Source organism: Acinetobacter sp. Z1 (assembly GCF_024296945.1).
Lineage (GTDB): Bacteria > Pseudomonadota > Gammaproteobacteria > Pseudomonadales > Moraxellaceae > Acinetobacter > Acinetobacter beijerinckii.
The window spans coordinates 1,730,138-1,845,480 of record NZ_CP101115.1 but is presented as its reverse complement, the minus strand read 5'-3'; the positions used below and the strand labels follow the sequence as shown (position 1 = coordinate 1,845,480).

Sequence of the window (115,343 nt, the reverse complement as noted above, 5' to 3'; positions counted from 1 at the left end):
GACCTAAGCAATGGAAACTTTGTGAAGAGCCTATTTTTCTGGCGAATCAATTATTAAAACTAGATCAAGAACATCAAATCATTTTGGTTGATTGCCTTACCTTATGGTTGACCAATCTATTGTTAGCTGAAGATCAAGATTTGCAGCAACAACAGACAGACAAGTTATTAGAAATATTACCCAAACTTAAATCTGAGATTATTTTAGTCAGTAATGAAACAGGGCTAGGTGTTGTGCCGATGGGTGAAATTAGCCGTCGATTTGTGGATGAAGCTGGTCGATTGCACCAAGCATTAGGGCAGCTTGCTCATAAACTGATGTTTTGTGTTGCAGGCTTTCCAATGATTTTAAAAGATGAGAAATAACATGACTGAACAAAATGCTTGGTACGCTGAATCGGTACAACACATTGATTTGGAAGCAAAACATCTAGCCGAACAACGACAACAACAACTCACTAAACCAACAGGAGCTTTAGGAGAGTTAGAGCAGCTTGCGATTCAGCTAGCAAGTTTACAGGGTACAGTTCATCCCCAAATTCAAAAACCTTGGATCACGATTTTCGCAGGTGACCATGGTGTAGTTGACGAAAATATCTCAGCTTATCCTCAAGCCGTGACACGTCAAATGCTTCAAAATTTCGCGTCTGGCGGTGCGGCAATCAGTGTTATTGCAAAACATCATCAGGCCCAGTTACAAGTGATTGACTGTGGAACGGTAGGCGATTCCTATGATTATGTCGGTGTAGAGCGACATTGTATTCGTGCAGGAACAGCCAACTTTGCTCAACACGTTGCAATGACGGAACAAGAATGTTTTGCTGCATTGGCATTAGGTAAAGCCAGTGCGGATCTAGCGAAGTCAGAACAGGTTGATATTTTTATCGCTGGAGAAATGGGCATTGGCAATACTTGTTCCGCTTCAGCCATCGCATGTTTGTTGTTAAATGAAGATGCAGCACAACTGACAGGTGTTGGAACAGGAATTAATAATCAACAATTGCTACATAAAATTGCAGTTATCAATCAAGCAATTGAACTCCATCAACCCAATGTTGCGAATGATGCTTTGAAAATTCTAGCTGCCGTGGGTGGTTTAGAGATTGCTGCCATGACAGGAGCATATTTACGTTGCGCTCAAATTGGTTTGCCTATTGTGGTGGATGGTTTTATTAGTTCCGTTGCAGCTTTATGTGCTGTTCACATACAGCCAAGCTGCCGTGACTGGATGCTATTTGGACATCAATCAGCAGAATATGGTCATGTTCGTATTCTCAAAGAGTTAAAAGCGCAGCCAATTTTAAAAATGAATCTAAGATTGGGTGAAGGAAGTGGTGCAGGCGCAGCATTGTCAATGCTGCAATTGGCATGTGTTTTACATAATCAAATGGCAACTTTTGCCGAAGCTGCAGTGACTGGAGATAAAGTTGCGTCTTGATCTACTGCGACATGGTGAAACAACTTTAAGCCATACTTTACGTGGGCACATTGATGATGAACTGACAGAAAATGGTTGGTTGCAGATGCAATCGACCATACAGCAACATGTTACTGCTAACACTGATTGGGATGTCATTTTTAGTTCACCTTTGCAACGTTGTCATGCCTTCGCTATTAATTTGGCAGAGCAACTTGAACGACCTTTGCAATTAAATATGCATATTAAAGAAATGTATTTTGGTGATTGGGAAGGTATTTCGACTCAAAGCATTTATGAAAATGAACCCGAGTTATTGGCAAATTTTTGGCAATTTCCAACAAAATATCATGCACCAAATGGTGAACCTTTAGAGCAATTTTTACAGCGTGTTAAAGTTGGATTTGATGAAATCCACACTCAAATGCAAATACATCAATGGAATAGAGCATTAGTTATTACACATGGTGGAGTGATTAAATTGTTGACTTGTTTAGCACGACATAAACATCTCAATGATTTATTAAAAATGCCCGCAGAGTTAGGGGCGTTATATGCTTTAAACCTCACTCAAGTTGACAATCAAATACATTTTTCTGAAAAGACAGCAATTTAGTAGTTATAAAATCTTATTTTATTTCCAGTATTTGCTTAGGTCATGTAATCGAAATGTCATTGCCACTGCCTATGATACATCTCATTTCTTGACCTATAAGTAATTCCTTTATGAATATATTATTGAAAAGCAGTGTGTTATGCGTGAGCATTTTATTGGCGGCATGTAATAACGATGATCGCTCAGAAGCAAAAATAATCCCAGAAAATAACACGGTATCAAAATATTATCAGACTAAAACTCCATACCAACCACAACAAGATCTAAAAAAATATGAAGCAATTCCACAGGGTTTCAAACCTGTTTTTACAGAGTTAGTAGCACGTCATGGTTCTAGAGGATTATCGAGCATTAAATATGATTTGGCGCTTTATAATTTATGGAAACAAGCTAAGGCTGAGAATGCTTTAACACCTTTAGGTGAAAAATTAGGTGCTGATTTAGAAAATATGATGAAAGCCAATATTTTGCTTGGTTATGGTGTAGATGGGATTCGCCAGTATGGATATGGCAATGAAACGATGCTTGGTATTCAAGAACATAGAGGTATTGCAGACCGTCTTTTACAGCGTCTACCTGAACTATTTAAAACAGGAGCGACACAACCTCAATCTATCTTAGTCCAAAGCTCAGGTGTAGATCGTGCGGTTGATAGTGCCAAGTTTTTTACTGCTGAATTGATTCAACAACAACCACAATTGAAGAGTCAAATTACACCTACGTCATATACAAGTTTGGTCAGTACCAGTATTCCATCTAGTGAAGACGTTGGAGTAGATCGATTTAAGCTTTATTTTCATAGTTTAAATCAAACTCAAGATTTAACTCAGCCTATATCTGCACAACAACAAGTCATTTATGATGCAAGTCAAGCTTATCAACACTTTGAAGAAGATAATGCTGACTTAGCTAATAAACTAGATGAGTTAACTCAAAAATCGCGTGCTCAGCAGGTTGCTATGAGTGTATTAACGCCAATTTTTAAACCTGAATTTATTAAAAAAATAGGTACAAGCGGTTATACTTTCAGTAATACAGGCTCATATACTGTGACTACCCCAACAGGTGAAAATATTACTGAAAAAGGCAAAGGAAAGAATACAATTACTAGTGCTGTAGATGCTGCTGCTTATATTTATGAACTGTACTCTATTTCAGGAGGGATGCAGGTTGAACTTAACGACGTAAGTTTTGATAAATATATGCCAATCGATGCAGCTAAGTTTTATGCAGAATTCAATGATGCTAATGACTTTTATTCTAAAGGTCCAAGCTTTTCTGAATCCAATGCTGTCACCAGTAAGATGTCAAAGGGATTAAAGCAGGATTTATTTGACCAAGTTGATGCGATTATTGAAAGAAAACAATCCCACCGCGCTGTGTTACGTTTCGCACATGCTGAAATCATTATTCCACTGGCGACCAGTCTAGAGTTACATGACATGATGCAGCCTTTACCATTACGTCAAACCTATAACTACAGCAATAGCAAGTGGAGAGGTGAAGTGGTATCGCCAATGGCTGCGAATTTACAGTGGGATATTTATCAAAATGCACAAGGTATCACTTTGGTAAAAATGCTCTACAATGAAAAAGAGACCTTGTTTAAACCATCATGTAAATATGCACAATATAGTACCAACAGTTTCTATTATGATTATTTAAAGCTCAAACAATGTTATCAAGTTCAATAATCCAAGCATTAGTTTTTTCAAACTGGGAATAGCAAGGCTATTCCCAGTTTTATTTCCTCATAATTGCTAAATTATGAATCGAATATGATTGAGTTTACATGACGTCTTTTTGGATCGCTTTGCAATTCTTGACTGTTCTACCCATCGAACTAAAACAGATACCAACTGCAAAGCAAAATGGTCAATCTGTACTTTTTTATCCACTTGTAGGTTTGTTGATTGGATTAATTCTATTTGGACTTTCAATCCTTCTCGTAAAAGTACCGATTATTCTTGTTACAGCGATTATTTTAGTGATTTGGATTTGGCTTACAGGTGGGCTTCATTTAGATGGTCTAGCGGATACAGCAGATGCTTGGGTAGGCGGTTTTGGTGATCGGGAACGTACTCTTAAAATCATGAAAGACCCAAGTTGCGGTCCTATCGGTGTTCTAAGTTTAGTCATTGTTTGCTTACTTAAATTTTCCGCTTTATATGTCTTGCTTCAACAACAGCTCTCTGCTTTTTTAATTTTAATACCTATGCTGGGTCGCAGTGTTCCTTTATTTTTATTTCTCACAACACGATATGTTCGAGAAAATGGATTAGGGCATTCAATGACTGATTCTATTCCTAAAACTGTAGGATGGATGGTTTTTGTCATTACATTGGCATTGCTTTGTGCATTTAAATTAATTGGATTAGTTGCTTTAATCAGCTTTTTCTTAATATTGGTTTACTTAAGAATTTTGTTTATTAAGCGAATCGGTGGTATCACGGGCGATACTGTGGGTGCAGCAATTGAGTTAAGTGAGACGGGTTTAATATTAACTTTTGTGATTGCTTTCTTTTATAACTAAGTGAATTTTTATAGGATTGATCCTTCTCAGAAAAGAAGGATCAATTTTGTTTTAACGTTTTCGAATTGCCAATACACTTCCCAAGAAAACTAATACTGCAATCAATCCCGCAATTGTTGCCAACAGAATGTCTCTAAGCGTTTTATCTATTGGCAACCATGTCCACTTATGCAAATATGCAAAACTAAAGCCCTCTAAGGCATCTTGCTGATTTACTTGAGCCGCAATGACACCACTACTTGGTTCTATATAAAGTCTAAGCTGATCATTCAAATTGGTTTCAACCTTGATCACAGGTAAACGTTTGTTGATAAAACCATATTCACCACCAAACTGTGTAACCCATGAACTTTGAGTAAAATGCTCAAAAGGCAAGTTTAAATAAAAGGCTGCCAAATATTTGCTCTGCTCAAGAGGATTCAACTTTTTAGCATGTTGAGCATCAATTTACTCAATGGCTGGGGCAGCATCTTTTGCATGATGATGGTGATCATGTTCTTTCGCTGCGGTCATGCTCCCTTGTAATTGGGGTTTTCCAGTCAATTGAACCATCCAGCCTGCATGTGCTTGATTCTGATCAAAAGCGATCGGTACAAGGTTGAGTCGCTGAATTGGACGTTGAACTGCCAATTGCCATGCTTCAGGATTTAAATCTTGCGTATGGAAGATGGGCTGAACATTCACAAGTTCAGGTTTTTTATGCCAAACATGATAAAAACCACTAAACACCCATAACAAAATAAAAACACTTAAACTAATGCCCAGATAACGATGAAAAAAACGAATTGGCTTTTTAGCTAAACGATGATTTTTACGATTGTGAATTTTGAAAAACAATCCGATTCCCATCAAGGTCAAAGCAAGAATGCCAATTAAAGCAATTTGCATCAAGAGACTTTGTCCTGTCCAAGGCTGATCTCCCCAAGTCCATGTATGACCTAAGCGAAAGATCCGTGCCATCCACATTTTCTGATCATTAGAAATCGTTGCTAATCGAGATTGTGCTGGATCGACATAAGCCCTTAAACCAGTATCAAAATCTACACGCCAAACAGGTAATAAGCGATTGACGCTTGGATAATCATCACTAAATTGAGTGACCAGTTCAGCAGAAATAATCTGTTGTTGTTTTAAGCCGGTGTACCAAACTGCAAGACGTTTTGCATCTTGCAATTCAGCAGCTTTAATCAATTTCCCAGTATGACGATCAAAATATTCAGCAATATTTTGATTAGGTTTTAAAACTCGATAAGCGATAAGATCTTTATTAAGTTCAATTGCTTGTAATGCAGAAAACTCGGTAATTTTCTGCATTTCTAATACTTGAGAGACGGAAAATCCATCTCTCAAATCAAGCTGTTGGGGTGGAGGCATACGTTTTGCAGGTTGAGGTTGTGTTGCACTCATAATTGGATGCAACACACCAGTTAAAGACCACATCAAAACGAGAATGCCAAGTACCATTCCAAAGCTACGATGAAACTTCAATAGCTTTTTCAATTGGTTGGCATTCATGACTTATTTCCCAAAATGATAGCGTAAACCCAATAAATAAGTACGTGGTGCTGCAGGCGTATAACTGGCTTGGTTACTATTGAAAGAGGTGCTTTCTGCATAATGTACATCGGCAGCATTCAGGATTTGCCCATAGATTTCATAAGCATTTTTACGATAATTCGCACGTAAATTTAGACTAGTATGACCAGCATATTTTACTGTGTTGGCTTCATTAATCCAGTATGAACCCACATACACACCTTCAGCGGATAGCAATAGCCCAGGAAGAGGTTTGATCTGATACTCGATGGTGCCAAAGCTTTTTGGAGAACTAGGCATCGTATTTCCACTATAGTCGAGTGTTAAAGACGGTTGAAATTCTTTATATTCGTGCTTTGCAATACTTCCAGAAAGTTTTAATTGCTGATCATATAGCTCGCTGAGCTTCCATGTTCCACCAATTTCAATGCCTTGATGCAAGGTTTTACTTGCATTGCGTGGTTCACGTATTTCACGTGTTTTATCTATTTTTGTATAACTAATTATTTCATCTTTGCCTTCTAGGCGATACAAGGTGATTTCGCCATCCAAGCGATCATCTAACAACTTGAAACGTAATCCAAGATCAACGTTATTAAAGGTTGCTTCTTTCAAGTCAGGTGTGACTAAATTCGCTCCGTAAAGATTATTGACTTCAGGGGGAACAAAGCCTTGCGACCAATTGCTGTAAAGATCTAATTCAGGCGTAATATTCCATACAAAACCGAGTTGTGGGCTGGCTTTATGGAAATTACGCTTTTCATCTGGAGCACCTGTCACGTGTGAGGGAATAAGTTTATTGTCAAAGTCATAACTGATCCAGTCATAGCGAGCGCCACCGACTAAGTTTAAGTTTGGTAAAGCTTGCCAATTTGCTTGTGTGTAAATCGCTTGGTTATTGACATCGACATTAAAATCACGCAGTAATTGTCGTTGATTAAACCCTGTATATATTCGTGTTTTAGGATCACGAAACACCTCAATATCATTGGTTTTTGCTTGGTTGGGCGAATGTTCCGCCATAACACCTACAATTAATTTCACAGGGTTTAAGTTAATTGAATGTTGGAAATTTAAACCATAAGATTGAAAAGCATTATATGTAGTTTGTCCACTATACGTTCCTGTAGGCGTACCATTTTTGGAATCTGTACGAATATTATAACTTGGGTTCTGTTCAGTCGTGTTATCACGATAATACAGTGTAGCTTGGCTTTGGTTTTGATCATTCCAACTGTGGTTTAATTGAGATGAAAGTCTTGTTGCATCAACTTCACGATAGGTAAAGGTTTGATAACTGTAACCAGATCGTTTACTGAAATCCTCTGCATTTAAACTACCCGTCATATCTGCTTTGAGATGATTATAACTGACGATATTTTTAACTTGGGTGGCATCAGATATGCGCCAATCATGTCTCAAAGTGATACTTTGCTTATTACTTTCTGCGTGATCTTGCCAACTATCACCACGATCGCTGGCATAGCCTGAAACTCTAAAGCCATGCTCCCCAAATTCGGTATCAAAGGTATTCGATGCACCTAGGTCTAGACGGCGATAGCCTTCAGAGCTTGCTCTCAAGCCTAAATCAGCTGTGGGGGTTAAACTGGGTGCTTTGGTCAAGAAGTTGATCGTTCCACCAATCGCATTACTACCATATAAACTACTGGCTGGACCACGCAGAATTTCAATATTATCAATCCCAGCCAAATTTACTTCATACAATGCATTATGGTTAAAAACACCTACTGGACGTACAGATATACCATCTTCTAAATACTGATAAACAGCCGCAGTTGTTATTGGTTGGCGTATAGACATCATGTGCTGCTCATTACCCAAGTCATTCATCAAAACACCTGGTGTTTGATTCACTAACTGACCAATGAATGTTGCATGTTTATCTTCAATATCTTGGTTGCTGATTTTGCTAATCGCAGCAGGAGTATTGCTAATCGATTCTCCCTCACGGCTTGCAGTGACGACAATCGTCACTAAGGTTTTGGTTTCATCTTTTGATGAAGTTTCAGCTAAAGCAATTGAACTGTAAGTAACAGAAAGGCACGCAGCAGCTAATACTGACAAACGAAATTGAGTATTCATATCAAACTCTATAAAAAAAGCAATAAACAAGGCGGTACCGCAGTTCTCACTGGATACGATATTTACGGAATTGCGTTTTATAGAGCGAGTGGAGGTGCTTGTTTAATTGGAAAAATATAATAGATACGTGGTATATGCAGATTTTCTGTCCACGCATAGCATAGGCATCGTACACGAGTAAACCAAGCCAATAAAAATACAAAAATAATTGCAATAAAAGGAACGATTGCAGCGGCATCAACGCCATAAGTACATAATGGACAATGCTTCATGATCTTGCTTGCAAGCGCAAAAACCTCTTTAGCATGATCACTAAGTAGATTATGTTTTTGATGTTGAAGATGCTGTTCATGCTGCTTTTTATCGTGCATAGCATGATGGTGATGGCTAGAATGGGATTCTGAATCCATTAAGCTATTTTGAATATTTGTAACTTGGCAGTGACTCGGCATTGCATACAGTGCAGGTACAACGCCAATATGAACCATCGTGGGTAAGAAAATATGCCAGAGTAAACAAAGCAAAGTTATCGCACCGAGAGAGGCACGCCACTTTAGCAAATGTTGACGAAAACTGGACTTCATATCAGCGATACGACACAGTGGAAATGTGGCAGCAGTATAATTAAAAAAACATTACACTACAAAACATATCTAACACAAATGGTGAGTATTTTAAGTCAGTAATTTATTGGTTTTATTGATCTTTCACGTAAAAAAACAGACTCATATGAGCCTGTTTTTAATATCTATTATTTATAAATTAACGGTTTGGCAAAACATCTTTAAGCGCTTCGTGCATCTCTAATAGCGCTTTTTCTGTTGTTTCCCAATCAATACAACCGTCAGTCACTGATTGACCATAAACAAGATCACATAAGTTTTCAGGAATATCCTGACGACCACCTTTGAGATGACTTTCAACCATGATACCCACGATTGATTTATTGCCATCAAGAATTTGCTCTGTGATGTTTTTAAGAACCAAAGGTTGTAAGTACGGATCTTTGTTTGAGTTTGCATGACTAGTATCAATCATGATCTTATTGCTTACTTTTGCTTTCGCTAAGGCAGCTTCAGCTTCCGCAACAGAAGAAGCATCATAGTTAGGTTTACCATTACCACCACGTAAAACTACGTGAGCATAAGGGTTACCATTGGTATTAATAATCGCTACTTGACCATTTTCATTTAAGCCTAAGAAGCTATGACCATGTTTAACCGATTGCATGGCATTGGTTGCAACCGTTAAGCCGCCATCTGTACCATTTTTAAAACCAACAGGTGAAGATAAGCCTGATGACATTTCACGGTGAGTTTGACTTTCGGTAGTACGAGCACCAATCGCTGACCAAGAAATTAAATCTTGGTAGTACTGAGGTGAGTTAGGATCAAGTGCTTCAGTTGCACAAGGTAAGCCTTTTTCATTTAGCTCAAGCAAAAGACCGCGACCAATATGCAAGCCTTTTTCGATATTGAATGAGTCGTTCATATCAGGGTCATTAATTAAACCTTTCCAACCCACAGTGGTACGTGGTTTTTCAAAGTAAACACGCATGACTAAATAAAGTGTATCTTTTACTTTTTCGCTAAGTACACGTAAACGATCAGCATATTCATTCGCCGCTTTAGGATCATGAATTGAACAAGGACCAATGACGACAAATAAACGCTTGTCGTTGCCATCTAAAATATTACGTACAGTTGCACGTCCTTGTAATACAGTTTTTGATGCAGCCTCAGATAAAGGAAGATCAGCTTTCAGTTCCGCAGGGGTAATCAAGGTTTGAATGCTTTTAATATTAACGTCATTGATATCTGGTTGAGAAACTGGGTTTGGCTGTAGAGTATTCATCGCTGTCACAAATTCAATCTAAAGAAGAGGTTATTTTGTCTACGAATATAGCATGAAATGCTGATTGATTAACTAGCGAATCGCATAATTTGTTCTAAATCAACCAGCATATTTATGGGTTTAAACGGTTTTGGTTAAATGATTTGTCTGTTGAACAAAAACTGCTTGCTGAGTTTCAACTGGTTTTGGCTTGGCTTTAATTGGATTCACCATAAAGTTGATCCCTAGTGCAAATAATGTAATACCTAAGATTTTACGAATCAGTCGTTCAGGCATACGAGAGCTAATTAAAGTACCCACAATAATGGCAGGAATGGAACCAACCAATAACCACATTAATAAGGTAAAATCAACATTACCTGAAGACATATGGCTTAAACCTGCGACGGCTGTTAGTAAAACGGCATGTACAACATCTGATCCAATGATACGAATCATAGGCAAATTTGGAAACATAATCACTAGAGCCATGATACCAAAAGCACCAGCACCTACTGAGGATAATGTTACAAATACACCCAGTACAATCCCCATAATAACGATATAAAAACGTTTATGTTGCAGAGCATGTTGCTCGCTTTCCATATTGTCTTGTTCGCGATTTCTAAAGCGATCAAAGAACTTCTCAATTTGGGTACGGAACACAATTGATACACCGGTCAAAGTCAACATAAAACCAAGTACCATAGTCAGTACCGCTTTATAATGAGTTGATTGACTTAAATAGTGTTCTAAAACCCATGATGTCGCAAATGAAGCAGGAATACTTCCGATAGCTAACCAAATCACAATTGGCCATACAATGTTTAGTTTTTTGGCATGAACCACAGAACCACAGAACTTAGAAATTGATGCATAAAGTAGGTCAGTACCAATGGCAATATGAGGCTCGATTTTGAATAAACTAATCAAAATAGGGGTCATTAATGAACCACCGCCAACTCCTGTAATACCTACACAGAAGCCAACCAAAACCCCAGCCATAATGAATTCGATAGGACCAAACATCAACAATATGCCTAAATATGCTAAAACCTGCATATCTTATGCTTTTTTAAGATAACTCGTTGTGATGAAAAATGATTTACTTATTCAAAAAAAAGCTAAAGCGGCGATGTTAGATAAATTGATAAAGCATTATGGAAACAATTCAACTCAATTTTTATAAACTCAGCTATATCTTGAAATCTAACAAGTTATCTTTTGCTTGGTTTTAATTCATTGATCCATAGCACCAGAATAAAAGTAACGGGTGTCGCAAATATCCACCAACTCACAAATCCGATAGAACTTCCATATTCTAAACAAAGCAGGCTACCTGCGAGTAAAAAGCAGATATATGCAACAACTTTGAAGTGAGTTCTGTAATGAATAAAAATTTGCTGATTTTTCGATTGTAATTTGTTGATCTGTTTAGCACTGCATCTATAGAGATTAAACATCCCAATCAAGATCAGAAAAAGACTGAAAAAGATCATACTTTTACCTCTTTTTTCGCTAATTTAGCTTTGATTTTCTGAGTGGATTTTTCTTGAATAGGGTGAATATTTTTAAAAATGAATACGGCGAATATTGCGAAAACAATTAAGAAAAGATCAATACGTAAGAATAACCAGTAACTTTTAAAATCTGAGATCAATTGATGATTCAGTAAATAGACAAAGTTATATACTGGCAAAGCTAAAGCTAACAATCCCATAAATAAAACCTGAGATTTCCACAAGTATTGTTTTTTAGTGAATAATGCAAAGATAAAACTTAGTAACCAAATGATGAAAAAGGTATAGATTTCATAATTTGGTGTCGTTTCAGTCACATGTACAAATCGATTGGCAAATAAATAGCTCATCATTGCAATTGGCAGGCCAATGAATGCAGCAACATTCAAGCGATCTACTAAGTAATAGCCAAAATGAAATTGATTAGACTTATTTTGAATTTGACGTTTTAAGCTCCAAAGTAATAAGCCAGAAGCAATCATTAAACATCCGAGTATGCCAGAGCAAAAAAATGCAAATCTAAGTGCGGGTTGTGCAAAAGTAGCCATATGTAAACCGTATACACCCGCATTTAATGTGGCAACTGAACTTTCATTGCGAGTATTACCGAGCGTTTTTCCATTACTATCAAATGTAATTTGCGCTTGATTTAAGGTAATTGAACGATCTTCTAATTGTTTAAATGTAATAATTGCTTGATCAGTATTGGGATTTTTAACTTCTATAGATGCTAGAGCTTGATCTCCCCATTGTTGTCTGACTTTTTCTAATAAACTATCGATAGGCAATATTTCTGATTTAATGGGTGCTGGTCTTTGCCGAGTATCTTGATTAACCGTTCTGATCTCAGTGAAATACTGAAAAGGATTTTCAGGATAAAGTTTCTGCATTCCCCAAGGGAGATAGATATAAAAGAAAATTGCTAAACCAGTAAATGTAATCGTCAGAAAAAAGGGAAGTGCAAGTACTGAAGAAACATTATGGAAGTCTAACCAAGAACGTTGAGACTTAAAGGTTCTCAAGGTAAAAAAATCTGTAAAAATCTTTTTATGCGTAATAATGCCTGACACCAAAGCAATCAACATGATAAAAGCCGCTATACAGGCAATTAGTCGCCCAATCATTACAGGGAATCCATAAAGTTGGAAATGAAAATTATAGAAAAAATCTCCGCCCTGAGTCGCTGATAGTTTTAATTCTTGACCAGAATTTGCATCTAAACTTCGACTTTCATAACCTCCTGTTGCTTTTTCCCAATACATTCTATTCACAGGTTCTTCTTGGTTGGCAACCTTGAGATACCATGATTTTGCATCAGCCGCATGTTGATTTAAATATTCTGTTGCTGTTGTAATCGCTTTATCTTGGTTTACTTGAATTTGTGCGAGCTGCGGTTGCATCCATAAATTAATTTGATGACGATAATACGAGCTTGTCCCCATTAGGAAGATGGCAAATAAAAGCCAACCGAAAATTAAACCTGTCCAAGCATGTAACCATGCCATTGATTGGCGTACACCTTTATTCTGCATTTTAATTTAAACCTACTGATAAGCCATATAAAACACCTGCCAAAGCTAGGCTAATCAGTGTTAATTTCAGCAATGAATGCACACAAAAGCTCAAAATGATAAATACCACATAAAATAAAATGGCGATAAAAGCTGCAAGATATATCGCTTCGGCTTTGTTAAATACATTCTTGAATAAAGAAGTGAGACTAATGCTTAAATACATCGTACAGATGTAACCCAATACAAATGTCAGAACAAAGCGATAGAAAACACTGAATCTATAGACAAGTGTAGGAGAGGTAGATTTAGCCATAATGAATCTTGATTAGGGTGTGGTGAAATAGAAACAAATCACATTTGGAAATGATTATTATTTATAATAAAGTTTAGTCCAAGTTCAATCAAACAATATTTCATCGTAAATCTAGATAATTTTTTAGTATGAAATAGAAAAAATAGATTAAAAGTGTATTCACCAATTGTGAACAAATTGCTTTTTTTAATATGATTCGATGTAAAATCATTTTGTTAGAATCATTTTAATATTTCAGTGGGGCATTCGTCTTGTCTAAGCAAAAACTAAAAATAGGAATCGTAGTAGGGGAAGTTTCTGGAGATACTCTAGGAGTCAAGCTAATGCGTAGTTTTCGTGAACAAGGCATAGAAGTTGAGTTTGAAGGAATTGGCGGTCCGCAAATGATTGCGGAAGGTTTCCATAGTTATTATCCCATGGAAATTTTATCTGTTATGGGAATTGTAGAAGTTTTAAAAGATCTAAAAAAGCTCTTTGCTGTACGTGATGGCTTGGTCGAACGTTGGACAGAAAATCCAGTCGATATTTTCATTGGTATTGATGCACCTGATTTTAACTTACGATTATCTAAAACGATTAAAGAAAAGAATTTACCAATTAAAACAGTTCAATACGTCAGTCCATCGGTTTGGGCATGGCGTCAAGGACGTGTGCATGGAATTAAAAAAAGCATTGATTTAGTCTTGTGTTTATTTCCATTTGAAAAGACCTTTTATCAAAATTATGATGTACCTGCTGCCTTTGTTGGTCATCCATTAGCTAAGCAATTACCATTGAAAAATCCAGTCATGGATGCTAAACACCAATTGGGCTTACTTGCAAATAAAACCCATATCGCATTATTACCAGGAAGTCGTCGAGGGGAAATTGAACGATTATTACCTTTATTGACTGGTACAGCTGAAATTTTGCACAGAAAATTTCCTGAAGTTGAGTTTTTAATCCCTGCTATTAATGATGCTCGTAAGCATCAAATTGAAGAAGGCATTAAAAACCTAGACGTAGATTTGAAAGCCAAGATTCATGTATTAGAAAATATTGACGATGAATCTAAAATTGGTCGAATGGTGATGAATGCCAGTGATATTGTGGCGCTTGCTTCCGGTACAGCAACACTTGAAGCCATGTTGTTACATCGTCCAATGGTGACATTTTATAAGTTGAATTGGCTGACTTATATTATTGCGAAATTGTTAGTTAAAATTCCATATTACTCTTTACCTAACATCATTGCTGGGAAAAAGGTGATAGAAGAATTAATTCAGGCTGATGCAACGCCACAGCATTTAGCGACCGAAATAGAAAAACTAATGGATCATGAAACTGCGCACATCCAAATGTTGCAACATTTAAGTATGCATAAGCAGTTAATTTCAGGAAATACTGAAGATCCTGTACATGCAATTTTAAGTTGTTTGAAAACAGATGCGATATAAAAAAGGTGGCATAAATGCCACCTTTTTGTTTAAGTTCTCAATACCAATTCGTAACCTGTATATTTACGAATATTGATCACACCAATATCAAGTAATAGATACTGACCTTTGATACCGTGTAAAACCCCTCGAATCTTTGGTGTCTTATCTAAGTTTAGCGATTTAATCTTTTCAGGATATTGTTCAACTGGATATACAAATTCTTTTGGTAATTCATTTTCCAAGAATTCCAAATCCTCATTGAATTCCAGATTTTGATTAAACTCATCGCGTATGCTTTGAATCTTAGGTGCAAATTCTTCTAAAATTTGATCACGTTGTTCAATTAAATTAAGTGGTTCCGCTTCACCTTTAAGTAACTTACGCCAATCTGTTTTATCTGCAATCTGAGTACCAATTAATGTTTCCAAATGCCCAGATAAGCGACGTGAACCAACTTTTAAAATCGGTAATGCTTGTGTTGCACCTTGATCTAGCCAACGTGTCGGCATATTTACAATACGGGTGATACCAATTTTTAGCGCACTAGAATTTGCTAAATAAACAATGTGCGGTTGAAAGCAAACTTTATGAGCAAAATCATCTTCACGACATGTACCGAGATGATAATGACAAGTTTCCGGTTTCATAATACATAAATCACACTCAGCTTTGGTCTTGAAACATTTAAAACAATGACCTTGTGAATAAGACTTAGGTGTTTTTGCGCCGCAAGAGGTGCAGAAAATATTTCCTGTCCATTCAATCTCTAACTCTTGCCCTAAAACAAAAGGTAGATCAGTTTCTGAACGATCCAATATAAATTTATATTCAACATTTGCCTTGCTTGTTGATTGATCAGTTACACTATGCGTTTTGAGCGCTGCATGCATTTTATGACAAATGCCTTGTAGTTCCATGAATAAACTCTCATCTTTCTCAATCAAGGGTTGCAGTTATGGCTGAACAAAATGTCATCGCTTCTATGCTAGACGATTTATCTAAAGAACAGTCCATTCATACTGCACTTTGTATAGGTCAACACATTGACCAAAATGCTTCGATTCAATGGCATTATTTTAACGTAACTGACTTTTTAAATCTGCCATTTACACAACGTTATGATTTAGGTTTTGTATTATTTGATACAGATGAAATGCAAAGTATCAGTGAAGTACAAAAATCGCAGTTATTGGTGAAATTACGTGACTTAATGGCAAAGCGTATTGTAGTCGTTAGTAAGTTGAACGATGAAAAGCTATTACGTTCACTTGGCTTCACACAACTCATTGATAAAACAACGCATGATAGCGATTTTGCCTTGTGGCAATTCAATATTTTGACTTATAAGCATGTTCCAGACTGGTTTAATTCTAAGTTTTGGGCAAATCCAGAAAATTGGAATAAATTTCGTTGGTAAGCTCTCGATATTTTCTGCACGTATATTCGCCTCTTTGAATCGAAACGGTATAAAACTGATTGCATGTTCTTGCAAATTTTAACATTTTAACTTTGTTATCGATTGTGAAAGCAGCGTATGCTTTTTGAATAAATAATTCCAAAAGGAACGTGTAGCTCATGACGGATTTAACAAAGATTGTTGAAATTTTAGCGAAACAAGCTTTAGGCGGTCAGCAGCAATCAGGACAAAATAGTGGTTTAGGTGGAATCTTAGGTTCTGTATTAGGTCAACTTGGCGGCGGACAACAACAAAATAGTCCAAATCAACAACAAGGTGGGTTAGGTGGAATCCTTGGGTCTGTTTTAGATCAATTTGGTGCTGAAAATAATAATTCAACCCAAACCCAAAGTAATACAAGCGGTGCAGGTACTGCACAAACCTTATTGATTGCTGTATTGCCTATTATTCTTGCGTGGATTCAAAAACAAGGCGGTTTGCAAAGTGCATTAGATAAACTGAAAAATGCGGGTTTGGCAAATCAAGTACAAAGTTGGGTCGATCCACAACAACCAAATGCTCAAGATGTTCCTACCCAAAATATTCAAAACTTATTTGACGACCAAGATGTAGAACAAGTTGCACAGCAAACGCAAGCACCAAAATCAGCAATTTACGGTGCTATTGCATCGGTCTTACCTCAAGTGATTGATTCGCTCACACCACAAGGGAGCAGTACAAATCCGCAAGAAGCGAATCAAGATATTCAGCAAGTCTTAAATTTAGTCAGTGGTTTCTTAAAAAAATAAATTAAGTAAAAAATAAAAGGGCATATAGCCCTTTTATTTTTAGTATTAGTTTTTACTTCAGATTAGAAGTTGTATTCCATACCTAAACCGATAGTTGTTTTCTTATCATCTTTTACTAACCAATCACGTTTTTGTTGACCAACTACGCCATAAAAACGTGCTTGTTTATTGATTTGATAGTCTGCACCAAGACCATATAAATCTTGTTTACGATCATCACGACCATTCACTTCAGTTGTTGAAGAGATGTATTCTGCTTTTAACTTAATTGGTGTAGAAGGGATCGTATAAGCAGCTGTTACGCCATATGCATCTTCTTGTAAGCCTTTATAAGAAGTTACAACAGCAGGGGAACCACTCGTTACAGTAACAGTATCATCTGTTGGTTGTGCAGTTTGCCATAACGCACCGAAAACTAAACCATCAGCACCAATTTTAGTTAAGTCTAAAGAACCTGTAACACGGATTGCATCTGTATAAACAGTATTATCGCCACTCAAGTCGCTATATGCGTTGTATTTTGAAGCAACACCAAAGTTACCAGCAACTGCTGCTGCTAAGCCCCAGTCTTTATTTTCATAAGTAAGCGAGGTAGAAACACCATCACCGAAGCTGTCACGACTACCTGTTTGACCTTTTGCATTATTTTTTACAGCAGAAGATTCTTCACCTTGTTGGAACATGATGTTGAAAGCTAAACCACCTAATAGTTTTTTATCGGTTTCAAAGCCGATTACGTTTTTCAAACGATCTTCACCCACTAAAACTTTAGTCATATCTAGTTCATTGTGGTCGTTGAATATATCTTGGTTATTACCAGCTGCATTTTTAAAGTAAGAGTCAAATTGACCTACTTTTAAAGTCGCAATACCATCAGATTTAATACCGACAAAGCGATTGCGGTTAGAAAACGATTCTTTCTGATCGCCATCGGCATCAATTTGCCATTCGATTAAATAAACTGCTGATAATTTATCAGTTAATTTTTCTTCGCCTTTTACCCCAATACGAGAAGCATTTGAGTTTACTTTTGTCACGCTTTCGTCTTTAAAGCCATTCTTATCGATTTGATCTAGAGTTACGTTGAGCTTACCATACAATGTTGGTGCTGCTTGCGCTGCATTCATGGCTAAAGTTGCTACAGTAGCAGCAAGAAGCAATTTTTTCATTGAGATTTCTCCAAAACACTTTTTGTAAATGGCTGATGCCTTAGTTACTGTTATAAGATTGCTTATGTACAAAAAGTTACATAGCTCACTAACTTGTATGCAGTATCGGCAAACTTTGTGACAAAGAAGTGAAAGAAAAATGACAGTTTAATGACGATTCATATTTAGCAACATTTATGCTTATTATTGATTTTTATAAATTTATGATAATAAAAAACGGAGCATAGCTCCGTTTAATCAAAAATATATTAATAAGATCACAGTACAGCTTTAATTTTCTCAGCGAGCGATTTAATTTTTTCCTGATCACCCATTTGAGCAGCGTGCCGTCCTAATTCATGAATAGAACTTGGGATCAAATGGAAATGCACGTGAGGAACGGTTTGTCCTGCTGCAGCACCAGAAAGTTGCATCAATACGATACCTTTGGCGTCTAACGCTGTCTCAATCGCTTTTGCAATCTTTTGGACGATTTGAATCGTGTATGCGGCTGCTTCAGGTGGTAAATCAAGCAAGCTCACTGCTGGAACTTTAGGAATAACCAAAGCGTGACCATCGGCTTGAGGCATAATATCCATGAACGCGAGTACATGATCATCTTCATATATTTTGATTGCTGGTAATTCACCACGAAGAATTCGAGCAAAAATATTCTGGTCATCGTATGCCATGAATAGTCCTTTATTTAAAAAACTTTTAAGAAGCTAAATGAAAATACGGAACTCAACTTGTTCCGTATGCTTCATATATTATTTGCAATTCAACTCTTTTTGACGAGTTTTAATTTCATCAAGACGTTGTTGCTCTTTATCAGAGAACTTTGGCTTAGTTGTATGGCAGTTTTCATTACCATATTTAGCTTTTGCATCCGCATCTTTGAAACAGAAACCTTTAGAAGCATAGATAAGATTGTAATCATCTTGCAGTTTTTTGCATTCTTGTTCTGGCGTTGCAGCTTGAACATTTACACCTACAAGGGTTATTAATCCAGCAAAAACCGCAGCCGTTAACTTATTCATGAGGTATTCCTCTAATCAAAAGAGTATAAACCAAAGTTGTTTGTAAAAGAATTTTACATGTCACATTTGGTTACTACGTAATAAACAATATACGGCTTATTGGTGAAATTTCAATGAAACAGTATTATACGAGTGTAATTTTACTCCATAATTTATTCATTAAATAAATTTTAACGATAATTATCAGTGCTTTAATTTGTTACATGAGATGAAGAATAAATTCACTCTATTTACAAATTATTGTTTATTCTTTAATCAAAAAACTGTATTGCACGAGCTATTCAAGATCATTGAATTAAGAATGAACCAGTCTAATTTTTAGACATAAGGGAAAGTCATTTTATTAGGGCATTGATGAAGTGAATATAATTATGCGTTTTAAAGTCGTTTAGGTGAATAATTTTTCTAATCATTATTAATGACTATATTTTACTATTTGATAAACTATATGCTCTAAAAGAAGAGTCAATTTAATGAAACATATAATATTTGGAATAATTTCAGTTTTAATATCAATAAATACTTCTGCCAGAGAAACCAACTCTATACGTTCATCATATGAACTCGTAGGTATTGGGGATAGTGAAAGTGATTTGCTTAGGAAAATTGGAAAACCATATCCGAGGTATTTTATTTACAAAGAGGGACGACACACCTGCGCCGCAACGGAATATATCTATGATATTGATATGCAAATTTACACTGTTTGGGTCTGTAATGGGAAAGTCTTCAAGATTGATGTAGCCAATAAATAATAAATGATCCAATTGAAGCTCTTTAGAGAAGAGCTTCAATATCTAATTCTCTAAAAAATTCTTGAACTCGCTATATATTCTTTTGAGATCGAATTAAGGCTATCTAATATCTTTGCTGAATCACGAGTTAATATAGCTGTATTAAGATCACTCATGTAGTGAACCAATTGATCTTTAACTTTTTCAGCAAATTCCGAAGTTACAGCTTGATCTTCATAAAGAAGTACATAGTTTTTGGCAAAACCATAAATGAGAAGTAATGAGCTATATTCGAGTTGCTGATCAGAGTTTTTAAGAGATTGTTCACATTGAACTTTTAATTGTTTATAAGCATCAGTTCCATTAGCAGAACTTTTAAAATTTTCAAAAATAGTTTGGAATTTCATTTTGATAACTCACTTAAAAAGAAATCCTACAGGTCTATTGAGTCAAAATCAAGCCTCAATTGTTTTAAAAAATTACGTGATAAATTTACTATTTTTGAAGCAGAAGATATTGTTTAAAAATTTACTAGAACTGCTCAAAATGAACAGTTCTAGTCTTTTGATCATATTGTTTTGAAATGACCTAAATAAAAGATAAATATTGCTTTTATAGAAGAATCGTTTAATCCAATGTAATTTTACTCCAAGATTCATACAACTTAACAGCAGAAGAAAAATCACTATTAGGCTCAGCCATTAAGTTTGCAGCTTGAATCAGACTTTGGGTTAAAGACAAAATTGGAGCGGGGAGTTTAGCTTCATGTACTAAATCCAAAGCGATTCCAGTATCTTTTGCGAGTAAAGGCAAAGCAAAAGTTACAGGAAATTCACGACTGAGTACACGCTGAGGGAAAATGGTTTCTGTCACTAGGCTTTTACCACTGGAAGCATTGATACAATTCAAAGCAGCATCTAAATTCACCCCATGCGCTTTAAGCGTCGTAAAACCTTCAGCAACAGACCATAAATTTACAGCAAGTAGCATGTTATTAATCGCTTTTACCGCGAAGCCTGCACCAGAATCACCGACATGTTGAATGAGCTTGCCCAATGCAGCCATTGCAGAATAAGCGCGTTCAAAAGCTTCAGTGTTACCACCAACCATAAAGGTTAATGTTGCATTCTCAGCACCAATTGTTTGTCCACTCACTGGCGCATCAAGAAAATCGATATTTTTAAGCTTTAATGATTCAGCTAAACGACGACCTGCATCTGGAACACCACTGGTGCAATCAATCCAAATGGCGCCTGATTTAATTTCAACGCTTTCAATCAGTGTTTCAACATCCTGACTAGTAGGTAAGCAAGAAAAAATAATATCGGCTTGGACGGCTTTTGAGAGTGATACGGCTGTTGTTCCATATTCTGTTGCATGTTGCTCAGCTTTACTGAAATTTCGATTCCAAACTAAAACCTGATCGAAATGTTTTGGTAAATGTGCTGCCATGCGATATCCCATAGCACCTAAACCGATAAATGCAACAGATTGAATCATTGTCTACCTTCTTCTTGGTGTTGATCGTTCTGCTAACCAGTTTGTAAGTGTCGGCCAGAACTCAATTGAACTATTTTGACTAGACATTAAACCTAAATGCCCACCTGGTATCAAAGTAAACGTGACATCACGACTACTTGTCAACTGAGTCAGTGGAAAGGCTGCATCGGATGTAACCAGTTGGTCGCCTTTACCAGCGCCTACTAAAAGTGAGCAATTAATATTTTTCAATTCAATTGTTTTATTCTTTAATGTGATTGCGCCATTCTTTAAAGGATTCTGCATCCAGACATTAAACAGCATGTCTTGGTTAATACCGCCCGGATAATCAATCATGTTGTTTAAGAAATGGCTCAGTGTGGCATCTTCTTGCACAAGTTTAAGGTTATCCAAGTTTTTTAATAATTGGATATTTCCATCAATCCAACCTTTTGGATCAAGCAATTTAAAGCCTAGTGAATTTAAAAAACCTGGGGAATGAATCATTAATTTGGGTAAGCGATTATAGATATAGTCTTTGACTTTCTCATTACGCGTAGTGACATAAGCGAGAGTTTTGTACAGTTTGCCAATATAGCCTGAAGCATAACTATCAATTGGACTACCGAGAACCACAAGATTCTTAACAGCATTTGGTTGATGGCGTGCGGTATAAAGCGTGACAAAGATACCCGCCATACTCCAACCATGCAGTGAAATTTCTTCAGATTTAGAATGCTTTTGAATAGCTTCGATACAACGTGGAATAAATTTATCAATAAAGGATAAAAAGTTAATTTGATAATTTTTATAAGTTAATTTGCCCCAATCAATCAAATATACATCGAAACCAGCTTCTTGAAAGTGTTTAACCAATGAACGATATGGATAGAGATCATAAATATCCATATTGATCGCCAAAGGTGCTACAAATACCAGTGGTTCTTTATAACGTTTATTTTCTGAGGCGTAAAAACGAACACAAGTTTGCTTAAATTGAGCAATGACTTGATAGGGTGTTGACTGGGACAGCACAAGTTTGTCAGATTCAAATACGCGCATAGCGAGATGTTTAAAATTTATTTTTTGCTGTTCCACAAGCGATTTCATCTATGAAAGTCTCATCATGAGTCAAGATTGCACGAAGTCTAAGCGATAATTTCATCTTATGCCTTGACCTTAAATACATTAGGCGATCAAAATATTGGCATATTTATACAGTATTTAATAAGCCTTTATAAAAGTTATTACTTTAAAGTAAAGGATTATTACAACCATTGATCATAAGGCATACAAAATCATGAATCCCAACGATGATTTAGAATATCAAATTGAAACACTCGCTATTCGTACAGGTCATGACCGTACGGCTGAAGGTGAACATAGTGAGCCAATTTTTTTAACCTCATCGTTTGTTTGCGAAAGCGCCGCTGATGCTGCTGCAAAATTTTCTGGGCAAATTGAAGGGAATACTTATTCACGTTATACCAACCCAACTGTACAAGCATTTGAAAAGCGTTTAGCTGTGTTAGATGGCGCAGAGCGTGCAGTTGCGACCAGTTCTGGTATGGCAGCAGTGCATGCAATTTGTATGGCTTATTTAAAAGCTGGTGATCATGTAATTTGTTCTCGTGCTGTATTTGGTTCAATCATTGCTTTATTTGAAAAATACGTTGTTAAATTTGCTGTTGAAGTAACCTTTGTTGATTTAGGTGATCTTGAAGGCTGGAAACAAGCAATACGTCCAAATACACGTCTGTTATTTATTGAATCACCTTCAAATCCTTTGGCACAAGTGGGTGATATTCAAGCCATTGCAGATATTGCTCATGCTCATGGTGCTTTGTTTGCAGTAGATAATTGTTTCTGTACGCCAGTGTTACAGCAACCTATTAAGTTTGGTGCAGATCTAGTTCTATATTCAGCAACCAAATACATTGATGGTCAAGGTCGCGCTTTAGGTGGTGCTGTTGTTGGCAAGAATGATCTGATTGAAGAAATTAATGGGGTTGTCCGCACGCTTGGTAATTCAATGAGCCCATTTAATGCTTGGATTTTCTTAAAAGGTTTAGAAACTTTAAGTATCAGAATGAAAGCCCATTGTGAAAATGCTCAAAAACTTGCTGAATGGCTACATCAACACGACAAAGTTGAAAAAGTTTATTATGCAGGTTTGCCTGATCATCCAGGGCATGAGCTTGCTAATAAACAGCAAAAAGGTTTTGGTGGCGTTGTATCTTTTGTCGTAAGAGGCGAGCGTCAAGGGGCTTGGACAGTTATTGATAATACGAAGTTTTTATCTATAACTAGTAATTTAGGTGATGTTAAGTCAACAATCACACATCCAGCAACCACCTCACATGGTAGAATGTCTGCTGAAGCCAAACAAGCCGCAGGAATTGAAGAAGGGTTAATTCGAGTTTCTGTCGGTTTAGAAGATATTGATGATATTATTCGCGATATATCACGTGGTTTAGATTTAATTTAATGAGAGAGACTTATGAACATTAATATGCTCATGCAGCAAGCTCAACGCATGCAAAAAGACATGGAAGTAAATGTTAAAAAAGCCAAAGAAGAGCTTGCTCAGACTGAAGTTCATGCTGAAGCAGGTGGTGGCTTAGTAAAAGTAACCATGACTTGCCGTAACGTAGTGAAACGTATTGAGATTAGCCCTGAGCTATTACAAGACGAAGCGGATATTATTGAAGACTTAATTGCTGCTGCAATGAATGATGCAGCACGTCAAGTAGAAATTATCTCTGAAGAAAAGCTTAAAGGGGCAAACTCTGGTATGGGCTTACCACCGGGCTTATCAGGTTTATTCTAATTTAATGCTCCCGAAAGTTGATATGAACTTAGGGAGCATTTTCACAAGCGTTGTCGAGTTTATTTGTGTTTAGTGAAAGATTTGAACAGTTAGTTCATGCATTACGTATTTTACCCAGTGTTGGTCCAAAATCAGCACAGCGTATGGCATTACATTTATTAATGAAAAACCGTGAAGGTGCTTTCGCATTATCATATGCTTTGCATGAAGCATCGAGCCATATCCACGAATGCCGTATTTGCCACTCTTTAACAGAGCATGAGATCTGCGATATTTGCGCATCTGTTGAACGAGATGATCAGTTGTTATGTGTGGTTGAATCACCTGCTGATGTTATGGCGATTGAACAGAGTGGCAGTTTCCGTGGTAAATATCATGTATTAGGAGGACATTTATCTCCATTAGATGGTATTGGGCCAGAAGAAATTGGTATTCCTTACTTGATACAACGTTTAAGTGAAGGAAAAATTGAAGAAGTCATTTTAGCAACGAATGCAACGGTTGAAGGGCAAGCGACTGCTCATTATCTTGTTGAAGCAACGAAACATTTGCCTATACATATGACTCGAATTGCACAAGGTGTACCACAAGGTGGTGAGTTAGAATATGTCGATAGCCACACTTTAAGCCAAGCTGTACATAATCGTATGCGTATGAAATAAAGAGATAATTAAGTATTTCTTTATATCCATTTTAAATTCATGCTGTTAATTTAAACAAATAATTAAATTTTACATTTTGTCTTACATTTAGATAGATATATTTTGTGCATTTTATGGCACTATTGGCGAGCGAAAAGGATTTTCGTTTTTTGATGAATATAAAGGGAGTTAACCTCATGTTTTGTGTATGGAATACTGATTAATTTTATTTTTTGCATTTGAGGTAGTTCAAGCAATATCTAATTGAAGATTAATTGCTGACTGTTCTTGTTATTTTTTTATTTGAGCAAATATGTTTCAGTTTATCCAACAGCAAAATGAACTCGCTGTTCTCCTTACCCAAATGGAACACTGTTCCACTTATGCACTCGATACAGAGTTTATTAAGGTTGATACCTTATATCCCAAATTAGGTGTGTGTCAGATTAATTGTAATGGTCAAATTGCTTTATTAGATGGTACATCGCTTAATTTAGAGCATTTTTGGCACAAGTTGTTTACAGCACAACAGAATATTTTTCACGCCTGTGGTGAAGATATTGATCTGATTTATCATTATGCAGAACAAAAACCCCTAAAGAATGTATTTGATACCCAAGTTGCAATGTCTTTTCTGGGACACGGCTTACAGGTCAGTTATCAAAACGCATTGAAATCTTGTTTAAATATCGATATTGAAAAAGATCAAACGCGCTCAAATTGGCTGGCAAGACCATTAAGCCAAGATCAATTAAGTTATGCAGCTAATGATGTGCTTTATTTAGTGAAGCTAGCAGATACTTTAAAAACTGATCTTAAAGCTAAAGGGCTTTATCAATATGTTTTGGAAGATTGTCAAAACCTAACTAAAGAAATTGCAATGGAAACGCCACTTGCAGAACTTTATGCAGACATTGGTAATTATCGTCATAATCGCCGTGAATTAATGCAATTACAGCAATTAAGTATTTGGCGTGAGCAAATCACCAAAGCGTTAAATCAACCTCGTAGTTTTATTCTTAAAAATGCAACCATGATTGATTTGGTTGAGAAGAATCCACGTAATAATTTCCAACTCGCTCAAATAAAGGACATGCGTCCGAATGTAGTTCGTGAGCATGGTAAAACCATATTAGATTTATTAAAGTTTTTACCTCCTGAAGATGAGTGGCCATTGAGAATGGCACGACCTGTGAAAAGTAATTCGAAAGAAGTAGCACCAAAAGTGGATGCTTTAATCGAAAACATCGTTATTCAGACAGGTATCCCAAAAGAAGTGCTGTTACGTAAGAAATGGTTACATGCCATTTATGAGTATGTTGTATTTCATTTTGATGAGCAGGATTTACCAAACTATTTACTTGGTTGGCGTTATGAGATTTTAACGAAGCCACTCATTGAACTTTTACGACAAGATATTGAATATTTAGCTACACAGATGAAAATTTCTAATTAAAAGCCTGAGTATGAAACACGACTGCTGCGTTAACATTCGTTAATGTACCTAAGTTTTTTTTCATGTATGCTGTTTGTGGTTTGTTGCGTTTAAAGACTGTCAACAGCCCCTAAAGATTGACAAGAGTTGTGAGTAGACATGCACTGCGATATTTATAGATCAAGCAAAAAAGACGAAATGTATATGTATATTGCTCGTCCAGACTATTCTGCTGATAAAGAACTAGACAATCCCTTTGAATCTGTTCCAGAAAATGTTTTACAAGCTTTCGGCAAAGCTACTTTTGTTATGCATTTAGAACTTCACCATGAGCGTAAACTTGCTCGTGTGAATGTTTTACATGTTTTAGACTCATTACAAACCAAAGGTTTTTTCATCCAAATGCCGCCAGAAGGACTCATTAATCCGAATGCGGTAGAACCTGAGGGCTTACGTGGTGCTTGAAACTTTAACAGCAATTTGGTCTCGCATTCTTTCAGTTCTGGATCAATTTCCTGAAGAGAATGTTGCGATTATTGTTTATGTTACAGGGACAATTATTGCATTGTGGTGCTGGTATCGCTTGATGTCTCGATTACCCAATCCAATCGGTGGGATTCTCTGGATTATTGTCTTTGCTATTTTGGTAACGCCAACGATTTCAGAAGGTCCCAACTCGGCATTAGCACCCGCGATTTTTGGTTTGATTTTTGGCGTATTGACTAAGGAATATGTTTTAGTCTGGTCTAATTTATCCTTGATCCTATTTGTTACTGGCATTGGCTTGTCTATAGGTTTTTGCTGGTCAAAATACACTGCAAATAAAATTGCGCACTCGGTTTAGATATTCACATAAAGTTAAAGATAGAAAAATAAGGTTCTAAAATGTCTGCTGATACACAACACTTTACTGGTACTGATCAATATATTGCAACTGACAGCCTAAAACTGGCAGTAAAAGCCGCACGTGCCTTACAAAAGCCATTATTGGTGAAAGGTGAGCCAGGTACGGGTAAAACTTTACTTGCCGAGCAAGTTGCAGAAAGTTTGGGACTAAAACTGATTACTTGGCATATCAAATCAACAACTAAAGCGCAGCAAGGTTTGTATGAATATGATGCAGTTTCACGCTTACGTGATAGCCAGCTAGGTGATGATCGTGTCTATGACATTAAAAACTATATTAAACCGGGTAAATTGTGGGAAGCATTTACCAGTGAAGAACGTTGTGTATTGTTGATTGATGAAATCGACAAAGCAGATATTGAGTTTCCAAATGACTTATTACATGAACTAGATAAAATGTCGTTCTATGTTTATGAGACAGGTGAGACCATTACAGCGACACAACGACCTATTGTGATCATCACTTCAAATAATGAGAAAGAACTACCAGATGCATTCTTGCGTCGTTGTTTTTTCCATTATATTGAATTCCCAGATGAAGTAACCATGCGTGAAATCATTGCTGTTCATTTCCCTAATATTTCAAATACATTGGTCAGTGAAGCATTACAAGTGTTTTTTAAGTTACGTGAAGTGACTAATTTAAAGAAACCACCATCAACGTCAGAGTTAATTGACTGGTTAAGCTTACTCATGGCAGATGATATGCCTGAAGATGTATTACGCAATCACGATAAATCTAAAGCAATCCCACCTTTGTATGGCGCGCTGATTAAAAATGAACAAGATGTACAATTACTTGAACGTTTAGCATTTATGTCACGCCGTTAAGAGTGTAAAACCATGTTTGTGCGATTGTTTTACACTTTACGTAAATATGGTGTACCTGTTACGACACGTGAATTGATTGATCTCAATCAAGCAGTTGCGTCAGGTCTCGTATTTGCAGATCAGGAAGAATTCTATCAGTTGGCTAAAACCGTTTTAGTCAAAGATGAACGTTTCTTTGATAAGTTCGATCGTGCTATGAAAGATTACTTTGATGGCATAGAAACTTTTGATTTAGATGAATTACTTAAACAAGTTCATAAGTTACCTAAAGAATGGTTTGACCTTGAACTGTTAGAAAAACATCTGACGCCAGAGCAACGCGCTGAGCTACAAAAAGCTGGTTCTTTGGAAGAACTGATGAAAATGTTGGAAGAACGGTTACGTGAACAACATAAAAAACATCAGGGTGGTAACCGAATGGTTGGTACTGGCGGAACTTCACCTTTTGGTGCTTTTGGTGATCATCCTGAAGGTGTTCGTATAGGTGGTCCGGGACGCAAACGTTCAGCTGTAAAAGTGTGGGAACAACGCAAATATCAAAATCTTGATGATGATCAAGTTTTGGGAACGCGTCAGATGCAAATCGCATTACGCCGTTTACGTAAGTTTGCGCGTCAAGGCGCGGCTGAAGAGCTTGATGTTGACGGTACTATTCGAGAAACAGCAAAACAGGGTATTTTGGACGTGCAACTTGTACCTGAGCGCCGTAACCGTATCAAAGTGTTAATGCTGTTTGATGTTGGTGGCTCCATGGATGCTTATATTGCTGAATGTGAGAAACTGTTTAGTGCTGCCAAGTCAGAATTTAAGACATTAGAGTACTTCTATTTCCATAACTGTCTGTATGACTATGTGTGGAAAGATAACCACCGTCGTAGTTCGACACGTATGAATACATGGGATTTATTGCATACCTATGGTCGTGACTATCGTGTCATCATTGTTGGTGATGCCAGTATGGCACCCTACGAACTCAAGTCAGCGGGCGGTTCGGTAGAATACATGAATGATGAAGCTGGAGAAGTGTGGTTAAGACGAATCCGTCAACATTTCGATAAAACGGCTTGGCTAAATCCTGAAACCGAAGGCTACTGGCATTACACACAGACAATTAACTGGATTAAAGATATTTTTGAAAATCATATGTATCCAATGACTTTAAAAGGTATTGAGGACATGACTCGCTATTTATCACGCTAACACTTAACTTAAAAGTGAATAAGAATAGGAATAATAATGGAACATCAAATCAATGGGATTGCTTTACCGAATGAAGCTGGTTTCTTTGGCGATTTTGGCGGGCAATTTATTCCCCCACATTTAAAAGAAGCAATGGATGAAATTAATCAAGCTTACGAAGAAATTCGTCATACACTTGAATTTCAAAATGAACTCAATGATCTGTTTAAGCATTATGTAGGGCGTCCAAGCCCTTTATTTCATGCGAGACGTCTATCTGATCAGTTAGGTGGTGCGCAGATTTATTTGAAACGTGAAGATTTAAATCACACAGGCGCACATAAAATCAATCACTGTTTGGGTGAGGCTTTGCTGGCTAAGTATATGGGCAAAAGCAAAGTGATTGCAGAAACAGGAGCAGGGCAACATGGCGTTGCTTTAGCAACTGCATGCGCATTGGTGGGTATCCCTTGTGAAATTCACATGGGACAAGTAGATATTGAAAAAGAACATCCAAATGTGGTCAAGATGAAAATTTTGGGTGCGAAATTGGTTTCTGTTACTCAAGGGACAGCAACTTTAAAAGATGCGGTTGATAGCGCTTTTGAAGAATATTTAAAAGATCCTAAAAACTATATTTATGCGATTGGTTCTGTGGTTGGGCCTCATCCATTTCCTAAAATGGTACGTGACTTCCAGTCTATTATTGGTAATGAAATTAAAGTTCAAACCAATGAACGATTCGGAAAAAATCCTGACTATGTTGTGGCTTGTGTTGGTGGTGGATCAAATGCAATTGGTGCTTTTACAGCATTTTTAAATATGCCAGAAGTTAAATTGGTTGGGGTTGAACCTGCAGGGCATGGTTTAGATACAGATAAACATTCAGCAACATTAACTTTAGGCAAACCCGGTCAAATTCATGGGATGGCGTGTTATGTACTTGAGGATGAAAATGGTGAGCCACTTCCTGTACATTCGATTGCTTCTGGGTTGGATTATCCTGGTGTAGGACCTCAACATAGTTATCTGAAAGAACTTGGTCGTGTTCAGTATGAAACTGCTACTGACCAAGAATGTCTAGATGCATTTATGACACTTTCACGTGTAGAGGGAATTGTACCTGCTTTAGAAAGTTCGCATGCAGTTGCTTGGGCATTACGCGAAGCGCCTAAAATGGATAAAAATATTAAGATCGTCGTAAATTTATCTGGTCGTGGTGATAAAGATGCTGATTATGTGGCTGATAAATTAGGACTCTGACTCGTAGATATTGAAATATCAAAATAATGACCGCTTCTGTATAGAGGCGGTTTTTTTTCTGTTAAATAGACGCTAATCCCGTTAGAATAAAGCGTTTTGCAATTAGCACTTTTGGAGACGCCTAAGTGGAGCGACCTACAATCAGCCCTGAACATTTACAAGAAGCGGCTGAAAATTTAGTAACCATTCGAGATTTTATTCGTTTTGGTGTAACCGCACTTCGTCAATATGACGCACACTTAGGTCAAGGTACTGAAGATTATTTCGCTGAAAGCTCAGCACTGGTTTTGCAAACACTTTCTTTAGAATGGAAAGCTGATGCAGAAATCTTAGATGCGAAATTATTGCCAACTGAAAAAGCAGAATTTTTAAGTTTATTAGAACGTCGCATTAACGATCGTATTCCAACCTCATATTTATTGAATTTGGCTTATTTCTGTAATAAACCTTACTATGTAGATGAGCGCGTACTTATTCCGCGTTCACCGATCGCTGAATTGATTGAACAACGATTTGCACCATATTGCTTAAATGAAAATGGTCAAATGTTAGAAGCATTTAATAACTTACCTGAAAACACTAATCCTAAAACGCCACAGCGTATTTTAGATATGTGCACTGGTTCTGGATGTATTGCAATCGCTTTAGCATATGCATTCCCAGATTCTGAAGTGGATGCAACGGATATTTCAAAGGAAGCTTTGGAAGTTGCGTCAATTAATGCCGAACATCACGATAAGCAATATCAAGTTGCATTGCTTGAATCTGATTTGTTTGCAAAAATTCCTGCTGAAAATCAGTATGACTTGATCGTGAGTAATCCTCCATATGTAGACGCTGAGGATATGGCTGATTTACCAGAAGAATTCTTACACGAGCCTGAACTTGCACTTGCTGCGGGTCAAGATGGTTTGGATTTGGTTCGTAAAATGTTAGCGCAAGCTGCTGATTACCTAGCAGAAGATGGTTTAATCGTCATCGAAGTCGGTAATTCAGAATGGGCAATGCGCCAAAACTTCAATACCGTTGATTTTCATTGGCTCACTTTCCAAAAAGGCGGTTCTGGTATTTTTGCTTTAACTGCTGAACAATGCCGCCGCTATAAAGACGTCTTTCAGCAGTCTATCGCATAGAGCTAAAGAGATATGCCATGTCGATTGCAGAAATTCTATTCGCGGATAACCCTGATTTAGATCAAACTAAAATTCAGCAGTTTAAAGATGGTTTCATTCAGTTAAAAAACAAATGGAATCAGAGTGGAATTGATGCAATTAATTCGGAAGTTTTTAAGCAGGAAATTTCTCAGCAATTTGATCAACTCCTTGTATATCTTGGATATGGAGAGTTTGATCCTGATGCCGCGGAGTCATTGATTCATAGTCTTTATATATTCTCCGATCATAAAAATCTGATTGAATATATTGTCCTGAGTTATCGTCAGCAATGTAATGATGATGTTTTAGGGAATGTCTATGAATTAATGCTTGAAGAGATGCACCACAGTTTCGATGAATAAAAGATAGGATAGAAAATGGCAGGAAATAGTATTGGTCAGTTATTTCGTGTGACGACATGTGGTGAATCACATGGTGCTGGCTTGATGGCAATTGTTGATGGAGTGCCACCTGGACTTGAACTTTGCGAAGCAGATTTGCAAAAAGATTTGGATCGCCGTAAGCCCGGAACCTCTAAGTTTGCAACGCAACGTAAAGAGCCTGATCAAGTTGAAATTATTTCTGGGGTTTTTGAAGGCAAAACTACTGGCACATCGATTGGTTTATTGATTCGTAATACAGATCAAAAATCTAAGGATTACGGTAATATTGCTCAAACATTCCGTCCTGGTCATGCTGATTATACTTATACTCAAAAATATGGTTTCCGCGATTATCGGGGCGGTGGTCGTTCAAGCGCACGTGAAACAGCAATGCGTGTCGCGGCAGGTGCAATTGCTAAAAAGTATCTTGCTGAAAAATTTGGTATTGATATTCGCGGGCATGTCACACAAATTGGTAATGAAGTTGCAGAAAAATTAGATTGGGCAGAAGTACCCAATAATCCTTTTTTCTGTGGTGATGTAGATGCAGTTCCTCGTTTTGAACAATTGGTCACAGCGTTACGTGAGCAAGGAACAAGTTGCGGTGCAAAACTTGAAATCGTTGCTGAAAAAGTACCAGTAGGTTGGGGTGAACCTGTATTTGATCGATTAGATGCAGATATTGCTCATGCCATGATGAGTATTAATGCAGTTAAAGGTGTTGAGATCGGAGATGGTTTTGCTGTAGCTGGGCAGTTTGGGCATGAAACTCGTGATGAACTTACGACAGATGGTTTCCTTGCTAATCACGCTGGTGGCATACTTGGTGGTATTTCAAGTGGTCAAACCATTCGTGTAGCTATTGCGTTAAAACCAACAGCTAGTATTACCACACCAGGTAAAACCATCACAATTGATCGTGAAAATACAGATGTATTAACCAAAGGTCGTCATGATCCTTGTGTTGGTGTACGTGCTACACCGATTGCTGAAGCAATGTTAGCTATTGTTTTAATGGATCACTTTTTAAGAAATCGTGCACAGAATGCAGATGTAATTTCTCCGTTCCTACCGATTGAATAATTCTAATCTAAACTATTAGCCACATTTATAACGTTTGATAAATGTGGCTAAATTATTTTTTACTTTAAATTAAACTATATTTTAATTTTAGTTAAATAATAATATAAAATCTAAAGTGCTTCAGAAATAATATTATTTGTTGATGCTAAGTGATATTGATTCCTACCATTACTTTTCGCTACATATAGTGCATGATCAGCTTGAGAAATAAACTCAGAAAGACTGCCATTTAAATGAGGTACAGTAGTAGCAACACCAACGCTAATAGTAACGTGCTTTGAAACATTACTTTTAGGATGAATTATTCCTATATTTCTCACTAGCTCCATTAGGCGTTGCACTTGAATAAGCGCTTGATCTTTATCAGTCATCGAAAATAATAGTAAAAACTCTTCACCACCATAACGCGCTGCTAAATCACCACTACGAGATGAAATAGAACCCAAAAGAATCGCAATTCTCCTTAAACACTGGTCACCTTGTATATGTCCTAAAGTATCGTTATAGGATTTAAAGAAATCAATATCAATCATCATAATCGTAATAGGTACTTCATGGCGAATTGCTCTTTTCCATTCATTTTCAAGAACTTCATCAAGATATCTTCGATTAGCTAAACCAGTCAAAGCATCTTGTTGAGAAAGAATAGAAAGTTGCTGTGCCTGACGCATCAGCTCTAATCGATTAAGCTCAATCATACAGTTTTGTAAGTAGTTTTCACGATGTTGACGATCCGTAGCGTAGGCTAGTGCCATCCCTAAAAAACTACTAAATGTGTATGTTCTATTTAAAAAAGTCCAGTCAATAGAACCATTTAACCATGTGCTCGCAGCAACACCAATCACGCCACCACACCATCCTGCAAGAATTGCAGTATAAAACCTCATACCGACAAATCCATAGATAATAATGACCGCATACATCATTGCTGCATGAAATAGCACATTACTTTGACCTTGTTCTAAGACGTTAATCAAGGTAAAAGTGAGTGCTACAGCTCCCGTTGATCCGAAACAAACATAATGATCAAACCATTTATTCATAAATGGTACGAATGCTAGCAACCAAGCAAAAACAATAATAATTCCAACCCAACCATAATACGTAATCCATTCAAGGCGCATTTCTGTTGGCAAAGCCTGATATGTACCAAAACTTAAGTATAAATATAATGCTAAAATGATAGGGGCACGATAACGAAACTCATATGCAGCTTCATTTCTGTATTGATCTCGATAAATCGCTTCTAATTCTTTAGGAAACCAAACTAAATTTAGTCCGCGAGAAATTAGCAAGTCGATTTGTTCTTGTCCCAAAATATTGGAAGCTTTCAACTTCATCTTATCTCTCACCACTCCCAATGTTTTTATAAATGTAAAAAAGGGATTATTTTTTAACTACGTTACACTGATTTAAATAAAATGTGTATTGGATAATAAAAAATTATTAATTTTTTTATCTTAGTCACTATGTGTTATTAATAATCTATCATATTCTTAGGTCCTTAAAGAAGCAGTTTATTAAATAAATTATTGATTAATCATACTAAAATCACGCCAATACAAAAACTGTTACAATTTAAACAACAACGATTGTATATCTGCTATATTAAGATACAATTAATAAAAAAGCAGCAATCACGGATTGTGATTGGACTAAGTCATACGAAATAGGAAGCATCGCAATGACTGCTATGAATCAATATGGAACAAAACTAGAAATTACACATCATTCAGAATGGTCACAAAGGTTCTGGGATGAACTGTTACCAGCAAAAGAACGTGTGAGTCAACATCCCTTATTTGTAGATATGGCGAATGGAAGTTTAAGCCTTGAATGTTTTCGATCAGCACTCTTAAACTTCTATCCTTTAGTTGCTCATTTTCCGTCATATATGGCTGGAGCTTTAGCAAAGGCAACCAATTTTTCGCTTGATGGGGTAACAGAGACGAGAGATTGGTTAATTCAAAATATTAAAGTTGAGGAAAGACATTTAAATTGGTATCAGGATTGGGCAGGAGGGTTTGGTTTAACAATTGAGATGTTAAATAATGTACGCCCACCAGCAGCCATGAATGCGGTTAATCATTTTTTATGGGACGTTAATTTTAGAGGTGGGCTGGCTGAAAGTATCGCAGCTACCAATCTAGCTATAGAATGGGCAACAGGTGATTGGACAATACAAGTTTACAAAGGTATTCAAACTTATACTCAACACCCAGATGTAAATATCAATAAAAGATCTCTCGCATGGTTAAGAGCACACGCACATTACGATGATTTACATCCATATGAGGCGATGGAATTAATCAAAAGATTATGCGATAAAGATCCAATTTTACAAAGAAAAGCTTTCTTGGCTGCGCAAGATGGTTTAGCTTATTATGAACTTGCACTTGATGAGTGTTATAGATTGCAACATAAAAATTAAAAAGCATCAGATAAAACTGCTATTTAGTGTGGGGTACTAAGTAGCAGTTTTTTAATTCAGTTCAATGGATTCATTTTGTCATCAAAGTTTTCTAACTTTGGAAACTCTAAGGGTTTAAGATTTTCTAAGTTTTCCAAATATGACTCAAAATTTGTGAGAATTTTTTGTCTATCTTCATGAGAAATATAAGGTACATGATAAGCAATAAATGGTGGTAGAACATCAAAGCCTGTATAGGCCAATGATCCGCGTTGAATAGAAGAAATATATTGTTCAATTGATCCATGTACAGATTGATCGCCAAACATATGTTCGCGACCACCCAAAGTAAAACATAGCATGGCTTTTTTTCCAGTCATGCCACCATGGTTATAAAAGCGTTTTCCACCATAAAAAATTCCAGATACAAATACTCGGTCAATCCATCCTTTTAAAATTGCTGGGACTGAGGTCCAGTACAAAGGAAATGTAAAAATTATTAAATCTGCTCGTTGCACCTTATCAATTTCAATCTTGATGTCTGGAGATAGACTATCTTTTTTTACTGCATTTCGTTGTTCTAATGCATAATTAAAATATTCAGGATTTTCCACAATTTGAAAATCCTGCTTAGATGCTACAGGATTGAAATTCATTTCATAAAGGTCTGAAATTTCAACTGAATATCCTTTTTTATTTAAAACCTCATCAGCAAGATTTTTTAGAGATGTGGTAAAAGACTGATTTTCAGGGTGCGCATGTACAATGAGTATATTCATCATTCAATAACCTTAATCTAAATATTTTTTCATCAAAATACTATGCCTTAAATCAGAAACATGACATAGTCCATGAACCGCCAGTCTTTACCATTTCACGCCATTCTTGCTATTTAAAGGTATAAAATGAATCCTGAATTGCCTGGAAGTTATGTAAACTTATTAGTAGAAGTCCTAAAACAAAAGAACTTTAAAACTGATGATTTGCTGAACGAATTCAATATATCTTTAAAGAATTTAGAAGCACCATTTTGGTATATAGATTTTAATACTTTCAATAACTTACTTAATAAAGCTATTGTAATGACTCAAGAACCAGCTCTTAGTATCCATATGGCGAAACTAATGAAAGTGACTTGTTACGGCCATATTGGGATAGCTGCTTCAGCTTCTGAAAATTTAGGTTCAGCAATCAATGTGTTGGAAGAGTTTATAAAATTAAATTGTTCCACATTCCAACCCGAATTAAAAGTAGAAGGTGATTTTGCATACCTTTACTTTAATCAGCCATTAGAAAATTTTAATCTTAATATTTATGGTATTACATTTTTAGTTATTGGTTTTGCTCAAATTCTTGAAAGTTTAGCTGAACAAAAATTAGATATTTGTTTTGAATTTCAGCAAGATAAATCATTATTCTTCATAGAAAATAATCCATTGCCCGAAATGAAAGTAGAATTTAATGCTGATTTTAACCGTTTAGTCTTTAGGAAAGAGTATTTATCTTTACCTTTAAAAACTGCTGATGCTTTGGTATCACGATTAGCTAAACGGCAATGTGAAAAATATAGTCAGAAATATGTTCCAAAAAAAAGGCAATTAGACAGAAACTTAAAGACTTTGGTTAAAGGCTTGTTGGTAAATGATGATCAGAAACTTTCAACTTTAAATCAAATAGCTGATCAACTGAAAATTTCTGAGAGAACATTACAACGTCATTTAGCAATTGAAGGTACAACATTCCAGATAATATTAAGCGAAACTCGTAAAGATAAAGCCGAGAAGTTATTGAAGCAAAATATATTATCTATCCAAGAAATATCAAACCTTTTAGGTTATGCAGATGTATCACATTTCTCAAGAGCATTTAAAAAGTGGACTAGCTACACGCCGAAAGCGTATAGAAACACTCAGAGATGTTATAAGTAAAAGCATTTACTATCAATGTCTTACAAAGACATTATTTCGTATAATGTATATTATGTTAAATGAAGTATTCCAAATGAACAGCTCGCTATTCACTACTGAGTGTGCGAGCTGCATTTGATTAAATCTAATTACTTGAATCAATTAATTAAATTTAATCAAATGTACTTCATGTAACATAACAAATATTATGCAAAATCAGGACACCTTCATAACTGATACACTGTCTAGAAAGCCTTGTTACTCTCCTACCTTTAACCGCATATTATAAATGGGGGTTACTCGATCTGATTTTTTTGAGCTTCCTGTTGTGTTTTCTTTGTTTTTGGCTAATTTTTGATCAGGTTTTAAAGTGTAGTGTTTGTATGCTGTCTCAACACGATCTAAATAACTTTGACGAACCTCTTGGGTAATTAAATCTAATTCGAAATAAGACTTAACAAAGCGATTCATGCGATTGTAATCATCAACTAAAAGTGACTGGGAAACTGGAGACTTGTTTTCAAATTTAGAAACACGTTGTTCTAATGAATCTATTAGTTTGTTGATATGTTCTTGATTCATTAGCACTCACCCTCTAAATATTCTGATATTTCTGCATTCCATTTTTTATAAGTATCTAAATAAGCATCGATCTTTGTGTAGTCATACGACCAGTCAGAAGCAACAACAGCTAATTGCTCTAAACAACGTTCTGTAGGGATTGCAGGAACACATGCTTCGACACAGGCATTTCCATGCTCTGAAACGATTCTTGCCACCTCTTCAAAAGCAGCCTGTATGAATTCTTGTCGGTCTTTATAATTAATCATGGTGCATTGACACAGAGACACAATATATGCACAAAGTTACCATGACACAGCGTGTCATTGCAACAGTTAGTATAATAGAAAATCAGTGACACGATGGTGAAAAACAATGGCTTCAGTGCAAATTCGTATTCAAGACAAACTTGCAGATGAGATTGAAACTGCAAAATGGGAAATCAAATATAAGCTTAGGCTTGAGATTCAAAATGTAGATATTTTGAACGCACTGATATACCACCATCTAAAAGATTTAACAGAGGATGAAGTGCTTGAATATCGAAAAAAATTCTTAGGAAAGGATGAATAATGAAAGGATTTATTATGGGTGTATTGTTAGCAATAACATGCACCTATGCCCTTGCTGAACAAGAGAAATATATAAAATTTGAAATTATATTAACAAAGGACTACGAGCGAGTTTTAGCAAATATATCTAAAGAATTCAAAAACATAAAGCAAGAAGAAAAAGAGAAAGCATTAAACCAGTGTTATGAATACATGATGAGCGAAGACGGAAGACAGTTCTTTAAAAAAGAATCAGGAAGCAAGAAAAGAAAAATACTATACATATGCAATGTAAAGCTGTAAGTCACTGAAATCGCATAATATCCTATTATGTTAAATGAAGTATTCCAAATGAACAGCTCGCTATTCACTACTGAGTGTGCGAGCTGCATTTGATTAAATCTAATTACTTGAATCAATTAATTAAATTTAATCAAATGTACTTCATGTAACATAACAAATATTATGCAAAATCAGGACACCTTCATAACTGATACACTGTCTAGAAAGCCTTGTTACTCTCCTACCTTTAACCGCATATTATCATTGTAATTCTGTATGTCAGTTCGCTTTCGGAATACTCCAAAAGCTCTGTTTAGACCGTACAAGATCAAATATTCTTTTTTGTTTGTAATCAGAAAACGAGATGGTTAAATTTCATTTGTGACGCTGGCTAGACAGCCAGCTTTAGCCGCACAGACGTGCGGTTTTTTCTATGGTTTTGGATAGTGATTCTGTTTAGATCGATATATGCGCTTTGTGAGCGCATATATGACACAGCATAGCTGTGTTGGAACTTAGCGCCTGAATAAATTTTTAAAGTAGTGCTTGATATGGGTAAATAGAGAATGCTTCTCAAAGTAAATTATTGCTAGTTTTCTTGTTATGAGTGCACGAGCTTTGCGTTTATCTGATTCATGGTAGAAATATTGATTTAGTGAATCGTTAAAAGCAGACATAAAAATTTGATGGTGTTTTTTTAATTGTCTCAGGTCTTGCATATCCTGTTGAGTTAATAGAATGTCACAAGTACGCCTATACATACAGACAAGATATTCAGCTTTTTTTTCGAGCCAATAATAATCGCTTGGGTGTGTCATATTATGCCAATCCTATTTTTTATAACAAAAATGCATGTTGTTGAATTATATAAATTAATTAAAACCAGGGAAAAGCCAGAGAAGATCTGCAGCAAGACAATCGATTGTAATAAAATGCCAATCATTCAAAATCATCATGGTGATGATTTTCAGACCTTCCAAATAGTTAACAACAGATCAAAGAATGCTAAAGAACAATATATAAAACTAGGACTCAAAAGACCAACAAAGCACCCAGTATAAAAAGAAAAACTATCAAACTTGTCATTTAAAAATTGCATATTTAACCCCTTAATGTTTGACAAAAAAGGTAAAAAATATAGATAAAAGAACAATGAATAGAAAACTAAGTATGCCAGAAGCTATAGCAATAGACGCTTCAACGTTCTTAAAGTACAAATCTATATATTGAACGTAAAGATTAAAGAGATAAACAACACAATCCAAAAGCAGACCCAATATTTTAAATATTGCTGGCGAAGCCAATAGAATGAATAGAAATGTAGCTGTAATCTTAAATACGGATTTTTGAATCTCAGTCATAGGGTGACCCTCAAATTAAACCTTGTTTTTTCGCTTCATGCATCTTGGCAAAATATTCAGCATCAAATTGATTTACTGATTGCTGATTTTGAACCTGTGATTGCGTAGGAGCCTGTTGTGGCTGTCTTTGTTCTTGTTGCTGGGTGAAGTAATCAAATGGCTTATCACCGCTCATATAACGCTTACAATCAGTTTGAGTCATATCTATTTTAGTTGCCTGTTGTGTGTAGCAAGAACAAGTGTTTTTAAAAATCATGCAACCTGCTAGACGTGGCTTTTCTACAACTTGGTAAGAAACTGCATAATTGGTTTCATAGGGCTTACGAACGTCATATTCAAATATTTGTTGTTGTTCATTTTGATAGGCATTTTGACCAAGTGAATTAGAAGATTGCCCATAAATGTTTGCTTGTTGATTCTTTGTTGCTTTTAATTCAGAAGCACGTTGCATATCAGCCTGAGTTCGATAAATAGCAGCACCGGATGGAGTGTATTTAACATCGATGCCAAATTCATCTTTTTGCCATACTGGTTGTGGTTGCTGTGTACTTGATTGATTTGATGCTTCTGTAGAAGATTTTTCTTTATTACCAAATTTTCCGTTTTGCCATTTTGTATAGGCGGTATATGCGACACCAGCAAGCAATAAGAGCATAAAAACAAGCATCCAAGGGATTGTTTTAGGGACGTTATGTTCTTCACTTGAAATATAGTATTTATAGAGATTTTTCTTGTAAAACCATAGTTTTATTGAAATTGCATTTTTTCGAGTTGAACCAGCAAAATACTTTTGTACTTCATAATATTCATAGATGAACATCATGTCCCAGCCAAATAAGCGTCTTAGGACATAGTGACGACCAGTAGCAGCAAGAGTGGTTGCATTTACTCGTGTAACGTCTTGTGTGATCAAGTAAATATCAAAGCCAAAGTGAGCGTGTAGCGTCAAAGAACGAGCAATATCATAAATACCCTCTTTTTTCTTAACCAAAGCCATTTTGCGCTCTTTATTGACTGAATCTATTAAGTTTTTCTTTTCTAGGGAATTAATGTCAGTACGCGCATTGATTTTTGTTATGCGTTCATCATATGGCTTTTCGTCAATCCATAAATCTTTAAGTAAATCTTCACTGGAGAACGCTGGATGCTCGTGACATTCGTCATAGATGAATATTGTGCCGTTCGGCCAATCACGCCAGTCAGCAGGTTTATTGATTGTGGATGTCATCGAGATCACACCAGGATAGTTCATCCCGATGATATTTGTCACAATCAATCGATCAGGTTGTTGCTTTGATAGCTTATCAATGAGATTGACTAGATAAAGCGATTTACCCGTTCTTGGAGGAGCAGATACTAGATACTGCATAATTCATTACCCTCACAAGCTAGCGCTAGCGTACATGTCGTTGTCGTCATCAATCCTCCGCCTCCATTTAACGCAAGCGCTACTTTGTTTTGATAAATGTTTTCATTGCCTTTGAAGTTGCGGCAATGGTGAAAGCTGAAAACAGCGCACTACAGTAAAAATCAAATTTGAGAATGCCGATTAGCCCCAAATATTCGGACGGGATTGAGTTCAGATTGGTTGATAATTGGGTTTGTAATTGACCTATGACAGTAGAAAGCCCGACATATGTAGCGAGTGTTAAACCAGCACCAGTGAGCATTCGTCCAATGGCTGAGCCTAAAAGCGTTGTTAATAAATTTGCTAAAACACCCCACATTAAGAATCCCTCACTAATATTTGACCAGCGTGTAAAAGACCAACAAGACCAATCAAATAGCCCATATATTGAAGAATGTCGCATAGCTGGCTGTATTCGATGCCGAATGATTTTGATGTGTGTGAAAGCGTGACGAGCAGATTCGGTGAAACTGGGCATTGAGCGTTTACTTTAAAAATGTTGTAGTCGATTTGACCTACAGATATTCCCTCTGTAGTCAAAGCGACACTTGAAATTGCAGCCCCACTTTCATCTGTTAGATAGTCTTTAATGTCGCCAAGCGATTCGCTTGCAGCAGCCGTACCATCTTCGATTTTTTTTAGATGTTCATTTGATTTTGTTGATTGTTCTTTGATGTTTTTTAGATGTTCATTTGTTGTTTTTTGACCATCAGTTAAGGCTGTTAACTTTCTTGATAGAGAGTCGATTGCTCCGAGCAATGAATCACGCAATGCTTTTATCGAATCTATAATCCCTTTTGCGTCAGGATCACCAGTGCCAACAGGTTCTGAGGATGGCGGAACATTGTTGTTTGGATCATTCGGGTTTGGCTGGTTTGGATTCGGATTATTTCTAATACAGATCGCTTCACCATTATGGGTACTTGGGTAATAACCAGTAGGACAATCCTTGTCAGCGTCAGGCTTTGGGCAATTGGCTGCACTACATGCGTTTGGTTGTTGCGGTTGCTCTGGCTCTTCTGGGGGATTGTTATTTGGATCGTTAGGGTTTGGCGTGTTAGGCGAGCTTTTATAACAAATCTGCTTATTGTTAAAAGAACCAGTCAAATAGCCGGGAGGACAACCAGTAGGCGGTTTTTCACAGAATCTTCCACAAGTTGGATCGTCTGGCATTTCAGGTGGTAAGGGAGCCGTAGGCGGTGTATCCGTATTGGGACAAGATGAATCTTTTTCAAATGGACCATAACCCAGTGTAATCATGTCATTGCCATCATTTCCATTAATCTGCGGATGCTGACCAGTAGAGCGACAACCCTTGTAACAGACTTTAGGTTGCTTATTTAAATAATCATCTTGAACCTCTAGAGACCAATTTCGCCAACCAGGAGCATTGAATTCAGGTGTATTGACGTATGTTGGACAAGAAGCGAGCTGACAAGAAGCAAGAGTTGTTTGTCTATACCACTGACCAGATTTATTTTTAAAATGACAAACGTTGTTAGAAGCTGTTACTGAATGCTCAGAAGGGTCTTTCGAATTATCTAATATGTAATTACATGCTTTTTGTGCAGTATCAAAACATGTATCGTTACCAGCGCTGAAACCAGCATATGCACTTGTAATATTAAATAAAAATATTAAAACTAAATATTTAAAAAATCTCATATTCAAATCCTTTAAATATTTAATCAACAAGAATTTTATAAAGAGTGAGAGCGGTTATAAAAAAGATAAACCAGTTAATTAGTGAATCATCCATATAACAGCCCTCTTTGAATTAGCCTTTACGAACAACGCGAATAATAAATCCAACAATCATTGCAGCAATAGCTAGACCGATGATAATAAGACCAGCAGAATCGCCAGTTTCTTCAGCACCTGAATCAGCATATTTAGCTTCAAGCTGTGCAGGAGTAATTGCAGCGTGAGTTGATGAAGCACCTAATGCAGTAGTGATAACACCAGCACCAAGCATGAGATTTCGGCGGTTGATTAAGTCAAGTTCGACTTGTTTTTCATTTTTCATAACTATTCTCCTTTTGTCATTAAGCGTGTGATAAACCTAACGATCATGATTAACATAAAAGATGAGATACAGATTAAAAGAAGCGTATCTCGTGCTTCATCCGTAAGATACGGAATAAGTGAAAATGGCACCCAATGCATGCATTGATTGGTTGTTTCATCGATCAATTGACAGACGTATAAACCTTCCATTTTTAATCCTTTTGATTAAAGTAAATAGGTCGATACACAAGCGTAATAATCCATAAAAGAATAAAAACCATACAGCGAGTGTCATTTTAAAATCCTGTTAATTCGGTTTTGGTTTTGGCTTTCCAAATAATTGTGGGTGCGAAATATTACTTGCACCATCTTCATCTAAAACATCGATGTTCATTTTGTATGACCCAAATAAGTTGTTTTATGTCGTTTATCTTGTCGTGTTGATCAGTATTTAAAGTCTGCAAATGCTGCATATATTCCTCTAAATACTGATTTAAACTTTCAAGCCTGTTTTTATTTAATGCCCCAACACTTCTGTTATATGTCAGCGTTTGATAGCCATATGCTGACCTACGCCATGTCATTTAGCTGGTTGTGGAACTGGTTTAAGTTCTTTCAAAATGGTTACTGTGGTCTTGCCGTTTGACACTTGCTCAAGTGTGCAATCAGCCATGAAAGGGAACTTTTGATTTTTGATCTTTTCAAAATTGTCAGAAGTGCCCCACTTGTATTCGGAACCTACTTGCCCAGCGAAGTTTTCACCCTCTTGTAACTGAGCTTGGTAAAAAACAGTGGTTGAGTTGAAAGGACGACCGTTATATTCACCCTTACTTGATTTAGCACCAAGGACAACGAGTTGAGTATTAAATTGCATGGATAAACTCCTGATATGTTGTGTAATTAAGCAAAGGAACACCCACGAGTAATGGCAATTCCTCAGATTGTGTTTGAATCGGTTTGTTTAAATGAATTGACTGAAGTACAGCTACTGAAGAAAATTTGAGACGTTTTGGAACTTCATCTTTGTCAGATGATAAAACCTTAATTAATTCAACAGGATCATAGAACTTTGCGAATTGACGTATGTATTTACCAAATTGAACTTTGGTAATTTCTAAAGCTTTGTTCCAACTAATTTCTGATTGTTTTTTAATAACTTCGGTTTTTTCAGGAGTAATAAAATCATTGCCTAGCTGGACATAAAGCCACTCAAAGCAAGGGTAAGCACCAAGAAAATAACGGGAAGGACGAAGTAAAACGTCAAACGGGATATAGCGGTCATTAGATTTAAATTCGACTTCAGCTCTAGTCCAGAGCGAGAGAGGATTGCCCTCTTTTTTTCCTTTTTCATAGATACGACAATATTTCCCACTGGTACGGTTGCCGATAGAAAGCGTTCTACCCTTTCCGTTTATTCTTTTCCATGAGCCAAAATGCTGAACTTCGGGATCACGACCGCCACACCAAAAGCCATATATATTGTCCCATTGGTTTGCAACATCAACATTCAGGAATTGACCATCAAAGTCATCATGGGCAAGGTCAACACGGGTGATCTTAGGACGACGAGCGGTATAATTTAAGAACTCATGTAGGCGTTTTTCCCAACCTTTTCGAGCATTTGCACAGCCAGTGCCATTAATTTGTATTGTAATTCTCTTTGACATGGTGCCATAAAGGACAAGACCGAAATCATTTTGAAGTACATAACCATATTTATGGCGGTGCATGCCCTTATCACGTTTAAGACCTAAACCAAAGCCAAAGATTTCATATAAATGTTGGTCTAAAAAAGTCTCAATTGCATATGTAAGAATGCTTTCAGCTTCATCAGGATCAACAGAATAATATTCATCTCCAAGCGTTTCTTGACCGATACCAATAGAGACCCAGTCTATAGAAGCAAAGCCTTCACGATCACAAGGAACAGAATGGATAATTGGAACTGAACCACGTTCAGTGACGATAATTTGAGAATTGTCTAATTTACGAGGAAATGTAAATTGATCGGTTTGAAGGCGAATATCGGCAAGTGTGCTTGTGTCTGTGGTCTCATCCACTACCGTTACCCCCATATTATAAATGGGGGTTACTCGATCTGATTTTTTTGAGCTTCCTGTTGTGTTTTCTTTGTTTTTGGCTAATTTTTGATCAGGTTTTAAAGTGTAGTGTTTGTATGCTGTCTCAACACGATCTAAATAACTTTGACGAACCTCTTGGGTAATTAAATCTAATTCGAAATAAGACTTAACAAAGCGATTCATGCGATTGTAATCATCAACTAAAAGTGACTGGGAAACTGGAGACTTGTTTTCAAATTTAGAAACACGTTGTTCTAATGAATCTATTAGTTTGTTGATATGTTCTTGATTCATTAGCACTCACCCTCTAAATATTCTGATATTTCTGCATTCCATTTTTTATAAGTATCTAAATAAGCATCGATCTTTGTGTAGTCATACGACCAGTCAGAAGCAACAACAGCTAATTGCTCTAAACAACGTTCTGTAGGGATTGCAGGAACACATGCTTCGACACAGGCATTTCCATGCTCTGAAACGATTCTTGCCACCTCTTCAAAAGCAGCCTGTATGAATTCTTGTCGGTCTTTATAATTAATCATGGTGCATTGACACAGAGACACAATATATGCACAAAGTTACCATGACACAGCGTGTCATTGCAACAGTTAGTATAATAGAAAATCAGTGACACGATGGTGAAAAACAATGGCTTCAGTGCAAATTCGTATTCAAGACAAACTTGCAGATGAGATTGAAACTGCAAAATGGGAAATCAAATATAAGCTTAGGCTTGAGATTCAAAATGTAGATATTTTGAACGCACTGATATACCACCATCTAAAAGATTTAACAGAGGATGAAGTGCTTGAATATCGAAAAAAATTCTTAGGAAAGGATGAATAATGAAAGGATTTATTATGGGTGTATTGTTAGCAATAACATGCACCTATGCCCTTGCTGAACAAGAGAAATATATAAAATTTGAAATTATATTAACAAAGGACTACGAGCGAGTTTTAGCAAATATATCTAAAGAATTCAAAAACATAAAGCAAGAAGAAAAAGAGAAAGCATTAAACCAGTGTTATGAATACATGATGAGCGAAGACGGAAGACAGTTCTTTAAAAAAGAATCAGGAAGCAAGAAAAGAAAAATACTATACATATGCAATGTAAAGCTGTAAGTCACTGAAATCGCATAATATCCTATTATGTTAAATAAAATATCCAAGACTGTGGCCTACACAATACCGTTTGTTGCCACAGCTCAGCAACGTGAATTATGATCGTAGAGATTCACGTTGCTGAGTATTTCCAAGTAACATAATATAAGTTATGCAGAAATCAGATCGCTACTCGATAGGCTTATGCAATCATGGCTTTGATGCATAAGCCTTGTGGTGCTGACCTATTTCAACTAGCTCAGGTTATAATAATGGCCTCCAAGAATATGGTTGATCTATTATGAACACTTCCCATGACCCTTTACACGGTAAAAAACTTGCTGACATTTTGGATGAGTTATTGGATTACTACGGTGGGTTTGAAGGCTTAAGTCGTAAAATTGAAATTAGATGTTTTTGCATAGATCCAAGTGTTAAATCATCATTGCGATTCCTACGTACCACACCATGGGCACGTGAAAAAATAGAAAGCCTATATTTGTATGTCTTACGCCAAAAAGCCAAACAAAAATCGTAGCTATTTTCCCATTTTCTGATCTGTATTCAATCTTTAATAATTTTTCTCACTATATGCTCATGTGTCGGTACAAGACCTGCTTTCAATCCTAGTGGTTTAAATACCTTATCTAAGACAGATTGAGTGAGTTTGCCTTTGTCTTGCTCAATATCAGTTAATGTCCGCCGACTAACGCCGACCAAGTTTGCATATTGTTCCTGAGACAGACCAAGTATGTTTTTCCGTAAATATGCCAATAATTGCCCCAAGGTAATTTCATTGAATAGGTATTGCATATAGAGATCAATAAGAACTTGTTGACGATCTTGAGTCGGATTGTTCATATTCATAATAATTCCCATCTTTCTAATTTAGCTTCAACATAGTTGAATGAAAGTGCTGGCATCTCAATAATCTGTTTTGGCACACCTTTATCAATTAACCTTTGTTTTAGTCCAACAAGGTTACTTGCCAAAGATTTCAATGTAGTTAGAGATAAATTGGGATCGCATAAATGTGCAAGTTTTTGGGTAATTTTAACCCAACGATATTCTCCGCCTTCCTCATAAGGACTTCCCCACGTCGTTGATCTTGTTACGACCTCTGGATCTGCTTTCATTGGCGCAAAATCATAAATTGGTGCAAGCGAAATTTTCCCAGATTTTTTTAGAAATGAGGTATTTCGTCCGTGATTATCAGAATTACCAAAAATAATATTCAATAAGTCTCTTTGTAACCATTCACAAATGAATTGTGCTGAATCAAACTCTGAATCAATAAGTGTTAGTAAATCACAAAGATTTTTAATCACTTCAAAGTGGTTAAGATAACTACCTGAAGCTTTATTTAATACAGAATAAACAGATTCAAGCCCGTGCCGATGCCATTGTTGATTGTGCCATTCAACATCAAATCTTGGCAGCCATAATGATGGATATTTTTCACCTTCTATCAGCTTCATTTCTGTTGTTTCAATTGTATTGAAACCTAATTCATTTAACTCCTGATAAAAATAATATTCTGCCCTGAGAATATTACAGTCGATTTCAGCACGATTATTTCTAGGGAATTTAACTAAATAATGTTGATCAGGTTGATCAAAATTTTGTTGATAAGTATCAATCCAAATATTTTGATCTTTTGTCGAACGAATCAGTAACTTTGGAGCTTCACCGCCTGCCCCTGTAGCACCACCACTAATGGCGCCCATTTGCTGCGCATATTCAAGGAAATCAACATTTCGATCAGCAACATCTGCTTGGCTGAAATAGCGTAAATGCAAAGTAGATTCAGGATTTATAGGCGGAAGTGCTTCTTTAACTCGCAAGTTTCCTACGGGTGCAATTCCACCTTTTTCTAATAAAATACTATCCTGTTCGGCATGGTTTAATCGTTGTAAGCCTAAAAAATTGACCCAATAACGGCGTGCTGCGCCTGAAGGAACAATATCATCTAAAAAACCAAACCATGAACTTGCTTCATGCTTTATAAGTATTTGTACTGGTAGTGATAAACTACACGCATTCTCATCTCTTTTATCCAAATTGTGAATTGCGTATTCTAATTCGTACGCCAATTCACTAATGCTCGCTGAGCCTAGTTTAGGTTCTAATAATGTAAGTTCAGCTATATCTAACCAATTTTGATCAAGTAAAGCCTGTATCGTTAGTTTTTTCATTAGCAAAATTGAGCAATTATTTTCTCAAAAATACTATAAAACTTAATATTTGTGAATATATTTGCTCAATATAATTTTATACATGAGTTTTTGCGCATATTTTTGCTCAATAACGGTTTTAATTAGTATGATTTTTAATAGTTTAAGAATTACTGTATTTGATGTCATTAATGAGCGTTAAACTGATTTAAGAAGAGTGTATGATTAGGCATATTTTTATCTAGCTATGAATTTACATTTTATATGAAAAATAGTTTTTCTGAAAACAAACAAATTATCGTAGTTTCAACTTTTTTTGAGCTTATCACTTCTAATTTTCAGGGTGATGCGAATTCAATTTGTTGGTATAGAAATTTGCTAGGCGATTTCAAAGAAATTGTGAATAAACTTCAGTTAAAAGAAAATATCACTGAGGTTTCAGTTGATGATCTATTGGCTTTACAACTTTCAGAAAAAGGAAATCTAGCAAGGGAAATCATTATCGCTGATATCCAACAATTAACAGAACTCGGCGCATCACCTACGCTTAACTTGATTCAAAATTACGAACGTGATGATGAGTTAGATTTTATTTCAACCGATGTGTATTCGTTTCATGTTGATCGCTCCCCCATTCCAACTGATACTTTTTTATGTACTTATCATGGTGCAGCTAGTGAGATCTTACCTAATCATCAAGTAGAGCAAAAAATTTTGATTCCAGAAATTAGGGAAAAACTTAAAGAGTTATATGAAGGCGTTGATACTGATACTGACTTTGAAACGTTTCTAGAAGAATATTTTTTTGATTTACATTATCAAGCGAAACCTGATAGTACGCCTATTAATTTAGGTCTAGGTCATTTATGGCGCTTGGCAGTTGACCATCCAACACAACAGGTTTTACCGTCCGTACACAGAGCGCCTATTGAGCAAGCTGGTGAATATAGACTCTTATTGATTTGTTAAACTTCTTAGCTTTACGAGCTATTTTTTTGTAATTGAATTCCAAGTGGTTACAGTAAAAAACCGATTTATATATTTATTAAAGCCAACTATTAAAGCCAACTATTAAAGCTAATCGTAAATAAATAACAAAACCCTTTTTCAATTATGAAATATGATGTATTTTAAATTGACAATTAAGCATGTCAAATTAAAAGAAAGGAATTACTATGCTAAAAATGCAACAAGTTAAGATCACTCAAGAGTTCAATGCCCCTGTCGCGAAGGTTTTTGCGATCCTAAGTGAGCATGAAAATTTGAATAAACTCTTTGCTCCAGCGAAAGTGACTCGTTTGAGCGATGGTCAAGATGCACGTAATGGGGTTGGTTCTGCGCGTAAGTTATCTATTCCACTCACGCCTTCATTTGTTGAAACAAACTTAGTGTATAGAGAAAATGAACTGATTGAATATGCGATTACCAGTGGTATTGCGCCAATTAAAGCGCATCGCGGGGTGATGAAGTTTACTGATCTTGGGAATAACAGAACACGTTTAGACTATACAATTAGCTTTAAAGGTCGTGTGCCATTTATTGGTCCGATCGTTAAATTGGCATTACAAAATGGTGTAAGCCGCGGACTTAAAAAACTCAAAGTATAATTTAGATAAAACAAAATCTTCTCTAATCTTTGAATTAAACTCCCCCTATTTTCTAATTGTGGGAGTTTTTATTTGCTGTATAGATCAACTTTTCTTTGAAAAATAATTTCTAAAATAACATTCAGTTCATTTTTACGATAAATTAGATGTATTCAATAATTTACTTAGGAAAAGCGATGACTCTTAAGCAGCTAAAGGCATTTTTAGCACTTGCGCGTACTTTAAATTATGCCAATGCTTCGCTGGAACTGCACTTAAGTCAGTCTGCTTTAAGTCTAAGTATAAAAAGTTTAGAAGATGAACTTGGCGGTAAGTTGTTTAATCGAAATACACGTCGTGTTGAACTGACTCAAGAAGGCAAATCTCTCATTCCCTACGCAAAAAAACTATTGGCAAATTGGGATGAAATGGAAAATGACGTTAAACAACGCTTTAAATTAAATCGCGGCACACTTAGTATCGCCTCGATGCCCTTTTTTACCCATGCGATCTTGCCTGATGTGATTCATTCTTTTTTATCTAAGCATCCAAACCTTAATTTTTCGATCCATGATATTCCAAATGAAACCATTATTGAAAAAGTTCAAGATGGTATCTTTGAGTTAGGCATTTGTTTTGAACCAGAACTGACCGAAGGCTTAGAGTTTGTGCCTTTGTTTGATGAAGACTTTCTTGCCTTACTTCCTAAAAATCATCCCTTAGCAGATAAAGCACGTATTTCGTGGCAACAACTGTTTGCTAATCCTTTTATTACCCTACAAAAGCCATCGATTGTTCGTCACTTGGTTGAGCAAAACTGTTTGCGCAACAATATGACTTTGGACTTAAAAATCGAATGCCATCAGATTTCTTCATTATCTAGTTTTGTTGCACATGGTATTGGGGTAAGCGCGATTCCTCGTCATTTTGCCAAGCATATTGATTTAACAGAGAATGTATTACTCGAACTGGAAGATGGAAGCATCCACAAAACGGTTGGTATCGTCTATAAAAAGAATTTTGAAATATCACATATTTCGGCACAATTTATTGAGTCGTTGATAAGGTATAAATTTTAAATAACTCATTATTGCAATTGGTTTTATATTTTTCACGTGTAAATAAATATATTTATTATTAACAATTTCAATAATTTATTAATTATAATCTATTGTTTTTTAAGATTAAAATTCATCCAAATAAATCAATTTATTAATTAAACTCATTAATCCTTGAGAAAAATCAACTTCTATCTACCTAGTCCTAATGCTAAAACTAAATCACTAAGGGATGACAGGACAATAATAGAATGAATAAGGTATATGCCAGCGCTGAGGCTGCGATCAAAGATGCGGTTGCTGATCACCAAACCCTTGCCGTGGGCGGTTTTGGGTTATGTGGAATTCCTGAACAGCTCATTGTGGCGGTTAAAGAAAGTGGTGTAACAGGTCTGACGTGTATTTCGAACAATGCAGGTGTGGATGATTTTGGTCTAGGTATTTTATTGCATACCAAACAGATCAAAAAAATGATCTCATCTTATGTGGGTGAAAATAAAGAATTTGAACGTCAATATCTTAATGGCGAGCTTGAAGTCGAATTAACTCCACAAGGAACATTGGCGGAAAAATTACGCGCTGGTGGTGCTGGTATTCCAGCTTTTTATACGAAAACTGGTGTGGGGACTTTGATTGCTGAAGGTAAAGAAGAACGCAGTTTTCATGGTAAAAAATACATTTTAGAAGAATCGCTTACTGCTGATGTTTCTCTTATTAAAGCTTACAAGGCAGATAAAGCAGGAAATTTAATATTCCGTAAGACGGCTCAGAATTTTAATCCTGAATGTGCAATGGCTGGGAAAATCACCATTGCTGAAGTGGAACAAATCGTTGAGATTGGTGAATTAGATCCAGATGAAATTCATTTACCAGGGATTTATGTGAATCGCATTATTTTAAATGCTTCACCTGAAAAACGTATCGAACAAAAAACTTTAAGCATGGAGGCAGTTTAAAATGGCTTGGTCACGTAATGAAATGGCACAGCGTGCTGCACAAGAACTCGAAGATGGCTTCTATGTGAACTTAGGTATTGGTTTACCTACCCTTGTTGCTAACTACATTCCAAAAAACATGAATGTATGGTTGCAGTCTGAAAATGGATTGCTTGGTATCGGCGCATTTCCTACTGAAGAAACCTTAGATGCGGATTTAATTAATGCTGGAAAGCAAACGATTACTGCACGTGCGGGTGCGGCATTTTTCTCAAGTTCAGAATCTTTCGCCATGATCCGTGGCGGTCATGTCAATATTGCGATTTTAGGCGCTATGGAAGTTTCTGAACAAGGTGACTTAGCCAATTGGATGATTCCAGGTAAGAAAGTCAAAGGTATGGGCGGTGCAATGGACTTGGTTGCAGGTGTTCAAAAAGTTGTGGTTCTTATGGAACACTGCGCGAAAGATGGTACGCCTAAGATCGTTAAAAAATGCAGCTTACCCCTTACAGGTCAAGCCGTTGTTCATCGCGTGATTACGGATTTAGGTGTCATGGATATTACATCTGAAGGTGTTGAGCTGATTGAACTCGCAAAAGATGTCACGCTCGAACAAATTCGAGCAGTAACAGGTGTGCCATTAATTTTTGATAAATCTTTAGTGGCACAAATGAAATTAGCTTTTCTGCTCTAGTCTGTTGAACTGGAGCAGTTTTATAACAACATACATTTAAAGAGATATAAGAATGAGTTCTATTGTTATTGTGTCAGGTAGTCGTACCGCTATGGGCGGTTTTCAAGGTAGCCTTGCTAGTTTAACTGCTCCAGAATTAGGTGCTGCTGTAATCCGTGAGTCTATCCAGCGTGCGGGTATTGCAACAGAGCAAGTTAATGAAGTGATTTTTGGTTGTGTATTGAGTGCAGGTATTGGTCAAGGTCCTGCGCGTCAAGCAATGCGTAAAGCGGGTGTTCCAGATCATGTTGGCGCAGTGACCATCAATAAACTATGTGGTTCTGCGATGAAAGCAGTATTGATGGCATCAGATGCTTTGAAAGCTGGTAGTGCAAATATTGTGGTTGCGGGCGGTATGGAATCAATGACCAATGCACCATATATCTTACCTAAAGCACGTGGTGGCTATCGTATGGGACATGGTGAAATCAAAGATCATATGTTCTTGGATGGTTTAGAAGATGCTGAAACGGGTCGTTTAATGGGTTCATTTGCTCAGGATATGGCAAATATCAAAGGCTTCACCCGTGAGCAAATGGATAACTTTGCGATTTCTTCACTCCAAAAAGCTCAAACAGCAATTACAGAAGGATATTTCAAAGATGAAATCGTCGCTGTAGAAGTTAAAACACGTAAAGGTGTTGAGGTGATTGACCAAGATGAGCAACCTCTGAAAGCAAATCTTGATAAAATTCCGACACTACGCCCTGCTTTTAGCAAAGACGGTACGATTACGGCAGCCAATTCGAGTTCGATTTCGGATGGTGCTGCGGCTTTGGTACTTTCTACAGAAGATTATGCACAAGCAAATGATTTAAATGTCTTGGCTAAGATTGTAGCTACTTCGAGTCATTCGCAACATCCAAGTGAGTTTACGATTGCTCCAATTAGTGCGATTCAAAAAGTACTTGATCGTGCTGGCTGGTCAGTTGCTGATGTCGATGCTTGGGAAATTAATGAAGCATTTGCGATGGTGGCTATGGCACCAATCCATGAATTAGGTATTGATGAAGCTAAAGTCAATGTTCACGGTGGTGCATGTGCTTTAGGTCACCCGATTGGTGCAACAGGTTCACGTATTATTCTTTCATTGATCTATGCATTAAAACGTTTAGGTAAAAAGAAAGGTATTGCAGCATTGTGTATCGGTGGTGGTGAAGCAACGGCTGTAGCAATTGAAATCTAAATTATCAAATATCAATAAAGCATCTCAATCGAGATGCTTTTTTTTGCATAAAAATGATGTGTGGAAAAGGTTTGATCTGATTTAGATTCATTTTTCTTTCTCGATTGAATGAAAAAATAGATACCAGTCTCATGTAAATCCAAGTGTTTTAAAGAATTAAGGGCAGTCAGGAATTGAGTAAACTCACTTCTATTCTTACCTTTTTGATTTTAGGTTTTGTCTGAAATAAAAAAGCACATCAGCCTATCTGATGTGCTTTTCGTATTTTAAAGAAGGATCAAGTCATATTAAGTTAAGCATTACTTGATTCGGTCAAGCTAGTTTTTACTTCTTCTACCTCTTGCTCATCATCAAATTTATGACGTTTCAAACTCAATATCGCGCAAATTGCTAACATTGCAGGGACAGAAATCATCACAAAATTCATGGTATGTGGTAAGTTCAAGGTTAGTAACAAGCCTGTCAAAATCGGACCGACAATCGCACCAATTCGACCTACACCAGAAGCACAACCAATTCCAGTAGAGCGAACACTTAATGGATAGTATTGAGCAACATAGCTATAAAGAAGGATTGAAGTACCAATCGTCGCTGCGCCAGCCACAGTCACCAAACCATATAAAACATAAGCTGGAGAGTTAAACCCTAAGCCGATCAGTGCCACGACACCTGCCATCAGCATTCCCATAATTACAGGTTTCAAATGGAATTTGTCTGAGAGAATGCCACCACCAATCGAACCAATCATTGCACCGACATTCAAAGCAAATAAGAATAAGATACTCTTGCCGAGTGAATAACCTGCTGCAAGCATAAGTTTAGGTAACCAACTGCTTAGTGCGTAAACCATTAATAAGCACATAAAGAACAATACCCAAAACATAAGCGTATTGAATGCACGTCCTTGTTGAAATAACCCTTTTACAGAACTACCTGTTGGAACGTTATCTTCATTCAACACTAAACGCGTATTAATACCGATGCTTTGTTCAGGTGAAATTTTTTGAATGATGCTATGTGCTTGATCAGTTTTGCCAGTTTTAACCAAAAAGGTTAAAGATTCAGGTAGGAATTTCCAAATAACAGGTAATAAAATCAAAGGAATACCAGCAATCAAGAACATGATTTGCCAACCTTGACTCTCAACTAAAGAACTGCCGATAAGCGCTGATAAAATTCCACCGATCGCATAACCACTAAACATTGTGCCAACTAAGGTACTGCGAATGCGTTTAGGTGCGTACTCTGATGTGAGTGCGACGAGATTTGGCATAACCCCACCTATCCCTAAACCTGCTAAAAACCGTAAAATACCAAATTCAAAAGGATTAGATGCAAATGCGCCTAAAAAAGTAAAACCACTAAAAAAAGTAACACAAATTAAAATTACATTTTTGCGTCCGATTTTATCTGCCAGAGCACCAAACAACATTGCTCCAAACATCATCCCGCATAAAGCAGTACTGGCGAGCATGCCCGCTTGCACAGAAGTGAGAGACCACTCCTGCATCAGTAAAGGTAAAACAACGCCATAAATGACGAGATCGTAACCATCAAAAATAATAATCAATAAGCACCAAAGTAAAATACTCCAGTGAAAAGGTGTAAATTTTGCTTGATCAATTACTGCATTTACATTAACCGTAGATGTTGTCATTCTGCATCTCCTCAATGAGATAAATTCCTAATCATTATTTAAAACGACATAATGCACCTTAAAGAAAAAACATATAATTCAAGGTTTTATTTATATTAAAAATCATAACTCGCCGTCATGTTGATGCGGTTATCCGTCCCTGTGCGACCATCAAAGGTTTCACGTTCACCGTAGACATATTCCATCCCTAAGGTAATTGGCTTGTAAGGGTTGTACATGCCATTGATCCAGCCTTGCCATAGTTCTTTATTTTGAGCTGTGTTGTCTTTATTGATTCGTGCAAATGCATTGTTGTCTTTGGCTTTCATATAGCCATAACCCAATGTTGAACGAAATTGAGTGTTAAATTGATGGGTAATCCCTGTTGAAATTGAATCAAACTCATTGCTTTGAATATGTTTTTGATCATCAATTGCATAACTGCTATTGGTCCACATCAGGAAGCGTCCGTCGCCTTTGATATGGTTATAGTCCGCTTTGAGAAAGGTTTTTGGTGTTAACTGATATTTTCCACCGATGCCGACACCCCAAGCCCATTCGTCATCTTGACTGGTTTTCTTTTCAGCGACAAAACTACGTCCAGAAAGCATAGAGCCATTGGCAAACTTATGATTTACACGTCCAACAAAGGCAGGTAAACGCATTTCATTATCAGGGTCAGAACTTGCTGTATATTTAGGATCTTCTACAGCTAAAGCAAAACTGGTATTTGCCGTAATATTGTCACTATAACGAACCAATGGTGAGCGTTGTAATGCTCCGCCTACATAGGTCGCAGCATCAATCGTTTCTGGATAATATTCAGGTGCGATAAATGTGGACCATGTCTGACCTAATAACCATTTATCAAAGGTTAAATAGGCATGACGGATACGGAATTGATCACGTGATGCGCTACCAAAGAAGTCCATTTCTAATTTTCCACCGACATCGCCCATAGCAGTAGGTGTTTTAAAATTTAGACCTATCCGAGAAACACTTGCAGTGCTATGCAAACGATCTTTTTGTTGAGCTTCTTCAGCTGTCCCTTCTAATGGTACGCCGCTAATATTGTTGTACATCGTTGATGCGCCTTTCGCTTGATAAGATGCATCCGCACGCAAATAACCATATAAATTAACCTCTGCACCAGATTTGGTGAGTGATAATTTCGGCGATGTTGTTTGAACGGGTTCGGCTCTAGGTGCAACCATGACCTGAGTAGTGGGCTGAGCAGGCGGAGTTTGCTGGACATAATTCTGCAGCATTGCACGCAACTCTTTTACTTCTTGACGAAGTTGTTCTATTTCTGCATTTTCTGAGCCTGCATAACTTCCAGACATGGCAGTCAGTACAGATAGTGCTAAAACACTTTGTTGAACCGTTAAGATGAATCTTTTCATTAAAATCAATTTCCTTGTTTCATGAACTTTACTTTTCAAGTTCATTTTTTGTTTGCGTTATATCCTTTGCAGTACTTGATGACTGCATCGCATTTCTTGTTTTAAAACCTAATGATCTGATTTTATTTGGTTTTGCCTCCTCTCATTGTTTTGTGTAACGCTTTATTTAGACAAAAAGAACCTCACAATAACTATAAAAGTCACTGTTAATTGAACATTTGGTAAAAATAAAAGCTAAATTATTCTTCTCATCATTTATTCCATTATGAATGAATCCCTTGGGTTATGAGGCTTGAGCAAACTCGGCAATTTCTGCCTTTTTCGCAATCAAACCCTGATACATTAAGATTTGACTATATGAGTGTACGTCTTCAAAACCAATGTCTTGAAGTCGTTGCTGATATTCACTGAATGAAATAGTGAAAAAGTCATTTTCCATGCGATCTAACATTTTCTGGCATTGCAATCCAGTTAAACCTTGAGTCATACATAGATAACGTAAAGCTTGTAGATGCTGAGGATTACTGCAAGGCATCAAATCATAGGTCAATAACAGTCCACTATTTTTCAAACAACGATGAATACTGCTGTAGAAGTCAGTTTTTTGTTCATTTGCAATAAAGTGCGCGACTAAAATAGAAAGTGCAGCATCAAAACCAGCACTTTCAGTTAAAGCAAAGTGATCACCATGTACAAATTGTACCTGTGCTGACTTCCCCATTTGTTTGACACGTGTTCCTGCTTTTTCAAGCATAGCTAAGGAAGGATCAAGCGCAGTAAATTTCCAATCAGGATGTCTATTTAGCAGATATTCCAACTCATAACCTGTTCCACATCCAACAATAAGTATGTGTGCAGTTGGTTCAAGTACAGACTGTAAAATGGCATCCACTTGTTGATGAATGATTTCATATCCAGGAATTAACTTACGGATATGTTGATCATATTCTTCAACGATCTTTGGACTATTAAAATCTTTTGCCATTCACTGTGATCCTTTGCGTTATGACTTTAAAATGCTGTTTTTTCTATGCGATGTAAAACATCATTTAGTCGAATACGTTTCCAGTTAAATTCAGTTCAGCACGCATGATTTCCTGTAACTTAAACTTCTGCGCTTTGCCTGATGCGGTCATAGGAAATTCATTAAAGAATTTTACGTAACGTGGCACTTTATTATGTGAAATGTGTTCCTTACAGAAACTACGAATGTTGTCTTCATCGGTCTGATGATGTTCATGCAAAATAATACAAGCACATAGTTCTTCACCATAACGCGTATCAGGTAGACCGATCACTTGCACGTCACAGATCGCTGGATGGGTATATAAGAAGTCTTCGATTTCTTTAGGAAAGAGATTTTCTCCACCACGAATGACGACATCTTTGATGCGACCTTTAATTTTGACAAATCCTTCAGCATCCATTTCCGCAATGTCACCTGTATGCATCCAACCTGCGGCATCAATTACTTCACGAGTTTTTTCTTCTTCGCCCCAATAGCCAGCCATTACCGAGTAACCTCTGACGCATAGCTCGCCTAAGGTTCCTTGTGGTACGAGTTGCCCTTCAGGATCGACGATTTTGATTTCGACATGTGGATGAACATGTCCAACCGTACTGACGCGTTTATCAATGGTGTCACTCACGGAGCTTTGTACGCTGACTGGTGAAGTCTCAGTCATGCCATAACAAATCGTGATTTCTGACATATGCATACGATCAATCACACGCTGCATAATTTCACGTGGGCATGGGCTTCCCGCCATGATCCCTGTACGTAAACTAGATAGGTCAAATTCATTAAATTGTTCATGCTCTAAAGTGGCGATGAACATGGTTGGTACGCCGTATGCTGCCGTACAACGTTCGTTGTGAATTGTCTTTAGTGTTTCTAATGGATTAAAAACAGCTGATGGATACACCATAGTAGAACCGTGTGTGATACAGGCTAGATTTCCCATGACCATACCGAAACAGTGGAATAAAGGCACTGAGATGCACACTTTATCTTGTGGCGTTAAACGAATACCCTCTCCTACAAAATAACCATTATTCAGAATGTTATGATGGGTGAGCATTGTGCCTTTCGGATTACCAGTTGTACCTGATGTAAATTGAATATTAATGGTTTCATCAAATTGCAATTGCTGCGTAGCCAATTGTAATTGATTGAGTTGTTCTTGAGTTGGAGGAACGACTAGATCACTGAAACGATGAATACCTGTATGCTGTTTTTCATCAATTTTGATCACAAACTTCAAGAAAGGCAGACGTTCTGAATGAATAATTTTGTCTGTACAGAAAACAATTTCTGGTGCAATTCGCGTCAAAAGCTCTTGATAATCAGTCGTTTTGAATTGTGAGGCGATGATCAATCCTTTGCAGGAAACTTTATTCAATACATACTCTAACTCATGGCTCTTGTAGGAAGGATTTAAGTTCACTAGGATAATCCCTGCTTTAAAAGCAGCAAATTGAGTGATCGTCCATTCCACGCAGTTTGGTGACCAGATGCCTAGTCGATCGCCTTTCTTTAAACCGAGTTTGAGCAAACTACAGGCAAAAGCATTCACTTCATCTTGTAGTTGTTTATAGGTCAACCGTCTGTTCTGATGTGAACTTACAATCGCTTCTTGATCAGCATATTGCTGACAAGCTTGATCAAATTTTTCTCCAATCGTCATCCCCAATAAGGGTTGTGCACTTGGTCCAGAGGCATAGCTTAACCGTTGTTGTTGCATTGAATCATTCTCCTTGATTCTTTCTAATTTTGTTCTGATTTCATCTCATTGTTATTACTGCAACTATTCTTCAAACTGCCTTGTTTTTTGATTTTTATTGATGTTATGCCCTATTTTTTCCTTACGGCATCCACACAAAAATCTGCAATCTGCTTTGAAAAATAGTCTTTATGTTGCTGATCAAATTTTACATTTTGAGCTGGATCTAAAGGCTCTACCACTACATAGGTCATCGCACCAACCATACATAATGCTGTGGTATTTAGATCTTCTAAAATAAACTCACCGTTTGCATTTCCATCAGCGAGTATCTTAATCACACTCTGTTTGATCAACTGCTTCACACGAAAACGTTCATGCTCCACTATTGAATCCACAGGTTCAAACATAAGTGAATATGCAAGCTGTGGACTGTTTAATGCCCTTTTTACAAAGGTTGTTACTGCTTTATGCAATTTCTGTTCAGCTGTTAGATTACTTTCTGTAATCGCATCAATCACCAATAGTTCGGTATTGATCGCTTCTGACAGAACTTCGATAAGCACCTGACTTTTATTGTCAAAGTAGCGATAAACCAACCCACTCGAAACACCTGCTTGTTCTGCAATAGTTTGTATCTGTGCGTCTTTAAAACCTCCTTCTGAGATTAATTTTCTGGCTGAACTCAAAATCGACTTACGATTTTGTTCCATCCGTTCTTGCATTAAAGATGATCGTTTATAACTCATGAAATTTATTCTCTAACAAATAAAGTGAATTGTAAATCATTTTATGAATCTCTATTCACTTTTTTAAAAATTCATTGTATGGTACTTCCTAAGCACAAACAAGAATGCTTATGGAACAACAAATATAACCAATAGGATGAACACAATGAACCTACGTAGCTTGAATTTTGGTATGGATGAAACACTCATTGCCCTGCAAGATTCAGTTGCCGCATTTTGTGCAAAAGAAATTGCACCAATTGCTCAGCAAGTAGATCAAGACAATAAATTTCCGAGCCATCTATGGAAAAAGTTCGGTGATATGGGCTTATTAGGCTTAACGGTTTCTGAAGAATACGGTGGCACAAACCTAGGTTATCTTGCTCATATTATTGTTATGCAAGAAATTTCTCGCGCTTCAGCAGCAATTGCTCTTTCCTATGGAGCACACTCAAACCTATGTATTAACCAAATTAATCGCAACGGTAATGAGCAACAAAAGCAGAAATATCTACCTAAATTAGTTTCGGGTGACTATGTTGGTGCCCTTGCGATGTCTGAACCAAATGCGGGTTCAGATGTGGTCAGTATGAAATTACGTGCTGAGCAGAAAGGCGATCATTTTGTTTTAAATGGTTCAAAAATGTGGATTACCAATGGCGGTGATGCTGATGTCCTAGTGGTATACGCAAAAACTGATCCACATGCAGGCGCAAAAGGCATGACCGCTTTTTTAATTGAAAAAGACATGAAAGGTTTTAGTCATGGTCATCACCTAGACAAACTTGGTATGCGCGGCTCAAATACCTATCCATTGTTTTTTGACAATGTAGAAGTACCTGTTGAAAACGTGTTGGGGGGTGTCGGTAACGGCGCTAAAGTCCTGATGAGTGGCTTGGACTATGAGCGTGCAGTTTTAAGCGCAGGTCCACTTGGCATTATGGATGCCTGCATGGATGTCGTGATTCCGTATTTACATCAACGTGAACAATTTGGACAAGCTTTAGGTGAGTTCCAATTAATGCAAGGCAAACTTGCTGATATGTATTCAACGTGGCTGGCTTGTAAAGCGCTTGTATATGCGGTTGGTACAGCGTGTGATAAAGCAGATCATGACCGTAGCTTACGTAAAGATGCAGCCAGTGCCATTTTATATGCAGCAGAAAAAGCGACATGGATGGCAGGAGAAGCGATTCAAACTTTAGGTGGCAATGGCTATATCAATGAATTCCCTACGGGGCGTTTATGGCGTGATGCAAAACTTTATGAAATTGGTGCAGGCACATCTGAAATTCGTCGTATGTTGATCGGACGTGAATTGTTTAATGAAACCAAATAATAACGATAAATCAGGATGCATCATATGAATCAATTACAAAGCAAAATTAATGTGCGAAGTGAAGACTTCAAAACAAACCAACAAGCTATGCAGACGTTGGTCAATGATTTAACACAAGTCGCCCAAAATATTGCATTAGGTGGCGGAGAAAACGCACGTCAAAAGCATTTAGCACGTGGAAAATTGCTTCCACGTGAACGTATAGATCAATTGATTGACGTTGGAACAGCTTTTTTAGAAATCGGACAACTTGCTGCGTATAAAGTTTATGAAGATGATATTCCTGCTGCGGGTGTGATTGCAGGTATTGGACAGGTTAATGGTGTGACATGCATGATCGTTGCCAATGATGCAACGGTTAAAGGTGGCACTTATTACCCACTTACGGTTAAAAAGCATTTACGTGCTCAAGAAATTGCTGAACAAAATCACTTACCTTGTATTTATCTTGTAGATTCAGGTGGTGCGTATTTACCTATGCAGGATCAGGTATTCCCTGATCGTGATCACTTCGGGCGCATCTTCTACAATCAAGCACGTATGTCGAGCCAAGGTATTGCCCAAATTGCGGTCGTCATGGGTAGCTGTACCGCTGGTGGTGCTTATGTTCCTGCGATGTCAGATGAAACCATCATCGTGCGTAATCAAGGCACGATTTTCTTGGGTGGTCCTCCTCTGGTTAAAGCTGCTACTGGTGAAGTCGTAAGTAGCGAAGATTTGGGTGGTGGTGATGTACATACGCGTCTTTCAGGTGTTGCTGATCACCTCGCTGAAAATGATGAACATGCGATTGCGATTACACGTAATATCGTTGCCAATTTGAATAAAAAACCAAACGAACTCAACAAACAGATTGATGAACCATTGTTTGATGCGAAAGAGTTGTATGGTGTAGTCCCTACCGATGCACGTAAGCCATTTGATGTAAGAGAAGTGATTGCACGTATTGTCGATGGTTCTCGTTTTGATGAGTTTAAAGCTCGTTTTGGTTCAACCTTGATCACAGGGTTTGCATCTCTTTATGGGATGCCTGTCGGAATTATTGCCAATAATGGCATTCTATTTTCTGAGTCAGCTCAAAAAGGCGCACACTTTATTGAGCTATGTACCCAACGCAATATTCCGTTGTTATTTATTCAAAATATCACAGGCTTTATGGTGGGTCGCCAATACGAAAATGAAGGTATTGCCAAGCACGGTGCCAAACTGGTGATGGCGGTGGCAACAGCTAATGTACCAAAACTTACACTCATCATTGGCGGTTCTTTTGGTGCAGGTAACTACGGTATGTGTGGACGTGCTTATTCTCCACGTTTCTTATGGACATGGCCAAACTCACGTATTTCAGTCATGGGCGGTGAGCAAGCAGCCAGCGTACTTTCAACTTTGAAGCGTGATCAGATCGAGCAAAAAGGCGCAGCATGGTCAGCACAAGAAGAAGATGAATTTAAGCAACCAATTCGTGATCAGTACGAACTTCAAGGTCATCCTTACTATGCTTCTGCTCGTTTGTGGGATGACGGTGTGATTGACCCAGCGCAAACGCGTCAAGTACTAGGATTAAGTCTTGCTGCTGCTTTAAATGCACCGATTCAACCAACTAAATTTGGCGTGTTCCGCATGTAAGAGGTGTTTTATGAGCTATCAATTTTTACAACTGGAACAGCATGATCAGGTGGCATATGTGTGGCTGAATCGCCCTGAGCTACACAATGCTTTTAATACAACAGTGATTGAAGAATTACATACTTGTTTTAAGCAACTTGCTACCCGTGACGATATTCGAGTTGTAGTTTTAGCAGGTCGTGGTAAAAGCTTTTCAGCAGGTGCAGATCTGAATTGGATGAAACAAGCGGGTCAAGCTTCTACAAAAGAAAATGAAGCCGATGCTTTAAAACTTGCACAGATGCTTGAAGCACTTGCAACCCTAAAACAGCCAACGATTGCTCGGGTTCATGGCATCGCTTTTGGTGGTGGTATGGGTTTGGCATCTGCATGTGATATTTGCATTGCCAGTACCGATGCAAAGTTTGCAACCTCTGAAGTTCGACTAGGTCTTGCTCCTTCTACGATTAGCCCATATGTGATTCGTGCGATTGGCGCTAGACAAGCTTCACGCTATTTTTTAACTGCTGAACGTATCTCAGCGCACGAAGCAAAGCAAATCGGCTTGGCACATGAAATAGCGGATGCAGAAGATTTAGATAAAAAAGTTCAAGAGATTATTGATGCTTTACTGCTGGGTGGACCACATGCCCAAGCAGCATCTAAGCAACTGATTCAAATGGTCAGCAATCAAAGTATGAATAATGAATTACTTCGACAAACTGCTCAACACATTGCACAAGTCCGTCAAGGCAGTGAGGCAAAAGAAGGCTTAACCGCTTTCTTAAATAAGCAAGCCCCTGCGTGGACTTTAAATTCTAATAACAACAATTAAGGATGATCAACATGTTTGAAAAGATTTTAATTGCGAACCGTGGTGAGATTGCTTGCCGTGTGATTCGTACCGCCAAAAAATTAGGTATTGCGACGGTTGCGGTTTACTCAGATGCAGATGCAGATGCACAACACGTTAAACTTGCTGATGAAGCGATTTATATTGGTCAATCTCCTGCAACACAAAGTTATTTACAAGTTGATCGTATTATTCAAGCGGCGATTGATACAGGAAGCCAAGCGATTCATCCTGGTTATGGTTTTCTTTCGGAAAACGATCAATTTGCTTTAGCTTGCCAGCAGCATAATATTTGCTTCATTGGTCCTCCAGTCGATGCCATTTTAGCGATGGGCTTGAAAGCAACTTCTAAAGCATTGATGGAAAAAGCAGGTGTACCTTTAACGCCGGGTTATCACGGAACCAACCAAGATGCTGAATTCTTAAAACAGCAAGCAGATGAAATTGGCTATCCTGTTTTGATCAAAGCCAGTGCTGGTGGTGGTGGTAAAGGCATGAGTCTAGTGGAACGTAGCGAAGATTTCCTACATTCTCTTGCGTCGTGTAAACGTGAAGCCAAATCGAGTTTTGGTAATGATGACGTACTGATTGAACGTTATGTGATTCAACCACGTCATATCGAAGTACAAGTATTTGGCGACACACATGGCAACTATGTACATTTATTTGAACGGGATTGTTCTGTTCAACGTCGTCATCAAAAAGTACTAGAGGAAGCCCCTGCTCCGCAAATGCCAAGCGAAAAGCTCGATGCAATGCGTCAAGCTGCAATTGATGCTGCTCGAGTTGTGGATTATGTTGGTGCGGGTACGGTTGAATTTATTGTTGAACAAGACGGTACGGCGTATTTCATGGAAATGAACACACGCTTACAAGTCGAACACCCTGTGACTGAAATGATTACAGGAGAGGACTTAGTAGAATGGCAATTACGAGTTGCCTACGGTGAGCCATTACCAAAACTCCAACATGAATTACAAATTCATGGGCATGCGCTCGAAGCACGTATTTATGCAGAAGAACCAGAAAAAGGCTTTTTACCTGCAATCGGTAAAATTGATTATCTACGCTACCCAGCGCAAAACCAATATGTTCGTGTAGATAGTGGCATCGTTGAAGGTGATGAAATTACCACTTTCTATGACCCAATGATTGCCAAATTGATCGTATGGGGTAAAAACCGTGAAGCTGCTTTGATTCAAATGCAACACGCGCTGAGTCAATTCCATGTCGATGGTTTAGGCAATAACATTGCTTTTTTGGAAAAGATTGTACGTTGTGATTCATTCAAACAAGCAAAGTTGGATACGAATCTAATCCAACGTGAAGAGCAGTTCTTGTTTAGCCCAGTGAACATAAAACCTGAGTTTGTTGTTGCGACTGCATTTATTGAATTTCTAAGCCAAATGCAAAGCAATCAATCAACTCAAAAACAACTGTGGCTAGCACAACCCTTATGGCGTAGTAATGTGTCTTATCAACACAGCATTAAATTGAACTATTTAAATCAAAATATTCAAATTAAGTTTTCTGCTGCTGAACAAGGGTTTAACGCAGAATTTAATGGTCAGCAGTATCACATCACAGGTCAATTGACTGATCAGCACAGTGCAAATATTCAAATTGGTGGAATTCAGCAAAAACTCGCCTTTAACCGAGGTGTACAAGGCATTACCCTGTTCAACGCTGGACAAAGTTATAAGTTTAGCTACTTACGTCAGGATTATAATCAAACTGATGGTCAATCTGAGCAAGGACATCTCAAAGCACCGATGCCAGGCGTGGTGACACAATTACTTGTAGGCGCAAATCACACCGTGAAGAAAGATGATGTGCTTTTGACGCTTGAAGCGATGAAAATGGAATATACCATTCGTGCTCCAAAAGATGGTGTGATTTTAGATGCCTATTTCCAAGTGGGAGATCAAGTCAAAGCTGGTGATGAGCTTGTGGACTTCCAAGCTGCTGAGGAGGAAGTTGCATGAGTGACTATGTAAAGATTGTAGAAGTTGGGCCTCGTGATGGTTTGCAAAACGAGAAACAAGCTTTAAGCATTGAGCAGCGATTGAGTTTTATCAATGATTTAATTGATGCAGGTTTAAAGTCAATTGAAGTGGGTTCATGTGTATCAGCCAAATGGGTACCACAAATGGCACAGAGCGATGAGTTATTTAAATTGTTGCCACAATGTGATGATTTAAATTTGAGCTTGCTCACGCCAAATCTTAAAGGCTTTGAAGCTGCCTTAGCAGTTGGATGTAAAGAGGTTGCGGTCTTTACCGCAGCTTCTGAGAGTTTTACCCGAAAGAATATCAACTGCTCGATCGGTGAAAGCTTAGAACGATTCTCTGAAATTTTCCAAGCCGCGCAAGCAAATAATGTTCGCGTACGTGGTTATGTCTCTTGTATGGTGGACTGTCCTTACGAGGGTGCAATTGATCCCAAACAAGTCGTGAATGTCGTCAAACGGCTGCATGACATGGGATGTTATGAAATTTCATTGGGTGAAACCATTGGGACAGCGACACCAGATCGAGTGCAAAAAGTTTGGCAAGCATGCTTAGCAGAATTGGATAGCAAGATTTTGGCTGGACATTTTCATAATACCTATGGCATGGCAATCGCCAATATCTATCAATCTTTACAGCAAGGTATTCGAGTCTTTGATTCTTCACTTGCTGGACTGGGTGGTTGTCCTTATGCCAAAGGTTCATCAGGGAATGTTGCAACTGAGGATTTGTATTATTTACTGTCACACATTGGATATGAAACTGGCATTAATCTAGAAAAACTGATGTTGGCTAGTCAAAATATCAACCAAACATTAAACCGAAAAAACTTATCAAATTATGCAAATACTTATCTTCAGCAGTCATGTGCATAAATAAATCTCAGAGATAATTGATAAATGCTCCACTAAAAATAAATTTGAAGGAGCATTCATATTTTTTATTTTAATCACTTATTTTTGACTTAAATTTTGATCATTCAGTATGTGTTAATTGATAAAAATAAGAAGTATCTGATTTAATTTTTGGTGAAATATATTGTTCTACCCAATCCAACCAAGCACGAGTTTTTGCATCAATATAATCTCTGGACGGTAATAAGGTATAAACACCAATATCAGGTGAACGCCAATCGGGCAACACATGACACAATCGACCTGCACGAACAGCTTCAATCACCGAAAACATCGGTAATAATGCGATTCCCATATCTTGTTGTACGACCTCTAATAACAACTCAGGAGTATCAGCCACAATTTGACCGCTCGTACTGATCTCATGAAAACCACCCTTTTGATTAATTAAATGCCATTCGGGTGTAATTGATGGATTGACCAAACGTAGACATGCATGATTGTACAAATCTTCAGGTAAGTTTGGTATGCCATGCTTTTCTAAATATGCAGGAGATGCGCACAACACTGAAAATATGGTGCCAATACGGCGTGATACGAATCTTGAATCCGTTAGTGATTCAGTTAAATATAAACTGACATCAATTCCCTTACCTAAAATGTCTGGTGTGTTCTGCGAAGTTCGATATTCAATAGTCAAATCTGGGTAGCTTTGGCAAAATTTAGCCATCACAGGCGATATATAATAATGCCCGAAGCTTGCCATACTCAAAATCCGCAACCGTCCTTTTGGTTTTGTTGCCGTTCCTGTCGCTTCTGACTCTGCTTCATCTATGATTGAAAGTACTTGTCGACAACGCTCAGCATAAAGCGCACCAATATCTGTCAATGCATGCTGCCTTGTAGAGCGTTGCATCAGTTTCACACCAAGCCGTGACTCTAACTCGCTGATCAGACGTGATACCTGTGCTGTGGTCAAATCCATCTGTTCAGCTGCTGCTGTAAAACTTCCACTGTCAATCACTTTCAGGAAAGCATGCATTGCATGCAACAGTCCACCATCGAGATTTTTGCGCATAACGTAAATATCTTTTCCTAAATTACGCATTGTTGCACCAGTTTAGATCAACCACAATGGTAAATGTGTACATACATTCATGCATATTTTTTAACGGTTCTGCGCATGATTTGATCGCCGTATGTCTATAACTCCAAAAGTCAACTCGGATGTTGAGAAAAGAAAGTAGCTCGAACTACATAATACAAAGGAGACATAAATGAATATCGCTACGACATTTACACCTAAAAAGATACCGACGAAAGATGTATCCCTTGATGATAAATACATAAGCGATAACGGCACGGCATATATGAGTGGTATTCAAGCTTTAGTGCGGTTACCTCTCGTTCAAACCCGCCGTGATAGTAAAAATGGTTACCATACTGCTGGATTTATTTCAGGTTATCGCGGATCACCTGTTGGTAACTATGATAATTTTCTTTGGCAAATTGAAGGAATTCTGAAAGATCATGATGTGGTGTTCCAACCTGGTGTTAATGAAGATTTAGCTGCTACCGCAATTTGGGGTAGCCAACAAGCCAATTTAGCAGGTCAAGGTAAATTTGATGGTGTTACTTCTTGGTGGTATGGCAAAGGTCCAGGTGTAGACCGCTCAGGTGATGTGCTTCGTCATGCTAACCTCGCAGGTACAGCCGAACACGGTGGTGTTGTTGCCCTATTTGGTGATGATCATTCTTGTAAGTCTTCTACTGTTCCGCACCAGTCTGAACATGTGATGATGGGTTGCGGCATTCCTATTTTTTATCCAACCTCAGTACAACACATTCTTGATCTTGGTATCCATGCGGTCGCTATGTCACGATTTGCGGGTGTATGGACTTCCATGAAACTCGTGAGTGAAATCGTAGAGACATCAGCATCTGTGCATGTTGATGAGGATCGTGTCATTCCAGTCCTGCCTAAAGATGTTAAATTTCCTGATGATGGCGTTAATATTCGCTGGCCAGATCATGGTATCCAACAAGAAGAACGACTTTACAAATACCGCTTACCTGCTGTTTTAGCATATGCACGTGCTAACCAACTCAATAAAGTCACTTGGTCATGTGAAAATGCCCGTATCGGTATCGTTGCGAGTGGCAAAGGTTATCTCGATACGATTGAAGCTTTGCGTATATTAGGGATTGATAACGATATTGCTGAACAAATTGGCTTAAAAGTTTATCAAGTCGGTCTTATTTGGCCTTTGGAACCACAAGGATTACATGAGTTTGCAGAAGGTTTAAAAGAGCTGATCGTTGTTGAAGAAAAACGCCCGATTCTTGAATCTCAAATTAAAGATGAGTTGTATTCACTACCTGATCATCAACGCCCTCATATTATTGGTAAAGCTTGTGATGGTAAGGGCGAATGGAGTACATCTACTGAGGAAGCTCCCTTAATTGGATATTACGAGTTTCAGCCTGAACCAATTGCAAAAATGTTGGCAGCACGTTTTCTCGCCTTGGATATTCCAGTTCATATAAAAGAACAAATTCAAAACCGAGTTGGTTTATTAAAAACAGCTGAACAAGAATCTCAACGTATTTTAGATATTGCTGATCGCAAACCATTTTTCTGTAGCGGATGTCCTCACAATACTTCAACTAAATTACCCGAAGGTAGTCGTGCATTAGGTGGCATTGGATGTCATTACATTGCAGTTTCACTTGATCGTGGTACAGAAACCTATTCACAAATGGGTGGTGAAGGTGTGAGTTGGGCTGGTGCATCGCATTTTACTAATGAAAAACACATTTTCGCTAATCTAGGTGATGGAACTTATTTCCATTCGGGTTATCTTGCTATTCGCCAAGCCATCGCTGTAAAAATTAATATTACTTACAAAATCCTCTACAACGATGCTGTTGCAATGACGGGCGGACAACATGTGGATGGACATTTGAGTGTTGCTCAACTAACGCGTCAGTTAGCCGCTGAAGGGATAAAAAAACAGGTTATCGTGACTGATGAACCTGAGTTGATACATGCCGAAGAAGGTATAGCACCTGATGTAGAAATTCATCACCGTAATGAATTAGATGCAATCCAACGTCAATTACGTGATATTTCGGGAGTAACAGCCCTAATCTATGTTCAAACTTGTGCAAGTGAAAAACGTCGTCGTCGTAAACGTAATGCCTACCCTGACCCTGCTGAACGTTTATTTATTAATACTGATATTTGTGAAGGCTGTGGTGACTGTTCAAAACAATCGAACTGTTTATCTGTCGAACCTGTAGAAACAGAATTAGGTACTAAGCGACAAATTAACCAGAGTACCTGTAATAAAGACTTTACATGCGTCGAAGGTTTTTGCCCTAGTTTTGTCACTGTACACACACGTGATATGAAACGCCCTGAAAAATTTGAAGGATTTCCTGCTGGCTGGCCAGAAAAACCAATCATTCCTAGCTTGGAAAATACACCGAGCCGAATCATGGTGGGTGGTGTCGGTGGTACAGGTGTGGTTACTTTAGGCGCATTGTTAGGAATGGCTGCGCATCTTGAAGGTAAAGCGACACGTGTTATGGATATGGCAGGATTAGCACAGAAAGGTGGAACAGTATATTCCTATGTACAACTTGCTTCAGATGACGAGCAAATTTCTGCAACAAAAATTCCTGCTGGTCAATGTGATATTTTAATCGGCGCCGATGCAATCGTAGCAGGTAGCAAAGCTGCGTTATCACGCCTAAGAGATGAAGCAGTGGTGATCGTGAATGAAGATGCTTCTCCAACGTTAGGTTTTATTGAATCTCGGGACTGGTATGCTCCGATTACAGACTTAATTACTCGTTTGAAAGGACGTGTACATCACGGAAAACTAGTTACATTACCAGCAGCTCGGATTGCCACTCAAGTACTCGGAGATTCGATCTATACCAACCAGATTCTTTTAGGTATGGCTTGGCAATCAGGAAAAATACCCTTACTAAGAGAAAGTATAGAGAAAGCAATTCAATTAAATGGTACTGCGGTCGATAAGAATATCGAGGCTTTCCGTATCGGTTGTCATCTGAGCAGCGATCCTCATTTAATTCCGCGTTTAGTCGCAGCGATGCCAAAACTTAATAAACCTCAGACCATGTCTGAATTAATTGAAGACCGTACTACTCGTCTGCGTGAATATTGGAATGAAGCATACGCCTTGAAGTATAAAAACTTAGTAGAGAGCGCTGCGGAAAAATTACCTGAATCATTAGCTGGAACGATTGCAACACAACTTTATCGAGTGATGGCTTATAAAGATGAGTATGAAGTTGCACGTTTACTTACAGCTAAAAAATTCAAACAGTCTATAGCGTCGCAGTTTGGAGAAGGCTTACGTCTAACCTATCATCTAGCTCCACCTGTACTGGGCGCACATCAAAATATCCGTAAACGTGCTTTCGGATATTGGATCCGCTTCCCTATGATGCTATTGGCACGTTTACAATGGCTACGTGAAACTTTCCTAGACCCATTTTCTCGTCAAGCAGAACGGCAGCAAGAACAAGCATGGCGCGACCGTTATATAAGTTTCGTCGAGACCTTAGCTGAATCACCTGAGAAATATAATATGGTGATTGCTGAGGAAATTGCCAAACTTCCTGCTGATGTGCGAGGTTTTGGACATGTGAAAGCCCAATCAATGAACAGTGCAATACAGCGTTGGGATGAGTTTGATTTAGAGCTGAAAATAAATAAATCATCTTAGTCATTTGGCTAGTCTTAACCTTTTATATTTTAATAGGTTAAGACTAGCCTAGATTAAATAATAGAAAGGATTTATTTCTTTAGTCAGTTTTATCTAAAAATGTATTAAACCAAAATGTGATTTTAATTCTGCTGCGTCAGAATGTTGAACCCCATTCGTGGACCAAATGCAATCAAGGTTTTAATTAATCCTTTAATGGCTTTGGGTTGCTGACCATTGCTAATACGGCGAAATTGAGCCGCATGCCAAGCGAGTTGGAGATAGGCATCCACAGGATTATAGCCAAGATGAGGAATTGTTGCTGGTTCTTTTACAGACTTTCCTGCCAGCAGTTGTTTGGCTAAATCGGGTTGCAACGCAAATGGTCGCGCCAAACCAATCAAATCCACCGTCCCTTCTGCCACAATACGATTCATCAATTCAGCATCACGTAAGCCGCCCGTGAGCATCAAAGGTAGTTGACTGTTTTTACGCAATGCAGTTGCATAATCAAGAAAGTAAGCATCTCTCTGCACTTGACGTTCGGGTGCATAACCAAGCTGCGCAGGCGATTCATAGTTACCACCTGAAATTTCGAGTAAATCAATTGCTTCTGCCTCTAATGCTAAGGCGATTTGTAACGATTCCTCTTGGGTCAAACCACCCTTTTGAAAATCAGCCGAGTTTAGTTTGACACTTAAGATTTTATTTTTACCAATGGCAGCTCGCACAGCGCGAACAGTTTCAATTAAGATTCGTCGTCTGTTTTCAGAGTTTCCACCCCATTGATCAGTACGAACGTTGGATAAAGGTGATAAAAATTGTGATAACAAATAGCCATGTGCGGCATGGATTTGCACGCCATCAAAACCTGCTTTTATTGCTAATGCAGCGGTATTGGCAAAGCGTTGAATCTGCTCCAAAATTTCTGTTTCACTCATTGCACGCGGCATACGAAGCAGACTCATCATGGGTAAATCCAAGCCTACTGCGGAAGGTGCAATCGGTTTTTTTAGCAAGGATAAAACGGCAACTCGACCAGGATGATTAATTTGCATAATGATCTTGCTGCCATTCGCCTGTGCAGCATGCGCCCATAATGTGTTTGCCTGTAAGAATCTTTCATCTTCTAGAACCACATTTCTAGGCTCAACAAAAGCACGATGATCGATCATGACATTGCCTGTGATTAGCAGCCCTGTACCACCTCTCGCCCATGCAACATAAAGTTGTTGCAGGTCAATGGTTGGCAAACCATGTCGATCAGCCAACTGTTCACTCATCGCTGATTTTGCAATTCGGTTCGGGATACTGATTCCGCAAGCCAATTTAAGTGGTTGTTGCAAAGGGCTAAGTTTTTGCGTTTGTGATTTTTTCATCGAATAGACCTATTTATTATAAAATGATGGCTAAGCTTAAATAATTTGATATTTGCGTTTTAACTGTTCCGCCATCACTCGGTTATCGTGTTGCCATGGATGGAAGTCGAGTGAAAAAAAATCGAAATAATCTTGGCTGATTTGACGTACAAGTCCGTTTCGCCCAAATAAAAAACGTAAACCTACATTCCAATTTTTCAAATTTGTGCGTTGTCCAGAATGCTTCAATAACTCTAGCGTGCCCCTACTAGTAATGAACATAAAGAAAAATGTAGTTTCCAGCATGACCAATCTTAAAAAATAAGGACGATTGACCAAGGATTGATAAACATCAAAAGCCACTGCTTTGTGCTCAGTTTCCTCAATGGCATGCCATGCCCAAATTTTGCGTAAACCCATATCAAATTTATCTAAATCTTGAGTATTTTTACTGATGAAGTAATCCGCCATTATTGCAGTGAGATGTTCCATACATACGGTTGAAGCCAATTGATGTGCAGGACTAAAAGTCTGTTGCATCATCTTATTCATCTTTTTAAAACGCTTATAAATTCGATCAATCGGATAACCACGTTTTCGCATTAAATCATTTAACTGATCATGCTCTTTGCCGTGATGTGCTTCCTGACCAATAAATGCCCTGACCTGTTTTGATAAAATTGGATCTTCAATCTGCGATTGATAATTACGTACACTATGAATGAATTGCCGCTCTCCATCTGGAAAAGCACTGGACAAAGCCGCTAAAAAGCAGGTCAAAAAAGCATTGTTTGCAAACCAGTATTCTGGAATTTCATCTGAGAAAGTTAAATCTAAACGTCTAACTGGAAAGTCGATACTTGCCGAAATCTGCTGAGGCGTTGGTTTTAAGTCTCTAGGCTTGATCGTATTTGTAAACATCGCTGATCCTCTCTCTATAAAACACGTGGATTAAACTGACGCATCAGAAAAAGTGGTGTTCTAAAACGTGGAATTTGAATTGGTGGAATTAAACCACCAGATAAATCGCAACGGTGAATACGTGCTTCAACGACCTCACCCAAGCCCATTTCATGCAACGGATCGTGCTTTGTTCCTGTAAAGCGTAACTTCATTTCGACTTGGCGTACCTCAATCGGATGTTCTCTAGGTGTGAATCGAACTTCTCTGGGTAATGCCAAACCCAAACCGCCCGTGATATTACGATGTGGTAAACCTAAAATTGGTGGTGCATGAGCAATAACATCTCCAAGCTTTGCATTCATTTCAATGAGTGTCGTACCACGACGAGAGGCTTTTGCGAGAATACGAGTGCCATCATTTTCCAAAGCAATTTCGCCTATTTTTTTGGGATAACCCAATAGCTCACGCCCGATAATCATGGCGCGGTCATCATTCAAAATCATCCACGGGCAAAAAATGCCTATTTTATTACCCACCTGAATATGTACGAATAAACCTGCTTCATGGTAAGCCCCTGTATATACATTTTCTGGAAAGTTAGCACAGAACAAATCTGCTCTGGCAGGTTGTGCCAATTTCATACCTGATGGTAGCCAGCGTGCCATTTTCTTTTCATCAACTTCCACGACAGCCGTCAGGTATTGGGCATTGTGATAGAGTTTTTTGCCGAGATTTGCCAAACCAATCGGTATACTCAAATCATGGATCAGTTGTCTCATGCTTTTAACCTCGAAAATACTTGTTTTAATATCGGTAATAAAATGATGCGTGGTGTATATCTGCCTCCCAAAGTTTGTGCTTGAGCAATCAATCCCGGAATCACAATTCGTCGATTAGATGCCATCCCTTGAATCGCTTCTTTGGCAACACGTTCTGCTGTTACCCATACTAGACTTCCGCCTATACCATCAATGTTTGAGATACCTGCAACTTCATTAAATCCTGTGATCGTGGGACCCGGAGCTAACAATGTACAAGTCACACCTGTTCCGTTTAACTCGCTATGTAAAGATTCAGCAAATGAATTTGCAAAGGCTTTTGTCGCTGCATACGTTGCATTTGCAGGCGTTGGTTGATGACCTGAGGTAGAACCAACCATCAGAATCGCCCCACTTCGGCGTTGAATCATGTGAGGAAGTACAGCCAATGTTAAATCCTGTACGGCAACGACATTCACCTCGGTTTCCTCTCGTTCACGATCAGCATCCAATTCATGCAATCGACCAAAAGTGGCAAACCCTGCGTTATTACATAGAATGGAAATATCCATTTTTTCTAGTTCTTTTCGAAAGATAGTTCTTTGTTCTCGATCAGCAAGATCACATGGGTGTAAGTTGACTTCTACTTGATATTTTTCGCGCAAAGCCGTAGCAAGTAGCTCTAATTTATCCACTCGTCTTGCAACCAAAATTAATGAATAGCCACGTGCTGCGAATTGCTTGGCAAGTTCTTCACCGATTCCAGATGAAGCACCCGTTATCACTACAGGAGAATCTTTTAATGGACGAGGTAAACTCATTAGCAATACTCAAATCAATACAATGATCTGAGTATCCAAGAGATAAAACTTGAGCGTGAGATGGGGTTCAGACATACTACCAATCATTTTCGGCCAACGAATAAATAGAAATGAAAGATCCATATGGACTGTCAAAAGCCAGTATCCCTATTTCTTATGCCCATTTATTACTCGAAATCATGGTCGAAAAAGGGTTTTCTGCATCCGAGATTTTACATCTCAGTAAAATACCTGTAACGCTACTCAAGCAATTAGATGCTCGCATCACACCTATGCAATGGTCAAAGCTAGCTTGGGTGAGTCTGACACTAGCGAAAGATCTGGGTTTAGGATACGAATATGGATTAAAACTTAGACTGACTGCACATGGACCAATGGGATATGCATTGATGAGTAGTGCGTCATTGCGCAATGCCATAGAACTTGCAACCCAGTTTTTTAATATGCGATTAAAAGACTATAAAATTGACTTTTATGAAAAAAATCAAAAATCAATTATTGAAATACAACAAACCCACCCTGTTGTCAGCCAACATCCTGAACAAGCTGAAATACTAAGACGCTTTTTCTATGAATGTTTGATGATTGGTGTCGTTCAAACTGCTCTGGTCTTAGCCAAACATGATTTATCTAATGTGGAGCTTCGGGTTGACTGGTCTGAACCTATTTATCATCAAGATTTCTTATCACAATTACCCAAAGTACGTTTCAATCAAGAAAAAAACCAAATTTGTTATTCTTCTGAGACCATAGATTTGCCTACAAAAATGGCGGATCAAAGCGCATTTCTATCGGCATTAGCCCAGTGCGAAGCTGAACAAATCCGCTTTTCAGCACAAATCCAAGATATAGCTTTACGCGTCAGGGCAGAATTAGTATTGACACCTCATAAAGGCTACCCTTCTTTAGATTTGGTTGCACAACGTTTGCATATGTCTAATCGGACATTAAGAAGACATCTCAACGAGATTGGCGCTTCTTATCTCAGTTTGTTAGATGAAGTAAAATATAACGAAGCGACAAGGCTTTTACTGAGCAGTGATATGGAAATACAAGAAATTGCACTGTATTTAGGATATATCCAACCTGCTAATTTTGCCCGTGCCTTTAAAAAATGGAGTGGCATGACACCGAATGATTTCCGAAAAGCGAATACTACGAAATAAAATGGTTAAATAATTCAATCTCAAAGCGTATTGATTAATTGATTTGATTTATGCGTTCACGTTTAATAGTTATGTTTGTTAATTAAAATAATAGAAGAAAAAACGATCTTATTTTTAAACAAGATCGTTTTTATGTATTTGAACTATATTTAAAAATTCACAGACCAAGAGAATTGTGCTGTACGAGGAGCACCTAGGAACAAGTAATCATCCCCGAAGAAACTGCCCGCGTCTCTCCAATACTTTTTATTAAATAGATTATCAACATTAAATCTCAATTGATTCTCATATCCATAAGCATGGAATTTATAAGCTGCACCAGTATCAAATACAGTATAACTAGGTACTTTCACTGAACCAGTTTTATTCGCATATTTACTGCTGCTGTAACGAACACCAGCTAATAAGCGCAAGCCCTCGATTTGTGGCATTGCATATGAGAGATTACTAGCAAAACGTAGTTTTGGCACATTTTGAGTTTGATGATGCTGATATTCATCTACCTGAATATCTTTTAAACGTGAGCGTGTAAGCGCTAGTGTTGAATTTAAATCAAGATTTTGTCCTAAGTGACCTTGTAACCCAAATTCCAAACCTAAATTGTGCTGTTTTCCATCTTTTAAAAAGTAGTTATCCGCATTGGTGTATTGATTATCTTGCTCTAAATTAAATAGTGCTGCGGTAAACAACATATTTTGAAACTGTTGTTTTAATCCAAGCTCATATTGTGTGGATTTAATCGGTTCTAGTGTTTGAAAAGCATTACCTTCAATTCCTTTTTCTTCATTACCAAATGCATACCATGGTGCTTGACCACCATCACTTAAACCTTTACTAAATGATGTATAAACGTGAGTATTTTCCCAAGGTTGATACATCACAGCAAATTGGGGTAAGAATCGATTTAAGTTTGTATCACGAATCTTATTGGCACTGGCATCATAGGCTTTTTCATCTAATGAAAGGATTTTTCCGCCCATGAGAACAGACCATGAATTATTGAAACGGATTTGATCTTGAAGATTTAATGCTGTTTGCTGACTATCAAGCGATTTATAATGATTGCCTAAAACTTTATCTGTCGGATTGTAGCTCACTGTATTTTTATAGATATTACCTGTGCCAATAGGTTGGTTGATAGCATCATATTGTGCACGTCGTTTATAAGTATGAGACAACTCGACATTTAAACTATGTTGCCATGTTCCTGTGTCGAATATCCCATTTAGTCCAGTTTTAAACTGATTGGTTAGGTAACTATCATCTGGGCTACGGAAATCATAAATATCGTAGTTACCATTTTTATCAAAAGTATTACCTAGACCAGTGTACTCACAAATATCACTGTAACATCCCCATGGAAAAGCTGAATAGTCATCAATCACAACACGGCTTTGTGAAGCAGAAAGATTTGCTGTCCAATCCTTATTGATATGATGGGTATATTTTAAACTTGTATTTAGACTTTCATTTGTGATGGGGTTACTCCAGCTTTGATAACCAAGTAGACGATCCCAATCCACATTTTGGGGTACAGTTTTTCCATCTAATAATTGATAGCCTGGTACAGAGCGCTGACGTTGACGTTGTGATTCAATATCAAATTCGAGTTTTGAATGATCAGAAATATTCCAATCTAGAGCGACTGAACCAAATAAACGTTTCCCGTTACTATGTTCTACATAAGGATGAATCTCTTCGTGAGCGAGATTGATTCGATAACCAAATTGTTGATTTTCGCCCAATATGTCGCCTATATCAGTTGCGATACGATTACCACCATGACTATCTGTTTCCAAGGTAACAGAACGAATGTCTTTTGGACGTTTAGTCACATAGTTAACGACTCCACCTGGCGTAGACATTCCACTTTGAATTGCACTAATACCCTTTAAAATTTCTACTTGCTCTTTATTTTCAAGCGCTACATTTTGTTCGCCTCGAAGCAAGTTACCATTGAGAAGATAACTTGATCCTAGATTAAGCGCAAAACCACGCATAATAAAATTAGCATAATAGCCAATCGGTGCATATCCATCACCAGCAGCAGCTTCATTTTTAACAATATCAGTTAATGTTTTTGCGTGTTGATCCGCAATTCGCTCTGCGGTCACAATACCAATTGAAGCTGGAATTTCATCAATATTTTTCTGTGAAAAGCCCGTCAAATTCAATTTTTTCTGATATAGCATGGTTTGTTCAGATTGAGCAGCAACCGTAATTGTGGGTAATTTTGATACTGCAGTTTCATCTTCTGCATTTGCTAAGACCGAAGTTAGTCCACCACATGAAAATGAACCAGCAACCAGTAAAGCTTGATGTAAACGAGAAAATGAATGTGTTTTCACTGTAGTAGCCTAACCCCAAAAAGTTAAAGATAAGTCTGAAATTTCGGGCAAGAGTATTCACAATTTTCTTGGATTGAACAAGCATGTTCTGCTACATATTTAATCTTTTTTAAATTTTGATAATTGGCTTACGCACAAAAAGCTAAGTAAAGTTAATTTATAAATATCTGAAAGCCCTATAACCATTCTTTTGTTTCATCTGCAACTCTATTTCCATGAAGAATATGCATAATCATCGCATAAGCAATACTTCCTTTAAATGGAAGTTCAGGTAATGCATCAAATTTAAAAAACTGTGCGTCGCTGATTTCTTTTTCTTCAAGTTTTATTTCGCCTGAATGATATTCGGCTCTGAATGCAATCATCAAATTACTTGGAAATGGCCAAGGTTGACTGGCTAAATATTGTATATTTTTAATCTCAATATTTACTTCTTCTTTGGTTTCTCTACGGACTGCTTCCTCTAAAGTTTCACCAACCTCTACAAAGCCAGCAATTAAACTATACATTGTTTTATTGCGTGTATTCTTCGCGAGCAGAATCTCATCATCACCACGCGTAATAATTGTAATTACACACGGATTCACTCTTGGATATTGACTATACCCACAACTCGGACATTTCATTGAAAACTGATCAAGAATCTGCTCTGTTTTTTCGCCACATCGCCCACAAAATTGGTGATTACGTCGCCATTCTAAAAGTTGTACAGCTCGACTTGCTTGCTCAAATTGTTGTTTATTCCAAACTTGCAATAGTTGGCGAATCGGTACTAATTGATAACCAGATGGAATGCTTTCACTCTGCTTTAAGTCCCTTGCAATGACCTCAAAATCTGAGGATAAAATAAGATCATCCTTTAATTTCTCGACTTGTGGTAACTGAAAATCATGATCTACTAAAAGTTGCTGATTTTGAAAAATATAAGCAATTGATAATTTAGACATTAAATGACCTTTAAGAAATCTATTCAGCAATAATTAAGTTAAGATCACAATAAACATGAAAATTAATGACGTTTATATTGGCGTGAACAATAAGCACGAGAGACATCAGCGGAACGCAACTTTAAATGTTTTGTTTTACGTCCAACCATACGTTTACGCCATAGTTTGAAGCTACTTGGCTGTAAGTTAGTTCGCATCAATTTGATGACTGAGGATTCATTGAGACCATACTCTCTTTCAAGCGCTTCAAACGGCGTTCTATCTTCCCAAGCCATTTCAATAATTCTTGATAGATCGCCCAAATCATAATTCTCAACACTAAGCATAAAATATGACCTTTTATAATCAAAAAAATCGCTATAAATCTTTAATATGACGATTGCTAAAATTTCTAATCAGAGCATATGAAAAGCTAGATGAATAAATTGTGATTTTTAGATGATTAATTAATCGGTTCTAAACATATGAACAAGTAAACAAAAGTTTTATCGAGTAAATTATTACTCGATAAAACTTAAACATTATTAACCACCTAATGCAGCCATCAATTGTGCTGAATTTTTCAAATACATTTGCTGCAACTCCAATAAACGTTCTTCTGCACTCAACCGTAGATTCTGTGCTGTCGCAACTTCCAGATAACTGACCAAACCAGCTTGATAACGCTGCGTAGCAACCCGTTCATTTTCAGTCGAAAGCTTAAGTAGCTGTTGTTGCGCCACGATCTGTTGTTGGAAATGATCTGCTTGCAGTAAACCATCTTCCACCTCTTTCCAGCCTGTTAAAACTGAATGCTTATAAGCAGCAAGCTTTTCATCGTAATTGGCTTGCGCTTGTTGAATATCAGCCTGTCGTTTACCCCCATCAAACAATGTACCCAAAGCTTTTGCACCAATCGACCATGCGGTATTAGGTGACTGCAATAAACTATGGAAGACCTGACTATTGGCACTACTATCCAAGCTGATGGTCAAATCAGGTAACCATGCGGTTTGTGCTAAGCCTAATTGCACATGTGTCATTGCCAATTCGCGTTCGCTACGAATCACATCGGGACGTTGTGCCAACAGCCGACTTGGAATTTGAGTCGGGATTTGAGGAGTACTAAATTGGTAGCGATTTTTATTTAAATTAAAGTCAGCCACATTGCGTCCAACTAAAACTGCCAACACATTTTCTTGCAAATCACGACTACGTTGTAGCTCTAACAATTGCAGCCCGACTTGTTTAAGTTGGGTCTCAGCCTGAATCACATCAGCCCGTGCAATCATGCCTGCTTGGTATTGCTGCTGTAAAATACGCACAGATCGTTCATCACTTTGCTGGGTCTGATTTAACACATCTAGTTTGGCGTCGAACAAACGAATACTCCAATAGGTCTCGGCTGCCAATACCTGTTGACTCAGTTGAATGGCAGCCAAATCTGCAGCAGATGCTTGTAGGTTGGCCTGTTGACCTTCCACTGCTTTTGCAACTCTCCCCCAAAGATCAGGAATCCAACTCACTGCGACATTGGCACCGAATTGCCGACTCTTGCCAGCGTTTTTGGTTTCAGTCTGATTGGCATTGCCACCCATGCTGATGCTAGGAAGCGCATTAGCACGTTGCCCATCCAACAGTGCCATAACATGGCGATACTTGGCTTGGGCCTGTTGGATGCTCAAGTTGTCCTGATCCAATTGCTGTATCAGCTTGGATAAGATCGGATCTTGATACATCTCCCACCATTGCTGTGGTGTCGCTGCTATCTTAGAAGCTTCAATCCACTGCAAATCTGCATATTTATATTGTGCAGCACTCTGAATCACGGGCTGCTGATAGGCTGCGGGCTTAAAGGTACTAGACGACTGACATGCTGTGAGCATCATCACTGTGATACTGATAGAAAGTGTAAAAACTGTTTTTTTCATAGCGACTTCCTATTTATTCCAACGCAAGATATTCAATCGCAGTTTGAAGCGATTCAGGAATTGAGCGAATTTTTCAAATATGAGATACATCACAGGAGTGGTATATAAGGTTAATAATTGCCCCAGGGCCAATCCGCCAACAATGGCAATCCCAAGTGGTTGCCGCATTTCAGAGCCTTCGCCCCAACCGAGTGCCAAAGGAATCGCACCCAATAAAGCTGCGGTATTGGTCATTAAAATCGGTCTGAAACGCAATGTTGCCGCAGCGATAATGCTGTCTAAATCGGTGTGACCTTGACGCCGTTGCTGCAAAGTAAAATCAATCAGCAAGATCGCATTTTTCACCACAATCCCAATCAGCAAAAAGATGCCTAACAAGGCTATCAGGCTAAACGGAATCTGAAACAACCATAAGCTGAGTAAAGCGCCCAGAGCTGCTGTCGGAATGGTGGATAAAATGGTAAAAGGATGCACAATACTTTCATAAGTAATCCCTAAGACAATAAAAATCAGCACGATCACAGCCGCAATCAAAGCAGGCGTACTTAAACCAGCTTGAAGGCTTTCAGTTTCGACATCGCGATCTGTCATCACAAAGATTTCTTTTGGCAGCATGATCTTTGGCAAGACCTGACGAATCGCAGCATCGGCCTGTTCATAGCTATAGCCTTTCTTCACCACATAGCCAACCCCCATAGCGGCAAATTGATTACGGCGATAAACCCGATCATTGCTAATGCCATAACTCCACGTAGCAAAATTGCTTAAGGGCACATAGATGCCTTGTTGATTTGGCACTTTGATATCCGCCAAGGCTTCAGGATGTTCGGTAAAACGTTGGTCAACTTCCATCACCACATAGAACTGATCATTACGATCATAAATTATGGAAATCTGCCGTTGTGAAAAGGAGTTATTGAGAACACTGGAAATACTTTCAATATCAATACCCAATCGTTTCGCCGCTTCACGGTCGATGTCTAACGTGACATGTTGCGCCCCTTCATCACCCTGTGTTTCCACCTCTTCAAATTCAGGCAGTTTACGCATGGCCTCGGCAACTTTGGGTGCCCATTCACGCAGTAAGCTCACATTGTCAGATTGCAATAACAATAAATATTCTTGGGCATTGCCACTGGAAAAAGGATCATCCAATTCCAAATCTTGTTCGACATCCGCAGAGAACACTGCCCCTGCTTGCCAAGGTGCATTTTTCTTTAAACGCTCGACTACTTGTTTGGAGGTTAATCCGTCGCGTTCAGCTTTTGGCTTCAGACTGACCATCAAAAATGAGTTGGTCATACCACCACCGCCACCGGAAGTACCGACTACATCTTGTACTGCAGGATCTTTGAGTAAGGCTTGGTTAAATGCAGCAATCTTTGGTTGCATGATTTGAAAAGAAAAACCATCATCGCCACGAATAAAAGCGCCGACTCGCCCCGTGTCTTGTTCAGGTAATACCCGTTTTGGTAATAAATTATAGAGATAAACTGACGCCATGATTGCGGCCAGCCACAACACCACAATCAGATAAGCATGTTTCAGCACCCAATGCAGAGAGCGAATATAAGATTGGGTCAATCCCTGAATCAAATCATGGCTATAACGATACAGTCGTGGAGGGTGATTAAGAGATAGAGGTTTTAAACAGCGTGCTGATAAGCTGGGGGTTAAAATCAAGGAAACAAAGACCGATAGCAGCACCACAAAAACCAGCGTGAGCGAAAACTCTCTGAATAAGCGTTCTATCACACCGCCCATAAACAAGACCGAGAGGAAAATCACCATCAATGCCAGATTCATGGCAATCAAGGTAAAGCCAACTTCTTGAATGCCTTTTACCGCCGCTTGTGCAGGAGAATCACCTTGCTCAATATAGCGTTCAATATTTTCGAGTACCACAATGGCATCATCCACCACCAAACCAATCGCCACGATGATCGCCATAATCGACAGATTATTCAGCGAAAAACCAGCCAAATAAATCAGACTACAAACCCCAATTAAAGTGACCAGTAATGCCATTGTGGGAATCACTGCACTCTGCAATCGCCCTAGCATCAGTACAACAACGATCACGACCAACAGCATGGATAGAAACAAAGTATCTCTTGCTTCTTCAAGACTATTACGGACGATATTTGAACCATCCATTACCACCGTTAACTGCGCATCGCGTGGCATCAATTCACGTAAAGCAGGCAATTTGGCTTTGATCAGGTCAATGGTCGCCACGGTATTGGCATTGGGCTGTCGGCTAATTTTTAATATCACCGCAGGCTGTCCATTGTGAAAACCACTGACATAGCGGTTTTCAACCGAATCACGCACTTCGGCAATATCTTTTAAGCGAATCACCCCTTGATCGGTGTGTCGGATGATCAGGTCGGCAAAATCTTGGGCGGTCTTTAATTCTGTAGAAAGCGCCACTTGCCAACGCAATTGCTGTTGCTCCACCACGCCCAATGCCTGCACCACATTACTTTTCGCGACCACCTGCCGAACTTGCTCTAGTGACATCCCCGTTGAAACCAAAGCACTTGGATTGATGGTGATACGTACAGCTGGCATAGAAGCACCATCAATCGACACTTCACCGACCCCGCTGATCTGGGCCAAATTGGGTTGTAATTGATTGGATGCAATTTCATATAGCTTGGCCGCTGAAAGCTGTTTGGAGCTCAGTGCCAAATAGAAAATCGGGCTTTGACTCGGGTTAATTTTGAAATATTCAGGCGGACTCGGCATCCCTGCGGGTAACTGCGACATCGCCGCATTGATGGCAGCCTGAACCTCACGTGCCGCTTCATTGATATCGGTATTCAAATCAAAGTGCAAAACCACCTGTGTCGAACTTTGATTACTGGATGAGTTAATCGCTTTAACCCCAGAAACCCCCATCATGGCGCGTTCTAAAGGTGTTGCCACCGTTGCAGACATACTTTCTGGACTGGCACCGGGTAGATTGGCACGCACCACAATGGTCGGAATATCCGCTTGTGGTAATGCCGCAACATGCAAACGTAAATAAGCCAATATACCGAGTAGAACAATCGCAAGCCCCAATAGCACACTGGCAACAGGTCGTTGCACAAACACCGACAGCAGCGTCATTGAGAGGCTCCTGTCTGCTCTGAAAACTGACTTGCATCAGTTCGGGTTGCTTGCAGGCGATCAAAAAACAGATACACCACGGGTGTGGTAAACAAGGTCAGCACCTGACTCACCAACAATCCACCCACCATCACCAAACCTAAAGGCTGTCGCAATTCAGCCCCTGAACCAGAGGCCAGCATCAGCGGAATTGCACCGACGACCGCGGCCAGCGTGGTCATCAGAATTGGACGGAAGCGTAATAAAGCAGCTTGATAAATGGCCTGCTCAGCCGACAAGCCCTGATGACGTTGTGCTGCAAGTGCAAAATCGACCATCATGATGCCGTTTTTCTTGACCAAACCGATCAATAAAATAATCCCGATCAGCGCAATCATGTCTAATGGCCTCCCCACCATAAACAAGGCCAATAAAGCCCCAATCGCGGCAGACGGTAAGGTTGAAAGAATAGTGACTGGATGAATAAAGCTCTCATACAGCATGCCGAGCACAATATACATGGTCACAATTGCCGCAATCACCAACCAAAAGGTATGTTGCTGTGAATTTTCAAAAGCGGCGGCTGCGCCTTGCAGTTGTACCTGTAGCTCTGCCGGTAAATCGAGGCGCTGCTTAACCTGCTCAATTGCAGCAATGGCTTCGCCTAAAGACACATCCTTGGCTAAATTAAAGGAAATCCCAACCGCAGGAAATTGCGACTGTTGCTGTAAAAGAATCGGTGCATGTTTTTCGACAATCGTGGCGACAGAGCTTAATAAAATCGGCTGTCCCTGATTATTATGAATATAGGTTTGCTTTAAAGCCTCAATGCCTTGGGTGAGTTTTGGGTCTAATTCTAAAAGAATGCGGTATTGATTGGATTGCGTGTATAAAGTTGCGATTTGGCGTTGAGCAAATAGATTTTGCAAAGCCAAACTAATGTCTTCAACACTCAAACCTAAACGTGCAGCCGCATCACGATTGACCTCGATATAGGCTTGTAAACCCCGCCCTGCATCTTCACTGGTTACTGCCGCAAATGCAGGCTGCTGACGCAATGCCTGAACCAGTTGAGGTGTCCACTGCTCTACCAATTGATTTTTCGGTGCAGTCACACTCAGTTGGTATTGAGTCCGGCTAATTTTGTCCTCAATACTTAACTCTTGTACAGGTTGCATCCAGCCTTTAATCCCATGTACCTGTGCAAAATTTTCATTTAGTCGCGCCATCACATCCGTTGCGGGTTCACGTTCAGCATGGGGTTTTAAATTGACCAGAATACGCCCATTGCTTAACTTGGGATTATTGGCATCCACACCAATAAAAGAAGATAAGCTGGCAACAGCTGGATCTTTTGCAATCACTGCTACCAAAGCTTGTTGACGTTCGCTCATGGCCTGAAATGAAATTTGGTCAGGGGCTTCAGTGACCACCTGAATGACACCATTGTCCTGTACTGGGAAAAAGCCTTTCGGAATCGACCAATACAACAGTCCCGCCAGTACCACTGTTGCCAACATCACCATCAAGGTCAGTACTTGGTGTCGAAGTACCCATTGCAACAACTTCGCATAATGCTGAATGACTCGATCCAGACTCCATCGACTCGGTTGATCTGCATGCTTCGGTGCATCTTTTAGTAGATAGGCACACATCATCGGGGTCAAGGTCAAAGACACCACCAAAGACAGTGCAATGGCTGCTGCCAATGTCACGGCAAACTCATGGAACAGCCGCCCAACGACATCGCCCATGAACAGCAAAGGAATCAAAACTGCAATCAGGGAAATCGTCAAAGAAATGAGGGTAAAGCCAATTTCTTTTGATCCTTTCAGGGCTGCTTGCAACATGCTTTCACCTGACTCACGGTGTCGTGCAATATTTTCAAGCATCACGATGGCATCATCTACGACGAAGCCTATGGCAATGGTTAATGCCATTAAAGTCAGGTTATTGACCGAGAAACCAAGGAAATACATCAGTACAAAAGTGCCGATAATCGACAGCGGTACGGCAATACTTGGAATCAGGGTCGCAGCAAAATTACGTAGAAACAGGAAGGTGACCAACACCACCAGACACACGGCGAAGACCAATTCTTTTTGAACATCTTTAATCGAGCTACGAATATTCTCCGTTCGATCAGTTAATACGCGAATGTGAACATTTTCAGGCAGGTTTTGTTGTAACTCAGGTAGGATTTTTTTGATTTGATCCGCCACCTCAATCACATTGGCATTGGGTTGTCGCTGAATATTCACCAAAATAGCAGATTGGCTATCCGCCCACGCTGCCATATAACGATCTTCACTGCCCTCAAGCACTTGTGCGACATCTTTTAGACGAATCGGTGCGCCATTGTTCCAACGTAAAATCAGGTTTTCATAATCAGAAATCGAACGCATCTGATCGTTGGCATCCAACATGGTCGATCGAAAAGGCCCATCAAAACTCCCTTTTGGTTGATTGGCATTGGCAGCAGCAATCGCCGCGCGCACATCTTCAGCACTGAGCTTAATCGCTGCCAAGGCAGCTGGGTTCATCTGCACACGGATGGCAGGACGTTGTCCGCCTGCCAGACTCACCATTCCAACACCAGAAAGCTGCGAAAGTTTTTGTGCCACACGCGTATCGACCATGTCATAGACCGTGGTCAGTGGCAAACTGTCAGAGCTAATTGCAAGGGTAATCACGGGCACATCGGCAGGATTCACTTTGCGATAGATGGGTGGCGTGGGTAAATCATTCGGCAATTTACTGCTGGCAGTACTCAAGGCCGATTGTACTTCTTGCTCCACAATGCCCAGTTCGGCAGATAACTCAAATTGCAGGGTGATCACCGAAGCACCGACCGAGCTATTTGAAGACATTTGCTTCAAGCCTGCAATCTTACCCATCTCCCGTTCCAAAGGTGAACTGATGGTTCGCTGCACCGTATCTGGATTTGCACCCGGCTGAAAGGTGTAAATCTGAATAATCGGATAATCAACCTGCGGTAATGCCGATACAGGTAATAAACGCCACACCAACAGGCCACTAAAAAATAGCGCCAACATAAACAAAGTAGTGGCGACGGGTCGTACGATAAAGAATCTAGAAATATTCATACGCTTACCCAGCTACAGTTTTTGCGGGTATTGGCTTAGAAACATCATCCTGAATGACTTGTACTTCTTGCCCTTCTGAAAGTCGATCAATCCCCTCTAAAACAACACGTTCATTGCCCTGAAGACCTTCAACAATTTCGGTCTGTCCTTGTGAAACCACACCCAGTTTTAACAGACGCACTTCGGCTTTATGTTCTTTATTGACAATATAAACATAAGTTCCTTTTGCGCCATGTTGGATGGCGTCACTCGGTAGATGCACTGCATTTTGCAAGGTCTTGGCATTTACACGAACATTGACAAATTGATTCGGAAATAAAGCATCATCCAGATTGGTAAAAACAGCTTTAACTTTAAGTGTGCCTGTATTCAGATCAATCTGGTTATCCAGTGCTTGAACTGAGCCTGTTGCCAATTGTTTTTGTTCTGCACGATCCCATGCACTGACTTGAATACTTTGTTTATTTTTAGTGGCTTGACGTACGATGTCTAAATAGTTTTCCGCAACGGCAAACTGGATATACACTGGATGGATTTGAGTAATACTCAATAGGCCCGTTGCTTCATTGGCCTGAATTAAATTGCCTGCATCTTTGAGGCGAAAACCAACACGGCCATCAATCGGTGCATATATTTTGGTATAAGACAGTTGTAACTTTGCCGCATCAACCTGTGCTTGATTGGCTTGCATCTGTCCTTTGAGTTGATTGACTAAGGCTTGCTGTTGATCGACCTGTTGCTTGGCAATCGAGTCTTGCTTATACAGCAACTGATAACGATTCAATTCCGTTTGTGCATTTTGCAACTGCGCTAAATTTTGTTGCTGTGTCCCTTGTGCCTGTGCCAATGCGACTTGAAATGGTGTCGGGTCAATTTGTGCTAACAATTGCCCTTTCTTGATGTATTGCCCTTCTTGGAAATACAGCTTTTGCAGCACACCAGATACCTGACTTTGAACATTCACAGTATTGGCAGGTACGACCGTACCAATCGCCTTAATTTGTAATTGCAAATCGCCACGTTGTACCCCGACCACGCGAACAGGCACAGGTTTACTCCATTGGCTAAATGACTCTTGTTGATCGGCTTGGGATTTTTTCCAATAATTCCAACCCCATACCATAAGCAATAAAAGCACCGTCAAGGCAATCAACCATTTGATTTTATTTGATCGAGAATGCTGTTGTGGTTTTAAATCAATTTGTTGTTCACTCATGACATACTCTACTTATTCAAATAAAATTCATTAAAAATATGGGAGACGAAGAAAACAAAAATGTTCCCTTGCATTGGTTTAGTCGAATGAAATTCAAAATCAGCTCAATTTTTTCTGTAAAAGTATGTATACAATTTTATTGATATTAATAACAATTATCATTACTATTTGAAAATATTTTTTCCCCTCGACTTTAACTGTGCATCTCCCTGCTCATTTGTGGACTCTTTGCTATGAACCTGAACGTAGAAAAACAGTTATGGTTTAGCCACGTTTATAAATCACAACAAAGCTCGTTGTTGTCATGGTTTAAGCACAAGCTACAGCACCACCATCAATCTGAAGATTTGAGTCAGGAAGTGTTCTACCGTGCTTTGAAAAGTGACTATTGCTTTGAAAATATTAAAGAACCTCAGGCATGGTTGATGGGCATCGCCAAGCATGTGATTATTGATTATTGGCGACATCAGCATGTTGAACACTTATATTTAGATGCACTTGCACAGCTACCAGAAGAATACTATCCCTCTGCTGAATACGAAGTCTGTATTCGTGAAACGCTTTATCAAGTGCATTTGATGCTGGAAAAGCTACCTCAACGCACCGCACAGGTGTTTTTATTATCGCAATTGGATGGACTGACCTATCGTGCGATTAGTGAAAAACTGGATATTTCAGAAGCAACGGTCAAAAGAGATATGAAACAGGCTTTCTTGGCCTGCATAAGTCTTTATAATCAGACTGATTAATTGCTAAATTTGCTTTGCTGCTATGTCTCAAGCCCCTAAAATCCCTGATCATGTATTGGACCAAGCCGCAGATTGGCTGGTGCTATTACATTCAGGTGAAATGACCGAGCTGCAACAGCAGCAATTTGAACGTTGGCAGGCAGAAAAAAAAGAACATGTCTTAGCTATTCAACACATCAATAGATTTACACACGGCTTAACAGGATTATCCAACCACTTTCCCTCAGACTCTTTAGTCCAGTCCAATCAAAAATTTAAACTGACCGCGAAACGAAATATGCTGTTTAGCCTTTCAGGATTGTTAGTTATCGGCTGCGGAATGTATTTGTTGCCTTGGGCAAAATTGCAATCTGATAATCATACTGAGGTCGGTGAAATTAAAACTATTGCACTGCAAGATGGTTCAACTTTGATCTTGGCCAGTGATAGTTATATCAACGTGAATTTCTCCGAACAGACTCGACAAATTCAACTGATCGAAGGTGAAATTTATATCCAGACCGCCAAAGATCCGCAACACCGTCCATTTATGGTGAAGACCAAAGATGGTGCAATTGAGGCCTTAGGTACTCAGTTTACGGTACGACAAGAACATCATGATCAGACTCGGGTTAAAGTCTATCAACATGCAGTCGCGCTACAGCCTCAGGATTCTGGTCAGCGTCAGATTTTAAAACAAGGCCAACGTGCATATTTCGATACTCAACAGATCTCTAAACCACTCCCACTTAATAATGATCGCCCCTATTGGACACAACAATTGCTGGTGGTAGAACAATGGCCTTTAGAGAAAGTACTAGATGAATTGTATCGTTATAAAAAAGGGACCTATCATATCGATACTGAACTGAAAAACATCCCGATTTCTGGGGTATTGTCATTACAAAATCCTCAACAGAGTCTCGATACACTGGCATATACCCATCAACTTGAGCTCAGCTATTACAGTCCGTACTTATTAAAAATAAAAAAAAGATAAAAATTTGATCCTTTTTTTGATCTGATCCGACTTATAGAGAAATACACTCCCACTCGAGAAGACCACATGAAGGATTATCAGGCGAAAAGTACCTTGGCGTTGGCTGTACGCGCAATCTTATGGGGCATGCCACTCAGCGTTGTCAGCATCGCAACAACGTCTGTCTATGCTGCAAATGTTTATCAGATTTCGATTAGCTCAACCACACTCGATCAAGCACTTAAACAGCTAGCGATTCAAACAGGCACCACCATCAGCTATGATTCGAGCACACTCTCTAAAATAAAAAGCGCTTCACTCAAAGGAAATTATTCAGTAGAAACTGCTTTAGACGTTTTGCTCAAACCACATGCATTTGAAGCAGTTAAAGTTGCCAATGCGGGATATAGCATTCAAGCCAAAGCAACTGTAGCAGCGATTGAACCTAAAGTCGTTAAGTTAGAAGCGATTCATACCAAAGCAAATGCAACGGCTGGAGCAAATCAAAGTAGCGAAACTGGCGTAGCACAATTAGCGACGATTCATCTGAGTGCAGATAAAGGCAAAAACCTCACTACAGAAGGTTCTGGGTCATATACTGCCAAGGCAACAACAGCATCGACAGGGCTGGCTCTTTCACTCAAAGAAACACCACAATTGGTTAGCGTGATTACCAATCAGCAAATGAAAGACCAAAACCTAACGCAACTGACTGATGTCATTTCACAAGCCGCAGGTTTAACCATTAACCAAACGGGCAACATCGGCAGTGATAACTCCCCTGTTTATGCCCGCGGCCAAACAGTTGATAACTATTTGCTCGATGGCGTAAAGCTGATGAGTTCATATACTGCTATTTTTCAAAGTCAGGATACTGCTTTATTTGACCGAGTTGAAGTTGTACGCGGTGCCAATGGCTTAATGACAGGTGCCGGTTCTGCCAGTGCCAGTATCAATATGGTCCGTAAGAAACCGTTGCAGGATTTTAAAGCCTCTGTGAGCGCAAGTGCAGGTTCATGGGATACTTATCGTACTGATATTGATGTTTCCAGCCCATTAAATGCCTCAGGTAGTGTTCGTGGTCGTACCGTTTTAGCCTATCAAACAGGCGACTCCTATATCGATCGTTATAGTGAAGAGCGGAAAATTGCCTATGGTGTTGTTGAGGCAGACCTCACAGAAAAAACCAAAGCGAGTTTGGGCCTTAGCTATCAAAAAATGGATATTTCAGGTATTGCCCGTGGTGGTTTACCTTCATTTTACACAGATGGCAGTCTAATCAATTGGTCGCGTTCTGACTCAAATGCTGCTGACTGGACCTATTCAGATCGTACCACGACCGCATATTTTGCAGATGTAGAGCACCAATTTAACGACCGCTGGAAACTCAAAGGTACTGCCTCAAGAACAATTACAGCATCGGACGAAGTCGTCGGTTATATCTACTCGAATGGGATTGATAAACAAACTGGGGCAGGCGCTATGATCTATGCCACCCGCTGGGATTACAAACCAACCCAAGATCTATTTAACTTAACCTTGAATGGTTCTTTTGACCTATTAAGCCAAACACATGAAGTCGTTTTAGGTACAACCTACGCTAAAAGTAAAAATAAACGTCCAACCTATTCAAGTTGGAATAATAACTATACTTGGGATGGGGAGCTAGATAACATCTTTGCATGGGATGGGCATAATCCGACTCGTCCACCAACCATGATTGATGGCACTTATAGTGGTGATGATCAGAGCCAATCTGTATTTGGTGCAGTACGTCTAAAACTTACTGATCCACTGGCTGTGATTTTGGGTACTCGCGTCGAGAACTGGGAACGCGTTACGCGCAACTTTAATACCTCAGATGAAGTCACATCATATAAAAAACAACAAGAAAATGGCGAAGTTATTCCATACTTCGGTATTACTTACGACATAACAGATCAATGGACAGGCTATGCTAGCTATACCACCATTTTCTCTCCACAAGATAAACTAGATATTCATGCAAATTATTTAGAGCCTTTAATCGGGAATAGTACAGAACTTGGAATTAAAGGCGCTTTCTTTGACAATCAGTTAAATATTGGTGCTGCGATTTATCAAACCCAAGAAGACAATAAAGCAGTAGAAGTCATTGATGCAAACAGTAATAAAGTAAAAATTATTGGTCCAAGTGGCAGTGAAGTTCAAGCTTACCGTACCGAATCTGGAACAAAAAGTCGTGGTTTTGAAATCGAAAGTACAGGAAAACTGACAGATCTATGGCAAGTTTCTGCAAGCTTTTCACGTAATCTCTCTCAAGACAACAAGGGCAAAAGCTTAAATACCAGCATCCCGAATAATACAGCCAAACTATTTACCACTTATACCCTACCATATCTCGATGAAGCACTAACAATTGGCGGTGGCCTTCGTTGGCAAAGTGAAATTTATCAAGATGGTGGACCAAATGGCGCTCGCTTCACACAAGACAGCTATGCTTTAGTCGACTTAATGGCACGTTATAAAATCAATGAAAACCTGTTAGTGAATTTCAATTTAAATAATCTATTTAATGAAAAATACCACTTGGCGACCACCAATAGCTATTATGGTGCGCCAACCAATTTCCGCGTGGGTTTGAAATATGACTGGTAAAACCAACTAGTCTTATCTTCCATTAAAAAGAGGAAACTTTGGTTTCCTCTTTTTATTTAACCATGATGCGGCCAAGTCTTAAATCAAACTCACGATCAACAACAGTCCGAATAAAACAGTCACAATCACATTGGCCTGTAATAGTTTTTTTGGCTGATAAGTTAATAATAACCCGACTGCCAAAGCGGCAAAGGTGATACAACCCAACCACTCAGATAAACCGACCGAAGCCCCTTTAATATAAATCATGACCAGCGCAGAGAGAAGTAACATTGCCCAACCTGCAATTTCAAACCATCGACTATTTTGCGCTGAAATCTGAGCACTAAAAATATCGCGCTGATGCTTACTCATCCCACAGGCAAGTGCTGATAACGCCACCACAGCAACACACCACAACATCAATGCTGCCATTATGCTTGCTCCTGTCCAGCTTGAACTTTAGGCTGTTTTTTCTGCTTCATCGCTAAGCCTTGGTAACGCTTTAACTTGTAATAAGAATAGATAAAAATCAGACCCAAAATAATGCACACCAGATCAAAACTGGCGATCATCCATTGTCCATGATAGATACTCATCCACAACGCCTGCCCACCTGTTAAGAAGTTTAGAATTGGCATAAACAGAAACAGTACAGCGGCTAAAGCCAGTTGCTCCAACCATGCGGGACGATGCGCCCGAATAGCCGCATGAATTAAACACACAAGCCATGCGATAAAGAACACATTAATCTCTAACGGAGAACGCTCGGCCAATTGAGCGGGGATAAAACGATTGGCAATAAAATAAGCTGCGCAGGCAATCGGTAGACCTGTGATTGCGGTAATATTCAGAACTTCAACCAGACGATGACCAAAAGGCTTATAACCCAATTTCTGTACATCTGGAATCCGTTTGACCACCCACAAGATCAGACCAGAAGCCACCATCATGGTGCCTAATATGCCCGATAAAAATAGCAACCAACGTAGGACTGAATCTACACCATGTGCCATATGTAACCATGTCACTAGGGTATAAATGGCTTTTGATGCCGAGTTAACAGGTTTGGCTTCATCGATCAGTTGTCCTGTCACCGCATTAAACTTCATTGAAGGAATGCTCTCACGATCAAGTAATGTCGTCGTGCGTGTTGCATTGAATTGAACATCAGCTTCAACGGTATTCGGTTTATTCACTCGAATAGAGGAAATTGGATTATCGCCCCAGCCTTGTTGAACGTAATGACTCAATGCGACTAAATTCACCATCGGTGCTGCTGCAAGTACAGGTGCTGCTTGTTCGGTCTCACCACGACGGCCGCCCCCTCGATTGCCACGCCCTTCCTCTGCTGCTTGTTTTTGTTTTTGCTCTGCCAATAACCGTGCTTGCTCAGGTGTTTTAGCAACAGGTTCATTCAGCATTTGGTAGAAATTCTGACCGTTTCCATAATGGCTGTTCATCGCCCAAGGCATAAACATAAACATTAACAAAAGCAAACCACTAAAGGTGATCATGATATGAAAAGGTAAGGCAAACACGGCTGTTGCATTATGAGCATCGAGCCAAGAACGCTGACCTTTGGCTGGACGGAAGGTAAAGAAATCCTTGAAAATCTTTTTATGGGTGATAATACCGCTGATAATCGCGACAAACATGAATAAGGTTGCGATACCAACAATCCAACGCCCCCAAATACGTGGCATACCATAGAGTTCAAAATGAAAGCGATATAAGAAACCGCCACCCCGAGTTTCTCGCGCTTTAATCTCTTGTCCCGTTTGTGCATCTAAATAGATTTCACCACCCCGACGGCGGCCTTCACCCGGCTTACGGATATTCAGCATAATGGCAGGTTGGCGTTCATTGGCAAAACGGATATTCCAACTTTCGGCAGGCTGCCCGTTTTGCTGCAAATACTGTAGTGCATAACCCAATTGTTGCTGCTGTGAAGTATTATTCACAGACTGATGCAATTCAGGTTTCATCCACACCGTAATTTCATTTTGGAAAAAACTGAGCGTGCCCGTCAGAAAAACGGCGTATAGCAGCCATCCCAAGAGCAGGCTTGTCCATGTATGTAACCATGACATGGATTGGCGAGGGCCTTCATTTTTACCATCAACACGCATGACTTTACCCTTTTAAAAACCAATAGATCAACGTCATCAAAGCACTGGGAACAATAACGCCTAACCAGACTTTCAAGGTCGAGTTGACCAAAAACACCCAAATGAACACGGCACAATGGATCACAAAAGCCAACATGGTTGCTCCAAATACGGCATTGGCTTTGGAAGGTTCAGCTGAAAACAGGAAACCCATCAACATTGCAGCAATCGCAGCAAAGTAATAACCACCAAAAATGGCCAAAACAAAACGTGAAAAAATCATCAATCGATATTGAATCAATGATGATTGTTCCACCTTCTTTTTTGTGATCCTCTTGGCGGAGGCCAAGGGCACAGGCGCTTCAATATTCATAAAAGATACCTAGTCTGGTGACGATGATGCAAAATAATCGCCACCAGCATTTCAGGAAGATTAGAAAGAAAACTTAAGGTTTAGATAATATTGGCGACCACGGACATCACTGTATTTACTGAGGTAAGACTGCGTTCCAGACATGTCGACCGTGTAATCGTTAAATAGATTTTGAACCCCGAAACTCAATTCGCTAGCGCTGTGCTTTAGCAACTTACTGCTCGGCAATTTCACTTTGGCAAAAATGTCATGGTAGATTTGATCTTCGATTTTCAATTTTTGATCGGCACGACCCGTTTGATTCAAAATCGCAGTCGCATTAACCATGTCATAAGAACCATAATATTGGCTTGCCCAACCAAAGCCCCAATTGTCATTGGCTTGTAGATAAATAGAGGCATTGGCGCGATGTTTTAGCGGTGCATCGGATACCGCACCACCCACCACACTGACAAAATTTTTCTCTGGGTCAATCAAATTATGTTGTTGGCGATATTCATTAACATGGGTATAGCCCAAATTAAAGGTGGTTTCTCCAATCACACTATCAAAACGATAATTTAAATTGGTATCGATCCCACTGGTTTTAAGGTTTAAAGCGTTGAATGGCGTGATATCAATTGAAACCACATCGCCAGCTTGATTACGTTGAATGCGGCTACCATATTTACTTTGATTGTCTAAAATATATTGCGCACTGATCGAACTGATATTATTGGTTTTTTTGATGTTGTAATAATCAATCGATAAGCGTAAATCTGGAATCGCCTCTGGGGTTAACACAATCCCAGCATTAATACTTTTTGAGCTTTCTGGGGTTAAATCAGGATTACCACCAGAAATGCTTTCATACGTACTAATGATTTTTCCTGTTGTAGGATCGGTTAATGTCGCGCCCGTCACTTGAGTCGAAGTCGCTTGAGAAATCTGAGAGACTGATGGTGTAACAAAGCCTTCACTATAGGACGCGCGGAACATCAATTGGTCATTCGGTGCGAAGCGGAAACCTACTGTTGGCGTGATCGCATCAAATTTTGATTTACCAGAGTCACTATAATTTAAGAACTTGGAACGATAGCCCGTAGCAGGATCAATTTTACTGTCATATTGCGGTATCTTGGCTTGCACATTGAAATCCTCATAACGTGCAGCCAGTTGCACATCCAGTAATTTAGCGAAAGGCAAATTCAGCTCAGGGGAAATCAGGGGAATATTAAATTCCGTGTAAACACTAGATGCATTGCTCTTACGTTCGGCAGGTTTTACCCAAGGATTGTCAACATGTTGATGATCCGCAAAGCCTTCACTTTCATAACGGCGATGCTCAATCCCCGTTGCCAATCGAATATCACCTGCATACCATTTTGCAATCGGACCTGTGGCACGAATCGAGAAATCATTTAAAGTCTGCTGTGTATTATTTTTTGGATAGTTCCAGTATTTTGAAATTAGATCCGTTGGTGTAGTGGTGAAATCTTGCAGAAAATCAATTGCATTATTGGCGGTATCTTTGTTCCATGCACTAGCTTTTGGATTATTGCTGCCTTTACGCGTATAACGTTGACGAATATCTGATTTACTCCACGCATAATCTGCTGAGAGTATCCATTCTGGTGTAAGGTCAAAGGTAAAGCCTGTTGCTACTTTCTTTTGTGTGGTTTCAAATGTGTCTTTGGCATAGGCTCCTAGGCTATTCAAGCTCAAAGGATAGTTGACTAAAATATCCTTGCCAAATGGATTATACGGACTATCTTTGCTAACCGTCACCACCCCATAGCCATGTGGAGAAGTATTGAATGACCAACCCTCTTCTTTTTCATAACCTGCCTCAAGAAAAACATTCAGACGATCACTGAAATCACGATTTAAAGACAGACCAAGTGCTTCCGTCTTGGTATCGTAAAGCAAACCCTCTTTACCAGACCAACCACTAACCCCATCCGACAAACCTAAAGCATAGCCTTGACCTAGTTTGCTCAGATCACCATTCCAACCTTTTGGAAGATGCGCCATAGATGATCCCCATCCAGGTAATAATTCAGAACCATCTTTACTGCGAATATTCGTTAAATTACCAGCGGGTGGATTGACCTTGTCTCCAATAAGACTATTCGGATTATTTTTTAAAATATTTTGGCGAGATTTATTTTTCCAGTCACGCTCACTGGCCAACAAGCTATCTTGATCTTTTTTGGAAGCCGTCAGCATCACATGGGTACGGTCCTCTTCCAAAGAAAACCCTGAAACTAAATTAAAAGATTTGGCGGGTTGTTGATTATCCACAGTATCGCTATGGCGCAGATTCACTTCGGTGCCAACATAGTCTTTACGCAAAATCACATTGATCACACCACCAATCGCCCCACTGCCATAAATCGCAGCGGCGGATGTCGGTAATACTTCAATGCGTTCAATTGCAGCCAATGGAATATTATTTAAATTGGGCTGATCAGTAGATTCAGAAGTACCACGACTGCCTGTTCCCGCACTACGGCGGCCATTAATCAATACCAAAGTTTGACTGGCACCAAGTCCACGTAAATTAATTTGACTCGACGTCCCAGAGAAATAGCTGGAATTATTGGTTGAGGTCGCCATTGGCAATACTTTAGACAATAATTCGGTGACTGTGGTGGTGCCTGAACGTTCAATCTCTTCCCGCTCGATCATGGTATAGGCTTGGACATCGTCTTCGCTACGAGGGATATCCATATTGCCCGATTTATAGGCAACATCTACCTTGCTTGCTGTAACTGCAATGGTCGGCAGTGTCGAAACTTTATCTGTACTGTCCTGCGCAAATACATGTGGAGATGACAACACCAATAAAACAGAAGTGCAGAGTGTTGTTCTAATAAATTGAGATGATTTGAGAGAGATATTTTGTTCTAACACGTAAGAACCTTAATTCATTATTAAAAATTTCGTGAATAATACACAAAAACAATACAAATGACAATAATAATGATAACTATTATCATTTATTAACTCTATCTAAGCTATTGTTTCTTCAAAGTTCGCCGCTTTTTAAATTAAATATCTTATATGGCTACTCTTGCCTAACAGCATAATCATTCTTATTTTTCGCATGATTAAGTAGGGAAATGAGAAAAATCCCACCTATAGATAATTATTAATTAATCTACTTAACTAAGCTTAGATGTCCAGATGACTTGAAACTGTGCTTAAAAATATACTTATTTTTATAAAGTAATAATTTTAATAGTTTTTACATGTACTTAACATTTCAAATATTTAATTAAGCAAAATATATCATTCAAACTTAAATCTATTCTTTTCAGATTAAAATTCTAGACAAGGAACGAAGAACGTTCCTTATTTTATAATTTCTTTTCGAGTTGACGATCCATCAGACGAAACAATGGTCGTGTCAGATTCATGAATGCGCTCGGTGCTGTATTTAATAAAGCATTTGCAATCGCACCACTTGAACTTGTAACGCGATAAGGTTTTTTCTGAACAGCTTTCACCAACCAACCCGCTGCTTTCTCAGTATTCAACATTCGCATGTGTTTATAGATTGCAGTTTTTGATGACATCGGTGTTCTAACCATCGGGAAATAAACCACAGTCACATCTATACCTTGATCTCCCAATTCCATTTTTAATGAGCGAGAAAAGGATTCAAGTGCAGATTTACTGGCTAAGTAGGCTGAAAATAGTGGAATTGGAACTTGAGTTGACATGGTTGAGACATTAACGATATGCCCTGCTTGATTGGCAAGAAAGTGTGGCATCAATGCCAACGTCAAACGAACAGCAGCAAAATAATTAATTTGCATCGTGCGTTCATAATCATGCAAGCGATCAAGTGACTGAGTGATTGGGCGACGAATCGAGCGTGCCCCATTGTTAATCAAAACATCAATTTTTTGATGTTCGGTTAAGATCGTTTCAATACAACCCCTTGCATCTTCATCAACTGTGATGTCGACTGGATAAATCCAAGCCTGACTGCCACTCTGTTCAATTGTGTTTTTGACCCGTTCCAATTCTTCTTTGCGTCGTGCAATTAAACAGACTTTAGCACCTAGATCTGCAAGCTGAATCGCAGCTTGTTCGCCTATGCCACTAGAAGCACCTGTGATGATGATCGTTTTGTTATTCACATTCATGTCATTATCCTAAAGTTATTTTCGACGATCTATGTACTCAATATAACCACGACCTTCAATCAAAGTATTTTGATATTCACCTTTATATTGATAAGCACCGACATAACCACTACCCAGACCATAAATCATAGGGGTATCTACCTGACCATTGATAATCGCTAGGATTTTGTTTTGATCTTTAATGACCCATCTAAAGGTTGCAGGTAGATTCATCTCTACGCCATCAGGAGAAATTGCAGATTTGTTCTGGTAACTTAATACTTCAAATTCTGCTTCAAAACTTTGGTTATATTGATCTAAACCACGTATAAATGCTTTGCTGACAATTTTCACATCTTTTAGACGAGTGTCATTCAGTAAAAGCTGAGTGTTATCATCTAAGTTGATAATTTGATAAGTAAAAAAATCTAATGGAATTTTAAAAGCAGAAGGAATGGCTTTATCTCTAATCATATAAGGGCTGATACAGGCCGCATACTCAAAAGTGCAAAGCCCATTGATTTTTTGGGTATCTCCGCGATAGCTCACGACACCTTCATACTGTGAAAGCAAACTGAAATGATCGTAAATTGGACTTTTAATAAACCATGTCACTTTATCTGTATTGGTAATTTTAATATTGAGTTCGAAATCAATTGTACGTGCAATCACATGGTAGTGCGGATAGTATCCTTTAATGGTAATGTTTTGACCAAATTGGATATGCGATCCATCTTCATATAGCTGACATTCTTTAGGAATTGAATAGCCGTTGAATTGATCTGGATAAGTAGCGGCTGTAGCCATAACCGCAGTTGCATTATTTCGAGGCGAATCTTTGAATACATGATCGGTATCAAATGCCAATGCACCTGGTGTGCCGATAACAGACATAATTGAAAAGAATTGATGAGGTGCTGGTAGTTCAGGAATCATCACTCCATAATGAGTCCAACCGATATGCTTAGCCTGATGATAAGGTTTTAATGCATAGCCTTTAGGAAATGCTTTGCCATCTTGCGTTGCAGAACTGTCAATTAGTGGAAATATTGAATGAATCAACGATTTGATTGCAGGTTTTGTTACTAATGTTTCAGTATTTTTAATCAAAGATAAGTTCAAAGTAAGACCCACTTTTATATTTAGCGTTACTATGAATATAATGCAGAATACCTTGTTAAATTTGACTCTAAATTACCAAAAAATATGTCAATTCGATCAAATTGATTTTTTAAAAACGAATCTATTTTTGATTATAAAACTGCAATTCAAAGTTTTGGATTCAAGCACGAAAAAAGGTGCATGATAGACATACACCTTTCTTAGATCAAAAAGTTTATAGAATTAACTTACAGCTTTAGCGCGAGCTTTGTGCAATTTTTTATAACTATCGATCAGACGTAAATGACGATCAAGCCCTTCTAGTTTCATACTCGTTGGTGTTAAACCGTAAAAACGAACAGTTCCTTCAACAGACCCGATGACAGCATCCATACGCTCATCACCAAACATGCGACGGAAGTTCTTTTCGTAATCTTCCAACTCCATCTCGTCATCAAGAATAACTTCTAGCACGACATTCATGCACTGATAGAACAGACCACGTTCAACGGTATTGGTGTTGTATTGTAAGAACGTTTCAACTAATTCTTTCGATTCTTCAAACTGTTCTAACGCAATATAGATCAACAGCTTAAGCTCCAGAATGGTCAACTGTCCCCACACAGTATTGTCATCAAACTCAATACCAATCAAGGTTGCGATTTCAGTGTAGTCATCTAGCTCACACTCTTCTAAACGCTCGGCTAAAGCTTCAAGTTGAGTTTGATCTAAGCGATGCAGATTTAAAATATCTTCACGGAATGCCAATGCTTTATTGGTATTATCCCAAATTAAATCCTCGACCAGATAAATTTCTGAATAATCAGGAACTAAGATACGGCATGCAGTTGCACCTAAATGCTCATAAACAGCCATATATACTTCTTTGCCCATTTCTTGCAAAATGTCAAACAACTCAGCAGCTTCTTCCTCATTTGAATTTTCACCATTGTTGGTGAAATCCCACTCGACAAAGTCATAGTCTGATTTAGCGCTAAAGAAACGCCATGAAACTAAGCCGCTCGAGTCAATAAAGTGTTCAACAAAATTGTTTGGTTCAGTCACCGCTTCACTTTGGAAGGTTGGTTGTGGTAAGTCATTGAGACCTTCAAAACTACGACCTTGTAACAGTTCAGTCAGACTACGTTCTAAAGCAACTTCAAAACTTGGATGCGCACCGAATGAGGCAAATACACCGCCTGTACGTGGGTTCATCAGTGTCACGCACATGACAGGAAAGTCCCCACCCAAAGAAGCATCTTTCACTAAAACAGGGAAACCTTGTTCTTCTAAGCCTTGGATACCTGCCACAATACTTGGGTATTTTGCTAATACTTCTTGTGGTACATCTGGTAAAGCGATTTCCCCTTCTAAAATTTCACGTTTTACAGCACGCTCAAAAATCTCAGATAAACATTGAACTTGGGCTTCAGCCAAAGTATTACCTGCACTCATTCCATTACTGAGGTATAAGTTCTCAATCAAATTCGATGGGAAATATACAATTTCATCGTCAGATTGGCGTACAAATGGCAATGAACAAATACCGCGTTCAGTATTACCTGAATTGGTATCATACAAATGCGTACCCAATAATTCATCATCTGGGTTATAAATTTCGAGGCAGTAATCATCCAAAATTTCTTTTGGCAATTCACCATTATGACCCGGTTTGAACCACTTTTCATCTGGGTAATGTACAAACTCTGCATTGGCAATTTCTTCACCCCAGAACTGGTCATTATAGAAAAAGTTACAGTTTAATCGTTCAATGAACTCACCTAGAGCTGATGCCAAAGCACTTTCTTTGGTTGAACCTTTACCATTGGTGAAGCACATTGGTGACTGTGCATCACGAATATGTAAAGACCAAACATTCGGCACAATATTGCGCCATGAGGCAATTTCAATCTTCATACCTAGATTTGCCAAAATACCAGACATATTGGCAATGGTTTCTTCTAACGGTAGATCTTTACCTGCAATGTAAGTACTGCTCTCTGAAGCCAAACTTGGCATCAACAGTGCTTGAGCATCTGCATCAATACTTTCGACTTCTTCAATGATAAATTCAGGACCCGTTTGAATCACTTTCTTCACGGTACAACGATCGATTGAACGTAAAATGCCTTGACGATCTTTTTCAGAAATATCTGCTGGTAACTCAACCTGAATTTTAAAAATCTGTTTATAGCGGTTTTCAGGGTCAACGATATTATTTTGTGATAAACGAATATTATCTGTAGGTATATCTCGAGCCGCACAATACACTTTGACAAAATAAGCCGCACAAAGTGCTGATGAAGCAAGAAAGTAATCAAAAGGGCCTGGCGCAGAACCGTCGCCTTTATATCGAATTGGCTGATCAGCGATTACTGTAAAGTCATCAAATTTGGCTTCTTGTCGAAGGTTGTCGAGATAATTAACCTTGATTTCCATGCTGGTACCTAATTTTCTTACATGTCAGGATAAACATATAAAATTCAAAATATTGATATATAAGCCGAATCACGGATAAGAAATTGACTTAAAAAAGTAGCTAGAGTTAATTCGTCAAAATAACTTGAACCAACTCTAGTAATGATGGGCGCTATTATAGAAGTATTTTATGCAATTGATAACTTTTGTGTGTTTTTCTAGCCTTTTAATAAGCAATTGAAAGCTTAAAAGTGCTTAGCAATAAAAATAAACATATTTAAATTGCATCAAATTAACGCTTTTTTGAACTTTTCTTAGTTAAAAACTGAAGTGCATTAGAATAATGTGTCGGCGTAATTCTTTGTATCATATCTAAAATTTTTGCATCGTTACCGATTAGAATACGCGCTTTATTTTTCCTCACTGCATCAAGAATAATCTTTGCAGCCACTTCTGGTGGGGTTTTTAACACCTTATTAAAAGCTCGGCTGGCTTTGGCTGGATTCATACCCAAAGAACGGATGCTATCATTCATACGTGCACTATTCGCAATATTGGTACGAATTCCCCCTGGATGAACACAGGTCACACTAACACCATTATTTTGAATATTTAACTCTTGTCGCAGTGATTCTGTAAAACCTCGAACTGCAAATTTTGTTGCATTATAAGCACTTTGGCTTGGCTGAGCCGTTAAACCAAAAAGACTTGAAATATTAATAATATGCCCTTCACCACTTTGCTTTAAATAAGGTAAGAACTCCTTGGTTCCATACACCACACCCCAAAAGTTAATATCAAAAATCCATTCCATTTCGTCATAACTCATACCTTCAACAGTACTCGCTAATGCCACACCTGCGTTATTAAAAATTAAATTGATTTTGCCATGTGCTTCAAAACTATTTGCAGCCCATTCTTTTATCGCTTTTTGATCTGATACATCTAATTGAGTGGTTGTAACATTCACGGGGTATTGTTTTATTAAAGATACTGTTTCAGCTAAGCCTTGCTCATTGACATCACTTAAAGCCAAATGAGCACCTTGCTGTGCCAATAAGATCGCAAGTTGTTGACCGATTCCTGAACCTGCACCAGTGATTGCGGCGACTTTATGACTAAAATTTTTCATTTCATGACTCTATATTTAATTTATAAAAATTCGCTGCATTTTGTCTAAATATTGAATACAGCGCGTGATCACCGTAAGGATTAATTATTTTAATATATGCACTAATTAAATCCGATAAAGACACATTGGGTTTATCCATTGGAAAGTTAGAGGCGTAAATAATTCGGTCAGTACCAAATACATTTATCGCATGTTGAATCATCGGTGTTAATAAATGGATTATTTCTGCAATGCTTGCCGTGCGCTGCTGCTGATAAAAAGTATGTCCGAGCACAGGCATCATCAAGCCAGAAATCTTTACATGAACATTTTTTAGTTGAGCTAAGACCTCTAAATCATTTTTCCATTTTTCAAAAATATCAGCTCGCTGTGTAGACGTTCGTCCCGTTCTCTTACCCACAGGACCAAACAAACCTACTGGCGTCGCTAAATGATCAACGATAATCGGTGTTTGTGGGAAGTTTTTTGCTAAAACATTGATTTCATTTAACTGGGTTGAATACGCCCAAGCATCAAATGAAAGTTCCATTTTTGCCAAGTGCTCAAAACCATTTAAAAACTTCTTTGATTGATATAAATGTGGTTTATCACACCAGCGATAAACACCTTGATCGTCATGCCAAGCTGCCATTTTTCGAATCCCCCGAAATAACGGACTCGCATCTTGATGAGCTGTTAATATATCTTTAAATTTTTTTTCTCTAGGATCGGCAGTTGCCACAATTGCGCCAAGATTTAAATTATGCGCCTTAAAATTAAGTTGATTAAGCCAATGGGTTTCTTCAACCACACCAAAACTTTTTTGATGATGCCAATTAGCTTCAACATGCACCACACAATCAACATCAAATGGCAAGATGTCAGCTTTATAGTGTTCTGGTAAATATGGATTAAGTGCATATTGAGTCACACCTAAACTATCAAGCAATGGTTTAGGTTTAACAAAACGTACGATTTTATCCATTAAAATAGGATATTTACCCAATGTTTTAACCAATAAAGCTGCTGAATGCGGTGTATGGTAAGGATCCCATTGGTGTATATGTGGGTCAATTATTGGAAAATCTAATCCTTTCATTCCACTCCCCATCCCTGATTTAATTTTTTAAAATGCTTTGAATATGTTTAGCCTACAGAACAATCTACTATGAATGAAATGATTTATTTAAATATTAAAATATGAATTTCATTCATTTTACAACTTGTAGAAAACAACTGAATTTATAGATAAATTACTGAATCAACCTCAATTCGTTGATTAAAATAATCAATCTGTTCTGTCGATACTAAACTAAACCTTAGAATATTAGAGGTGTTTTCGTTCTATTCTTCTCTTAAATGCGCCCCACCTCGAGATATGGAATTAATTTATCATCAAAATTTGAACGAGGATCGCCCGCATAACTTATAAAACCATGCATTCCCGTTAAGCGTTCGCCTTTGTAGAACTGGTTCAATTGATAACGAGGATCTTTATGGGATAGCGTAAAGCTCACGACACCTATTCCTTGTCGTTTAGAAAGCTTGTACGCATCCCCCAACATTAGATTGTGTAGTGTTAGATTGTTTGGATGGCATAATAAGCTATGTAACACGTGATATTTAAATGAATCGCCAAGTTTAGGGAGTGGCATTCCCTTAGTAATTGAATTTATTAAATTATAAATTGGTCTTAATACAGCTATTATGGGACTGTAATGTAAAATTTTAGTTTGTTTAATACTATGTTGATTCCATAAACCAAACATACCTATTAGCTTTTTATCTTGAAAATACAAGACGAAATCTGAAAGTTTAATCCCTGAATAATAGCGATGCCCATGAGCTAGTTCTTCAAAATTATAGGCAGGGATAAAATTATAGTGCTCAGACATTTCCGTAATAAAATCATTCATTGATTGGATATGTTCTTGTTGAGCAACACAAGACTGAACTTGGCGAATATCGTTATATTCTGGTGCTATACTATTTATAAATGCGTTGATTTTTCTTTTCTTTGCTAAATGCGTTAACGTCAATGTTTCAATCAATCCTTCATCATAATAATCTGGCATACCTGTTTTAGAGGTTTGCATAGCGGCACGAGCTGCATGATTATCATCAAAAATGATCATTTGACTAAAATTAGGGTCGTGCATATTTGTTTTCAGGTGAACAGCTAAAACTTTAACTAAGGATTTTCCACGATAGTTTCGATCGACACGTAAATCGCTAGCGTATCGCAAGTCCTTTATCTGCTGATTGATATAACACGGACGGTACCCATTACTATAACAAGCGACTTTTTTCTGGTGTTCTTTATCCTCAATCACAACATGTAATTTGTGCCTATACAGGATATCAGAAGCTTTAAAATAACTAGGCTCACGTTGAAAGCTGATTTGAACCCCTCTCGTTGTCATTGGAATAGCGACAAGTGCTCTCAAGCCATCATCATCCTCAAGCGTTGCCTCACGTGTAATCAGATTATCTTGAGACTTCTGCTCTAGATTCATTTTCATTGCATTTTGACCTGTGCATGAGGTGATATAGATACTAAATCATTCAAACTTCCCATTTGATCTAGCAGTTGATAGACAAATACGACCTCATCCTGTTGGTTGACGGTCTTTTGCGTCTGAACATCTAATAGTTTTTGCTCAGTATTAAGTAAATCGAAAGTGGTTTTCGTACCTATTTCAAACTCTTTACGGGTATATACAAATGCGATTGAAGCTGCATCAATTGCATTTTGCAGCGCATCTTTATTTTGGCGAATAGTTTGGAGTTGTGCATAAGTTGTACGAATACGTTGATTTAAATCTAGCTCCAAAGTTTTAATTTTCTGATTCGCAATATCAATATCAACTTGTGCTTTATTGATGTTTGCTCGATTAACTCCATCATCATAGAGCGGTACATTTAACTGAATACCTACCATATAATTATTACTTTCAGAGCCGATATTGGTTGCTTCATGCTGAGCACCGAGCTTACTGGTGAGCATTACTGTTGGCCACAATTCTCTTTTGGTCAAAGCATATTGCTTTTCAGCTGCTTGCCTTTCGTATTTCGCTTGTATCAACGCGGGATGATTTTTGGCTTTTAAAAGAATTTCGTCCACGTTATTGCTAATACTTGGCAGTTGATTTATTACGACCAAATCATCAGGTTTTACACCAGTGATTTGATAGAATTGTGCCTCACTGATGGTTAGATTAGATTGAGCTTGAGTAATATCTGCTTGTCCTTGAGCGACTTGAGCTAAAACCTGAGCTAAGTCTGCTCGTGTAATCATGCCGACATCAAATCGCCTCTGAGATTCATACAGTGAACGCTGTAAATTTGACATAGTTTTCTTTCTAAGATCTAAAATTGCTTTTTTCTTTAACACATCGGTATAAACCATCACCGTATTTAATATCGTTTCAGATCGTTGATCTGATAATGCTTCTGTTCGAGCTGAAAGCTGCTTCTTAGCAACTTCAATACCTAGACGATGGCGGCCAGAAGTATAGACTGGATAATCCAACTGAAGTTGCAAACTACGACCTCGACGATTCCCTTCAGTTGGAAACATTACGTTGGTTGGGGTTTGTATTTTTTCATAATCCAACTGCCCAACGAGATTGACCCTCAGTCCATCTCGTTGTGTTGCTTGATCAAGTATTGCAGTTGATTGATTGACACCTAACCGACTTAACTCTAATTGACTTTCATGACTCAAACTCGCTGAAATTGCATCATCTAAGTTCATTGCCTCAGCTGTATGTGTGGCAAATAGGGCTGATAAACAAATCAAATATTGATACTTAGACACCTTTTTTTTGAATTGCATTATTTCTCTATTCATAATCGTTCCAGACTATTCAAAGAGATTTTCTTTAGCGGTTCAGGTTTGATATTTCCTTCAATCAAGCCATCAGACATCACCAATTTTTTATATGCAGCCCAACCATCCCGTGCTTGGCGAATTTGCGGTTGATCAAGTTGACCTAGATTACGCGCTAATTCGTAATGGAAGTTTTGGCGCAAAATACTGTCAATATATTGATAATCAATTGAGTGATGAATCTCGCCTTCAAACAGCACACAATAAAATGGTTTGCTGTGTTGCTGTGTATCTATGGCAAGCAATGAAATCGCTTTGGAATCAGTTTTATTTAAATGAGACAATAGCTGTTGAGCTGTTTCAGGAGCAAGCTTTTCACCCACTAAATCTACACCGAAACGCCGACCTTGAAACTCAAAACAAGGCACTTGTTCAAAGAAACCTGTAACCAATAAGCAATCATCTAAACAATAGCGTAGCAAGCCATTACCTGAGCTGATAATGGGACTGACTACATCTCCAATTTTGAGTTCCCAAGACGGAATGATTTTTCCTTGCAGTTCCCCTTCTAAATATTCGAATTCATAAAAATGGCTTTGGTATGCCAACGGATACAGACCGTTATAAGGTATGGTCACAACACCCTCTGTTGCCCATAACCCTTTACCTTCAAATTGAACAAAAGGTAATCGCCGTTGTAGTTTTTCAGCCCAAGCTTTTGAGCCAGCAGTATCCCAACTCGATATTAAACTGAGTTTTGGCCACAATTTTTTAAAATCTATTTGGTGACCATCTGTAGCAGCAATTAAACGTTTGGCACTTTTGGGACTAAAGGGAGCTTTCATTTGGGCTAGATATGCTTGACGCTCTCCCCATGATCCACTTTCAAGTACTTGAACAATCTCATATTGCAAAGCTTCTAAACGATCAAGTAATTGCAAAGCAAATGTTGGACTCCATACAGAAATCAAAGCCAAATTATGGTTTGCAACCAAATAAGATAAGGTCGCAAACAAAGCATCATCTGCATTTGAGGCAAAAGCGACATTACTTGGAACAGCTTGGGTAAATTTAGATAAAATACGCTTTCCTACACTTAATAAGGCACTGTCATCATTAAGATTTTTATCTTTTAATACTTGACGTTGGCTTTCAGGCAACCATGAAACTGACCAATAGTGTGTACCATATTTTAATGCAGGACATTTACGATACATGCTTGCCAACCATGGAGCGATTGCATGATCAAGCTGATCTAAAAATAATTGGGTATAAGGAATAAATTTAATCTGTTCACTCGAACCACTCGTAGGCTGGAAACGAATAAGCTTACTGATCGAAAGTGATGATTCCTGCTCACGATATTGAGTTATCTCCTCTCGCCAGTCGCTATAACGCGAAGGAGCAAAAAACGCTATAAATTCTTCATAATTTGAAATATTTTCTTTTCTGGCAAGAGTTGATGTTTCTAAAATTGCACTTAATATTTGACCTTGAGTAGCTTCTAAATCATTGGCATTTTTTTTAAAGCTTTTTTCTGAAGCATCACACGAGTTCTTCATGATCAAATGTGATCCCTTGGTCAGCCATCCTGTATATTTCATTTTGAGATACTCTTTCTAAATTTATTATTTGTACAGATTGCTTCGTGCTTTCCCTTACTTGTCGGTTTTGTAATAAGTCTTGCTGGAAAGCGAACCAAATCCTTCCATCCCAATCGACCAATGCAAGGCAGCTCAGTTCCCACAGTCCAAGTCGGGTTTTTCATTTCAAAAAAATTAATTTTAGGATTTGCTGTTCTCAGTTCTTCTGTGATGGGTGCAACTTCATTTTTTAGAGGCTGATAATCATGACCAAAATTCAATAATCCAACTTCTTTATCATAATATTCACCAAAAAAGTTTTCACAATAATGCTCTATGACAGTAGATAAATGCTCATTTTCACCCTGTAAATTTGGATAATAAACATAATAATTATTAGCCAACAGTAAGTAAGTTTTATAACCTTTGGATATAAGTAACCAATAAAACTCATTAAAAGGATAACGAATTCTGAGTTTAACGATTAATTTCAACATCGTTGTTTGGAGTGTGCGAGTTCCCCAAAACTCTTTTAAAATAACCGTATCACCGCTAAATAAAACAGTATAGTGCTTACCATTTAAATAAAAATGTTGAACCGCGACTGTAGAAAATCCAACAATCTCATGTGTCTTTGTATTAAAAATAAGAATTGCGCCGCTTTTCTTTTTAAAATCATTTAAAAAAATTTCAAACTGAGTGTTTTCATAATATTGTTCATAAATCGAATACATATCTTTCAATTGATTATTATCAATTTTTTCTCTTTCAACATATTGACCATAAGAGTTCTCTTTAGTACTTAATATTGAAATAATTTTAGCCGTTGTATTAATCATAAGTCAGTCCATTAAATTTTAAGTATGAAAATCTCTATCTCGCTAAGAAATATAAAATTCATATGGTTTTTGTTTTAAGGAATCAAATTTTAAACATGTTCCTTTTTATTTTTAAATCATTATTCATGATTTAACCCTCTAGCGTAATTCAGCTATATATTCATTTTCTTAGCCCTATCCATAAATATTGTGAGAAATGCAGTAATAATCATAATGACTGAAAGCAATCGTAATAAATCATTAAAACTCGATGTAAGAGCTTGATAATGAATATCTCGGTAGATAACACTGAGTGCTATTCTTTGAGCATCAGCGCCAACATGTTGATACTGTGCTGTAAGCTGATCTAACCTTTCGATAAAAATCCAATTCTGAGGTGTCATATATTGATTAAGTTGAGTAACGTGTATTGCGGTAAGCCAATCTAATGATGAATTAATCAGTGCTAATCCTACCGCACCACCAATATTGCGCATCAGATTATAAATTCCACTCGCATCTGCAACTTTTGAAAGTGGTAATGTACTCATCGCTAAATGTGATACGACGATCAAACAAATCATCAAACCTATACCACGATAAACCTGTGGCCAAAACATAAAATCATAATCACTTTGAATGCTTAAATGAGAATTTAACCAGACACCAAAACCAGCTAAAAGCATGCCTACAAATACTGTTTTTCGAGTATCAAAATTCGGAATCAACCAAGCCAACAATGGCGCAAATAAGAACATTACAATTCCTGTAACCATCATAATATGACCGATTTGACTACTGTTCATTTCACGCACTTGTCCTAGGAATACAGGAATCATGTAACCTAATCCGTATAATGCCATGCCTATAACGAAGGTAATAATTGAACTTAAAGTAAAATTTTTATTCTTGAAAACACTTAAATCGAGTAAAGGATGCGCTTGGGTAAAACTGCGTGAGAAGAAAATAAAAGCTCCTATAACGCATATAATAAAAGCAAATCGTACACCTGTATCGACAAACCAATCATGACGAGCGCCTTCATCTAGAAAATATTCTAATCCACCTAAAAACATTGCCATACCGATTAAAGCAATCCAATCCATCGTTTTAATCAAAGCATGATTTGGCTTATCAATACTTGGTCCAGAAAAAATGATCGTTGCAATAATAATCCCTGGAACAATATTGATTAAAAACATCCAATGCCATGAAAAATTATTGGTTAGCCATCCACCAATCGTCGGGCCAATTGCAGGACCTAAGGTACTTACCATGCCAAAAACAACCAAAGGTAATGATCGTTTAACTTCAGGAAAAAGTATGAATAAAGCAGTCATTGACGTTGGAATCATACCTCCGCCCATAAATCCCTGAATTGCCCTGAACACTAATAAACTTTCTAAATTCCAAGCAAGTGCACAAAGTAAAGAACTTATGGTGAAACCGATTGCACAAATCGTGTAATAAATTCGAGTAGACAAAATTCTAGAAACGATACTCGACATTGGAATTGCTATAATTTCAGCAATGAGGTATACCGTTTGTACCCAAGTCACTTCATAACGACTGGCACTCATTCCTGCTTGAACTTCATTTAAAGAACTTGCGACGATTTGTATATCGAGAATTGCCATGAAGTTACCAAAAATCATCGCGAGAAAGATGATCCAGGCAGTTTTGGGCGCAAAGTTCCACTCACCATTAAAGTGCTTATTCATTTTTATACCTTAATGACTTTATTATTAAGTTCTTAGATCAACGGTTGCGCTGACTGACATTCCAGGTTTTATAAGCTCAATGTGTGGCGTGGAATCAATTGAAATACGCACAGGTATACGTTGCACAACTTTATTAAAATTTCCTGTGGCGTTGTCAGGTGGCATAAGTGAAAACGTCGCACCCGATGCTGGAGAAAAACTCTCGATTTTGCCCATATAGGTCAAACTTGGATAAGCATCAACTTTCAACTTAACCATCTGACCAATATGCATTTTCTCTATCTGTGTCTCTTTGAAATTTGCCTGAACATAGATACTGTTTTCAGGAATAATGGCCATTAAACGTGTTTGAGGTGATACACGTGATCCCTTTTGTATCGCAAGACTGCCGACTTTACCTGAAACAGGACTTACTATTTTTGATGCCGCTAAATCAATTTGGTAAAGGTTTAAAGTTGCATCAGCATTTTGAATATCAGCTAAAAGTTGCGCTCTACTGGCCTGTAAACTTCCAAGTTGAGCTTTTGCAGAGTTAACCGCTGCTTGGGCCTTTGTTAATTGTGCTTGAGCAGATAAGTATTGTGATTGGATATTGTCAAAATTTTGACGCGTGATTACTCCATCTTGCAGTAAATCTTGATAACGCATAAAGTCTTTTTTCAGACGAGATAATTCTGCTTGAGCCGCAATAACCCCACTATTGGCTTCTTCAATCGTAGCATTTGCTGACTTTTCATTTTGTTGCTGTACACCTAATGCTGCTTGTTTTAATCTCACAACTGAACGTGCTTGATCATATCTTGCTTGGTAATCACGATGATCTAAAACAGCTAACACCTCACCTTGTTTGACAATTTTATTGTCACTCACAATGAGATCAATAACTTCACCAGAGGTTTTTGGTATGACCCAAGTTACATCTGCTTGAACATAGGCATTGTCAGTTGACTGATAAAAACGAAATACAAGAAAATAGTAGATTAGTCCTAATATTAGACATAGCATGAGCAAACTAAAAACGACCCACGTTATTTTTTTACGTTTTTGGTAATGACTATCCGTTTCTACCTGAACCAAGGTATCCATATTTCGTTCCATATACTTTTAATATAAATTTTTATTTTGACCCAACTAAACTCGTGGGTAGCAATTCCACTAACTCTCATCTAGCTTAACTAAATAAAAGTTACGAACCTCGAATTGGCGAAAATTATCATTCTTTGTGTCATAAAATGTCATTGACCTTTATTTCAGTGAACAACTGTTTTTATGTCAATGCTTCTTTTTTCAAAACATGAATATTAAATGATAGATCTAATAAATGTGGAAACAGCAATTGAATAAAAAAATAATTTCAAAATAAAATTATTCCATTGATATTTAAATAATATTTAAAAGAATAAAATTGAGTTCTACCTGACGATTTCTGTACTTTCTTAAATGTTTATATTTCATTGAAATAGATTGAACATTCACAAATTTTGAGCAAGATGTGTCTATAAAAATGTAGCTATCTTGTAAAGTTGAACATTTGATCTTAAATTTACTTAGAAAAACATAGCTCAATTGTCGGATAACTGACAACTTGAATTTAACGAGAAATCTAAAGTATTTATGCTAAAAAATGTTGTAGGATTATCAAACAAATATGAGCTATTTACTTATTAGCTCAACGCTTGTGTCATTACAGAAATAGCAATCTAAAAAATAATATTGATTTCAAGGGAAACGGTTTATGGATTCAGGATTGATCACAATATTTTTACCTATTGCCTTAGCCATCGTTATGGCGGGTATGGGTTTAGAACTAACACTTAAAGACTTTGCGAGAGTCAGTAAACACCCTAAAGCTGTTTTAA

104 protein-coding genes and 1 pseudogene (2 of these 105 running past the window's edge) are annotated in these 115,343 nt (G+C 38.2%); 45 read left to right on the top strand and 60 right to left on the bottom strand.

Annotated features, from left to right (window positions below; genetic code table 11):
• From cobU to NGC85_RS08590, 5 genes are all read left to right on the top strand, one after another.
• Nucleotides 1–365: the 3' portion of a bifunctional adenosylcobinamide kinase/adenosylcobinamide-phosphate guanylyltransferase gene (cobU, locus tag NGC85_RS08610; RefSeq protein ID WP_254730243.1), read on the top strand. 154 nt of this gene lie to the left of the window's left edge; only the last 365 of its 519 coding nucleotides appear in the window; its start codon lies off the left edge, out of view; the stop codon is at nucleotides 363–365.
• Nucleotide 366: 1 nt separating this feature from the next.
• Entirely contained in the window at nucleotides 367–1,437 is a 1,071-nt protein-coding gene (gene cobT, locus NGC85_RS08605) for a nicotinate-nucleotide--dimethylbenzimidazole phosphoribosyltransferase (protein WP_254730241.1), read from the top strand.
• Nucleotides 1,427–2,032, top strand: coding sequence for a histidine phosphatase family protein (locus NGC85_RS08600; RefSeq protein WP_254730237.1), 606 nt, complete (start codon nucleotides 1,427–1,429; stop codon nucleotides 2,030–2,032). Before cobT ends, NGC85_RS08600 begins: the two co-directional genes overlap by 11 nt.
• 110 nt (nucleotides 2,033–2,142) lie before the next feature.
• Nucleotides 2,143–3,726: a histidine-type phosphatase gene (locus NGC85_RS08595; protein ID WP_254730234.1), complete on the top strand. Its 1,584-nt coding sequence runs from the start codon at nucleotides 2,143–2,145 to the stop codon at nucleotides 3,724–3,726.
• Nucleotides 3,727–3,824: 98 nt separating this feature from the next.
• Nucleotides 3,825–4,565, top strand: coding sequence for an adenosylcobinamide-GDP ribazoletransferase (locus NGC85_RS08590; protein WP_254730231.1), 741 nt, complete (start codon nucleotides 3,825–3,827; stop codon nucleotides 4,563–4,565).
• Nucleotides 4,566–4,616: 51 nt separating this feature from the next.
• Here the strand turns inward: NGC85_RS08590 and NGC85_RS08585 are convergent.
• The 8 genes and pseudogenes from NGC85_RS08585 to NGC85_RS08550 form a co-directional block, all read right to left on the bottom strand.
• A pseudogene (locus NGC85_RS08585) lies at nucleotides 4,617–6,080 on the bottom strand (PepSY domain-containing protein).
• A 3-nt stretch (nucleotides 6,081–6,083) separates the two neighbouring features.
• On the bottom strand, nucleotides 6,084–8,204 hold the full coding sequence (locus NGC85_RS08580) for a TonB-dependent receptor (RefSeq protein WP_254730228.1): 2,121 nt from the start codon (nucleotides 8,202–8,204) through the stop codon (nucleotides 6,084–6,086).
• A 77-nt stretch (nucleotides 8,205–8,281) separates the two neighbouring features.
• Nucleotides 8,282–8,788 carry a hypothetical protein gene (locus NGC85_RS08575; protein ID WP_254730225.1) on the bottom strand — a complete coding sequence of 169 codons (507 nt, stop codon included), beginning with the start codon at nucleotides 8,786–8,788 and terminating at the stop codon, nucleotides 8,282–8,284.
• A gap of 178 nt (nucleotides 8,789–8,966) precedes the next feature.
• Nucleotides 8,967–10,058, bottom strand: a complete 1,092-nt coding sequence (locus NGC85_RS08570) for a 3-deoxy-7-phosphoheptulonate synthase (protein WP_169110242.1) — start codon at nucleotides 10,056–10,058, stop codon at nucleotides 8,967–8,969.
• A 120-nt stretch (nucleotides 10,059–10,178) separates the two neighbouring features.
• Nucleotides 10,179–11,066: a sulfite exporter TauE/SafE family protein gene (locus NGC85_RS08565; RefSeq protein ID WP_254805570.1), complete on the bottom strand. Its 888-nt coding sequence runs from the start codon at nucleotides 11,064–11,066 to the stop codon at nucleotides 10,179–10,181.
• A gap of 188 nt (nucleotides 11,067–11,254) precedes the next feature.
• Nucleotides 11,255–11,536 carry a DUF1634 domain-containing protein gene (locus tag NGC85_RS08560; protein WP_254730222.1) on the bottom strand — a complete coding sequence of 94 codons (282 nt, stop codon included), beginning with the start codon at nucleotides 11,534–11,536 and terminating at the stop codon, nucleotides 11,255–11,257.
• On the bottom strand, nucleotides 11,533–13,089 hold the full coding sequence (locus NGC85_RS08555) for a PepSY domain-containing protein (protein WP_254730218.1): 1,557 nt from the start codon (nucleotides 13,087–13,089) through the stop codon (nucleotides 11,533–11,535). The genes NGC85_RS08560 and NGC85_RS08555 overlap by 4 nt, the downstream gene beginning before the upstream one ends.
• A gap of 1 nt (nucleotide 13,090) precedes the next feature.
• Entirely contained in the window at nucleotides 13,091–13,384 is a 294-nt protein-coding gene (locus NGC85_RS08550; RefSeq protein WP_254730215.1) for a hypothetical protein, read from the bottom strand.
• A 251-nt stretch (nucleotides 13,385–13,635) separates the two neighbouring features.
• Here NGC85_RS08550 and lpxB point away from each other — a divergent pair, with 251 nt between their 5' ends.
• Nucleotides 13,636–14,820 (top strand): lipid-A-disaccharide synthase, encoded by a 1,185-nt coding sequence (gene lpxB / locus NGC85_RS08545; RefSeq protein WP_254730211.1) that lies wholly within the window; start codon nucleotides 13,636–13,638, stop codon nucleotides 14,818–14,820.
• A 29-nt stretch (nucleotides 14,821–14,849) separates the two neighbouring features.
• Here lpxB and NGC85_RS08540 read toward each other — a convergent pair whose 3' ends face one another.
• Nucleotides 14,850–15,719 (bottom strand): DUF2797 domain-containing protein, encoded by an 870-nt coding sequence (locus NGC85_RS08540; RefSeq protein WP_254730208.1) that lies wholly within the window; start codon nucleotides 15,717–15,719, stop codon nucleotides 14,850–14,852.
• Between the two features lie 38 nt (nucleotides 15,720–15,757).
• Here NGC85_RS08540 and NGC85_RS08535 point away from each other — a divergent pair, with 38 nt between their 5' ends.
• Together NGC85_RS08535 and NGC85_RS08530 are read left to right on the top strand one after the other, a co-directional pair.
• Nucleotides 15,758–16,219 (top strand): DUF6231 family protein, encoded by a 462-nt coding sequence (locus tag NGC85_RS08535; RefSeq protein ID WP_254730205.1) that lies wholly within the window; start codon nucleotides 15,758–15,760, stop codon nucleotides 16,217–16,219.
• A 158-nt stretch (nucleotides 16,220–16,377) separates the two neighbouring features.
• Complete coding sequence (locus NGC85_RS08530) at nucleotides 16,378–17,007, top strand: YidB family protein (protein ID WP_254730202.1); 630 nt, start codon at nucleotides 16,378–16,380, stop codon at nucleotides 17,005–17,007.
• A 62-nt stretch (nucleotides 17,008–17,069) separates the two neighbouring features.
• On the opposite strand, the gene NGC85_RS08525 is transcribed toward NGC85_RS08530, so the two are convergent.
• The 3 genes from NGC85_RS08525 to NGC85_RS08515 all read right to left on the bottom strand — a co-directional run bounded on the left by NGC85_RS08525 (nucleotide 17,070) and on the right by NGC85_RS08515 (nucleotide 19,195).
• The gene (locus NGC85_RS08525; RefSeq protein WP_254730199.1) at nucleotides 17,070–18,176 is read right to left on the bottom strand and encodes a porin; all 1,107 of its coding nucleotides are present in this window, start codon (nucleotides 18,174–18,176) and stop codon (nucleotides 17,070–17,072) included.
• Between the two features lie 257 nt (nucleotides 18,177–18,433).
• Nucleotides 18,434–18,847 carry an HIT family protein gene (locus NGC85_RS08520; protein WP_254730195.1) on the bottom strand — a complete coding sequence of 138 codons (414 nt, stop codon included), beginning with the start codon at nucleotides 18,845–18,847 and terminating at the stop codon, nucleotides 18,434–18,436.
• Nucleotides 18,848–18,925: 78 nt separating this feature from the next.
• Entirely contained in the window at nucleotides 18,926–19,195 is a 270-nt protein-coding gene (locus tag NGC85_RS08515; protein ID WP_169110263.1) for a YARHG domain-containing protein, read from the bottom strand.
• A gap of 473 nt (nucleotides 19,196–19,668) precedes the next feature.
• Between NGC85_RS08515 and NGC85_RS08510 the strand changes: the two genes are divergently transcribed.
• Entirely contained in the window at nucleotides 19,669–19,950 is a 282-nt protein-coding gene (locus NGC85_RS08510) for a hypothetical protein (protein WP_254730192.1), read from the top strand.
• A 50-nt stretch (nucleotides 19,951–20,000) separates the two neighbouring features.
• On the opposite strand, the gene NGC85_RS08505 is transcribed toward NGC85_RS08510, so the two are convergent.
• From NGC85_RS08505 to NGC85_RS08495, 3 genes are all read right to left on the bottom strand, one after another.
• Nucleotides 20,001–20,336 (bottom strand): hypothetical protein, encoded by a 336-nt coding sequence (locus NGC85_RS08505; protein WP_254730189.1) that lies wholly within the window; start codon nucleotides 20,334–20,336, stop codon nucleotides 20,001–20,003.
• A 220-nt stretch (nucleotides 20,337–20,556) separates the two neighbouring features.
• The gene (locus tag NGC85_RS08500) at nucleotides 20,557–21,429 is read right to left on the bottom strand and encodes an NAD(P)-dependent oxidoreductase (protein WP_005053977.1); all 873 of its coding nucleotides are present in this window, start codon (nucleotides 21,427–21,429) and stop codon (nucleotides 20,557–20,559) included.
• Nucleotides 21,430–21,432: 3 nt separating this feature from the next.
• Complete coding sequence (locus NGC85_RS08495) at nucleotides 21,433–22,518, bottom strand: alpha/beta fold hydrolase (RefSeq protein ID WP_254730186.1); 1,086 nt, start codon at nucleotides 22,516–22,518, stop codon at nucleotides 21,433–21,435.
• 190 nt (nucleotides 22,519–22,708) lie between these two features.
• On the opposite strand from NGC85_RS08495, the gene NGC85_RS08490 reads away from it, so the two are divergent.
• The 12 genes from NGC85_RS08490 (at nucleotide 22,709) to aroC (ending at nucleotide 33,113) form a co-directional block, all read left to right on the top strand.
• Nucleotides 22,709–23,896, top strand: coding sequence for an O-succinylhomoserine sulfhydrylase (locus NGC85_RS08490; protein ID WP_254730183.1), 1,188 nt, complete (start codon nucleotides 22,709–22,711; stop codon nucleotides 23,894–23,896).
• Between the two features lie 12 nt (nucleotides 23,897–23,908).
• The gene (locus NGC85_RS08485; protein WP_254730180.1) at nucleotides 23,909–24,238 is read left to right on the top strand and encodes a YbaB/EbfC family nucleoid-associated protein; all 330 of its coding nucleotides are present in this window, start codon (nucleotides 23,909–23,911) and stop codon (nucleotides 24,236–24,238) included.
• 65 nt (nucleotides 24,239–24,303) lie between these two features.
• Entirely contained in the window at nucleotides 24,304–24,900 is a 597-nt protein-coding gene (gene recR, locus NGC85_RS08480; RefSeq protein ID WP_005053986.1) for a recombination mediator RecR, read from the top strand.
• A 292-nt stretch (nucleotides 24,901–25,192) separates the two neighbouring features.
• Nucleotides 25,193–26,335: an HRDC domain-containing protein gene (locus NGC85_RS08475; protein ID WP_254730177.1), complete on the top strand. Its 1,143-nt coding sequence runs from the start codon at nucleotides 25,193–25,195 to the stop codon at nucleotides 26,333–26,335.
• A 138-nt stretch (nucleotides 26,336–26,473) separates the two neighbouring features.
• Complete coding sequence (locus NGC85_RS08470) at nucleotides 26,474–26,779, top strand: YcgL domain-containing protein (RefSeq protein ID WP_169110277.1); 306 nt, start codon at nucleotides 26,474–26,476, stop codon at nucleotides 26,777–26,779.
• On the top strand, nucleotides 26,772–27,158 hold the full coding sequence (locus NGC85_RS08465) for a hypothetical protein (RefSeq protein ID WP_034710405.1): 387 nt from the start codon (nucleotides 26,772–26,774) through the stop codon (nucleotides 27,156–27,158). Before NGC85_RS08470 ends, NGC85_RS08465 begins: the two co-directional genes overlap by 8 nt.
• 41 nt (nucleotides 27,159–27,199) lie before the next feature.
• The gene (locus NGC85_RS08460) at nucleotides 27,200–28,051 is read left to right on the top strand and encodes a MoxR family ATPase (RefSeq protein ID WP_169110279.1); all 852 of its coding nucleotides are present in this window, start codon (nucleotides 27,200–27,202) and stop codon (nucleotides 28,049–28,051) included.
• 12 nt (nucleotides 28,052–28,063) lie between these two features.
• A complete protein-coding gene (locus tag NGC85_RS08455) occupies nucleotides 28,064–29,251 on the top strand; it encodes a VWA domain-containing protein (RefSeq protein ID WP_169110281.1) in 1,188 nt (395 codons plus the stop codon).
• Between the two features lie 36 nt (nucleotides 29,252–29,287).
• Nucleotides 29,288–30,493 carry a tryptophan synthase subunit beta gene (gene trpB / locus NGC85_RS08450; RefSeq protein WP_254730170.1) on the top strand — a complete coding sequence of 402 codons (1,206 nt, stop codon included), beginning with the start codon at nucleotides 29,288–29,290 and terminating at the stop codon, nucleotides 30,491–30,493.
• Between the two features lie 125 nt (nucleotides 30,494–30,618).
• Entirely contained in the window at nucleotides 30,619–31,626 is a 1,008-nt protein-coding gene (gene prmB / locus NGC85_RS08445; RefSeq protein WP_254730167.1) for a 50S ribosomal protein L3 N(5)-glutamine methyltransferase, read from the top strand.
• 17 nt (nucleotides 31,627–31,643) lie between these two features.
• The gene (locus tag NGC85_RS08440; protein WP_254730164.1) at nucleotides 31,644–32,009 is read left to right on the top strand and encodes a hypothetical protein; all 366 of its coding nucleotides are present in this window, start codon (nucleotides 31,644–31,646) and stop codon (nucleotides 32,007–32,009) included.
• A gap of 15 nt (nucleotides 32,010–32,024) precedes the next feature.
• Nucleotides 32,025–33,113 carry a chorismate synthase gene (aroC, locus tag NGC85_RS08435; protein ID WP_005058948.1) on the top strand — a complete coding sequence of 363 codons (1,089 nt, stop codon included), beginning with the start codon at nucleotides 32,025–32,027 and terminating at the stop codon, nucleotides 33,111–33,113.
• A 110-nt stretch (nucleotides 33,114–33,223) separates the two neighbouring features.
• Here the strand turns inward: aroC and NGC85_RS08430 are convergent, their stop codons facing one another.
• On the bottom strand, nucleotides 33,224–34,453 hold the full coding sequence (locus NGC85_RS08430; RefSeq protein WP_254730161.1) for a GGDEF domain-containing protein: 1,230 nt from the start codon (nucleotides 34,451–34,453) through the stop codon (nucleotides 33,224–33,226).
• Between the two features lie 344 nt (nucleotides 34,454–34,797).
• On the opposite strand from NGC85_RS08430, the gene NGC85_RS08425 reads away from it, so the two are divergent.
• Nucleotides 34,798–35,544 carry a TenA family transcriptional regulator gene (locus tag NGC85_RS08425; protein ID WP_005058950.1) on the top strand — a complete coding sequence of 249 codons (747 nt, stop codon included), beginning with the start codon at nucleotides 34,798–34,800 and terminating at the stop codon, nucleotides 35,542–35,544.
• Nucleotides 35,545–35,600: 56 nt separating this feature from the next.
• Here the strand turns inward: NGC85_RS08425 and NGC85_RS08420 are convergent, their stop codons facing one another.
• Nucleotides 35,601–36,302 carry an NAD(P)H-dependent oxidoreductase gene (locus NGC85_RS08420; protein ID WP_005058952.1) on the bottom strand — a complete coding sequence of 234 codons (702 nt, stop codon included), beginning with the start codon at nucleotides 36,300–36,302 and terminating at the stop codon, nucleotides 35,601–35,603.
• A 126-nt stretch (nucleotides 36,303–36,428) separates the two neighbouring features.
• On the opposite strand from NGC85_RS08420, the gene NGC85_RS08415 reads away from it, so the two are divergent.
• Nucleotides 36,429–37,451 carry an AraC family transcriptional regulator gene (locus tag NGC85_RS08415; protein WP_005058953.1) on the top strand — a complete coding sequence of 341 codons (1,023 nt, stop codon included), beginning with the start codon at nucleotides 36,429–36,431 and terminating at the stop codon, nucleotides 37,449–37,451.
• Nucleotides 37,452–37,688: 237 nt separating this feature from the next.
• Here NGC85_RS08415 and NGC85_RS08410 read toward each other — a convergent pair whose 3' ends face one another.
• Nucleotides 37,689–38,012, bottom strand: a complete 324-nt coding sequence (locus NGC85_RS08410) for a hypothetical protein (RefSeq protein WP_254730158.1) — start codon at nucleotides 38,010–38,012, stop codon at nucleotides 37,689–37,691.
• On the bottom strand, nucleotides 38,012–38,260 hold the full coding sequence (locus tag NGC85_RS08405) for a hypothetical protein (protein WP_254730139.1): 249 nt from the start codon (nucleotides 38,258–38,260) through the stop codon (nucleotides 38,012–38,014). Before NGC85_RS08405 ends, NGC85_RS08410 begins: the two co-directional genes overlap by 1 nt.
• Before the next feature lie 106 nt (nucleotides 38,261–38,366).
• Between NGC85_RS08405 and NGC85_RS08400 the strand changes: the two genes are divergently transcribed.
• Nucleotides 38,367–38,564 (top strand): hypothetical protein, encoded by a 198-nt coding sequence (locus NGC85_RS08400; RefSeq protein ID WP_070075884.1) that lies wholly within the window; start codon nucleotides 38,367–38,369, stop codon nucleotides 38,562–38,564.
• On the top strand, nucleotides 38,564–38,845 hold the full coding sequence (locus NGC85_RS08395; RefSeq protein ID WP_254730136.1) for a hypothetical protein: 282 nt from the start codon (nucleotides 38,564–38,566) through the stop codon (nucleotides 38,843–38,845). Before NGC85_RS08400 ends, NGC85_RS08395 begins: the two co-directional genes overlap by 1 nt.
• Before the next feature lie 1,350 nt (nucleotides 38,846–40,195).
• Here the strand turns inward: NGC85_RS08395 and NGC85_RS08390 are convergent.
• The 7 genes from NGC85_RS08390 to NGC85_RS08360 all read right to left on the bottom strand — a co-directional run bounded on the left by NGC85_RS08390 (nucleotide 40,196) and on the right by NGC85_RS08360 (nucleotide 46,223).
• Nucleotides 40,196–41,554: a zonular occludens toxin domain-containing protein gene (locus NGC85_RS08390; RefSeq protein ID WP_254730156.1), complete on the bottom strand. Its 1,359-nt coding sequence runs from the start codon at nucleotides 41,552–41,554 to the stop codon at nucleotides 40,196–40,198.
• Nucleotides 41,555–41,633: 79 nt separating this feature from the next.
• Nucleotides 41,634–41,912 (bottom strand): DUF2523 domain-containing protein, encoded by a 279-nt coding sequence (locus tag NGC85_RS08385; protein WP_254730154.1) that lies wholly within the window; start codon nucleotides 41,910–41,912, stop codon nucleotides 41,634–41,636.
• Nucleotides 41,912–43,258, bottom strand: coding sequence for a hypothetical protein (locus NGC85_RS08380; RefSeq protein ID WP_254730151.1), 1,347 nt, complete (start codon nucleotides 43,256–43,258; stop codon nucleotides 41,912–41,914). Before NGC85_RS08380 ends, NGC85_RS08385 begins: the two co-directional genes overlap by 1 nt.
• Before the next feature lie 112 nt (nucleotides 43,259–43,370).
• On the bottom strand, nucleotides 43,371–43,619 hold the full coding sequence (locus tag NGC85_RS08375) for a hypothetical protein (RefSeq protein WP_254730148.1): 249 nt from the start codon (nucleotides 43,617–43,619) through the stop codon (nucleotides 43,371–43,373).
• Nucleotides 43,620–44,180: 561 nt separating this feature from the next.
• A complete protein-coding gene (locus NGC85_RS08370; protein ID WP_254730145.1) occupies nucleotides 44,181–44,474 on the bottom strand; it encodes a hypothetical protein in 294 nt (97 codons plus the stop codon).
• A complete protein-coding gene (locus NGC85_RS08365; protein WP_254730142.1) occupies nucleotides 44,464–45,975 on the bottom strand; it encodes a replication initiation factor domain-containing protein in 1,512 nt (503 codons plus the stop codon). Before NGC85_RS08365 ends, NGC85_RS08370 begins: the two co-directional genes overlap by 11 nt.
• Nucleotides 45,975–46,223, bottom strand: a complete 249-nt coding sequence (locus tag NGC85_RS08360; RefSeq protein ID WP_254730139.1) for a hypothetical protein — start codon at nucleotides 46,221–46,223, stop codon at nucleotides 45,975–45,977. The genes NGC85_RS08365 and NGC85_RS08360 overlap by 1 nt, the downstream gene beginning before the upstream one ends.
• A 106-nt stretch (nucleotides 46,224–46,329) precedes the next feature.
• Here NGC85_RS08360 and NGC85_RS08355 point away from each other — a divergent pair, with 106 nt between their 5' ends.
• From NGC85_RS08355 to NGC85_RS08345, 3 genes are all read left to right on the top strand, one after another.
• Nucleotides 46,330–46,527, top strand: a complete 198-nt coding sequence (locus NGC85_RS08355; RefSeq protein WP_070075884.1) for a hypothetical protein — start codon at nucleotides 46,330–46,332, stop codon at nucleotides 46,525–46,527.
• Entirely contained in the window at nucleotides 46,527–46,808 is a 282-nt protein-coding gene (locus NGC85_RS08350; RefSeq protein ID WP_254730136.1) for a hypothetical protein, read from the top strand. Before NGC85_RS08355 ends, NGC85_RS08350 begins: the two co-directional genes overlap by 1 nt.
• A gap of 280 nt (nucleotides 46,809–47,088) precedes the next feature.
• Nucleotides 47,089–47,325: a VF530 family DNA-binding protein gene (locus tag NGC85_RS08345; protein WP_254730133.1), complete on the top strand. Its 237-nt coding sequence runs from the start codon at nucleotides 47,089–47,091 to the stop codon at nucleotides 47,323–47,325.
• Between the two features lie 26 nt (nucleotides 47,326–47,351).
• Here the strand turns inward: NGC85_RS08345 and NGC85_RS08340 are convergent, their stop codons facing one another.
• Nucleotides 47,352–47,654 (bottom strand): helix-turn-helix domain-containing protein, encoded by a 303-nt coding sequence (locus NGC85_RS08340; protein ID WP_254730130.1) that lies wholly within the window; start codon nucleotides 47,652–47,654, stop codon nucleotides 47,352–47,354.
• Complete coding sequence (locus NGC85_RS08335; RefSeq protein WP_254730127.1) at nucleotides 47,651–48,982, bottom strand: type II toxin-antitoxin system HipA family toxin; 1,332 nt, start codon at nucleotides 48,980–48,982, stop codon at nucleotides 47,651–47,653. Before NGC85_RS08335 ends, NGC85_RS08340 begins: the two co-directional genes overlap by 4 nt.
• A 243-nt stretch (nucleotides 48,983–49,225) precedes the next feature.
• On the opposite strand from NGC85_RS08335, the gene NGC85_RS08330 reads away from it, so the two are divergent.
• The 6 genes from NGC85_RS08330 to NGC85_RS08305 all read left to right on the top strand — a co-directional run bounded on the left by NGC85_RS08330 (nucleotide 49,226) and on the right by NGC85_RS08305 (nucleotide 54,459).
• Nucleotides 49,226–49,930 (top strand): DUF1826 domain-containing protein, encoded by a 705-nt coding sequence (locus tag NGC85_RS08330; RefSeq protein WP_254730124.1) that lies wholly within the window; start codon nucleotides 49,226–49,228, stop codon nucleotides 49,928–49,930.
• Between the two features lie 206 nt (nucleotides 49,931–50,136).
• On the top strand, nucleotides 50,137–50,568 hold the full coding sequence (locus NGC85_RS08325) for an SRPBCC family protein (RefSeq protein WP_254730122.1): 432 nt from the start codon (nucleotides 50,137–50,139) through the stop codon (nucleotides 50,566–50,568).
• A gap of 176 nt (nucleotides 50,569–50,744) precedes the next feature.
• Nucleotides 50,745–51,626: a LysR family transcriptional regulator gene (locus NGC85_RS08320; protein ID WP_254730119.1), complete on the top strand. Its 882-nt coding sequence runs from the start codon at nucleotides 50,745–50,747 to the stop codon at nucleotides 51,624–51,626.
• 230 nt (nucleotides 51,627–51,856) lie between these two features.
• Complete coding sequence (locus tag NGC85_RS08315; protein ID WP_254730116.1) at nucleotides 51,857–52,561, top strand: CoA transferase subunit A; 705 nt, start codon at nucleotides 51,857–51,859, stop codon at nucleotides 52,559–52,561.
• 1 nt (nucleotide 52,562) lies between these two features.
• Entirely contained in the window at nucleotides 52,563–53,234 is a 672-nt protein-coding gene (locus NGC85_RS08310) for a CoA transferase subunit B (protein WP_254730113.1), read from the top strand.
• A gap of 52 nt (nucleotides 53,235–53,286) precedes the next feature.
• On the top strand, nucleotides 53,287–54,459 hold the full coding sequence (locus NGC85_RS08305; RefSeq protein ID WP_254730109.1) for a thiolase family protein: 1,173 nt from the start codon (nucleotides 53,287–53,289) through the stop codon (nucleotides 54,457–54,459).
• Between the two features lie 292 nt (nucleotides 54,460–54,751).
• On the opposite strand, the gene NGC85_RS08300 is transcribed toward NGC85_RS08305, so the two are convergent.
• From NGC85_RS08300 to NGC85_RS08280, 5 genes are all read right to left on the bottom strand, one after another.
• Nucleotides 54,752–56,116, bottom strand: coding sequence for an MFS transporter (locus NGC85_RS08300; protein WP_254730107.1), 1,365 nt, complete (start codon nucleotides 56,114–56,116; stop codon nucleotides 54,752–54,754).
• A 95-nt stretch (nucleotides 56,117–56,211) separates the two neighbouring features.
• A complete protein-coding gene (locus NGC85_RS08295; RefSeq protein WP_254730105.1) occupies nucleotides 56,212–57,498 on the bottom strand; it encodes a DcaP family trimeric outer membrane transporter in 1,287 nt (428 codons plus the stop codon).
• Nucleotides 57,499–57,781: 283 nt separating this feature from the next.
• Entirely contained in the window at nucleotides 57,782–58,483 is a 702-nt protein-coding gene (locus tag NGC85_RS08290; RefSeq protein WP_254730102.1) for a class I SAM-dependent methyltransferase, read from the bottom strand.
• A 64-nt stretch (nucleotides 58,484–58,547) separates the two neighbouring features.
• On the bottom strand, nucleotides 58,548–60,242 hold the full coding sequence (locus NGC85_RS08285; RefSeq protein ID WP_254730099.1) for an AMP-binding protein: 1,695 nt from the start codon (nucleotides 60,240–60,242) through the stop codon (nucleotides 58,548–58,550).
• 110 nt (nucleotides 60,243–60,352) lie between these two features.
• Nucleotides 60,353–60,970, bottom strand: a complete 618-nt coding sequence (locus NGC85_RS08280; protein ID WP_254730096.1) for a TetR/AcrR family transcriptional regulator — start codon at nucleotides 60,968–60,970, stop codon at nucleotides 60,353–60,355.
• A 145-nt stretch (nucleotides 60,971–61,115) separates the two neighbouring features.
• On the opposite strand from NGC85_RS08280, the gene NGC85_RS08275 reads away from it, so the two are divergent.
• Genes NGC85_RS08275 through NGC85_RS08255 form a run of 5 tightly spaced genes read left to right on the top strand, consistent with a single transcriptional unit; the run spans nucleotide 61,116 to nucleotide 67,630 of the window.
• On the top strand, nucleotides 61,116–62,288 hold the full coding sequence (locus tag NGC85_RS08275; RefSeq protein ID WP_254730094.1) for an isovaleryl-CoA dehydrogenase: 1,173 nt from the start codon (nucleotides 61,116–61,118) through the stop codon (nucleotides 62,286–62,288).
• A gap of 24 nt (nucleotides 62,289–62,312) precedes the next feature.
• The gene (locus NGC85_RS08270) at nucleotides 62,313–63,914 is read left to right on the top strand and encodes a carboxyl transferase domain-containing protein (protein ID WP_254730091.1); all 1,602 of its coding nucleotides are present in this window, start codon (nucleotides 62,313–62,315) and stop codon (nucleotides 63,912–63,914) included.
• Between the two features lie 10 nt (nucleotides 63,915–63,924).
• Nucleotides 63,925–64,728, top strand: coding sequence for an enoyl-CoA hydratase/isomerase family protein (locus NGC85_RS08265; protein WP_254730089.1), 804 nt, complete (start codon nucleotides 63,925–63,927; stop codon nucleotides 64,726–64,728).
• Between the two features lie 11 nt (nucleotides 64,729–64,739).
• Nucleotides 64,740–66,731, top strand: coding sequence for an acetyl/propionyl/methylcrotonyl-CoA carboxylase subunit alpha (locus NGC85_RS08260; protein ID WP_254805519.1), 1,992 nt, complete (start codon nucleotides 64,740–64,742; stop codon nucleotides 66,729–66,731).
• Nucleotides 66,728–67,630, top strand: coding sequence for a hydroxymethylglutaryl-CoA lyase (locus tag NGC85_RS08255; protein ID WP_254805518.1), 903 nt, complete (start codon nucleotides 66,728–66,730; stop codon nucleotides 67,628–67,630). The genes NGC85_RS08260 and NGC85_RS08255 overlap by 4 nt, the downstream gene beginning before the upstream one ends.
• Nucleotides 67,631–67,730: 100 nt before the next feature.
• Here NGC85_RS08255 and NGC85_RS08250 read toward each other — a convergent pair whose 3' ends face one another.
• The gene (locus NGC85_RS08250; RefSeq protein WP_254805569.1) at nucleotides 67,731–68,687 is read right to left on the bottom strand and encodes a LysR family transcriptional regulator; all 957 of its coding nucleotides are present in this window, start codon (nucleotides 68,685–68,687) and stop codon (nucleotides 67,731–67,733) included.
• 199 nt (nucleotides 68,688–68,886) lie between these two features.
• Here NGC85_RS08250 and NGC85_RS08245 point away from each other — a divergent pair, with 199 nt between their 5' ends.
• Nucleotides 68,887–72,369, top strand: a complete 3,483-nt coding sequence (locus NGC85_RS08245) for an indolepyruvate ferredoxin oxidoreductase family protein (protein WP_254805517.1) — start codon at nucleotides 68,887–68,889, stop codon at nucleotides 72,367–72,369.
• Between the two features lie 122 nt (nucleotides 72,370–72,491).
• On the opposite strand, the gene NGC85_RS08240 is transcribed toward NGC85_RS08245, so the two are convergent.
• From NGC85_RS08240 to NGC85_RS08225, 4 genes are read right to left on the bottom strand one after another with little or no spacing between them, the layout of a single operon-like run.
• On the bottom strand, nucleotides 72,492–73,727 hold the full coding sequence (locus NGC85_RS08240; RefSeq protein WP_254805516.1) for an NADH:flavin oxidoreductase/NADH oxidase family protein: 1,236 nt from the start codon (nucleotides 73,725–73,727) through the stop codon (nucleotides 72,492–72,494).
• Between the two features lie 36 nt (nucleotides 73,728–73,763).
• Nucleotides 73,764–74,627, bottom strand: coding sequence for a metal-dependent hydrolase (locus NGC85_RS08235; protein ID WP_254805515.1), 864 nt, complete (start codon nucleotides 74,625–74,627; stop codon nucleotides 73,764–73,766).
• A gap of 14 nt (nucleotides 74,628–74,641) precedes the next feature.
• Nucleotides 74,642–75,388 carry an acetoacetate decarboxylase family protein gene (locus NGC85_RS08230; protein ID WP_254805514.1) on the bottom strand — a complete coding sequence of 249 codons (747 nt, stop codon included), beginning with the start codon at nucleotides 75,386–75,388 and terminating at the stop codon, nucleotides 74,642–74,644.
• Nucleotides 75,385–76,188: an SDR family oxidoreductase gene (locus tag NGC85_RS08225; RefSeq protein WP_254805513.1), complete on the bottom strand. Its 804-nt coding sequence runs from the start codon at nucleotides 76,186–76,188 to the stop codon at nucleotides 75,385–75,387. Before NGC85_RS08225 ends, NGC85_RS08230 begins: the two co-directional genes overlap by 4 nt.
• A 110-nt stretch (nucleotides 76,189–76,298) precedes the next feature.
• Here NGC85_RS08225 and NGC85_RS08220 point away from each other — a divergent pair, with 110 nt between their 5' ends.
• Nucleotides 76,299–77,354 carry an AraC family transcriptional regulator gene (locus tag NGC85_RS08220; RefSeq protein WP_254805512.1) on the top strand — a complete coding sequence of 352 codons (1,056 nt, stop codon included), beginning with the start codon at nucleotides 76,299–76,301 and terminating at the stop codon, nucleotides 77,352–77,354.
• A 149-nt stretch (nucleotides 77,355–77,503) separates the two neighbouring features.
• Here NGC85_RS08220 and NGC85_RS08215 read toward each other — a convergent pair whose 3' ends face one another.
• The 7 genes from NGC85_RS08215 to NGC85_RS08185 all read right to left on the bottom strand — a co-directional run bounded on the left by NGC85_RS08215 (nucleotide 77,504) and on the right by NGC85_RS08185 (nucleotide 89,978).
• Nucleotides 77,504–79,702 (bottom strand): TonB-dependent siderophore receptor, encoded by a 2,199-nt coding sequence (locus NGC85_RS08215; RefSeq protein WP_254805511.1) that lies wholly within the window; start codon nucleotides 79,700–79,702, stop codon nucleotides 77,504–77,506.
• A gap of 176 nt (nucleotides 79,703–79,878) precedes the next feature.
• Complete coding sequence (nudC, locus tag NGC85_RS08210; protein ID WP_254805510.1) at nucleotides 79,879–80,649, bottom strand: NAD(+) diphosphatase; 771 nt, start codon at nucleotides 80,647–80,649, stop codon at nucleotides 79,879–79,881.
• 62 nt (nucleotides 80,650–80,711) lie between these two features.
• Nucleotides 80,712–80,975 (bottom strand): TIGR03643 family protein, encoded by a 264-nt coding sequence (locus NGC85_RS08205; protein ID WP_254805509.1) that lies wholly within the window; start codon nucleotides 80,973–80,975, stop codon nucleotides 80,712–80,714.
• Between the two features lie 198 nt (nucleotides 80,976–81,173).
• Nucleotides 81,174–82,559, bottom strand: a complete 1,386-nt coding sequence (locus tag NGC85_RS08200; protein WP_254805508.1) for an efflux transporter outer membrane subunit — start codon at nucleotides 82,557–82,559, stop codon at nucleotides 81,174–81,176.
• A gap of 9 nt (nucleotides 82,560–82,568) precedes the next feature.
• A complete protein-coding gene (locus NGC85_RS08195; protein WP_254805507.1) occupies nucleotides 82,569–85,676 on the bottom strand; it encodes an efflux RND transporter permease subunit in 3,108 nt (1,035 codons plus the stop codon).
• Entirely contained in the window at nucleotides 85,673–88,762 is a 3,090-nt protein-coding gene (locus NGC85_RS08190) for a multidrug efflux RND transporter permease subunit (protein ID WP_254805506.1), read from the bottom strand. The genes NGC85_RS08195 and NGC85_RS08190 overlap by 4 nt, the downstream gene beginning before the upstream one ends.
• Nucleotides 88,763–88,766: 4 nt before the next feature.
• Nucleotides 88,767–89,978: an efflux RND transporter periplasmic adaptor subunit gene (locus NGC85_RS08185; protein WP_254805505.1), complete on the bottom strand. Its 1,212-nt coding sequence runs from the start codon at nucleotides 89,976–89,978 to the stop codon at nucleotides 88,767–88,769.
• Between the two features lie 233 nt (nucleotides 89,979–90,211).
• On the opposite strand from NGC85_RS08185, the gene NGC85_RS08180 reads away from it, so the two are divergent.
• The 3 genes from NGC85_RS08180 (at nucleotide 90,212) to NGC85_RS08170 (ending at nucleotide 94,322) form a co-directional block, all read left to right on the top strand.
• Nucleotides 90,212–90,727 (top strand): sigma-70 family RNA polymerase sigma factor, encoded by a 516-nt coding sequence (locus NGC85_RS08180; RefSeq protein WP_254805504.1) that lies wholly within the window; start codon nucleotides 90,212–90,214, stop codon nucleotides 90,725–90,727.
• 22 nt (nucleotides 90,728–90,749) lie between these two features.
• Nucleotides 90,750–91,706, top strand: a complete 957-nt coding sequence (locus NGC85_RS08175; RefSeq protein WP_254805503.1) for a FecR domain-containing protein — start codon at nucleotides 90,750–90,752, stop codon at nucleotides 91,704–91,706.
• 66 nt (nucleotides 91,707–91,772) lie between these two features.
• The gene (locus tag NGC85_RS08170; protein ID WP_254805502.1) at nucleotides 91,773–94,322 is read left to right on the top strand and encodes a TonB-dependent receptor; all 2,550 of its coding nucleotides are present in this window, start codon (nucleotides 91,773–91,775) and stop codon (nucleotides 94,320–94,322) included.
• A 78-nt stretch (nucleotides 94,323–94,400) separates the two neighbouring features.
• Here NGC85_RS08170 and NGC85_RS08165 read toward each other — a convergent pair whose 3' ends face one another.
• From NGC85_RS08165 to NGC85_RS08095, 15 genes are all read right to left on the bottom strand, one after another.
• Nucleotides 94,401–94,736, bottom strand: coding sequence for a DUF3325 domain-containing protein (locus NGC85_RS08165; RefSeq protein ID WP_254805501.1), 336 nt, complete (start codon nucleotides 94,734–94,736; stop codon nucleotides 94,401–94,403).
• Nucleotides 94,736–96,433 (bottom strand): PepSY domain-containing protein, encoded by a 1,698-nt coding sequence (locus NGC85_RS08160; RefSeq protein ID WP_254805500.1) that lies wholly within the window; start codon nucleotides 96,431–96,433, stop codon nucleotides 94,736–94,738. Before NGC85_RS08160 ends, NGC85_RS08165 begins: the two co-directional genes overlap by 1 nt.
• A gap of 4 nt (nucleotides 96,434–96,437) precedes the next feature.
• Nucleotides 96,438–96,785: a DUF3649 domain-containing protein gene (locus NGC85_RS08155; protein WP_254805499.1), complete on the bottom strand. Its 348-nt coding sequence runs from the start codon at nucleotides 96,783–96,785 to the stop codon at nucleotides 96,438–96,440.
• Between the two features lie 60 nt (nucleotides 96,786–96,845).
• Nucleotides 96,846–99,680: a TonB-dependent receptor gene (locus tag NGC85_RS08150; protein ID WP_254805498.1), complete on the bottom strand. Its 2,835-nt coding sequence runs from the start codon at nucleotides 99,678–99,680 to the stop codon at nucleotides 96,846–96,848.
• A gap of 446 nt (nucleotides 99,681–100,126) precedes the next feature.
• On the bottom strand, nucleotides 100,127–100,921 hold the full coding sequence (locus NGC85_RS08145) for an SDR family NAD(P)-dependent oxidoreductase (protein ID WP_254805497.1): 795 nt from the start codon (nucleotides 100,919–100,921) through the stop codon (nucleotides 100,127–100,129).
• A 15-nt stretch (nucleotides 100,922–100,936) separates the two neighbouring features.
• Nucleotides 100,937–102,022, bottom strand: a complete 1,086-nt coding sequence (locus tag NGC85_RS08140) for a DUF6670 family protein (RefSeq protein WP_254805496.1) — start codon at nucleotides 102,020–102,022, stop codon at nucleotides 100,937–100,939.
• Nucleotides 102,023–102,244: 222 nt separating this feature from the next.
• Nucleotides 102,245–104,440, bottom strand: a complete 2,196-nt coding sequence (locus tag NGC85_RS08135) for an OsmC domain/YcaO domain-containing protein (protein WP_254805495.1) — start codon at nucleotides 104,438–104,440, stop codon at nucleotides 102,245–102,247.
• 271 nt (nucleotides 104,441–104,711) lie between these two features.
• Complete coding sequence (locus NGC85_RS08130; protein ID WP_254805494.1) at nucleotides 104,712–105,551, bottom strand: SDR family oxidoreductase; 840 nt, start codon at nucleotides 105,549–105,551, stop codon at nucleotides 104,712–104,714.
• A gap of 1 nt (nucleotide 105,552) precedes the next feature.
• Nucleotides 105,553–106,629 (bottom strand): amidohydrolase, encoded by a 1,077-nt coding sequence (locus tag NGC85_RS08125; protein WP_254805493.1) that lies wholly within the window; start codon nucleotides 106,627–106,629, stop codon nucleotides 105,553–105,555.
• A 256-nt stretch (nucleotides 106,630–106,885) separates the two neighbouring features.
• Nucleotides 106,886–108,052 carry a hypothetical protein gene (locus tag NGC85_RS08120; RefSeq protein ID WP_254805492.1) on the bottom strand — a complete coding sequence of 389 codons (1,167 nt, stop codon included), beginning with the start codon at nucleotides 108,050–108,052 and terminating at the stop codon, nucleotides 106,886–106,888.
• The gene (locus NGC85_RS08115) at nucleotides 108,049–109,383 is read right to left on the bottom strand and encodes a TolC family protein (protein ID WP_254805491.1); all 1,335 of its coding nucleotides are present in this window, start codon (nucleotides 109,381–109,383) and stop codon (nucleotides 108,049–108,051) included. Before NGC85_RS08115 ends, NGC85_RS08120 begins: the two co-directional genes overlap by 4 nt.
• Nucleotides 109,380–110,966 carry a GH3 auxin-responsive promoter family protein gene (locus NGC85_RS08110; protein ID WP_254805490.1) on the bottom strand — a complete coding sequence of 529 codons (1,587 nt, stop codon included), beginning with the start codon at nucleotides 110,964–110,966 and terminating at the stop codon, nucleotides 109,380–109,382. The genes NGC85_RS08115 and NGC85_RS08110 overlap by 4 nt, the downstream gene beginning before the upstream one ends.
• Nucleotides 110,963–111,784 (bottom strand): hypothetical protein, encoded by an 822-nt coding sequence (locus NGC85_RS08105; RefSeq protein ID WP_254805489.1) that lies wholly within the window; start codon nucleotides 111,782–111,784, stop codon nucleotides 110,963–110,965. Before NGC85_RS08105 ends, NGC85_RS08110 begins: the two co-directional genes overlap by 4 nt.
• A gap of 152 nt (nucleotides 111,785–111,936) precedes the next feature.
• A complete protein-coding gene (locus NGC85_RS08100) occupies nucleotides 111,937–113,484 on the bottom strand; it encodes a DHA2 family efflux MFS transporter permease subunit (protein ID WP_254805488.1) in 1,548 nt (515 codons plus the stop codon).
• 24 nt (nucleotides 113,485–113,508) lie between these two features.
• Entirely contained in the window at nucleotides 113,509–114,570 is a 1,062-nt protein-coding gene (locus NGC85_RS08095; protein ID WP_254805487.1) for an HlyD family secretion protein, read from the bottom strand.
• A gap of 649 nt (nucleotides 114,571–115,219) precedes the next feature.
• Here NGC85_RS08095 and NGC85_RS08090 point away from each other — a divergent pair.
• Nucleotides 115,220–115,343, top strand: the beginning of a protein-coding gene (locus tag NGC85_RS08090) for a bile acid:sodium symporter family protein (protein ID WP_254805486.1). 752 nt of this gene lie beyond the right edge of the window; only the first 124 of its 876 coding nucleotides appear in the window; it begins with the start codon at nucleotides 115,220–115,222; its stop codon lies beyond the right edge, outside the window.

What these genes read in the sequence shown, in the direction of transcription:
- cobT (WP_254730241.1), top strand. Translation starts at nt 367, where the DNA reads ATGACTGAACAAAATGCTTGGTACGCTGAATCGGTACAACACATTGAT.
- NGC85_RS08595 (WP_254730234.1), top strand. Translation starts at nt 2,143, where the DNA reads ATGAATATATTATTGAAAAGCAGTGTGTTATGCGTGAGCATTTTATTG.
- NGC85_RS08590 (WP_254730231.1), top strand. Translation starts at nt 3,825, where the DNA reads ATGACGTCTTTTTGGATCGCTTTGCAATTCTTGACTGTTCTACCCATC.
- NGC85_RS08580 (WP_254730228.1), bottom strand. Translation starts at nt 8,204, where the DNA reads ATGAATACTCAATTTCGTTTGTCAGTATTAGCTGCTGCGTGCCTTTCT.
- NGC85_RS08575 (WP_254730225.1), bottom strand. Translation starts at nt 8,788, where the DNA reads ATGAAGTCCAGTTTTCGTCAACATTTGCTAAAGTGGCGTGCCTCTCTC.
- NGC85_RS08570 (WP_169110242.1), bottom strand. Translation starts at nt 10,058, where the DNA reads ATGAATACTCTACAGCCAAACCCAGTTTCTCAACCAGATATCAATGAC.
- NGC85_RS08565 (WP_254805570.1), bottom strand. Translation starts at nt 11,066, where the DNA reads ATGTTTGGTCCTATCGAATTCATTATGGCTGGGGTTTTGGTTGGCTTC.
- NGC85_RS08560 (WP_254730222.1), bottom strand. Translation starts at nt 11,536, where the DNA reads ATGATCTTTTTCAGTCTTTTTCTGATCTTGATTGGGATGTTTAATCTC.
- NGC85_RS08555 (WP_254730218.1), bottom strand. Translation starts at nt 13,089, where the DNA reads ATGCAGAATAAAGGTGTACGCCAATCAATGGCATGGTTACATGCTTGG.
- NGC85_RS08550 (WP_254730215.1), bottom strand. Translation starts at nt 13,384, where the DNA reads ATGGCTAAATCTACCTCTCCTACACTTGTCTATAGATTCAGTGTTTTC.
- NGC85_RS08540 (WP_254730208.1), bottom strand. Translation starts at nt 15,719, where the DNA reads ATGGAACTACAAGGCATTTGTCATAAAATGCATGCAGCGCTCAAAACG.
- NGC85_RS08535 (WP_254730205.1), top strand. Translation starts at nt 15,758, where the DNA reads ATGGCTGAACAAAATGTCATCGCTTCTATGCTAGACGATTTATCTAAA.
- NGC85_RS08530 (WP_254730202.1), top strand. Translation starts at nt 16,378, where the DNA reads ATGACGGATTTAACAAAGATTGTTGAAATTTTAGCGAAACAAGCTTTA.
- NGC85_RS08525 (WP_254730199.1), bottom strand. Translation starts at nt 18,176, where the DNA reads ATGAAAAAATTGCTTCTTGCTGCTACTGTAGCAACTTTAGCCATGAAT.
- NGC85_RS08520 (WP_254730195.1), bottom strand. Translation starts at nt 18,847, where the DNA reads ATGGCATACGATGACCAGAATATTTTTGCTCGAATTCTTCGTGGTGAA.
- NGC85_RS08515 (WP_169110263.1), bottom strand. Translation starts at nt 19,195, where the DNA reads ATGAATAAGTTAACGGCTGCGGTTTTTGCTGGATTAATAACCCTTGTA.
- NGC85_RS08510 (WP_254730192.1), top strand. Translation starts at nt 19,669, where the DNA reads ATGAAACATATAATATTTGGAATAATTTCAGTTTTAATATCAATAAAT.
- NGC85_RS08505 (WP_254730189.1), bottom strand. Translation starts at nt 20,336, where the DNA reads ATGAAATTCCAAACTATTTTTGAAAATTTTAAAAGTTCTGCTAATGGA.
- NGC85_RS08500 (WP_005053977.1), bottom strand. Translation starts at nt 21,429, where the DNA reads ATGATTCAATCTGTTGCATTTATCGGTTTAGGTGCTATGGGATATCGC.
- NGC85_RS08495 (WP_254730186.1), bottom strand. Translation starts at nt 22,518, where the DNA reads ATGAAATCGCTTGTGGAACAGCAAAAAATAAATTTTAAACATCTCGCT.
- NGC85_RS08490 (WP_254730183.1), top strand. Translation starts at nt 22,709, where the DNA reads ATGAATCCCAACGATGATTTAGAATATCAAATTGAAACACTCGCTATT.
- NGC85_RS08485 (WP_254730180.1), top strand. Translation starts at nt 23,909, where the DNA reads ATGAACATTAATATGCTCATGCAGCAAGCTCAACGCATGCAAAAAGAC.
- NGC85_RS08475 (WP_254730177.1), top strand. Translation starts at nt 25,193, where the DNA reads ATGTTTCAGTTTATCCAACAGCAAAATGAACTCGCTGTTCTCCTTACC.
- NGC85_RS08470 (WP_169110277.1), top strand. Translation starts at nt 26,474, where the DNA reads ATGCACTGCGATATTTATAGATCAAGCAAAAAAGACGAAATGTATATG.
- NGC85_RS08460 (WP_169110279.1), top strand. Translation starts at nt 27,200, where the DNA reads ATGTCTGCTGATACACAACACTTTACTGGTACTGATCAATATATTGCA.
- NGC85_RS08455 (WP_169110281.1), top strand. Translation starts at nt 28,064, where the DNA reads ATGTTTGTGCGATTGTTTTACACTTTACGTAAATATGGTGTACCTGTT.
- trpB (WP_254730170.1), top strand. Translation starts at nt 29,288, where the DNA reads ATGGAACATCAAATCAATGGGATTGCTTTACCGAATGAAGCTGGTTTC.
- NGC85_RS08440 (WP_254730164.1), top strand. Translation starts at nt 31,644, where the DNA reads ATGTCGATTGCAGAAATTCTATTCGCGGATAACCCTGATTTAGATCAA.
- aroC (WP_005058948.1), top strand. Translation starts at nt 32,025, where the DNA reads ATGGCAGGAAATAGTATTGGTCAGTTATTTCGTGTGACGACATGTGGT.
- NGC85_RS08430 (WP_254730161.1), bottom strand. Translation starts at nt 34,453, where the DNA reads ATGAAGTTGAAAGCTTCCAATATTTTGGGACAAGAACAAATCGACTTG.
- NGC85_RS08425 (WP_005058950.1), top strand. Translation starts at nt 34,798, where the DNA reads ATGACTGCTATGAATCAATATGGAACAAAACTAGAAATTACACATCAT.
- NGC85_RS08420 (WP_005058952.1), bottom strand. Translation starts at nt 36,302, where the DNA reads ATGAATATACTCATTGTACATGCGCACCCTGAAAATCAGTCTTTTACC.
- NGC85_RS08415 (WP_005058953.1), top strand. Translation starts at nt 36,429, where the DNA reads ATGAATCCTGAATTGCCTGGAAGTTATGTAAACTTATTAGTAGAAGTC.
- NGC85_RS08410 (WP_254730158.1), bottom strand. Translation starts at nt 38,012, where the DNA reads ATGAATCAAGAACATATCAACAAACTAATAGATTCATTAGAACAACGT.
- NGC85_RS08405 (WP_254730139.1), bottom strand. Translation starts at nt 38,260, where the DNA reads ATGATTAATTATAAAGACCGACAAGAATTCATACAGGCTGCTTTTGAA.
- NGC85_RS08400 (WP_070075884.1), top strand. Translation starts at nt 38,367, where the DNA reads ATGGCTTCAGTGCAAATTCGTATTCAAGACAAACTTGCAGATGAGATT.
- NGC85_RS08395 (WP_254730136.1), top strand. Translation starts at nt 38,564, where the DNA reads ATGAAAGGATTTATTATGGGTGTATTGTTAGCAATAACATGCACCTAT.
- NGC85_RS08390 (WP_254730156.1), bottom strand. Translation starts at nt 41,554, where the DNA reads ATGCAGTATCTAGTATCTGCTCCTCCAAGAACGGGTAAATCGCTTTAT.
- NGC85_RS08385 (WP_254730154.1), bottom strand. Translation starts at nt 41,912, where the DNA reads ATGTGGGGTGTTTTAGCAAATTTATTAACAACGCTTTTAGGCTCAGCC.
- NGC85_RS08380 (WP_254730151.1), bottom strand. Translation starts at nt 43,258, where the DNA reads ATGAGATTTTTTAAATATTTAGTTTTAATATTTTTATTTAATATTACA.
- NGC85_RS08375 (WP_254730148.1), bottom strand. Translation starts at nt 43,619, where the DNA reads ATGAAAAATGAAAAACAAGTCGAACTTGACTTAATCAACCGCCGAAAT.
- NGC85_RS08370 (WP_254730145.1), bottom strand. Translation starts at nt 44,474, where the DNA reads ATGCAATTTAATACTCAACTCGTTGTCCTTGGTGCTAAATCAAGTAAG.
- NGC85_RS08365 (WP_254730142.1), bottom strand. Translation starts at nt 45,975, where the DNA reads ATGAATCAAGAACATATCAACAAACTAATAGATTCATTAGAACAACGT.
- NGC85_RS08360 (WP_254730139.1), bottom strand. Translation starts at nt 46,223, where the DNA reads ATGATTAATTATAAAGACCGACAAGAATTCATACAGGCTGCTTTTGAA.
- NGC85_RS08355 (WP_070075884.1), top strand. Translation starts at nt 46,330, where the DNA reads ATGGCTTCAGTGCAAATTCGTATTCAAGACAAACTTGCAGATGAGATT.
- NGC85_RS08350 (WP_254730136.1), top strand. Translation starts at nt 46,527, where the DNA reads ATGAAAGGATTTATTATGGGTGTATTGTTAGCAATAACATGCACCTAT.
- NGC85_RS08345 (WP_254730133.1), top strand. Translation starts at nt 47,089, where the DNA reads ATGAACACTTCCCATGACCCTTTACACGGTAAAAAACTTGCTGACATT.
- NGC85_RS08340 (WP_254730130.1), bottom strand. Translation starts at nt 47,654, where the DNA reads ATGAATATGAACAATCCGACTCAAGATCGTCAACAAGTTCTTATTGAT.
- NGC85_RS08335 (WP_254730127.1), bottom strand. Translation starts at nt 48,982, where the DNA reads ATGAAAAAACTAACGATACAGGCTTTACTTGATCAAAATTGGTTAGAT.
- NGC85_RS08330 (WP_254730124.1), top strand. Translation starts at nt 49,226, where the DNA reads ATGAAAAATAGTTTTTCTGAAAACAAACAAATTATCGTAGTTTCAACT.
- NGC85_RS08325 (WP_254730122.1), top strand. Translation starts at nt 50,137, where the DNA reads ATGCTAAAAATGCAACAAGTTAAGATCACTCAAGAGTTCAATGCCCCT.
- NGC85_RS08320 (WP_254730119.1), top strand. Translation starts at nt 50,745, where the DNA reads ATGACTCTTAAGCAGCTAAAGGCATTTTTAGCACTTGCGCGTACTTTA.
- NGC85_RS08315 (WP_254730116.1), top strand. Translation starts at nt 51,857, where the DNA reads ATGAATAAGGTATATGCCAGCGCTGAGGCTGCGATCAAAGATGCGGTT.
- NGC85_RS08310 (WP_254730113.1), top strand. Translation starts at nt 52,563, where the DNA reads ATGGCTTGGTCACGTAATGAAATGGCACAGCGTGCTGCACAAGAACTC.
- NGC85_RS08305 (WP_254730109.1), top strand. Translation starts at nt 53,287, where the DNA reads ATGAGTTCTATTGTTATTGTGTCAGGTAGTCGTACCGCTATGGGCGGT.
- NGC85_RS08300 (WP_254730107.1), bottom strand. Translation starts at nt 56,116, where the DNA reads ATGACAACATCTACGGTTAATGTAAATGCAGTAATTGATCAAGCAAAA.
- NGC85_RS08295 (WP_254730105.1), bottom strand. Translation starts at nt 57,498, where the DNA reads ATGAAAAGATTCATCTTAACGGTTCAACAAAGTGTTTTAGCACTATCT.
- NGC85_RS08290 (WP_254730102.1), bottom strand. Translation starts at nt 58,483, where the DNA reads ATGGCAAAAGATTTTAATAGTCCAAAGATCGTTGAAGAATATGATCAA.
- NGC85_RS08285 (WP_254730099.1), bottom strand. Translation starts at nt 60,242, where the DNA reads ATGCAACAACAACGGTTAAGCTATGCCTCTGGACCAAGTGCACAACCC.
- NGC85_RS08280 (WP_254730096.1), bottom strand. Translation starts at nt 60,970, where the DNA reads ATGAGTTATAAACGATCATCTTTAATGCAAGAACGGATGGAACAAAAT.
- NGC85_RS08275 (WP_254730094.1), top strand. Translation starts at nt 61,116, where the DNA reads ATGAACCTACGTAGCTTGAATTTTGGTATGGATGAAACACTCATTGCC.
- NGC85_RS08270 (WP_254730091.1), top strand. Translation starts at nt 62,313, where the DNA reads ATGAATCAATTACAAAGCAAAATTAATGTGCGAAGTGAAGACTTCAAA.
- NGC85_RS08265 (WP_254730089.1), top strand. Translation starts at nt 63,925, where the DNA reads ATGAGCTATCAATTTTTACAACTGGAACAGCATGATCAGGTGGCATAT.
- NGC85_RS08260 (WP_254805519.1), top strand. Translation starts at nt 64,740, where the DNA reads ATGTTTGAAAAGATTTTAATTGCGAACCGTGGTGAGATTGCTTGCCGT.
- NGC85_RS08255 (WP_254805518.1), top strand. Translation starts at nt 66,728, where the DNA reads ATGAGTGACTATGTAAAGATTGTAGAAGTTGGGCCTCGTGATGGTTTG.
- NGC85_RS08250 (WP_254805569.1), bottom strand. Translation starts at nt 68,687, where the DNA reads ATGCGCAAAAATCTCGATGGTGGACTGTTGCATGCAATGCATGCTTTC.
- NGC85_RS08245 (WP_254805517.1), top strand. Translation starts at nt 68,887, where the DNA reads ATGAATATCGCTACGACATTTACACCTAAAAAGATACCGACGAAAGAT.
- NGC85_RS08240 (WP_254805516.1), bottom strand. Translation starts at nt 73,727, where the DNA reads ATGAAAAAATCACAAACGCAAAAACTTAGCCCTTTGCAACAACCACTT.
- NGC85_RS08235 (WP_254805515.1), bottom strand. Translation starts at nt 74,627, where the DNA reads ATGTTTACAAATACGATCAAGCCTAGAGACTTAAAACCAACGCCTCAG.
- NGC85_RS08230 (WP_254805514.1), bottom strand. Translation starts at nt 75,388, where the DNA reads ATGAGACAACTGATCCATGATTTGAGTATACCGATTGGTTTGGCAAAT.
- NGC85_RS08225 (WP_254805513.1), bottom strand. Translation starts at nt 76,188, where the DNA reads ATGAGTTTACCTCGTCCATTAAAAGATTCTCCTGTAGTGATAACGGGT.
- NGC85_RS08220 (WP_254805512.1), top strand. Translation starts at nt 76,299, where the DNA reads ATGAAAGATCCATATGGACTGTCAAAAGCCAGTATCCCTATTTCTTAT.
- nudC (WP_254805510.1), bottom strand. Translation starts at nt 80,649, where the DNA reads ATGTCTAAATTATCAATTGCTTATATTTTTCAAAATCAGCAACTTTTA.
- NGC85_RS08205 (WP_254805509.1), bottom strand. Translation starts at nt 80,975, where the DNA reads ATGCTTAGTGTTGAGAATTATGATTTGGGCGATCTATCAAGAATTATT.
- NGC85_RS08200 (WP_254805508.1), bottom strand. Translation starts at nt 82,559, where the DNA reads ATGAAAAAAACAGTTTTTACACTTTCTATCAGTATCACAGTGATGATG.
- NGC85_RS08195 (WP_254805507.1), bottom strand. Translation starts at nt 85,676, where the DNA reads ATGACGCTGCTGTCGGTGTTTGTGCAACGACCTGTTGCCAGTGTGCTA.
- NGC85_RS08190 (WP_254805506.1), bottom strand. Translation starts at nt 88,762, where the DNA reads ATGAATATTTCTAGATTCTTTATCGTACGACCCGTCGCCACTACTTTG.
- NGC85_RS08185 (WP_254805505.1), bottom strand. Translation starts at nt 89,978, where the DNA reads ATGAGTGAACAACAAATTGATTTAAAACCACAACAGCATTCTCGATCA.
- NGC85_RS08180 (WP_254805504.1), top strand. Translation starts at nt 90,212, where the DNA reads ATGAACCTGAACGTAGAAAAACAGTTATGGTTTAGCCACGTTTATAAA.
- NGC85_RS08175 (WP_254805503.1), top strand. Translation starts at nt 90,750, where the DNA reads ATGTCTCAAGCCCCTAAAATCCCTGATCATGTATTGGACCAAGCCGCA.
- NGC85_RS08170 (WP_254805502.1), top strand. Translation starts at nt 91,773, where the DNA reads ATGAAGGATTATCAGGCGAAAAGTACCTTGGCGTTGGCTGTACGCGCA.
- NGC85_RS08165 (WP_254805501.1), bottom strand. Translation starts at nt 94,736, where the DNA reads ATGGCAGCATTGATGTTGTGGTGTGTTGCTGTGGTGGCGTTATCAGCA.
- NGC85_RS08160 (WP_254805500.1), bottom strand. Translation starts at nt 96,433, where the DNA reads ATGCGTGTTGATGGTAAAAATGAAGGCCCTCGCCAATCCATGTCATGG.
- NGC85_RS08155 (WP_254805499.1), bottom strand. Translation starts at nt 96,785, where the DNA reads ATGAATATTGAAGCGCCTGTGCCCTTGGCCTCCGCCAAGAGGATCACA.
- NGC85_RS08145 (WP_254805497.1), bottom strand. Translation starts at nt 100,921, where the DNA reads ATGAATGTGAATAACAAAACGATCATCATCACAGGTGCTTCTAGTGGC.
- NGC85_RS08135 (WP_254805495.1), bottom strand. Translation starts at nt 104,440, where the DNA reads ATGGAAATCAAGGTTAATTATCTCGACAACCTTCGACAAGAAGCCAAA.
- NGC85_RS08130 (WP_254805494.1), bottom strand. Translation starts at nt 105,551, where the DNA reads ATGAAAAATTTTAGTCATAAAGTCGCCGCAATCACTGGTGCAGGTTCA.
- NGC85_RS08125 (WP_254805493.1), bottom strand. Translation starts at nt 106,629, where the DNA reads ATGAAAGGATTAGATTTTCCAATAATTGACCCACATATACACCAATGG.
- NGC85_RS08120 (WP_254805492.1), bottom strand. Translation starts at nt 108,052, where the DNA reads ATGAAAATGAATCTAGAGCAGAAGTCTCAAGATAATCTGATTACACGT.
- NGC85_RS08115 (WP_254805491.1), bottom strand. Translation starts at nt 109,383, where the DNA reads ATGAATAGAGAAATAATGCAATTCAAAAAAAAGGTGTCTAAGTATCAA.
- NGC85_RS08110 (WP_254805490.1), bottom strand. Translation starts at nt 110,966, where the DNA reads ATGAAATATACAGGATGGCTGACCAAGGGATCACATTTGATCATGAAG.
- NGC85_RS08105 (WP_254805489.1), bottom strand. Translation starts at nt 111,784, where the DNA reads ATGATTAATACAACGGCTAAAATTATTTCAATATTAAGTACTAAAGAG.
- NGC85_RS08100 (WP_254805488.1), bottom strand. Translation starts at nt 113,484, where the DNA reads ATGAATAAGCACTTTAATGGTGAGTGGAACTTTGCGCCCAAAACTGCC.
- NGC85_RS08095 (WP_254805487.1), bottom strand. Translation starts at nt 114,570, where the DNA reads ATGGATACCTTGGTTCAGGTAGAAACGGATAGTCATTACCAAAAACGT.